The following is a 112,358-nucleotide window of genomic DNA, read 5'->3' as shown; positions in this document are numbered from 1 at the left end:
GCAACACCGGCTCGAGAGCCGGGACCAACGGGTGCGTACAGCTGAACGCGCTTTACTGGGCAGGGCCGCTATGCTGCGACCCTTCCGATCGCTCGGCGACGAACACATCGCCGTAGCCGACGATTCAAGGCTGCTCCGCCTTGAGCCGGTGCCGATGGGCGGCCTGCTTGGCCCGGTTGCCGCAGAGCGCCATGCTGCACCATCGCCGCCGATGCCCGCGTGTATGATCCGCGAACACAAGCGTGCAGGACGCCCCCTCGCAAGCCTTCACGTTTGAAAAGTCCTCCGTGCAGACGAAACGCCCCATGGCTTCGGCAAGAGGCTGGAGCAGGGCCTCCGGGGAGCGCCATTTGCGCAAGGCCTGGAACTCCAGCCCGTCATGCCCCTCGCCTTGCCTGGGTGCGATCTGGTGAAAGCCTTCATTGCGCTCAAGCAGGCGATTGAGCGGCTCCAGTTCGCCCACCGCATCGGCTGCAAGCGGCCTGCCCCGATGCTTTCGCACGAAGCCCCTGAACCATTCGCGCAAGGCCCTGGCCTGGCCGGCCACCCTGTCGAGTTCCTCGGGCAGCGCTTGCGCCCGCACGGACTCGGCAATGTCCGGCGGCAGCAACCGCGCCTGCTCCAGCCAATTTAGCAGGCCGTCCCCGTTGTCGATCCAGTCGACCGGCGTGTCGACCGGCGTCGCCACGGAATTGAGGAAATCCAGCCCCTCGGCGTCAGCGACGAAAAGGGCGGGGGAACGCACATCCATCACATACTCCCATTGCGGCCGGCATCCTGCCGGCGCCAAGCATCTGTCCATCCCTCAAATAACCCGTTCAACAAGGCTTGACAAGTTACGATAAGCTGAAGTAACCATTTTATAGCCATCAAGACAGTTACTCTAAATATGCCATAGAGGAGAACGTCGATGCCCCGCAAGCCTGTCAGCGTTGTTCTCGTCCATGGCGCCTGGGCCGATGGCACGAGTTGGGCAAAAATCATCCGTCCCCTCGCCGAGGAAGGGTACGGCACGGTTGCGGCGCCGCTGCCGCTGACCTCCTTCGCCGACGACGTGGCAGCGCTCGAGCGCACGTTGGACCGCGTGCCTGGCCCGGTTGTTCTGGTCGGTCATGCCTATGCCGGCGCCGTCATCGCCGCCATGCAAAGCAGGAAGGTCGCGTCGCTGGTCTATGTGGCCGCCCTGGCACTGGACGAGGGAGAGACGGTTGCAGATGTCTTCTATCGCGGTCGGCCGCATCCCGAGGCGCCGACACTTGCCCCGGACGACCACGGCTTGATCTATCTGCCGCCGGAAGCCGTCTCCACCGCGTTTGCACCAGGAGCAACGGCCGGCGAACTGGCGCTGCTCACCGCCGTGCAACGGCCGATCTCACTGGCCTGCATTACGGCTCCGGTCGGTCGCCCGGCCTGGAAGCAGGTGCCGGCCTGGTTCCTGGTCGCCGAACAGGACCGCATGATCATCGCCGACAATCAGCACTTCATGGCGAGACGCATGCAGGCACGCATTCATGCCCGCCCGGTCGATCACACCCCCATGGTGACGGCACCGGACACGGTCCTCGCCATCATTCAAGAGGCGATCCGCGACACCGCCTCGGCGTGAAGCCAAGCCCCGAACTCCCCCGACGAACAAAGCCCTGCGCGAGCCGAAGGTGAAGGTCAAAGGGCCGCGCATTCCCAGCCACCACGACCACGGCATAACCCGAAACTATCAATCAATTAGGTTATATCAGGCAGGAGAAAACCATGACGACCATCAGCTACCGCACCGCGGACGTGAACGGGTTCAAGATCTTCTATCGAGAAGCGGGGTCGCCGCAGGCGCCCAAGCTCCTGCTGCTGCATGGCTTTCCGAGTTCGAGCCATATGTTTCGCGACCTGATGCCGCTTCTGGCCGACCGTTTTCATATCGTTGCACCGGATCTGCCAGGCTTCGGCCAGTCGTGCCTGCCCGCGAGCGGCCATAGTTTCGAAGCGATCGCCGCGGTGATCGACCGCTTCACCGAGATCGTCGGCCTCGACCGCTATGCGATCTACGTGTTCGACTATGGCGCTCCGACGGGATTTCGCCTCGCCTTGAGGCATCCCGAACGCATCACGGCGATCATCACGCAAAACGGCAACGCCTATGAAGAAGGGCTGAGCGAGGGCTGGAACCCGATCCGCGCCTATTGGGAGGATGCGTCGGAGGCCAACCGGCAGGCGTTGAAGGCTTTTCTCAGGCCGGAGGCGACGATCTGGCAATATACCCATGGCGTGCCGGATACGCACACGGTCTCGCCTGACGGCTACTCGCTGGACAGTTTCTACCTGGCCCGCCCTGAATCAGAGGCGATCCAGCTCGATCTGTTCGGCGACTACAAGAGCAATGTCGCACTCTATCCGGCCTTCCAGGCCTATTTCCGCACACACCGGCCGCCTTTGCTGGCGGTATGGGGCAAGCACGATCCCTTCTTCCTGCCGCCCGGCGCCGAAGCCTTCAAGCGCGACATCCCAGACGCCGTCATCCGTTTCTTCGACACGGGGCACTTCGCGCTGGAGACGCATGCGACGGAGATCGCAGCGGCGATCAGGGATTTCCTGCCGCGTTGAGCGCGGTGTCCGGACAGCCTGCGGATGACGCCTCGGCATCGCCATCCCCATCCGCCATGCAAAACCCCACGGTTCGGTGAACCGTGGGGTCGATGTTGCTACGCGAGCGATACCAAGCGTGTCCGGGCAACCGACTGTACCGGGATCGTTCGGCACAGCGTCATTCGCCCCTCAATATTCTTGATAGTCATAGTCGCGATAATACCGGCGGGGACGTTCCCGATAGCGCCAGCCGCCGTCATCGCGCCAACCACGCCGATAACCACGATCGGGGACACAGCCATAGGGGGAGCGGTGCATGCCATAGGGGCACAAACGGCGAATTTGCTGGACGAGCCCGTTGTCGGCCTGCGATTGCGCGGATGGTGCCATCGGCATTGCCGAGGCAATCTGCGGAGCAATCAGCATACTTCCGGCGGTCAGGCCAGCTGCAACAAACAGCTTCAGGGATAGTTTCATAGCTCCCTCCCTCAATTTCAATACTCGATGTCTAGCAGTATGATCTGAATGCAAGGTGAACAGGTCAGGCTAGATAACCAGATTGACGTAACGCAAACCAATCCCGAAGTCGTGCCAGGCCGACAAGGGATGGCCGGTCGGAAGACCGGCCCATCGGGGTAGCCTAGAGGCGGCCTTTCCTGAAGCCAAGCTCATAGATTTGCCAGACGAGCACGGCGAGCATGGCTAGGGTTACGATCCAGCGTCCATAGACCGGCAACAGCTGGTCGCTGAGGATCGGCGAGAAGATCTGGAAATAGATGGCAGCGGGCAGGATGAGCGCCAGTTGCGCTGGCCGGCCCAGATCGTTGTAGCGCTTGGCGCCGACGAAATAGATGCAGACCGAGACCAGCACCATCACCAGATAGATGACGTCGATCGCAAACAGCGACAGATAATAGGGTGCCGTCATCAGCCGGGTATGCTCGCGGGCGACTTCGTCGACCAGGGCTTCGGCCGCCGCGGGATTGCGCGGCAGGACATGATTAAGCCCGTAGGCCACTGCCACCAGCGCCCCCAGGACCACGGCCAGCACCGCCATGCCGCGCCACCAGGTCTGCCGGTCGATGCTGCCCTTGTCGTCACGAAACAGGAAACGGGCGCTGTGCGCGCCCAGGATACCAGCCATATGTCCTCCGAGGCCTGCCATGCCGCCGGCTTCTAGAGCAAAGCGCGTTTAGTCGGCAACGCTGCTTTGCGCTGCCTCTTTGGTTCGACGCATCTTTGCGATTCCTGGCGATGCCGCCAACGCAAAACGCTCCTGCCTGCACGGCAAGATCAAGGCACTTCTACTCGACCACGCCGACGAAGGGCAGCTGACGATAGGAATGGGCGACGTCCATGCCATAGCCGACCACGAAGACGTCGGGGCATTCGAAGCCGATGAAATCGGCCTTGATGTTGACGGCGCTCTTGCCCGGCTTGTCGAGGAGCACGCAGCTCAGCACCTGCTTGGCGCCGCGCGCCGCGAGCAGGTCCTTGGCGAAGGCCAGGGTGCGCCCCGATTCGAGAATGTCGTCGACCAGGAGGATGTTGCGCCCGCGAACGTCGCTCTCCACGTCATGGAGAATGTTCACCGTGCCGGTCGATACGGTCGCCTCCCGATAGCTCGACAGGTGCACGAACTCCACCTCAGGCGCCATGCCGGCATGGTGCATGGCGCGCAGGAGATCGGCCGTGAACACGAAGGATCCTTTCAGCACCGCGACCACGAGCAGATTCTCGAGATTGCGGGCCTTGATCTCCTGCACCAGGGACGCATTGCGCTTGGCAATCGTCTCGGCATCGAACAGGACTTTGATATTACGCGACGTGGCCATCGAACTCCTCATTTCTGCCGGCACCATAGCCGCAGGAGGGTATCGGCGACAATGGCGTTGCAGTGCCGCCCGCCGCCCACCCACAGCCGCCGGATCGCCGGTCGGGCAGAGCTCTTCCCTCCTGCCTGCGAAAAGGGAGATCTTCCGAAGGTTAAATTCGTTGTCATTTCGTTAACGTTAACACCTCGTTAACGCCCTCCCGGCACAGTGCAGCCGAGGCGGTCGGGGCCGTCTTGGGGAGATTCTGTCTTGGTTCGGTTCGAGAATGTGGGATTGCGCTACGGGATGGGCCCGGAAGTGCTGCGCGACGTCAGTTTCGACCTGCCCGCCAATTCCTTCCAGTTCCTCACCGGTCCTTCCGGCGCAGGCAAGACCACGCTGCTGCGTCTGCTCTTTCTCACCCTCAAGCCGACCCGTGGCCTCATCCACACCTTCGACCAGGAGGTGTCGACCCTCTCCAAGCACGCCCTCGCCGAGACGCGGCGGCGCATCGGCATCGTCTTCCAGGATTTCCGCCTGCTCGACCACCTCACCACCTATGAGAACATCGCCCTGCCCCTGCGCGTACAGGGCCAGGACGAGGCGCGCTACCGGGCCGAAGTGGTCGAATTGCTGCATTGGGTCGGGCTGGGCGAGCGCATGCATGTGCTGCCGCCCGTATTGTCCGGCGGTGAGAAGCAGCGCGCCGCCATCGCCCGCGCCCTGATCGTACGCCCCGAATTGCTGCTGGCGGACGAGCCGACCGGCAATGTCGATCCGGCCCTGGCGCGGCGCCTGCTGCGCCTGTTCATCGAACTCAATCGTTCCGGCACCTCGGTGGTGATCGCCACCCATGACGAAAGCCTGATGGAACTCTTCCCCGCCCGGCGCCTGCGCCTCGAGGATGGCCATGTCACGGTCCAGGAGCCCGCGTCATGGTCGTGAACGACAGAGGCCAGCCTGCCGGCCGGCGCGCCGAGACGCTGATCCGCCCGGCTGCCCCGATCGTGCCGTCGGGTTCGATCGCAGGGCGCTCGCTGATGGCCGTGGTGGCCATCATGACCTTCCTGGTCGCCCTTACGGCCGGCGGCGTGCTGCTGATTGCCGGCGCGGCCGCCGATTGGGGTTCGCAGATCGCGCGCGAGGTCACCATCCAGGTCCGCCCGGTGGAGGGGCGCGACGTCGAGGCCGAGATCGCCAAGGCCGTCGTCGCCGCCCGTGCCACCGAAGGGATCAGCGACGTGCAGGTCTATTCGCGCGAGGAAACCGAGCGCATGCTGGTGCCCTGGCTCGGCGAGGGCCTCGACATGGGCGACCTGCCGATCCCGCGCCTCATCGTGGTGAAGATCACGCCGGGCAGCCTGCCCGACTTCGCCACCTTGAAGAAGACGCTGGCCGAAACCGTGGCCGGCGCCAGCCTCGACGATCACCGCTTCTGGATCGCACGCCTGGCGGCCATGGCGCGTGCCATGGTGCTGGCGGGCCTGGCCATCCTCGTGCTGATGGTCGTCGCCACGGCACTGTCGGTGGTATTCGCCACCCGCGGCGCCATGGCCGGCAACAAGGACGTGGTGGAGGTGCTGCACTTCGTCGGCGCGCATGACAGCTTCATCGCCAACGAATTCCAGCGCCATTTCCTCTGGCTCGGTCTCAAGGGCGGGCTCATCGGCGGCGGCGCGGCGGCGCTGACCTTCCTCTTTGCCCATATGCTGGCCTCGCGCTTCACGGCCACGGCGGCGGGCGACCAGATGGAAGCCCTGTTCGGCTCCTTCAACATGGACTGGCGCGGCTATGCCGCCATTGCCGCGGCAGTCGTGCTCATTGCCATCATCACCGGCGTTACATCGCGCATGACGGTTCACCGTGTGCTGCGAGGCCACATATAGGGGTCATCCATGAGCGTCTGGCAGGGCTCTGCGCCCATTCCGCTACACACCCGCCCCGCCGACCCCATTTTCGCCCAAACCATCCGTAAGAATTTCGGATATGGCGGATTGGCCAGTTTTCGCAGGCTAGCCAGATTCGACCGGCTGACATGGGCGCGTCCGATGCGGCAGGCCTCGACGATCGATGGCATCGCTTCCCCCTCCCAGGCGGAGCACCCGCCGAGGCGGCCGCGCCGTTGGCTGCGCTGGGTCATGGAAATCACCGGCGCCTGCCTGCTGTTCTTCACCGCGGCCGTGGTGACGGATTTCGCCTATTTCGTCTCCAGCCTGCAGAACCAGACGCCCAGCCCGGCGGTGAGGGCCGACGGCATCATTGCCCTCACCGGCGGCGCCGACCGCATCAGCGAGGCCTTCGACCTGCTCAACCAGGGCCGTGCCAGGCGGCTTCTCATCACCGGCGTCAACAAGGCCACCAGCCAGCAGGCGCTGGCCGGACATAGCGCCGGCGGCGTCGAGGTGCTCGACTGCTGCGTGGATATCGACCGCAATGCCCTCAATACCCTCGGCAACGCCCTGGAAACGGCACGTTGGGTGCGCGACAAGCAGTTCAAGTCGATCATCGTGGTGACCTCGAACTACCATATGCCGCGTTCGCTGCTGGAATTGCGCCGGGTGCTGCCGGATACCACGCTGATCGCCTATCCCGTGATCTCGCAGAATCTCAGGCTCGATTCCTGGTGGTCCGATCCGGCCAGCATCCGCCTGCTGCTGTCGGAATATGTGAAATATGCAGGTGCCACCTTCCAGCTCCGGATGGAACGGGCCACGGCGGAGAGGGTGCAGGCGCGGGCCGAGTGAGGGATGTTGCGAGAGCAGGATAGAGCCGTCCTGTCCTCGCATCGCAAAGCTCAGAGGTAGAAGTGCATCCTTGATCGGGATTTCCGCAGCAAAACAGTCCCGTAGAAACTCACAGAAGATAGATTATGTCATTTCTTGCACGAGCCGGCTATTTACTGGCGCTGGCGGCGGCCTTGCCGACCGCTGCCGCCGCACAAGACGCCCGGACTTTCCAATCCGTCGACGGCTCCTATACCTTCAGCTATCCCTTGAATTTCGCACTGGATCGCGAGTTCGCCGACGGAACCGGCGATGTGACGGGTGTGACCGCATCTTCGCCGGCGAACGGAGACGTCATCATCACCTTTCTCGGCCCGCGTGCTTTGGGAGATTTCAAGGAAGTGAGCGAGAAGACACGTCAGGAAATTACGGATGCCTTCACGAAGGCGATCGCGAATCTGCCTTTGATCAAGCTCAAATCCTCATCCATGACCAAGATGCTCGGACAGCCCGCCATCGACATGGTCTTCCAGAACGCTCGAATGCCTTTTGGCAAGGAGCGCCCGCAAATCAAACGCTATGTGTTCACGATCGCGAACGCCAAGGCGTACAATTTCGAGTGCATCTATCGCGAGGACAAGGCCGCCGAGTTCGCTCCGGCCTGCGATCTCGCCGTTGCCACGGTCCAATTGGCAGCCGCTGCGGCGGCGAACATGTTGCCCACGGACGAGGATGATAAGGATGCTCCGGCGGCCGGTAGCTGCACCAAGCTTGAACTCAACAGGCGCGCCATGCAGGTGACGGATCTCACCTCCGACATGCTGATGAAGGATCAGTCGCCGGCGATGGTCGCCCGGGTCCGGAAGGCACACGATGCGGCGATGGCGATCGACGAGCGCGCCGGACAAAACCCATCAACGCAGGATTGCATGGACGTCGACGCGATCATAGCAACACTGAAATAGCCGGCCGTACCGCGACAACTGCCATTCCCCTGGTCGCAAAAGTCGCGCGCGAGAGTTCCGCCAAGCAAGAGACGTTTGCCTCGGGCAACAAAGTTTGCTCCCCCTCCCCCGAAGATGACAGTCCCTGGTCGACCGGCAATGAAGAGGGAGGCATCCGCCGTCAATTCTGCTATAGCCGCACCAGCATCCCTCGAATGATCCAGTTCATGCTCGTATTGCGCTCGCTCCTGTTCAACCTGGCCTTCTATGTCAACATCGTCCTGTGGATGATCCTGGCGTTGCCGACATTGCTGATGCCGCGCGCTGCACTGCTCTGGATCGTGAAGAACTGGGCGCGGGTGAATATCTTCCTGATGCGCCACATCGCCGGCATCACCTGCGAGATTCGCGGGCGGGAGAACCTGCCGCCCGGGCCGGTTCTGGTCGCCGCCAAGCACCAGTCGACCTGGGACATCTTCGCCATGTTCCTCGTCTGCGAGGATCCCTGCTACGTGCTCAAGCGCGAACTGATGTGGCTGCCCGTCTTCGGCTGGCTCGCCGCCAAGGCGCAGATGATCGCTGTCAACCGCGGCGCCCGCTCCAAGGCGATGAAGCAGATGAAGGCGGATGGTGAGCGCGAACTCGCCCGGGGCCGGCAGATCGTGATCTTCCCCGAGGGGACCCGCCGGGCGCCCGCCGCCGAGCCGGCTTACAAATATGGCGTGGTCTATCTCTACAGCGAGTTCGACGTTCCCTGCGTTCCGGTTGCCCTCAATTCGGGGCATTTCTGGCCGCGGCGCCAGTTCATCCGCCAGCCTGGCAGGCTGGTGATGGAAATCCTGCCGGCCATACCGGCCGGCCAGGACAAGACGGTCTTCTTCGAGCGCCTCGTGAACGACATCGAGACGGCGTCGGACCGGCTGCTTGCAGAGGCCCGCGGCCCCCTGGCAGCGGAACAAACCCGAATCGCTTGACGCCACGGCAAGCGATGTTCTAGATTTGTTCCATGACACAGATCGCGATTCGTTCTCGTTCATCGTCGCCCGAGCACCGCCTGTGCACGACGCTGGCCGCCTTGGGCCGCGATGCGCCGGCGGCGGCATCGCGCTTCCGTCGCTGGGTCGGCATATCAGGCCGTTCCTATCTGGTCTCGGTCTATCCGATCGCCCAATGCCCTGATTATGTCGATGCCGTCCTGATCGCGGTCGATGCAGGCGGTGCCTGTGTGTGGATCGGTGAGGCCGGCCAGGGCGGCGACGATCTCCTCGCCATGCTCGCGACAGCAGCCGGGGCCGGCGCCTGCGAAGTCCACGTGCATCTCCTGGCCGGGGATCCGTCAGCGCGGGCGGCAGCCATTCGCGATCTCGACGGCCGGCACTGAACGCCGACCTGTCGCAACACGCCCTTGCGAGACGGCTTGTCTCCGTCAGATCGCAAGGTGTTTCGGACCGCAAACTTCTTTGCCGCCCGACCGACGGATTTTCCTGGCCCCGCCGTTCAAATGGCGTCCCTCGCGCTGCTATCCGCGCGATCTGTCCCAGGAGATGCCCATGATCGGCCGTTCGATCCTTGCCTTGATGCTGGCCTTGCCGGCCGCAGCCGCTATGGCACAGACGACGCAACCGGCGCCGTCCGAGACCCCGGCCGCCCAGGCCCCCGCTCCTCAGGCCCCTTCACAATCCAACGCACCGGCCAAGGTCGGACTCAGCCTTGCCGAATTCCAGGCCCGCCGCGAGAAGGCCCTGATGAAGGCGGATACCGATGGCGACGGTAAGGTCAGCCTGGCGGAATGGAGCGCCTTCCAGACCAAACGGAACGCCAAGACCGACCCGGCCAAATCCTTCGTTCGCCTCGATACCAACAAGGACGGCTTCCTCGACAAGGCCGAACTCGACGCCTTCTTCGCCAAGCGTTTTGCCCGGCTCGATGCCAACAAGGACGGCGCGCTCGCCCGCGAGGAACTGCCGGGCCACAAATCGGCTGCCAAACCGGCGCAATGATGCTGGACCATGGCCCTCGATGAGTCCCGGGAGTGCGCCTGGCCATGGTGTCCGATCCAGACGAGGAGTTGGTGCGCCGGATCGGTTCGGGCGACGATGCCGCCATGCAGGCCCTGGTCTCACGCAAGCTGCCCCGGCTGCTCGCTTTGGCGCGCCGCATGCTGGGCGATGCCGCTGAGGCCGAGGATGTCGCGCAGGAGACCTTCCTGCGGATCTGGCGCAATGCGGCGCGCTGGCGGCCCGGCGCAGCCCGATTCGACACCTGGATCCATCGTGTCGCGCTCAATCTCTGCTATGACCGCCTGCGCCGCCGCAGGGAGTGGACAGGCCTCGATCTACCCGAATTGGCCGCCCCTGCGGACCATCCGGCGACCAGCGGGATCGAGGAGGCCAGCGACCATGTCGAGCGAGCCTTGCAGGCCATTGCTCCGCGGCAGCGGGAAGCCATCGTCCTGACCTACTATCAGGCGATGTCCAATATCGAGGCCGCCGCGGCCATGGAAATCAGCGTCGAGGCGCTGGAGAGCCTGCTTGCCCGCGGACGCCGTTCTCTGCAATCGCTCCTGATCAGGAAGGCCGACCATGACTGAAGCTCCCTTCGCGATGAGTGCAGAGCGTTTTGCGGCCCTCGCCGCCGCCTATGGCGCGGTGATGGAGACCTGGCCCGCATCCGAGCGTAGCGCCGGGCGCGCCTTCGCACTGACACCGCAGGGCCGGCATATTCTCGCACGGGCCGGCCGCCTCGACCTGGCGCTGCGCGGCATCGAGGAACATGGCTGCATCCGCCTCCAGGCTGCAGGACAGGGCAATGCAGCCGCTCCCATTCCCCAAGGCCGGACAGCCACCGGCCTCCCGCAGCGCCTCGCAGCACCCGTCCGCCGGTCCCGTTCGGACAAGCTTGAAGCCCTGCTGTCAGGGAGCGGCTCCCATGCCTGACCGACCCACACCAATGGATGCCAGGCGTTTTGCCGCCCTTGCCGACAGCCATGGCAGCCGCCTGCAGCACTGGCCGGAAGCCGAACGGGCTGCAGCCATGGCCTTTGCGTCGAGCGCCGAGGGGCAGGCCATCCTGCAGGCTGCCGCCCAACTCGACGCCATGCTGGATCGCTATACGGTCCCGTCCCCAACCGCCGATCTCCATGCCCGGGTCGTGGCGGCCGGAACCGCCAGCCTTGCTCCCCGCCGCCGGACCCGCCGCTGGTGGCTCGGCCTCGGCCTCGCAGGCGCCGGTCTTGCCGGCGCCCTGGCGGGAACCCTGGCAATCGCCCTGCTCGATGCGCCGACAAGGACAGAGCATCTCGGTCTGGGCGCGACGGTCACGGCTTTCGGAGACGCCGGGCCTGATACCGAGATCAGCGAGGAAGGATCGTGATCATGGCCGGCGCGCGCGTCCCCCTCATCGTCTCGATCGCCCTCAACATCTTCCTGGCCGGGGCGATCGCCGGCGGTATCGTCTGGTTCGAGGCGCGCAGATCCGTCCCGCGTGCCTCGCTGCAGGCCCTGGGCAACCAGCTTCCGGCGCCGGAACGCGATGCCTTCTACAAGACCCTGCGCGAGGCGCGCCATCAGGCGCGGCAGACAATCCTCGACGGACAGCAGGCTCGGCGCGATGCCGCCGCCCTATTGCGGCAACCGACACTGGATGCCCCGGCCCTGCTTGCGGCCCTGGAGCGCGCCCGCATCGCCGATTCCGCCATGCGGGCCGGACTCGAACAGCGCATCGTCGAATTCGCGGCCACGAGTTCGCCGGCCGATCGCGCCATCCTGGCCGAAGGGCTGAGTCGCTATATCCACGCGCCGCCGCCACCGCCGAAGAAATCCGCTCAATAGCGACGGATTTCCCTGCGGACTGCGTTCAAGCTCGCAGGAGGCCACGCCGGCCTTCCGCAAGCAGTATCCGGTGGAGTTCCATCATGAAGCGTATCATTCAAATCGCCGCCATCGCCACGCTCGGCTTGCCCGGCCTGGCCGCCACGACCACAGGCGCCTCGGCCATGCCGCTGGCTGCCTCCAACCCCGCCTCCACGCCCTTGGTGCAGCAGGTGGCCTGGGGCTGCGGCCCTGGCTGGCGTCCCAACATCTGGGGGCGCTGCGTGCCGCAATATCCGGTCTACAGCTATGGCTGGAGCCGCCCCGTCTACTATTACGGCTGGGGCGGCGGTTATGGCTGGCACCGCCCCTATTACAGGCACGCCTGGCATCGCTGGTAGGCCGAGCTGCGACAGGCTGATCGCCCAAAGCACCGGGTCCGGAAGCGGATCCGGTGCTGCAAATCCTGCCGTCGCATCCCATTTTCCGAAAATGGCGCTGGCTTTCCGGCGCCATACTCCCGGCCGTAGCCCGCTCGCCGCTCAGTCGTGGCCGTGCTTGCCGTGATGCCCGTGCTCATGGTCGTGCCCACAACCGCAAGCATCACCATGGTGATGGTGGTCATGGTCGTGACCATGCTCATGCCCGTGATCATGGTGATGATGATGGTCGTGCTTGTGATCATGGCCGTGATGATGGCCATGATCGTGTCCATGCGCGTCGTGGCTGTGATCCCCGCCCTCCGGCTGGAACGGCCCTTCGATCGCCACGACCTTGGCGCCGAGCCCTTTGAGGACTTCGGCGATCGCGGCATCCTGGCGGATGCGCAGCCATTTCGCCCCGATCTCGGTTTCGCGGTGGCGGTCGCCGAGATGCCAGGCCAGACGCATCAGGTGCAGGGGGTCGCGGCCCTTGATCTCGAGCAAGGGCTCGGCCTCGGCCACGATCTCGATCAGCCGGCCGTCCTCCAGCCGATAGGCATCGCCATGGGCAAGCGCCGGCGCCTCGGAGAGGTCGACCAGGATATCGAGGCCACCCACCGTCTGCACCACGCCCTGGCGCTGGCAGCGATCCTCGAAGGTCAGCACGACACTATCGGCAATGGACTTGGCTTCGACCTCGCGGGCCGGCACGAAAGAATGGGCGTGAAGCATGGATGTTTCCTGCAGGGGTCTCACTGCCTCATATAGACTGCTTCGCGCCGATGTGCAGGGGCGAAATCGTCGCCGGGCCGGCGAATGACGCCGGCGGCTCAGGCCGCATCGCGCCTGGCAAGACAGTCGCCGTCCCGCAATACGCGCTCCGTCGAAGGCGGGTATTTGGCCAGCAGGGCGGCAGGACGGACCGGCCGGCGCACGAGGTCGCCGCCGCAATTGGGGCAGGTGCCATCGAAGGCATCCGCCGCGCAATCGGCGCAGAAGGTGCACTCGAAAGTGCAGATCATCGCGTCACGCGCATCGGGAGGCAGGTCCCTGTCGCAGCATTCGCAATTGGGGCGCAGTTTCAGCATGACTCACCTGGAGAACGGCCTGGAACCAGGCCATCTTGCGCGATCGGACGCTCAAGACAAGCCCGATCAAGAATCGCCCCCCACCCCTTGAAACCGCCGAAACCCGCACCAAATCATGGTTTGTGCAGGCCCGGACGGGATGCACATGTCAGCTCCGGCCAGATGGCGGAGCATTTCAACGGCTTGTCGCTTCAAAGGAGGATAGCCATGCGTCAGTTTGATTTTTCGCCCCTTTACCGTTCCACCGTTGGTTTCGACCGCCTGTTCTCGGCGCTCGATCAGGTCGCCGGCGTCGATACTTCGGCCACCACTTACCCGCCCTATAACATCGAGCGCACCTCGGATAACACCTACCGCATCTCGGTTGCCGTCGCCGGCTTCGCCGAGAGCGACATCGCCATCGAAGTGAAGGAAAACTCCCTCACCATTCGCGGCGAGAAGTCCGAGAGCAAGGAAGCCAGCAAGGGTGAGATCCTGCATCAGGGTATCGCCGCCCGCGCTTTCGAGCGCCGCTTCCAGCTCGCCGATTACGTCCAGGTGACGGGTGCCAGCCTCGAGAACGGCCTGCTCCATGTCGATCTTGTCCGCGAGATCCCGGAGGCCAAGAAGCCCCGGCTGATCCCGATCAATGGATCGGCTCCCCGGCAGGTTGAAGCCAAGGCTGCCTAAGCCAACAGGATAGAATGGAAAGTCAGGGCGCTCCGGGAAACCGGGGCGCCCTTTGCGTTGGGTGCTTCCTCAGCACCCCGGCGCGATCTGGCGGTAGCGGCACCAACCCGGCGTCAGCTGCCCCCTCGAATTGAGCGGGTAGGCGTAGCTTCCGGGCGTTCGCAGCGCCGGGGGCGGCACGGTAAGCGGGACGATGCGGGGCACCGGCTTGATTTGCGTCTGCTGCAGCGGAGGCATCGGCCTCAGGGCCTGTCGTGCCGGCAATGCCGCACCACTGCCCCGCAGCGGCACCACGGCGACGATCTTGCCGCTCTGGTCGTCGACGGTCACGCGTACGCGCCGATGCTTGGCGTCGACGGCAGCTGCGTAATAGAAATTGAGGTCATGGGTCACGCCGCCGATGCCGGAATAGCCGGCCTGCGTCATCACCCGGATCGCAGCCTTCGGCGTTAGCGTATCGGCAAGCGCGGGCATGGCCACGACCAGGGCCGCAAGCGCCAGGAAGGCTCCGGCCAACAGGCGCGACAGCACTGTCGTCTTGCTCAAGGCCATTGCTTCAACTCCTGCCCCCATCCGACAACTCAACACCGATCAGAACCGAAAAGTTCACAGCAATCTGGTCAGGGTTGCCAGGTATTGTTCTTTTCCAAAACCGGTTTTTCGATGATGGCGTCGGCGGCCTTGGCCGCACCGATTACCTCGAAAAGCTCGCGCAGGGCCTCCTGCACGCCGGCACCGGAGATGGATGACAGGATGATCGGCGTCTTCTTCGCCGCCCGCTTCAGCCGCGCCACCTGTTCCTTCAGCAGTTCGGGCGAGAGCGAATCCGTCTTCGACAGCGCTACGATCTCCGGCTTGGTGGCCAGATCCCCGCCATAGGCGGCCAGCTCGTTGCGGATGATCTTGTAGGCCTTGCCGGCGTGCTCGCAGGTGCCGTCGACCAGATGCAGCAGCACGCGGCAGCGCTCGACATGACCGAGGAAGCGGTCGCCGAGGCCGTGCCCCTCATGGGCGCCTTCGATCAGGCCGGGAATGTCGGCGAGCACGAATTCGCGCCCGTCAACCCGGACGACGCCGAGGCCAGGATAGAGCGTGGTGAAGGGATAGTCGGCGATCTTGGGCTTGGCGGCCGTCACCGTGGCCAGGAAGGTCGACTTGCCGGCATTGGGCAGGCCGACCAGGCCCGCATCGGCGATCAGCTTGAGGCGCAGCCAGATCGTCTTCTCCTCGCCCGGCAGGCCGGGATTGGCGCGGCGCGGCGCCTGGTTGGTCGAGGTCTTGAAATAGGCGTTGCCGAAGCCGCCATTGCCGCCCTTGCAGATCAGGGCGCGCTGGCCGACCTCGGTGAAGTCGGCGATCATGGTCTCGCCGTCCTCCTCATAGATCTGGGTGCCGACCGGCACCTTCAGCACCACGTCGGGCGAATTGGCGCCAGTGCGGTTGCGGCCCATGCCATGCATACCGACGCGCGCCTTGAAATGCTGCTGGTAGCGATAGTCGATCAGCGTGTTGAGATGGTCGACGCATTCGGCCACGACCGAACCGCCCTTGCCACCGTCGCCGCCGTCGGGGCCGCCGAATTCGATGAATTTTTCGCGCCGGAAGGACACAGCGCCCCCACCGCCATCGCCGGCTTTGACGTAGATCTTGGCTTGATCGAGAAACTTCATGGCTCGGTTCTAGTCCTCATGGAAGATGGTCAAGCCAGATCCGAAACGAGGTCTCTCGGCCAATTCTCCCGCTGCGCAAGCCGAACGGCCCACGCCCACACTGTCGATGCTATCTAGCTGATGGCGCTGACATAGTGCCTTTGCGGGTAAAAAGCGAGGGATTTCATATAGACCGCTCTGCCCTGCGGCCGAGAGCGACTGCCCCCGGTGGCGCCGGTTTTGATGGTCTGCCGCCGTGCCGGCGGCAATGATTACAGGAAATACACTTGCATCGCCCCTGCCACGCCCCCACATTCCGGACGCGGGCCGGGCCCCTCTGACGTCGCGCTTGATGCGCACGTGATGTCGGACCGCTGAAAAAGGGCCCGTTCGTAGACATCGAAGCGGGCAACAGCAAGATAGGTTGCCGATCATGCGCTTCAGCAAGACTCGTCTCTTTTCCCTGGTCACCGCCCTGTCCCTGGCGTTTACGCTGGCGGCGGTGGATCTGTCCGAGGCCCGCCGCGGCGGCAGCATCGGCAGCCGTGGCGCGCGCACCTATGATTCCGTGCCGGCTACCCGCACAGCGCCGGACCAGGCCGCCCCGGTCCAGCGTTCGATGACCCCCAATCCCGGCCCGAGCACGACGCAGCCCGCTTCGCCGCTGGCGCAAGGCGCCGCGCAGCAGCGGCCCGGCCTGTTCGGCGGCGCCGGCGGCCTGATGCGCGGCCTTTTGGTCGGCGGCCTGATCGGCGCACTGCTGGGCTATGGCTTCGGTGGCCTCGCCGGCATGCTCGGCTTCCTGCTGCAGGCGGCCCTGATCGCCGTGATCGCCTTCTTCGCGATCTCCTGGTGGCGTTCGCGCCGCACGCCCTCGACTGCGACGGCAGGCGGGCCGCAAATGTCGCGCGGCTTCGACTTTGGCAACCAGGGCTTGGGCAATCAGGGCCTGGGCAATCAGGGCTTCAACCGCGATGCGCAGCCGACCACGAGCGGCCGCACCGGTTTCTTCGGCCTGTCATCCCCGGCGGCGGCCAGCCCTGCCCGTGGCGAGGCCTTGGAGACCACGCAGGCCGATCTCGACACCTTCGAGCACCGGCTGACCGAGGTCCAGGATGCCTTCGCCAAGGAGGATCACGCCGCCCTGCGCCGCCTGACGACGCCGGAAATCGTATCCTACTTCTCCGAAGAACTGGCCGACAACGCCAAGCGCGGCGTCCGCAACGACGTGCGCGACACGCGCCTGCTCCAGGCCGACATTGCCGAAGCCTGGCGCGAAGGTGATGAGGACTATGTCAGCGCCGCTTTCCGCTACCAGTCGGTCGACGTCCTGCGCGACCGCACCACGGGCGCGATCGTGGAAGGCAAGGACGAGCCCAGCGAAACGACGGAGATCTGGACCTTCGTGCGCCGCCGCGGCGAAGACTGGAAGCTCTCGGCGATCCAGGAAGCCTGACGCTTGAAGTCCCTGTCGGGCTGGTCTTCAGGCCAGCCCGAGTAGCCATGGTTCCAACTGCCATGTCTCCGCCGGGGCTTTGGCGGGGCTGAAGACCCGGCGCCCTTTGCCGCGCTTTGCATCAGCCGCCGTGATGCCCGGCTGGCCTATCGCTGCTGCGTCTGCCAATCCTTGGCTTGATAGACCGGCGCGTTGGAGGGCGCCAGCAGCGGCTTGCCGAGGATGTGGTCGGACGCCTTCTCGCCGATCATGATCGAGGGCGCGTTGAGGTTGCCGTTGGTGATCAGCGGGATGATCGAGGAATCGGCGATGCGCAGATTCTCCAGACCCACCACCTTCGTCTCGAAATCCACCACCGTCATCGGATCGGCCGGATCACCCATCTTGCAGGTACCGGACGGGTGGAAGGCACTCTCGACATGCTGGGCGATGAAGGCATCGATCGCCTCGTCCGAGGTGACGTCGGCACCGGGCGAGATCTCGCGGCCGCGATAGGGCTCGAAGGCCTTCTGCTGGAAGATCTCGCGGGTCAGCCTGACGCAGGCCCGCATCTCCGTCCAGTCGTCGGGGTGGCTCATATAGTTGAAGCGGATCAGCGGCGCCTCGCGCACATCGCGCGATTTCAGGCGGATATGGCCGCGGCTCTTGGAGCGCATCGGCCCGACATGGGCCTGGAAACCATGCTCGGAAGCGAGCGAATTGCCGTTGTAACTCACCGCCATCGGCAGGAAGTGATACTGGATGTCGGGATAGGGAATGCCGGCGCGCGAGCGGATGAAGCCGCAGCTCTCGAAATGGTTGGTGGCGCCGAGGCCGTCCTTGCGCAGCAGCCACTGCACGCCGACCATGCCCTTGGCGATCGGGTTGGTGACGGAATAGAGGGTGATCGGCTGCGTGCTCGCCATCTGGAAATAGAATTCGAGATGGTCCTGCAGATTCTCGCCGACGCCGGGCAGATCGTGCACGATGTCGATGCCGAAGCCCTTGAGTTCGGCCTGCGGCCCCACACCCGAGGCCTTCAGCAGTTGGGGATCGTTAATCGGCCCGGCCGCCAGGATCACCTCCCGCCGCGCCATCACGCGCTTGAGCACGGAGCCCTGCCAATATTCGACGCCGACCGCCTTCCTGCCCTCGAACAGGATGCGGCTTGCCAGCGCATGCGTCTCTACCGAGAGATTGGCCCGTTTCATCGCCGGCTTGAGATAAGCATTGGCCGTGGACCAGCGCCGACCCTTATGGACCGTCATGTCCATGCGGCCGAAGCCTTCCTGCTGATAGCCGTTCACATCATCGGTGGCCGGATAGCCGGCTTCGACGGCCGCATCGATGAAGGCTTGGTAGAGCGGGTTGGCGAGCTTGCCATAGGAAGTCTTGAGCGGGCCGTCGGCGCCGCGATATTCGTCCCCGCCCTCCTCGCGCCCTTCCGCCCGGCGGAAATAGGGCAGCACGCCGGCGTAGTTCCAGCCCCGCGCGCCTGCGTCCTGCCAGGCATCGTAGTCCAGGGCATTGCCGCGGATATAGACCATGCCGTTGATCGAGGAGGAACCGCCCAGCACCTTGCCACGCGGGGTGTGCAGGCTGCGTCCCCCCAGCGCCGGCTCAGGCTCGGCATGGTAGCGCCAGTCATAGCGCGGCGAGTTCATCGGGATGGAGAGCGCGCTCGGCATCTGGATGAACACCGAGCCGTCACTGCCGCCGAATTCCAGCAGCTTGACGCGATGCGTGCCATCCTCGGTGAGGCGGTTGGCCATTACGCAGCCAGCCGAGCCGGCGCCCACGATCACATAGTCGAATGTTTCGGTCATGGTTCAATCCCGGGGTGCGCGGACGTCTCGTCCGCTCGTCCCATCCTGCAATCGTCGCGTTTCCAGGTGCGGACGCCGGGACATGCCGGCATGTCGCTGTGACGTCCGCGTTCCCAGAGCTCAGTACGGCGCCTCGATGTCGCCCAGGGCGACGTAGACGCTCTTGATCTGGGTGTAGTGCTCTACCGCCGCGCGCGAATTCTCGCGCCCGAGGCCGGAGAGCTTCACCCCGCCGAAGGGCAGCTCGATCGGCGTGACGTTGTACTGGTTGATCCAGCAGGTGCCGGCCTCGAGATTGGCGATCACCCGATGGCCACGGGACAGGTCATTGGTGAACACGCCGGCCGCCAGGCCATATTCGGTGTCGTTGGCGCGGGTGACGACCTCGTCCTCGTCCTCGAAGCTCAGCACCGTCATCACCGGGCCGAAGATCTCCTCGCGCACGATGGCCATATCGTCCTGGCAGCCATCGAAGATGGTGGGGGCAACGAAGGCGCCCTTGGCGAGCGCACCGGTGGTGACGCGATGGCCGCCGGTGAGCAGTCTGGCGCCTTCGGCCTTGCCCTTCTCGACATAGGACATCACCTTTTCCAGGTGCTCCTGGCTGACGAGCGCACCGACATGGGTGTTGGGATCGAGGGGATCGCCGATCACCATCTTCTCGACCCGCGCCTTGAGCTTGGCAAGGAAGGCGTCCTTCACCGATTTGTGCACGAAGACGCGCGTGCCGTTCGAGCAGACCTCGCCGGCCGAATAGAAATTGCCGAGCAGGGCACCGGAGACGGCATTGTCGAGCTTGGCGTCCTCGAACACGATCAGGGGCGACTTGCCACCGAGTTCCAGCGTGACATGCTTCAGCGTCTTGGCGGCATTGGCCATGAGGATGCGGCCGGTGCCAGCCTCGCCCGTCAGCGAGATCTTCTTGATGGCAGGATGGGCGACCAGTGCCTTGCCGACGCGGGCATCACCCTGCACCACGTTGAAAACGCCATCCGGCAGGCCGGCTTCCTTGAAGGCCTCGGCGAGATAGGGCGCGGTCAGCGGCGTGACCTCGGAGGGCTTGAAGATCATGGCGTTGCCACAGGCGAGCGCCGGGGCGGATTTCCAGCAGGCGATCTGGATCGGGTAGTTCCAAGCGCCGATACCGGCGACGACACCGAGCGGCTCGCGGCGGGTATAGCCGAAGGCAGACGGGCCGAGATCGACATGCTCACCGGTGAGGGTGGCGGCGATGCCGGCGAAATATTCGAGGCAGTCGGCGCCCGACAGCACGTCGACGGCGATGGTTTCCTGGATCGGCTTGCCGGTATCGCGCGTCTCGATCTCGGCCAGCGCCGCATTCTTCTCGCGCAGGATGTCGGCGGTGCGCTTGAGGATGCGGCCGCGCTCGGCGCCCGTCATGCGCGACCACACCTTGAAGCCGGCCTTGGCCGCCTCGATCGCCCGCTCGATGTCGGCATCGCCGGCCTGCTCGACCTCGGCGATGGTCTCGCCGGTGGCCGGATCGACCGAGGGGAAGGTCTCGCCCGAGGTGGCGTCGACGAAGGCGCCGCCGATATGGTTCTTCACAACGCCGTAGCGCATTCTTCAAACTCCCCGCCTGGAAGGGCCGCCGCTTGTTCGGAGCCGTTTTCCGCTTTTCGATATGAACTCAACTTCCAAATGCAAGCCGGCGCCCTCGCCTCCGGCCAATCCTCGGCGCCAACTCCCGGCGCCTGACCTCAGCGGCTGAGGCCGAGCAGCATGAACTGACTGTCGACGAAACCGGTCGCCACACTCCTGGCCATGCGGCCATCCGGATCATTGGCAAGGGTGGCGCGCAGCCAAAGCCCGTCGATCATCGCGGCGATGGTCTCGGCCAGCGCCCGCGCCGGCTCCGGCCGCAGCACCGGCAGCAGCGCATGGGCGAGATTGCCCGCAATGCGGCGATGATAGGCCCGCTGTACCCGGGCAAAGCGCGGCGAATGCGGCACCTGTCCCCAGAAAGCCAGCCAGACCGTGCCGATGCGCCGTTCGAACTGGCTGACACCGAGCATCGTATCGATCACCGCCTGGACACGGGCCCGCGGCGTAGTGGCGTCGCGCAGGCGGGCTGCGGCCCCCCGCGACAACTGCCGGGCGAGATGACGCAGGGTCGCTTCCAGGAGCCCGTCCTTGTCCCCGAAATAGAAGGAGACCAGGCCAGTGGAGACGTCCGCGCGCCGGGCAATCTCCGCAATCGTCGTAGCATTGAAGCCGAGTTCGCCGATCGCCTCGATGGTCGCTTCGATCAACTGCCGACGCCTCACATCTCCGGCGTCGACGCGACGCAGACGGATCGGGCGTTGGTTGGTTGAGGTGAGTTGAGCGGCCATGGCCAATACAATATTTTGAACGTTCAATCAGTCAAGAGCCGATCGCCATGCCGACGCCGATTCTTGGCGGCGATCGGAATTGGAGACCGGCGTCGATCCCCTTTCCATTTTCCTGCGAAGGCGGCATGCTGGCGTGCGACGAGCCCAAGCGTTCGCGATTTGCGGAATCACCAAAAATCGCCAAGGCGCTCTAGCCAATCCGGTGGATTGGCCTGAAAACAAGGAGCTGGAGCACATAAGCGCTCAGTCATGAGCGCGCTTTGCTCCAGGAATCAGACGGGAGGAACAACCGGATGCGCGACAAGTCGACCGAAGGCCAACTCGTACCAGGGCTTAATGTCATCGAGACGACGGAAACGGATAATGTCCTGCGCTGGGATGGCCATATGGTCTATGTCGAGCACAAGGTCTTCCATAACGGGCAGGTGGTCCACGAGCGCTACAAGCGCCGCGTCACGACCGAAGTCGCCAAGGCCCTGCTGACCACGATCCAGCTGAACGGCTGAGCGAAGCGCGAATGTCGTCGCACCATGCCGGGCATGGTGCGATCTTCGCTTTGCTGCGATCGTGGCTTTCCGCCCTCGCAAAAACAAAAAGCGCGCCGAAGCGCGCTTTTCAGAACGAAAGGATGAGCGAACTCAGCTCAGCGCCTTCTGCAATTCCTTGATCTGGCCGAGCTTGAGATCGGCCAGGGCCTTGGCGGCATCGTCGACGGCGGCCTGGACCGCAGCCTCGGCGGCCGCAATTTCCTGGCTCAGCTTGTCGGGCGTCAGTTCCTCGATCGGAACGGCCTGCTCGGCCAGGATGGTGAGGCCCTGCGGATTGACGTCCGCGAAGCCGCCGCGCACGAACAGATGACGGGACGAGCCGCCGGCGGTTTCCTTGACCACGATGATGCCGGGCCGAATGGTCGACATCACCGGAGCGTGCTGGGACAGCACCTCGAAATCGCCTTCGCTGCCCGGCACGACGACGGATTCGACAGGGCCGGAGAACAGCAGCTTCTCAGGCGTGACGAGTTCGAATTGGAAGCTGGCCATCGATGCGGTCCTTGATTTCCAGAAGAGGGGCGCCTGGCGGCGCCCCCATTAGCCTTGTTACGCAGCCTCGGCGGCGAGGCGCTTGCCCTTCTCGACGGCCTGCTCGATGGTGCCGACCATGTAGAAGGCGGCTTCCGGCAGGTAGTCGTACTGGCCTTCCACGATGCCCTTGAAGCCCTTGACGGTGTCCTCGATCGGAACCTGCACGCCGTCCGAGCCGGTGAACACCTTGGCGACGTCGAAGGGCTGCGACAGGAAGCGCTCGACCTTGCGCGCGCGGGCCACGGTGAGCTTGTCCTCTTCGGACAGTTCGTCCATGCCGAGAATGGCGATGATGTCCTGCAGAGACTTGTAGCGCTGCAGGATCTGCTGGACCGAACGAGCCACCGCATAGTGTTCCTCGCCGACCACGGCCGGGGAGAGCATGCGCGAGGTGGAGTCGAGCGGGTCGACCGCCGGATAGATGCCCTTTTCAGCGATCGAGCGCGACAGCACGGTCGTGGCGTCCAGATGGGCGAAGGAGGTGGCGGGCGCCGGGTCGGTCAAGTCGTCGGCCGGCACGTAGATGGCCTGCACCGAGGTGATCGAGCCCTTGGTCGTGGTGGTGATGCGCTCCTGCAGTGCGCCCATGTCGGTGGCGAGCGTCGGCTGATAGCCCACGGCCGAAGGAATACGGCCGAGAAGCGCCGACACTTCCGAGCCGGCCTGGGTGAAGCGGAAGATGTTGTCCACGAAGAACAGCACGTCCTGGCCCTGGTCGCGGAAGTTCTCGGCGACGGTCAGGCCGGTCAGGGCGACGCGGGCGCGGGCACCCGGCGGCTCGTTCATCTGGCCGAACACCAGGGCGCACTTCGACTGGATGCCCTTGGGGTTGTGCGGATCGTCGTTCACGCCGGCTTCGATGAACTCGTGATAGAGGTCATTGCCTTCGCGGGTGCGCTCGCCGACGCCGGCGAACACCGAGAAGCCGCCATGGGTCTTGGCGATGTTGTTGATCAGTTCCTGGATGAGCACGGTCTTGCCGACGCCGGCGCCGCCGAACAGGCCGATCTTGCCGCCCTTGGCGTAGGGAGCCAGGAGGTCGACGACCTTGATGCCGGTGACCAGGATCTGGGCTTCGGTCGACTGCTCGGCGAAGGTGGGCGCCGCAGCGTGGATCGGGCGAACGCCGTCACCGTTGACCGGACCGGCTTCATCGATCGGCTCGCCGATCACGTTCATGATGCGGCCGAGCGTGGCATTACCGACCGGCACGGCGATCGGGGTGCCGGTGTCGGTGACTTCCTGGCCGCGGACCAGACCTTCGGACACGTCCATGGCGATGCAGCGCACGGTGGATTCGCCCAGATGCTGGGCGACTTCCAGCACGAGGCGCTGGCCGTTGTTGGTGGTCTCAAGCGCGTTCAGAATCTCGGGCAGATGCTCGTCGAACTGCACGTCGACGACGGCGCCGATGACCTGCACAACGCGTCCGGTCTTGTTGGCCATGGGGTTCTCCAAAAGTCTCTTCTATACTTGAAACGGATCAGACGACGGTCAACGTGACCGGCACGTTGTTGCGCGTCGCCCGGGAATAGGGGCAGATCTGGTGGGCTTCTTCGACCAGGGCCTTGACGGCGGCAGGATCGGCGCCGGGAACATGGACCTTCAGCTCCACCGCGAGAGCGAAGCTGACATCGTCCTTGCTCAGTGTGACCTGGCAGGTGATCTTGGCCGTGTTGCCATCGATGCCATGCTTGCGGCCCAGCGCCACGATCGCCTGGCCATAGCAGGCCGAATAGCCCAGCGCGAAGAGCTGCTCGGGGTTGTGGCCTTCGCCATTGCCGCCCAGCTCCTTGGGGAACGCCATGGCGAGCGCCAGCCCGCCATTGTCGAGAATCGCACGGCCTTCACGGCCACCCTTGGTCGAGGCAGAAGTCGTATAAGACATCACGAATCTCCTTGTTCCCATATGCGATCGCGGCCTGCAAAGGCCGCAAACGCCTTAGAGTGCTTCCGCACCCGAGATGATTTCGATCAGTTCCTTGGTGATCATCGCCTGGCGCGTGCGGTTGTAGGTGATCGTCTGCTTCTTGATCATCTCGCCGGCATTGCGGGTGGCGTTGTCCATGGCGCTCATCTGCGCTCCATAGAAGGAGGCATTGTTCTCGAGCAAGGCGCGCAGCACCTGCACCGAGATGTTGCGCGGCAGGAGATCGGCGAGGATGGCGCCCTCGTCCGGCTCATAGTCATAGGCAACCTTCTGCGCGCCTTCCTGGACGACCGGCACTTCGGCCGGGATCAGCCGCTTGGCGGTCGGGATCTGCGAGATCACCGACTTGAAGGTCGAATAATAGAGCGTGCAGACGTCGAAGGCGCCTTCGGCGTAGAGCTTGCGGATCTTCGCACCGACCTGATCGGCATGCTCGAAGCCGAGCTGACGAACGGAGCGGAAATCGACCAGCTCGATGATGTGCTTCTCGAACTGGCGCTTGAGCACGTCAAAGCCCTTGCGCCCAACGCACAGGATCTTCACCGTCTTGCCCTGGCCGAGCAGCGCCGTCGCCTGCTCGCGGGCAAGGCGGGCGATCGAGGTGTTGAACGCACCGCACAGGCCACGCTCGCCGGTGCAGACCACCAGCAGATGGGTCTGGTCCTTGCCGTTCCCCGCCAGCAGCGGCGGAGCCTGGCGCGGATCGGCGATCGAGCCGGCGAGATTGGCCAGCACGGCGTCGATACGCTCGGCATAGGGACGCGCCGCCTCGGCCGCTGACTGGGCGCGGCGCAACTTGGCGGCCGCGACCATCTGCATGGCCTTGGTGATCTTCTGCGTCGCCTTCACCGAGGCAATGCGGTTTCTAAGGTCCTTAAGCGATGCCATCGCTTCGCCTTCCTATCAGTGCTTGCGGATCAGGCGAAGGTCTTGGCGAACGCCTCGACCTGGTCCTTGAGCTTGGCGGCAACGTCGTCGCTGAGATCGCCGGAAGAACGGATCGCCTCGAGGATCGAGCCCTCGGCGCGCAGCTTGGCGAGCAGACCCGTTTCGAAGGGCTTCACCTTGCTGACCTCGATCTTGTCGAGATAGCCGTTGACGCCGGCGTAGATCACCACGACCTGCTCTTCCATCTTCAGCGGCGAGAACTGGCCCTGCTTCAGGAGCTCGGTCAGGCGGGCACCGCGGGCGAGCAGACGCTGCGTGGTGGCGTCGAGGTCGGAGCCGAACTGGGCGAAGGCGGCCATTTCGCGATACTGGGCGAGCTCGCCCTTGATCTTGCCGGCAACCTTCTTCATCGCCTTGGTCTGTGCCGAGGAGCCGACGCGCGACACCGACAGACCCACGTTCACGGCAGGACGGATGCCCTGGTAGAAGAGGTCGGTCTCGAGGAAGATCTGGCCGTCGGTGATCGAGATCACGTTGGTCGGAATGTAGGCCGACACGTCGTTGGCCTGGGTTTCGATGACCGGCAGGGCGGTCAGCGATCCCAAACCGGCGTCCTTGCCCATCTTGGCGGCGCGCTCGAGCAGACGGGAGTGCAGGTAGAACACGTCGCCCGGATAGGCTTCACGGCCCGGCGGGCGGCGCAGCAGCAGAGACATCTGGCGATAGGCGACGGCCTGCTTGGACAGATCGTCATAGATGATCACGGCATGCATGCCGTTGTCGCGGAAATATTCGCCCATGGCGCAGCCGGCGAAGGGCGCCAGGAACTGCATCGGGGCCGGGTCGGAAGCGGTCGCGGCGACGACGATCGAGTAGTCGAGCGCACCGTTCTCTTCCAGCACCTTGACGAACTGGGCGACGGTGGAGCGCTTCTGGCCGACGGCGACATAGACGCAATAGAGCTTCTTGGTCTCGTCGTCGCCCTGGTTGAGCGGCTTCTGGTTGAGGATGGTGTCGAGCGCCACGGCGGTCTTGCCGGTCTGGCGGTCGCCGATGATCAGCTCGCGCTGGCCGCGGCCGATCGGGATCAGGGCGTCGATGGCCTTCAGGCCAGTCGCCATCGGCTCGTTCACCGACTTGCGCGGGATGATGCCGGGCGCCTTGACGTCCACGCGGGCGCGGTGGTCGGCCTGGATCGGGCCCTTGCCGTCGATCGGGTTGCCGAGGGCGTCAACCACGCGGCCGAGCAGGCCCTTGCCGACCGGCACGTCCACGATGGCGCGGGTGCGCTTGACGGTGTCGCCTTCCTTGATCTCGCGGTCGGAACCGAACAGCACGATACCGACATTGTCGGTTTCGAGGTTCAGCGCCATGCCACGCACGCCGCCAGGGAACTCGACCATCTCACCGGCCTGGACGTTGTCGAGGCCATAGACGCGGGCAATACCGTCACCGACGGAGAGAACCTGACCGACTTCGGAAACTTCGGCTTCCTGGCCGAAATTCTTGATCTGGTCCTTCAGAATGGCGGAAATTTCTGCGGCGCGGATGTCCATCAGCCGACCTCTTTCATGGCGATCTTGATCGATTGGAGTTTGGTCTTGAGCGAGGCGTCGATCATACGGCTGCCGATCTTGACGATCAGACCGCCGATCAGGCTCGGGTCGACCTTGACGTTGAGGGTGACGTCCTTGCCGGTCGCGCTCTTGAGCGAGTCCTTGAGGACATTGAGATTGTCGTCGGAGAGCGGCTGGGCCGCCGTGACTTCGGCGCTCGCCTGTCCGCGCGCCTTGGCGACCAGCGCGGTGAAGGCGGAGATCATGTCGCCAACCGCGAAGAGGCGGCGGTTATGGGCGGCGAGCTTGATGAAATTGGCGGCAATACCACCGATGCCGGCGCGCTCGAGCACGGCCGTTACGGCTTTGGTCTGCTCTTCGGAGGAAAAGACGGGACTGCGGACGAGGCGCTTGAGATCGGCGCTTTCCTCGACGAGGCCATTGAAACGGCCAAGATCGGCTGCAACGGAATCGATGGCGTTCTGCTCACTGGCGAGCTCGAACAAGGCATTGGCATAGCGGCTTGCCATGCCGGATACGATCGGTTCTTCCCCTGCCACCGCGTGTCTCTCTGCTGAAACCACTTCGGGAGAACAGCAGTCCAGCCGGGATTCCCCGCACCCGACCGCCCAACCCCTTGGCGGATATGTTGAATTTCCTCACGGTTGCAGGAAGGACAAGGTCCCGCCCCTGCAACACGAGCGCTCACCTAACACACAGGCTTGGCCGACGCAACAAGAGGGAAACACCGAAAACGCGGCGAAAAAACCTCAATCCACCGGCAGAACCCGCCCCGTTTGTCACGGTTCTCGAATGAGAGCGGCGAGGACACCTTCCGCCATCCCGGATCGGAGGTCGGATTCGGCCGCACGCCCGCGCGTCAGGTCCCGTGTTTTCAGTGCACGAAAAGTTCCGGGCCCCGCCCCGGCGCCCGTACTCAAGACAAACAAAAGGGCCGGCAATCAGCCGGCCCGGACGAGATGCCGCGCGGAGAACCGCGCGCAATCTCAGGCGTCGGACTTCTGGGTCAGGATCTGGCGGCCGCGATACATGCCGGTCTTCAGATCGACATGATGCGGACGACGCAGTTCGCCCGAATCCTTGTCCTCGACATAGGTCGGAGCCTTGAGGGCATCAGCGGAACGGCGGAAGCCGCGCTTCATGCGGGAGGTTTTTCGCTTCGGAACAGCCATTGGGGTATCTTCTTCGTGGCGTGCGGATGCCGTGACAGTCACGACAGGCCGATGACAAAATCGATTGAAGGCGCAGCCTATACAGGAAGAGAACTCAGGAAGAAAGAGGCTGGCGCGAGATTCTTTCGTCCGGGAAATAGCGCGGCCGGGACCGCGGAGCTGCAGACCTTATCTCACACAGTCGAAATAGCCGGACGAGTTGCGGGCGCGGTTGACGATCAGGCCGGCCAGGTTGCGCAGGCGCCGCGTCGGCGAGCCGGCGCTGCGGCGGATCGGATTGGGCAGCACCACGGCGAGCTGGGCCGCCTCGCGGGCATTGAGCCTGGAAGCCGGCTTCTTGAAATAATGCTGGGCTGCCGCCTCGATGCCGTAGATGCCGTCTCCCCATTCCGCCACGTTGAGATAGACCTCCAGCACGCGCTTCTTCGACCAGACCAGGTCGGTCCACACGGCCAGCGGTACCTCGAGCGGCTTGCGGGCGAAGGTCGGCAGCGGCCACAGATAGAGATTCTTCACCGTCTGCATCGCGATGGTGGAGGCGCCGCGCGAAGGGCCCTTTTCGCCGCCGCGTTCCAGCACGTCCGCGATGGCGCCGAAATCGACACCCCAGTGACGGCAGAACTGGCCATCCTCGGAGGCCATCACCGAGAAGCGGGCGACCGGCGCGATGTTCTCTATCGGCGTCCAGCGCCGGTCGACGGCTTGGCCGGTGAGATAGCGTCCCAGCATGGGCAGCGAGATCGGCGGCACCACCGTGTAGAGGATGGTGAGCACCACGGGCAGGGCTGCGAGCCCCACGGCAACCATGACGAGGCGCCGCCATAGCGTGCGCGAGCTTCTCCTGACGGCCATTGCAACCCCAAGTTCCGGCCTGTCTTCGGGCGCTGCCGCGTCAGCCATCACCCCTGCCCGATCCCTCGTTTCACGCCTCGTCATAGCGCAAAGCGCCAGCCAGCGCACCCGGCTCGTCGCGAAGAGGTGGTGACGACCCGCCCCAGCACGACGGCTGCAGTTTTCATCCGAAGGAAATGCGGAGTGTCGGCCTCCTGGCCGACATCGTGAAAAAAACGTGCTCGTCGGCGACCAGGATGTCGGCAAGAAGGCCGACACTCCGCATGGCCCGCACTCTTTTATTCAGATGCAACCGTAATCCTAGGCAAGTCGGCAGGCACAGATCATATTAGGACAACTGTTCTGCCAAGCTTCAGCGATCATGCATCCTAATATCACGTTCACCCAATTGCGCTGTTTCGTCGCCGCAGCGGAGACCGGCGGTTTCACTGCCGCCGCCCAGCGCATCCATCTCACCCAATCGGCCGTGAGCCAGGCGATCGCCGGACTGGAGGATGCCCTCGGCGCCAAGCTGCTGATCCGTACGCGCGTGGGCGTGAAGCTCACCGATCTCGGTGAGGCCGCCTTCGCGGAGGCCCAGGCCCTGTTGGCGGGCGCACAGCGCCTGGCCGCCGTCACCAAGGCCAGCGACAAGCTCTCCGGCACGACGCTGCGCATCGGCTCGGTGCAGAGCGCGGCGGCGAGATTGCTGCCTGGTTGGCTCAAGCCGTTCCGGGCGCTCTATCCGCAGGCCGGCATCACCCTGCATCTGGGCACCGACGAGGAAGTAAATGACTGGGTGCTCGCCGATGCCGTCGATATCGGCATCAGCGGCGAGCCTCACCCCGATCTCGACAATACCATCGTCGCCAATGACGATTTCATGCTGATTCTGCCCGGCGGCCACCCCCTGGCCAAGAACGCCTCGATCGGCCTGGACGCCATCGATGGCGAGCGCGCCATCTTTCCGGGCGGCGGCGGCAACCGCCAACTCGACGACGCACTGGCGGCAGCCCGCAGCAAGCCGAACATATTGTTCCTGGTGCGTGACAATGCCACCATCTTCGGCATGGTGCGCGAGGGCATCGGCCTCACCGTGATGCCCGACCTCACGCTGCCGGACGACACCAGCGGCCTCGCAGTCCGCCGGCTGACCCCGCCGCTGCGCCGCGACCTGCATGCCTCCGTCCGCAAGCAGGACATCAGCCCCGCCGGCCGAGCCTTCCTGGAACTGCTGCCGATCGGCAAATAGAACGCGCTTCAATTCAAGGGAGCGGGTATCAGCCCGTAGCGGCGCATGATGGCACCCATTTGCGCAAGATCGGGCGTGTCGGACGCCAGCAGTGCCGCCACTTCGCGGAAATAGTCGATGCCGAGCACGCCAGGCGTCAGCACGACGAGACAGGTCGCCGGCACCTGTCCGTCATTGCGGAAGGCATGGACGGTGCCGCGCGGGATGAAGAGCGTCTCTCCCACGCTCAATCCAACTTCACCATCTCCGATTCGGAAGGTCATCTTGCCTTCGAGGCCATAGACCGTTTCGTCCCAGCTTTCGTGATAATGCGCGACCGGCATGCGGGCGTGCGGCTGGACGATCATCTCGAACATGTCGAGGCTGCCCTGCGTGTCCGCCTTGCTATGCAGGAAGCGCAGTTCCAGACCCTTGATGCTGATGACTTCCGACATGGCGCGATCCCCCTGGTCGCCAGTTTCGAGACAGAGATGAGCTGCGGCTCCCTGCGAGCTTGCGCTCCAATCGCTTCCCCGGCAAGGGTGGGTTTTGCCGCCCGGCCGCGCTTCTTAGGCGGCTTCGGCCGCGGTCTCCAGCAGCCAGGCCAGGAAGAGTTCCGCACCCCGTCGAATGGGCGGGCGGGCCCGCACCCAGTAATTGCCGAGCAGCAACCCGTCCTGCGGGCCGACCACGGCCAGCAGGCCGTTGCGCAGTTCCCGCTCGATCAGGCGCGGCGAGGCCAGAGTCATGCCAAGGCCCGCACTCGCCGCCTCCCAGGCCGCATCGTCGATCTCGAAGCGATTGGCCATGCGCACCTCGCGCCAGTCGACGCCATGGACCTCGGCCCAGCGACGCCAGTCCCAATCGTCCTGCGTCGCCGAGATCAGGGCTCCCGAAGCAGCCAGTTCCGCGGCACCGGCATCGCGATAGCGGGCGGCAACCTCGGGTGCCGCCACCACGACGCAGACATCGTCGAACAGCACCGCTCCCCCCTGGACCGGATTTTCCGCGCGGGAATAGCCGATGACGAGATCGATGTCGTCATGGTCGGCCATTGCCGAGACCGGTGTCTCCAGGCGGACGCGGATGGAAGGATGAGCCTGGCGGAAGCGGCCGAGGCGCGGAATCAGCCAGCGCAGGGCGAGCGACACCGAGGCGCGCACGAGGACCTCGTTGGCGTCGCGCTGCAGCGCGGAAGCCGCCGCCGCGATCATGTCGAGCGCCGGCGCGGTCGCCGCCGCAAAACGCGCGCCCTCCGCCGTCAGCTCGATGGCATTGTTCGAACGGGCGAACAGGCGCACGCCGAGCCCTTCCTCAAGGTGGCGCACCTGATGGCTGACGGCGCTGGCCGTCACGCCCAATTCCTCGCCGGCCGCTTTCAGGCTGCCGAGGCGAGCCGCTGCCTCGAAGACGCGCACAGCGTTGAGGGACGGAAGACGGCGAGGCGCCTGCATCGATTTTCCTCATGCAGCAATCAAAGAACGCGTTTGTTTGCAGGGACGAAATCTGTGACCTCATCAAGCATGACGATTGCAGCAAAATCAACGCCGCTGGCCGGGACAGCCGGCATGAGTGCCAATGCCAAGGGCGCCCTCTGGCTCCTGGTCGGCACCGCCCTGTTCACCCTGATCTTCGCCTCCGGCCGTTTTGCCGGCCCCCTGCTCGCGATTCCGCAGATCCTCGTACTTCGCTATGCCAGCGGCTTCGTCACCACACTCGTCGTGGCCAAGGCCGGCGGGCAGCCCCTCGCTGCCCTGCGCAGCCCGCGGCCGGGCCAGCATTTCCTGCGCGCCTGCTTCGGTAGTTTCGGTGGTCTGGCGGCCATCTATGCCGCCGCCCATATGCCGGTTGCCGCCGCCAGCGCCATCGGCCTGCTCGAAGGCATCTTCGTGGTCGCGCTCGCCGTCGTCATGCTGGGTGAGACCGTGGGCTGGCGCCATTGGCTGGCCGGCCTCACCTGCGGCCTCGGGGCGCTCGCGGTGGTGATCGGCCAGCATTCGGCCGCCACATCGTTCGGCGACGTCACCGTTCCCGCCGCGATGGCCCTGCTCGGCGCTGTGCTGATGGCCTTCGAGATCATCTATGTGAAACGGCTGACCAAGGGCGACACGCCGCTTTCCATGCTGGCCCATGTCAACCTGTTCAGCTTCCTCCTGATGCTGGTGCCGGCTTGGCTGAGCTGGAAGATCGTCGGGCCTGGCCCGATCCTGGCCTGCCTGATGCTCGGGCCGGTGGCGATCCTCGCCCAATATTGCAACATCAGGGGCTATCGGCTCGCCGACATCGCGGTGGCCGGGCCGATCGGCTATAGCTGGATCGTGTTCGCCGCCCTGCTCGGCCTCCTCGCCTTCGGCGAGGTTCCCGACCTCAAGGCCGCGCTCGGCTGCCTCACGATTCTCGCCGGCGGCTATTGGCTGACCCGGCTGCCCACGACCAGCGGCGGCTGAGAGACGATCTCACCCGCCGGTCTGGGTGATCACCATCTCCAGCATCTGCGAGGCCTTGGTGCGGTAGCGCTCGCGGTGGCGCAGCATGCGGAAAGCCCGAGGCGGCATGTCGAAGGCGATCCGCACCAGCCGCCCCGCCTGCAGGTCGGGCGCCGCGACGAGTTCCGACATCACGGTGGCAAATGGCCCCGAGCGCACGGCCGAACGCACGGCCTCGTTCGAGGGCAGCACCAGAGCGATCTCGAGGGCACCTGGGTCGACGTCCCGCGCCCGCAAGGCCTCCTCGAAGACCGAACGCGTGCCGGACCCTTCCTCGCGCATGATCCAGCGCGCGGTGGCGATGTCATAGGGCCGCACCGTACGCCCGTCGGCCCAGGGATGGCCCGGCGCCACCACTACGATCAACCGGTCATGCGCCACCGTCTGCACCGCCAGGGCCGGCTCGTCGATGGCGCCCTCGATGAAGCCGATCTCGGCCGCCCCTTCCAGCACAGCCTGGGTAACGCTCTGGGTGTTGCCGATCTCCAGCCTGAGATCGACATGCGGATGGACGTCGTGATAGCGGGCCAGGAAGGGCGCCACCCAATAGCTTGCAATGGTCTGGCTGGCATGCACGACAAGCGAGCCGCGCGCGCCGCTACCAAGTTCGGACAAAGCCAGCTCCGCCGCCTTGGCCGAAGCGAGCGTCGCCCGCGCCGTGGGCAGGAACTCCCGCCCGCCCGGCGTCATCTCGATGCGGCGGCCGACGCGATGGAACAAAGCCGCGCCATAACGATCCTCCAGCACGCGGATGGCGGAGCTCACGGCAGAGGGCGTCAGATGCAGTTCGCCCGCGGCCTGCGTCAGGTGTTCACGCTCGGCGACCGCCACAAAAATTCTGAGCTGCTCCAGGGTCATCGCAAAACCATTCGATTTTATCGAATGATTTCTACACTATTTTGAAATGGATTGAACAGAGCCAATAAGGCAGAAGAAACCTGTGAATTGCAGGTGGATCATGAGCAGCAAATTCGGCAGCCGGTTCAGCGATAAGACAGGACTTCGCGGGATTCTTCCCGGCGCGGGCCTGTGCATCGTCGTCACCGCCCTCGCCATGGGCGCCGAGCTCATCGAGGCCAAGCTGTTCGGCAAGGCCTGGCTGGAGGCTCTCGTTCTCGCCATCCTGATCGGCGCCCTGATCCGTACCTTCGCCCAGCCGCATGCCCGCTTCGATCGCGGCATCACCTTCGGCGCCAAGACCCTGCTGGAGGTCGCCGTCGTCCTGCTCGGCGCTTCCGTCAGCGCTGCCGCCATCGCCGATGCCGGGCTCGGCCTGATGGCGGGCATTGCCGGCGTGGTGATGGTGTCGATCATGCTGAGCTTCGGCATCGGCCGCGCCTTCGGCCTGCCGCACAACATGGCCCTGCTGGTCGCCTGCGGCAATTCGATCTGCGGCAACTCCGCCATCGCAGCGACGGCACCGGTGATCGGCGCCAACGGCAAGGACGTTGCCGCCTCGATCGCCTTCACCGCCGTGCTCGGCGTGGTCGCCGTGATCGGCCTGCCGCTGCTGGTGCCGGCGCTCGACCTCACGCCGGGCCAATATGGCGTCTTCGCCGGATTGACCGTCTATGCCGTGCCGCAGGTTCTGGCCGCGACCGCGCCCGTCGCCGCCCTCAGCGTGCAGATCGGCACCCTGGTCAAGCTCGCCCGGGTGCTGATGCTCGGCCCGGTCATCGTGATTCTGGCCCTGATCAGCGATATCCGGCGCAAGGCGGATGCCTCGGCAGCAGGCACGCCCGCCCAGGCACGTCCCCGCCTCAGCCAGATCGTGCCCTGGTTCATCATCGGCTTCCTGGCCATGATGGCTCTGCGCTCCTTCGGCCTCCTGCCACAGGCCTCGCTCCAGCCGATCGCCTCGGCCGCCAACACGCTCACCATCATTTCGATGGCCGCGCTCGGCCTTACCGTCGACATCCGAGCCGTCGCCAAGGCCGGCCCGCGGGTGACCTCGACGGTGATTTTGTCCCTGCTCGCCCTTGGCGTGATTAGCTACGCGCTGATCGTCCTGCTCAAGGTTGCCTGAAGACCGTTTTCAGCAAGGCACGCGCCTCGTCCCAACTCCCCGTCGCCAGGGCGTGCGGTGAGGCACCATCTTCGGGCGAATGCCAGCGCAGCGGCAAAGCGCCTGGCCTCAATACGATCTGCCTGGGCCGAAAGCGCAGCAATTGCTCGGCACCTTCGAAGGCGGCAATCTCCGGCCCCTCCAGGATCACCTCGCCGTCTCCCGAAAGCTGGAGCAGGTCTCCCGTCGCGAAATCGACGAAGGTGAAGCCGCAGCGCGGATCGACCAGGATGTTGCCCAGTGTGTTGAAGAAGAGATTGCCGGCAAAATCCGGCATCAGCAGGCTGCCGTCGTCCTGTACCGCCACGAAGCCCGGCCGGCCGCCGCGATGGGAGACGTCGACCTGCCGGTGTCCGTCCGCGCCCACCACCGAAGACGCGATGAAGAGTGTCTCGGCGCCGGCGATCAGAGTCGCCGCGGGGCCTTCGATGCGATCAAAGCGCCGGACCGGCAGCGTGGAAGCCGCGGCCGGATCGCGAGCGAAGCTGAAGTCGCGCAGGCGGATATAGCGCGGGCAGTTGCCGAAGCTTTCGCCGACCTCGACGTCGAAAGCGTCCGGGCCCGTGCGCCGTACCGTGCCGTTGAGCCGGTTGCGCCGCCTCGTATGCAGCTCGATGCCAAGCAGGCCGATCGCGGCGCCGTCCTCCAGGCCGGAGGCCGCAGGGTCGGCGGGATCCGCCATGGCCGCCACATGCAGCGTATGAGGTTCGGGCGAATGGAGGAACCCCGGCCGGCCGGCCAGGATCGTTGCCCAGATCTCGCCGGCACGATCGGCGGCACCGACAACGATGAAGGGAAGCAACGGATAGAAATCGCGATGCTGCTCGATCAGATGGTCACGCAGCACGCGCCGCCCAACCACATCCATGCGCTCGGCGGCTCCCGCCCGGCGTTGCAGGGCGAGCTCGCCCTGATGCCACGGTGAATCCGCGGCTACAGGCACATTGCCATCCATGACATTTGCCTTTCGAAAGCGTTTTGCGATGAGACGGAGCCGCCTCAGGCGGCAAGCCCGATAGCGGTCTTCTGGAACGGCACGAAACCCGGCAGGGCCTCGACCCGCCGCAACCACGCGCCGATCTGCGCATAGGGCGTCAGATCGACATTCCCCTCCGGGGCCGAGGCGATATAGCTGTAGAGGGCCACGTCGGCAGCGGTCGGGCGATCGAGAACGATCCAGTCGTGTCCGATCAATTCCTGGTCGATCAGCTTGAGAATGGCGTGCGCCGCCGCCAAGGTCTGCTCGACATCATATTTGGCACCGAAGACCGTGATCAGGCGAGCGGCGGCCGGGCCCATCCGGAGCTGGCCGGCCGCGACCGAGAACCAGCGTTGCACGGCCGCCGCAGCGGCCGGCTCGGTCGGCAGCCAACCCTCCAGGCCGAGCTTGCGGGCGACATAGACGATGATGGCGAGCGAATCCGGCACGATCACGCCGCCATCGTCGAGAACCGGTACCTGGCCCAGCGTGTTGAGCTTGAGGAAATCCGGCGTCTTGTGTTCGCCGGCCTTCAGGTCGACATCGACCAGTTCATGGGGCACGCCCACCAGCGACAGAAACAAGTGGGCCCGATGGGAATGGCCCGACAGGGGATAGTGATAGAGCTTCATAGGTGACCTCCTCGCCAACGCCGGCATCCTGGGAGGATTTTGACCATTTCGGTTGAGGTAGAGAATATGGATTGCATGCAAGACATCATTCCCAATATTGAAATAATCATTCGACTACGATAGCTGAGGGAAGCTCATGGATCGCTGGCAGGCCATGCGGGTCTTCGTGAAGGTGGCCGAGAGCGGCGGCTTCGCCGAAGCAGCCCGCCGCTTGTTCATGAGCCCGCCCGCGGTTACCCGGGCCGTCGCCTTTCTCGAAGACGCCATTGGCGCACAGCTTCTGGTACGCACGACCCGGTCACTCAAGCTCACGGAGACCGGCGAGCGCTATTTGCATGACTGCCAGCGCATCCTGACTGACCTTGCCGACGCCGAAGCGGCCGCCTCCGGTTCCTACACCACCCCGACGGGCACGCTGATCGTCACCGCGCCCGTGATGTTCGGCCAGCTCCATATCCTGCCCGTGGTGATGGAATATCTCGGCCGGCATCCGGTCGTGAGCGCGCAGACCCTGTTCCTCGACCGCATCACCAATCTGGTAGAGGAAGGCATGGACGTTGCCATCCGCATCAGCCATTTGCCGGATTCTGAGCTGACGGCGATCCGCGTCGGCAGCATGCGGCGGGTGATCTGCGCCTCGCCCGCCTATCTCTCCGAACATGGCGAGCCGCGCAGTCCCGCCGACCTCGCCAGCCACAGCGTCATCGCCAGGATCGGTGCCTGGCCTCGGCTGGAATGGCGCTTCGGCCGCGACGAAAAGATCCACGTCGGCGTCCAGCCGCGGCTGATGTGCAATCTCAACGAATCGGGGATCTCGGCTGCCATCTCCGGCTGGGGGCTGGTGCGCGTTTTCGCCTATCAGGTCGACACGGCCCTGCGAGAGGGCACGCTGCGCACCGTGCTGACCGAGTTCGAGGAAGAGCCGGTGCCGATCCATATCGTGCATGCCGGCGGCCGGGCTCCCTCCGCCAAGGTGCGCTCCTTCGTCGATTTCGCCGTGGAACGCCTGCGAGCGAACCCGATCTTCGGCGACCTTGCGCGAGTTCGCCCACTCTCCTAGATAGGAGACGTCGACCACCCCAGTGAGTGAGAAGCAATGGATCTGAACCTGACCGCAACACCGCTTTGCCTTGTGTCAGGGATCATCCATTCTCATGCCTGCTTCGATTACGCTCTCCAATCTCTCCTGGTCCACGCCTGACGGCCATGCACTGTTCTCCGGGCTCGACCTGAGCGTCGGCCCCGAACGGTCCGGCTTCGTCGGCCGCAACGGCGTCGGCAAGACGACCTTACTCAAACTGATAGCAGGGGATCTCCAGCCCCGTTCCGGCCGTGTCATCGTCCATGGCAGCCTGGGACGCCTGCGCCAGGTCGTCCAAGTCGGACCGGACGAGACTGTCGCCGACCTCTTCGGCGTAACGCAGGCCCTCGCCTTGCTTGCCCGGGCGGAAGCCGGCCTTGCCTCCGCCGAAGACCTCGTCACCGCCGACTGGACACTGGAAACCCGTCTCGCCGCGGCCTTCGTCCGGGTCGGCCTGCCGATCGAACCCGATACCCCTCTGACGACATTGTCGGGCGGGCAGCGCACGCGGATCGGCCTGGCGGCGCTGGTCTTCGCCGAGCCGGACTTCCTGCTGCTGGACGAGCCGACCAACAATCTCGACCGCGAGGGCCGGAAGGCCGTCATCGAGTTGCTCGCCGGCTGGCGCGGCGGGGCGCTGGTGGTCAGCCACGACCGCGAACTGCTCGAGGCCATGGATGCCATCGTCGAGCTGACCTCGCTCGGCGCCAGCGTCTATGGCGGCAATTGGAGCCAGTACCGGGCACGCAAGGCCCTGGAGCTGGCGGCAGTCCGCCATGATCTGGGCGAGGCCGAGAAGCAGCTTGATGCAGCCGAGAGCAAGGCCCAGATCGCCGCCGAACGCAAGGCACGCAAGGACAGCGCGGGCCGCAAGGCGCGAACCAAGGGCGATGCCCCCCTGCTGCTGCTCGACGCGAAGAAGGAACGCAGCGAAAAGAGCGGAGGCGCGGGAGCCCGCCTGGCCGAACGGCAGCAGTCACAGGCGAGCGAAGCTCTCTCCAAGGCGCGCGAACGCCTCGAGATCCTGCAACCCTTGTCGGTGAAACTCGCGTCCACGGGTCTGCCCGCCGACAAGGTGGTCCTGCGCCTCGATGCGCTGCGTTTTGGCTACGAGCCGCTTCGGCCTGTCCTGGACGACCTCCGCTTCACCCTCGCAGGGCCCCAGCGCGTCGCCGTGACCGGTGCGAATGGCAGCGGCAAGACGACACTGCTCGGCCTGGTCACCGGGCGGCTGCAACCCCAGGCCGGCCATGTCTGGGTCTTGCCCGGCTTCGCGCTGCTCGACCAGGAGGTGAGCGTGCTCGACCCGAGCGAGACGATCCGCGACAATTTCAAGCGGCTCAATCCGCGATCGGACGAGAATAACTGCCGTTCGGCCCTGGCCCGTTTCATGTTCCGGGCGGACGCAGCTCTCCAGAAGACCGGCAGCCTCAGCGGCGGGCAGATGCTGCGGGCCGGCCTCGCCTGCGTTCTGGGCGGAGAAAGGCCGCCGCCATTGCTGATCCTGGACGAGCCGACCAACCATCTCGACATCGATGCGATCGAGGCGGTGGAAGCAGGCCTGCGCGCCTATGATGGCGCCCTGCTGGTGGTCAGCCATGACGAGAGCTTTCTGGAGGCCATTGGCATCACACGGCGGCTGGAACTGTCTCCGGCAGCTTGACCCCGCTGGGGCCCAGGCCGTAATGTGGGGACATGGGGATGGAGTCCCCCCAAACCGCCGCAAGGCTGATGACTCCTACCAGGTGCTTGGCGCCGGTAGGAGTTCGTTCCAACTCCCGCTTTCGTCGAAGTGCCGCAGCGATCTCCCTGGAGGTATGCCATGCGCCCTTCGCGGCCAGGACGGCCGATCCCGCTTCTCCTTCTGCGCATCTGGCTGATTTTGGCTGTCCTCGGCCTGATCGGCCTTGCCATCGCCTGGCGGCTGGGGCTGATTCCGCCATGAATCACGGAGTGTCGGGATTTCAGTTTGGCGGTGGCCTAAACCCAATACCATTCACGCGAGCGCCTTCAAGTTTGCACTACCCTTGTCATTGCCGGGCTTGACCCGGCAATCCAGCCCGGAGCCCGGTCAAGTCGCGGGTTTCTGGATAGCCGGGTCAAGCCCGGCTATGACAAATCGTAGTGGTTCCTTGCTAGGTGATCCGCATTGGGCCTAAGCCCGGCTATCCTCATCAGACCAGCCTATTGCCGCCGAAATCTTCATCTCTCTCACCGAATTTTCGGAGCATCCATGTCACCCGTGCTCGCCAACACCATCATGATCGCCATCGGCGGCGCCATCGGCTCCGTCGGCCGCTATTGGATCGGTTTGTGGATGGCGCCCTACAGCGAAAACCTGCCCTGGGCGACCATTCTCATCAACATCGCCGGCTCCTTCGCCATCACCTTTTTCGGCACGCTGACCCTCGCCAATGGCCGGGCGCCCCTGCCCGATCTCTGGCGGCTGTTCTTCATGGTCGGCATCTGCGGCGGCTTCACCACCTTCTCCTCCTTCAGCCTGCAGACCTTCGAACTCCTGCACATGAACATGCCCGTGCGGGCGCTGATCAATGTCGGCGTATCCGTGGTGCTCTGCGTCGCGGCGTCCGCACTGGGCTTCTATGGTGCGGCAACCATCAATGGCACGCAGCAGGCAGCGCAGGTTCAGGTGGACGAGGAAGCATCCTGACTTCGGATCCCCAGCCAGGTGCCGCACCTGGCATCAGCCGCCGATCTCGATGTTGGAAACGTCGAAATCCTGATGATGGGCGATGGTGGCGGCACCGATAGCGCATTCCATCTCGCCCAGGGTCGACAAGCGGATCTGCGGTTTGGTCATCCCCGGCACGATGCCGGCGCCGACCGCCTGCGACAGCCTGTCGAGACGGGCGGCGAGTACCGGACGCATGGCACCACCGAGCACGATCGTGCTGGGGTTGAAGATGTTGGTCAGAGATGTCAGCCCGATGATGAGATGGTCCGCGAGTTCGTCGATGGCGACACCGGCGTTGCGATCGCCGGCATGGGCGGCGGCGGCCACCATCGCCGGCAGGGCGGAAAGACTGTCGACGCCGAAGCCTTGGCCGGGCCGATAGGAACGGTCGAGCGCGGCAATGTTGACGAAGGTCTCCAGGCAGCCCTCCTGCCCGCAGGAGCAGCGCGGGCCCGCCTCGCGGATGCGGATATGGCCGAACTCATTGCCCGTTCCGCCAGCCCCGCGGACGAGGCGTCCGTTGACGATGGCCGCCCCGCCGCAGCCGGCCCCGAGCTTGAGATAGACGATGGCATCGGCCTGCAGACCAGGCTGGGTATAGACCTCGCCGAAAGCGGCGGCATGGGCGTTGTTTTCGACGAAGACAGGCGCACTGAGCACCTGCTCCGCCAGGGCCTTCAAATTGAGATCCTTCCAGCCCAGCATGGGAAGATGCACGACATAGCCGTCCGAGCGTACCAGGCCGGGCACGGTGATGCCGATCGAGCGCAAGGGCTGCGTCAGGCCGCGGGCATAAGTGGCGATGGCGTCGACTGCTGCCTCCGGGCCGACCGGATGGGCCAGGCGCGCCGTGCGGCTGTCGACCACTCCCAGCGCCAGGTCGATCAGGGCAAAGCGCACCACGCCGACGCCGATCTCGGCGCCGAGAAAGTAGCCTCCGCTCGGATTGAGGGCGATGTCGACGCCGGGCCGGCCGACGTCCCGGCGCGCATTGTCGTCGCGAGAGGTTCGCCGCTCGACGAGAAGGGAGCTCGCCGTAAGGTTCTCGACCAGATTGGTGATGGTGGCGGGGGTCAGGCCGAGACGCCGGGCAAGTTCGGCCCGAGGCATCGCTCCCTGCAGGCGCAGCTGGGTGAGAATGCGCCGCTCGTTCACATAACGCGCGAAGGTCTGGTCAGCCATGGTGTCGCCTCCGCCCGAATCTCTAGAATGGCTTTGCGATTCGACCGAATCACCTAAAGCAAAGTGCGTTCAAGCGCGAACGCCCATTTGCTCTAACTCTTTGTTCCGACGCGTCTTTGCGATTCTTGGTGATTCCACCAAATCGCAAAACGCTTTAGAGCAAAGCGCGTTTAGACGGAAACACTGGTTTACTCTCACTCTTTAGTTCCAGGCCAATCCTGCGGATCGGCTGAAGCGTCTTTGCCATCCTTGGCGATTCCGCCAAATCGCAAAACGCTCCGGAAACACGAGGACGCCTTGGTACGGACAGTAAGAGCAGAAGACGCGTCCGGCTCAAACACGCTTTGCCATGGGCCAAACTATCGAGGACGAACGTTTGCCTGGCTGGAGGCATTTTCCCAAAGCGCCAAAGCACCCCTGCCATGCCCGGGGACGACAGCAGCAAAAGCCTTGCACTTCATATTTGTTTAGATAATAAATAAATTATAGAAAACACAGGAAGCCCTGATGCCGAAGAAGGAAGAGCGCCGCCTCAAGGTCGGCGTGCTGGGCTGCGGCCCGATCGCCCAGGCCGCTCATTTCGAAAGCTGCACCAAGGCGCGCAATGCCGACCTCTACGCCATCTGCGACGTCGCGCCCGACCTCCTGGAGCGCATGGCCTGGACCCATCAGCCCGAGAAGACGTTTTCGGATTACACCGCCATGCTGGCCGATCCCGAACTCGATGCGGTCATCGTGGCGACCTCGGACGCCTTCCACGTACCGGCCTCGATCGCCGCGTTGGAAGCGGGCAAGCACGTGCTCAGCGAAAAGCCTGTCGGCATCGGCGTGGAGGAGGTGGAAACCTTGCGCAGCGCCGTGGCTGCAAGCGGCAAGGTGTTGCAGGTCGGCCATATGAAGCGCTTCGATGCCGGCCTCGAAGCCGCCAAGGCCTTCATCGATACGGAAATGGGTGAGATGCTCGCCCTCAAGGCTTGGTATTGCGATTCGACGCACCGTTACCCGATGACGGATGCGGTCCAGCCCCTGATCGTCACCAGCAAGCAGGCGCGCAGGCCAGCCGCCGACCCCAAGGCCGACCTGCAGCGCTATTACATGCTCGCCCACGGCAGCCATCTCGTCGACACCGCCCGTTATTTCGGCGGCGAGATCGTCGAGGTCGAGGCCCGTTTCTCCGAGCGCTTCGGCGCGCGCTGCTGGTTCGTCGACCTTGCCTTCGCCAACGGCACGCTCGGCCATCTCGACCTCACCGTATCAGTGCGCATGGATTGGCACGAAGGCTTCCAGATCTATGGCGAGCATGGCAGCGTGCTCGGCAAGACCTATAACCCCTGGTACTACAAGAGCAGCGACGTCGACATCTTCCGCGAGAAGGACGGCGCCACCACCCGCGTCCTCGGCGCGGACGGCCATTTCTATCGCCGCCAGCTCGAGGGCTTCGCCGACGTCATCCTCAAGGACGCGCCGATGCGCGGCGCCGATATCGAGGACGGCGTCGCTTCCGTCCGGGCGATGATCGCCATCGCCCAATCCGTCCGCGAGTGCCGCGCCGTGCGGCTCGCCGACGTCAAGGGAGAGCTGTGATGCGGCTCGGCATCTTTGCCAAAACCTTCCCCGGCAGTGAACCGGGAACGGTGATGGCGGCTGCCCGCGCGGCGGGCTATGGCAGCGCGCAATACAACATGGCCTGTTCGGGCCTGCCCGCCATGCCGGAGACCATCCCCAACGGCATCGCCGAGTCGGTCCATGCCGCAGCCCTCGACCAGAATCTCGAGATTGCCGCCGTCTCCGCAACCTACAACATGATCCATCCCGATCCGGCCCAGCGCTGGCGCGGTCATGACAGCCTCGAGGTCATCGCTGGCGCGGCCCATGGCATGGGCACCCGCCTGCTGACGCTCTGCACCGGCACGCGCGACCCGGACGACCAGTGGCGCGGCCACCCCGACAACGCCGCGCCGGAGGCCTGGCGCGATCTCGCCACCAGCCTGGAAACGGCCCTCGATATCGCCGAGCGGCACGATATCGATCTCGGCATCGAGCCGGAACTGGCCAATGTCATCGATTCCGCCGCCAAGGCCCGGGCGATCATCGACGAGATGGCGAGCCCAAGGCTGAAGATCATCCTCGACCCGGCCAATCTCTTCGAGGTCGCTTCGCTTGCCGAGCAGCAGCGCCTGGTCTCCGAGGCCATCGACCTCCTGGCCGACCGCATCGTCATGGCCCATGCCAAGGACAGGGACGCGGCCGGCGGCTTCACCACGGCCGGCAAGGGCGTGCTCGACTATGACCATTATCTCGCCGGCCTCGCCCGCATCGGCTTCGATGGACCGCTGGTCACCCACGGCCTTGCCGCCGCTGAGGCGGCAGAGGTGGCCGCGTTCCTCGGCCGGAAGCTGGCGGGGATTTCATGACGACAAGCGCCGAACGCCACGCGACATCTCCTTCTCCCCTTGCGGGAGAAGGTGCTGGCAAGCGGATGAGGGGTCTCGCCATGGCCAGCCAGCGTAGCGAAACCCCTCATCCGGCACTTCGTGCCACCTTCTCCCGCAGGGGGAGAAGGGAAGATAAGTCGCGGAGCAGCTGACATGAGCGTCTTCCAGCGCCATGGCCTCCGCCTCGCCGTGCATGACCGCGGCAGCGGCATGCCTGTAGTCTTCCAGCACGGCCTGTGCGGGGATGCCGCCCAGCCGGCCGAGGTCTTTCCCTTCGAGCTGCCGGCCCGCTGCCTCACGCTGGAATGCCGAGGCCATGGTGGCTCCGAAGCCGGCGACCCCGGGCTTCTTTCGATCGCCACCTTCGCCGACGACCTGGCGGGCTGGCTCGACAGCCTGGCGCTCGGCCCCGCCGTCCTCGGCGGCATTTCCATGGGTGCGGCGATCGCCCTGCGGCTCGCCGTCACCAGGCCGGAGCTGGTACGGGCCCTGGTGCTGGCCCGGCCGGCCTGGATTGCGGAGGCTGCCCCCGCCAATATGGCGCCCAATGCCCAGGTCGGCGCGCTGCTCGCCCGTCACGGTGCCGAGGAAGCACGAGCGCTGTTCGAGGCTTCCAATACGGCGCGCGAACTTGCCACCAGCGCCCCGGACAATCTCGCCTCGCTGCGCGGTTTCTTTACGCGAGAGCCCCAGGCCGTCACCGCGGCCCTGCTCGCCCGCATTTCGGCCGATGGACCCGGCGTCTCCCGCACCGATATCGCTGCCCTGAGGATTCCGACGCTCGTCATCGGCACCGAAGTCGACGCCATCCACCCGCTCGGCCATGCCGAAACGCTCGCGGCGCTCATTCCGGGCGCCCGGCTCGCCCGCATCACCCCCAAGGCGCTGGACAAGCCACGCTACGTCCAGGATTTTCGCGCCACTCTGGCGCAGTTCCTTTCGGAGACCCCCGCATGAAACCCGCTCCCGGCTGGCTCGAGGCCCTGCCTGCCGACCGCCTCCTTGCCGAATTCTCGCTGTGGTCAGCCGACCTCGGCCGCCTCGCCGAGGACATCGCCCGGGTCGAGCGCCATGTCGATATCTTCCATGTCGACGTCGCTGACGGCCATTTCTCGCCGGCCCTGCTCTACTTCCCGGACCTGACCGCGGCAGTGCGCAAGGTGACCGCCAAGCCCATTCACGTCCATCTGATGACGACGGACGACATCCTCCTCGACCAGATCGACCAGTTCGCCGAAGCCGGCGCCGACCTGATCAGCATCCATGCCGAGAACGCCAATGCCGACGCCGCCCTCGCCCGTATCCGCGAGCACGGCCTTGCCACCGGCATGGTACTGCAGCTCCACACACCGGTCGCGGCGGCCGAACCCTTCCTCGACCGCCTGGATATGCTAACCCTGCTCGGCACCCTGATCGGCATCAAGGGCGTCGGCCTCGACGATTCGGCCCTGGCGCGGCTGCGCGAAGCCCGCAAGCTGATCGCCGAATACCTGAACGATGACTTGGCCGGTCGCCGCATCATCCTTGCCTCCGATGGCGGCAATCGCGAGCACACCGTGCCCAATCTGCGCCTGGCCGGCGCCGAGACCATCGTGATGGGGTCGCTGGCCTTCGGCGCACCGGATCTGGCCGCCCGCATCGCCTGGGTCCACGGCCTCGAGCGGGAGCCCTGACCCATGTATCGGCGCGCCATCGGCATCGATCTCGGCGGCACCCAGGTACGCGCCGCCCTCGTTGATGATACCGGCACCGTGCTCAGGCGCGCCGCGACCCGCACGGATGTCGCCGGCGGCCCAGCAGCCGTGATGGCGCAATTCCGCAACCTCATCGAGGAAGTCACCGACGACAAGAGCCTCGACTCGCTCTCCGGTATCGGCGTCTGCGCTCCGGGGCCGCTCGACAGCCTCACCGGCACCTTCATCCACATCCCGACCCTGCCCGGCTGGGAGAACTTTCCCCTGCGCGACGAACTTGCCGCCGCGCTCGGCCGGCCGGTGGTGCTGGAGGGCGACGCCATCGCCGCCTGCTACGGCGAATGGCGCTTCGGCGCCGGCCGCGGTCTCGACCATCTCCTCTATGTCACCGTCTCCACCGGCATCGGCGGCGGCGTGGTCAGCGACGGCCGGCTCCTGCATGGCAGGCGCGGCATGACGGCTCATGTCGGCCATTTCCGCCTGGCGCGGAAATGCCACCCGGCCGGAGACGAGCCGCGCTGCAGTTGCGGCGCCGCCGGCTGCTTCGAGGCTTTCGCCGCCGGCACCGCACTCGACCGGCGTGCGCGCGAAGCCGCCCTCGCTCATCCCGGGAGCAGCCTCGCCCGCCTGACGTCGCCGACCGCCGGGGACGTTGTCGCAGCCGCGCGCCAGGGCGATGCGACGGCACTTGCGCTCCTCGACGAGGAAGCCACCCTGCTCGGCGAGGGCTTTGTCAGCCTCATCCATCTCTACAGTCCCGAGAAAGTGGTGATGGGCGGCGGTGTCTCGCATGGCTTCGACCTGATGGACGAGACGATCCATCGGGCCATCCGCACCACTGCCCTGCCTGCCTTCCGCGACGTGCCGGTGGTAAAAGCGGCTCTCGGCGACAATGCCGGCCTCGTCGGCGCCGCGGCCCTCCTGATGTTCGGCGAGCGGACCCGGTGATCGCGGACCGGCCCTGACGCTGGAATAACGCCCGACTCACGGGTTTGGTCAAACACTCCGCCTGCAGATCCTGCATGGGGGATGGGCGATGGCACAGGCCGGTGGAATCGAAGACCGCACGGTGGATCGCAACACGCCGGCATTGGCCCTCTCGGGCGGCGGCTTTCGCGCCACGCTCTATCATTGCGGCGCGCTGATCCGGCTCAACCAGCTCGGCCTGCTCGCCAAGATCAGCCGGGTCTCCAGTGTGTCGGGCGGCTCGATCACCTCCGGCATGCTGGCGGCCGCCTGGAAACAGCTGACCTTCCAGAACGGCGTTGTCACCGATCTCGACGCCAAGGTGATCGCACCGCTGCGCGAATTCTGCACCCGTTCCGTCGATACCAAGGCGGTGGGGCTCGGGACCATCCTGCCCGGCAAGTCCATCGGCGACGTCCTCGCCGACAGCTATGATGATCTCTTCGAGGGCATCAGCCTGCAGGATCTGCCGGACAGCCCGCAATTCGTCTTCAATGCCACCAATCTGCAGACCGGCCGGCTCGTGCGCCTGCAAAAGATCCGGCTGGCCGACTATGCTGTCGGCATCATACCCAAGCCCGACATCCGGCTTGCAGTGGCCGTCGCCGCTTCGAGCGCCTTTCCGCCCGTGCTGTCGCCGGTGGAGATCAAGGTCGACCCTGCGCACTGGGTGAACGCCACCGGCACGAGCCATTTCGGCGATCCCGACTACAACCGCAGGCTTTCCCTCACCGATGGCGGTGCCTATGACAATCTCGGACTGGAGACGGTGGACGATTTCGCCACCGTGATCGTCAGCGATGCCGGTGCCCCCTTCGGCACAGAGGAATCCGCCCATGCCTTCTGGCCCCAGCAGGCCCTGCGCGTCCTCGACATCGCCACCGACCAAGCACGCGGCCTGCGCAAGCGCCTGCTCTTCGCCGAAGCCAAGGCGGCCGGCCGCATCATTGCCTTCAGCGGCATCGACAGCGTCGCCTCGAAATATCCCGCCCCACAGACATTGAAGCCCGACCCCACCACGGTCGCGCGGCTGGCAAAAATGCGGACCCGCCTCGATCCCTTCGACGAGGAGGAGCAGAGCCGGCTCATCAATTGGGGCTGGCTGATGATGGATGTCGCCCTGCGCAGCTATGTCGCGCCGACCGAGCCGGCTCCGACGGCCTATCCCCTGCCCGGCTTTCCGGTCTAGGGCCATGAAACTCGCCGGCACCGATCCCGACAGGAATTTTGGCCTGGTCTATCGCGACGACGCGCTGGCAGCCGGCCCCGCCACCCATGTGCTGATCATCGGAGTCGGTGCCTATCAGTCGTCGCGCTTCAAGAAGCCGCTGACCTCCACCACCTTCTCGGCACGAGCCCTGGCGGATTGGTTCGTCGGGGACACGCCGGGCTTTCGTAACGAGGCCTGTCCGCTCGGCAGCCTCGCCCTCCTGCTCTCCGAGCCGGCAGCGGGCGGGGATCCCCGCGCCACCTATGCCGATGGACCGGTGCCACGCGCCAGCTTCGCCGCGTCGCGCGAGGCGGTACGGGCCTGGGTGAGGCGCATCAACACGCACAAGGACAATCTCGCCATCCTCTATGTCGCGGGCCATGGCGAGAGCCTGCTCTCCCGCACGGCCTTCCTCCTCGAGGACTATGCCATGGACGATCTCGACGCCACGGCCGGCATGTCCGAAGTCGAGCAGTTCATGTCCGCCCTGGAGAACGCCAAAGCCGTCTCCCAGCTTCTGCTGTTCGACTGCTGCCGCTCGGCGACGAATCTCGCTTTGCCCTGGAACGAGCCGTTCGGAAGCAAGTTGATTGCCCTGACCCGCGAAAACAGGGGACATGACGAGCCGAGCAAGCAATGGGTGATCGCCGCCACCACGCTCGGAGAAGTCGCGGGAGGCCGCGTCAACAACACCACTTTGTTTGCCGATGCGCTGCTGAGCGCACTCGGCGGTGTCGCCGGCGATCCGGCCGAAGAGGACTGGCCGGTGCGCCCCGGCCCGCTGGTGGACAGCATCAGCCGCCTGCTCGAGCTGCACCGCCTGCCGGACGAGAAACCGCAGACGCCCGGTGGGCGCATCTCCGGTACTTTCGAGATCAGCTTCGCCGGCGAGCGGGCGGAAATCCCGGTCTATATTTCGATGGCCGAACCCGAGAACTGGCCCGAGAGCGATTTCACCGTCACCGCCGTCCCCGGCGGCGAGACGGCCTTCGAGGGCGCAACCGGAAAGCCGCCCTTCCAGCTCCTGAAATATCCCGAAGCCACCGCCATCAACGTCTCCGCCCGTCGTTTCGGCGCGGATATCGGCAGGGCCAAGGGCAAGGCGCGGGCACCAGCCGTCTTCCTGGAAATCAGGCACAGTGCGACGCCGCCCCCCGCCGTAGTGGAAAAACTCGACCCGGGACGCCGCGCCGGCCCGGCCGCACGGCTGCTCATCAGCCTTTCCGGCCCCGTGGCGATCGCAGCCGGTGCCGTGGCCGAGATTGCCGGGGCGAACGAGACGAAGAAGAGCCCCAAACAGGTTGTCGTCGCCATCGGCGGCGCCACGCCCGTGGATGTCGGGCCTGGCGAACATGTCGTCACCTTGCGTACGCCCGATGGCCGGGTGGAGATCCAGAACGTCACGGTGGCCAAGGACGAGGTGCTGGAAGTGCGCTTCGCCATGCCGGCTTCGCCACATGAATGGCTCGGCCTGGCGACGGCGACCGGTGCCGTCCCGCCGTCTCCTCCCCCTGATCCGTCGCCTCCCGCTCCGGCGCCGGGCCTGGAAAGCTTGCGGCCGCGTCCATCGGCTGACGTCGACAGCTCGGCACCGCCCCTTTGGCAGCCCGGTTTTCCTCGGCCCGCCCCTCCGCCGGTGATACCCGTAATTGCCACCATCGCCGGCCATGTCGATTATGCGCTCGGCCTGCATGCGCTTGCCGATCCCCGCCTCGCCGCAGCCATAGACAATGACGACGGGCGGCTCGCGCAGGTTGGCCTGGCCGACGCCGCGGCCCATCGCTTCGCGCCGTTCGAAAGTAGCACCGACGATCGCCCGGTCTTCGTCGCGATCGAAGCCGGCCCGCGCCGCAATCTCGCCGTGGTGCCGAGCATCGCGGGGCGCTGGCGCCCCTATGTCCTCGTCGACAGGCAGGCGCCGCGCGAAAAAAGCATGGTCACCATCATCGCCGAAAACTCCATCTGGAGCGGCCTGATCGGCTTCCTGGCGGCGCGCGACGCCGAGGCCGGCAGCAGGCTCCTGGCCGGCGGGCTCCAGCAGGCCGTGATCGACGCGATGCAGGACAAGCTCGCCGATCCGATCGCGGCGCTGGCGGCCGCGCTGATCGCCGTCTCGGCCTCGCCGCCCGAGCTCGAACGCCGCTGGGACCCCTGGCTCTTCAATCTCGCCAACTGGTTTCCGCTCATCCCGGACGGCCCGATCATCCTTGGCCGCCGCCTGTTGATGCGGGCCAGCACCGCCAAGCAGTTCGAACAGGCCAAGGCCCGGTTCCTGGAGGGTTTTTCGCGCGGCGCACCGCTCTATTCGCTGTCAGCGGACTGGCTGGCCCGCGGGCTCGAAAGCCTGCCGGATGAAAAGGCACTCGAAGCGCCGCGCCACGCGGCCCGCGCCTTCGCCAACCGCGTCGACTCGACCCAGGCCTTCACCGTGATCCGCCTCGGCGATTGAAGGAGACTGCCATGCCGGTTTTCAGGCTCGCCATGCATCCGGCCTCCGAGGGCGATGCGCTGATGCTGAGCTGGGGCGAGGAAGACGCCCTCCATCGCGCCCTCGTCGATCTCGGCCGCACCAAGAATTATCGGGTGCTGAAGCCGCTGCTGCAGGCGATCGGCAGCTTCGAGCTCTTCGCCATCAGCCACATCGACGCCGACCACATCGAAGGCGCCGTGCCGCTGTTCGGGGAAACGGCGCTCCCCTTCACGGCGCGCAATGTCTGGTTCAACGCCCATGCCCAGCTCATCGCGGCCAGGGACCGGCTCGGCGACCGTGAAACCATGGGCGCCGGCCAGGCCGAAAAGGTCACGGCCGGCATCGTCGCCAGCCATTGGCCCTGGAACAGCCAGTTCGCCTCCGGCATCATTTCCACGGACAGTCCGGAGGCGCGCGAAGCCCTGCCGCTCACTGGAGGGCTGAAGCTCACCCTGCTCTCTCCGACGGACCGCAAGCTCACGGACTTGCTGCCGGTCTGGGACAATGAACTGGCCAAGGCGCATCTGCGCACAGTGGACGAGGACCTGGTCGAGCAGGCCCTTGCCGATGGTCGCGAGATTCTTGGCGGCCTCAATGTCGACGCCCTGGCTTCGCGCGCCTTCGAACGCGATGGCACCAAGCCCAATGGCACCAGCATCGTGTTCATCGCCGAATTCGACGGAAGGCGCGTGCTGATGGCGGCGGACTCCCATTCCGATGTCATCGAGGCCGCGCTCGAGCGCCTCGGCCATAGTCCGGAGAACCCCTTGACGCTCGACTGCCTCAAGGTTTCCCATCACGGCAGCAAGGCCAACACCTCGCCGGCCCTGCTGCGCCTGATCGACTGTACCTGCTTTGCCTTCTCGACCGATGGCAGCCGCCACGGCCACCCGGATGCCGAGACCATCGCCCGCATTCTCAAGAACGATCCCCAGCGCCGGAAGAAACTGGTGTTCAACTTCCGCCAGCCCAGCACGGAGCAATGGGACGACGAGGAATTGAAGAGACGCTGGCGCTATGATTGCCTGTTTCCCGAAGCGGGCAAGGAAGGCATCGAGTTCGAGCTGTAAGGGCAAGAGTCGCGATTTGGCGGAGACATCGGTTGCGTCATCGGCGACACGCCCAGCCGGATATCTCGCAACTGTGTGAATGCCGGCGAGCCATTCTGCCTTGCTTTGAAGCTAGACTTCGGCACCCGGCCGATTCACAATCGACCCAATCCATCGAGTAGCGGGATTAGTCGGTTCGCGTGGTCCTTCGGATGGCAACGCGCCCGAAATAGGTTTTCAGCAAGGAGTTTCATCCATGGATTACGTCAAGCTCGGCTCGACGGGCCTCGAAGTGTCACGCCTGTGCCTTGGCTGCATGACCTTTGGCGATCCCAATCGCGGCAATCACGCCTGGACCCTGCCCGAGGAACAGAGCCGCCCCCTGATCCGCCAGGCCATCGAGGCCGGCGTGAATTTTCTCGATACCGCCAATACCTATTCGGACGGGACCTCCGAGGAAATCGTCGGCCGGGCCATCAGGGAGTTTTCGCGGCGCGAGGAGATCGTGCTGGCGACCAAGATCTTCTTTCGCACCCGCCCCGGCCCCAATGGCGAGGGCCTGTCGCGCCGCGCCATCCTGGCCGAGATCGACAACAGCCTCCGGCGTCTCGGCACCGACTATGTCGACCTTTACCAGATCCATCGCTGGGATGCGTCGACCCCCATCGAGGAAACGCTGGAGGCCCTGCATGACGTGGTGAAGGCCGGCAAGGCCCGCTATATCGGCGCCTCCTCCATGCATGCCTGGCAGTTCACCAAGGCGCTCTACACCTCCCGGCTGCATGGCTGGACCGAATTCGTCAGCATGCAGGACCATCTCAACCTGCTCTACCGGGAAGAGGAGCGCGAGATGCTGCCGCTCTGCCGCGACCAGGGCATCGCCGTGCTGCCCTGGAGCCCACTCGCCCGCGGCCGGCTGACGCGCGACTGGAACGAGAGCAGCGAGCGCCAGCAGAGCGACAATGTCGGCACGGCGCTCTATGACGCGACCCAGGAAGCCGACCGCAGGGTCATCGAGGCCGTGGCCGCCATCGCCAAGGCGCGCGGCGTGCCGCGGGCACAGGTGGCTCTCGCCTGGGTGGCGCAGAAAAGCGGCGTGACCGCTCCGATCGTCGGCGCCTCCAAGCCGCATCATCTGAACGATGCCATCGCGGCACTCGATCTGAAATTGACAGGCGAAGAGATCGCTGCGCTCGAAGCCCCCTATGTCCCGCATGCGATCGCCGGCTTTCAGTGAGACCGATGGTTGCGCTTCGCCGACCAGACCTTAGATGAAGGATGGTGCCCCAGCGGCTGCATCCTTTATCCGGCGATCCGCCTCCCCTGGAATCGGACCGCCCCTCCGTTTTCATCCCTCCCTTCCCTTCGACGACTTCAGGAAAGAATCCCATGAGTCCGACCATCCGCTTCAATGACGGCAAGGAAATTCCCCAGCTCGGCTTCGGCGTCTGGCAGGTGCCGAACGAGGGCGCGAACGCCGCGGTGACGGCGGCGATCGAGGCCGGCTACCGCTCGATCGACACCGCTGCCATCTATGGGAACGAAGAAGGCGTGGGCGATGCGCTCGCCGCTTCCAGCGTTCCCGTCAAGGATATCTATCTCACCACCAAGCTGTGGAACGGCGACCAGGGCTATGACACGGCTCTGCGCGCTTTCGAGGCCAGCCTGAAGAAACTGCGCCAGGAGACGATCGACCTCTATCTCATTCACTGGCCGGTGCCCTCGCGCGATCTCTATGTCGAGAGCTGGAAGGCCCTGATCAAGCTACGCGAGGAGGGGCTCGTCGCCTCCATCGGCGTCTCCAATTTCCAGATCGCCCATCTCGAGCGCCTGAAGGCGGAGACCGGCGTGGTACCGGCGATCAACCAGGTCGAACTGCATCCACGCTTCCAGCAGAAGGCCCTGCGCGCCTATCACGCCAAGGAAGGCATCGCGACGGAGGCCTGGAGTCCGCTTGGCCAGGGCACGCTGCTCTCCGATCCCACGCTGACGGCCATCGCCGAGAAGTACGGCAAGAGCACCGCCCAGGTGATCCTGCGCTGGCATCTCGACATCGGCAATGTCGTCATCCCCAAATCGGTGACGCCGGCCCGCATCGTCGAGAACTTCCAGGTCTTCGATTTCAAGCTGGCGCCGGAGGACATCGCCGCCATCGAGAAGCTCGACGATCCCAAGGGCAAGATCGGCCCGGATCCCGACACCTTCGCGATGGTGTGAGGGCGGGTTTGGGACGATAGTTACGCTTGCATGAAAGAGCGCAGGATATGCAGGGTGTCAGCCTCCTGGCTGACATCCAGTTTGCCAGCAGGGGCTGCGTTTCCAAGATGTCAGCCAGGAGGCTGACACTCCAACCGCCCCGACTCTGCAGGAAATTTTCTCCTATCTGAAGAAGCGGTTTTCCGGCCGCGGCAGGCCGAGATTCTCGCGCAGCGTCCGCCCCTCATATTCGCGCCGGAACAGGCCGCGCTCCTGCAAGACCGGCACGACCTTGTCGACGAAGTCGTCGAGGCCACCGGGCAGATAGGGAAACATCACGTTGAAACCGTCGGAACCCTCGCTTTCAAGCCATTCCGCCATTTCATCGGCAATGCTTGCGGGCGTGCCCACGAAAGCGAGGCCCGCATAACCGCCCAGGCGCTGGGCGAGCTGGCGCACCGTGAGGCCCTCGCTTTCGGCCAGTTGCAGTACCCGTTCGCGACCGCTCTTGTTGGCATTGGTCTCGGGAATGGGCGGCAGCCTGCCGTCGGGATCAAAGCCCGAGACGTCATGGCCGAGCGCGATGGAGAGCGAAGCGATGGCACTGTCGTAGTGCACGAGGCTGTCGAGCCTGGCGCGCTTGGCCTTGGCTTCCTCCACGCTGTCGCCGACCACCACGAAGGCGGCCGGCAGGATCTTCATATGGTCCCTGTCGCGGCCAAGCCTGGCCATCCTGCCCTTGACGTCGGCATAGAAGCGGCGTCCCTCGGCGAGGTTGGGCGGCGCGGTGAACACCGCCTCCGCTGTTTCGGCCGCGAGCTGGCGTCCGGGCTCGGAAGAGCCCGCCTGCACGATCACCGGCCAGCCCTGCACCGGACGAGCGATGTTCAGCGGGCCGCGCACGGAGAGGTACTCGCTTTTGTGGCCAAGCACATGCAGCTTGTCCGGGTCGAAATAAAGGCCGCTTTCGACGTCGCGGATGAAGGCGTCGTCGGCCCAGCTGTCCCAAAGACCGGTGACAACGTCATAGAACTCCCGCGCCCGGCGGTAGCGCTCGTCGTGTCCCATGTGATCGTCGAGGCCGAAATTGAGGGCCGCATCGGGATTGGACGTGGTGACGATATTCCAGCCCGCCCGGCCGCCGCTGAGATGATCGAGCGAGGCAAAGCGGCGGGCGACATGGTAGGGCGCATCGAAGGTGGTGGAGGCGGTGGCGACCAGGCCGATATGCTCGGTGACGGCCGACAGGGCCGACAGCAGGGTAAAGGGCTCGAACGACGTCACCGTATGGCTGCGCTTGAGCGCCTCCACCGGCATGTTGAGCACGGCGAGATGGTCGGCCATGAAGAAAGCGTCGAAGCGGGCGCTTTCGAGGCGCTGGGCCAGGTGCTTGAGATGGGCGAAGTTGAAATTGGCGTCGGGCCAGGCGCCCGGATAGCGCCAAGCTCCGGTATGAATGCTCGCCGGGCGCATGAAGGCGCCGAGCCGCAATTGGCGGGCCATGAAGATCTCCCATGAAAGGGCAGGCCGGGTCCGCAAGGCCCGGGCGAGCAAATCACTCAGAATATAGAGTGTGTATGGTTTTGATGTCTGCCAAGGCCCGGCGCAAACAAAAGGAAGTCCCCTTCCCGACACCGGAACAGGATCCCCGAATCCGTCGCCACGGGCTATGCTCGGCGCCCTGCACACAACCATCCCGGGAGGACGAGACATGAGCTTCGAAGGCAGTTGTCATTGCGGCGCAGTTTCCTTCACGGCCGAAGCCGACGCGCCGACCAGCGCCGTGAGCTGCAATTGCTCCTATTGCCGCCGCAAGGGATCGCTCCTGGCCTTCCTGCCGGCCGAAGCGGTGACCATCTCCGCCGACCCTGCGAGACTCAAGACCTACCAGTTCAACAAGCACCGCATCGAACACCAGTTCTGCGAGACCTGCGGCACTCAGGCTTTTGCCAAGGCAAAGCGGCCCGACGGGGCGGCCATGGTGGCGATCAATCTGCGCTGCGTGCCCGCCATCGACCTCGATGCACTCGAGATTCACAAATTCGATGGCGCGAGCACCTAGCGCAAAGCGCGTTCAAGCGTGAACGCTTAGTTGCCCTAACTCCTTGTTCCCAAGCCAATCCAAAGGATTGGCTTGGGTGTCTTTGCGATTCTTGGTGATTCCGCCAGATCGCAAAACGCTTTAGCGCGAGCCCATCGCCCTCATGCACTGACAGACGCGGCACGCGGCCCTCTTACGCGAGACAGGCCCTACGTCTTCATGCCGGAGCCCCTGATTGCGCGAGTTCCTTGTTTCGGCGCGCCTTTGCGTTTCGCGGCGAGACGGTCAATCCAGGCGTTTCCGGTTCGTGGGCCGGCCTCGACGACGGCGACGCAGAGAGCGGCCACCCTTCCCAGAAGTCCGCGGTGTGGGGCTCATCGGCCTGGTCGAGCCAGTCGTCACGGTAGTAGTCCGCGAGCAAGGCATAGCGAATCTTGTCGGTCCGGTTCGTCGTCGGCGTGTGCAGCAGGCGATGATGCCACAGCACCAGGGTGCCGCGCGGCCCCGGCAGCATCACATGACGGCAACGGGCCTCCGCCTCCAGGCGCAAGGCTTCGACATTGTCGAGCAATTTGTAGGAAGCGCGACCGGCAAATGCCTTCGCCATGATGTAATGGCTCCCTTCCCAGACGCTGAAGGCGCCGCCATCCTCGGCAACGTCGTCGAGATAGAGGACGGCATTCACCTGGAAGGGATGGGCATCCATCCCGCCTTTGATCGTGTCGCTCGACTGCGGGGTCGGAAAGATCGGATAGAGGCCGCGCGTCGCATGGCGGCCGACGCAGCGTTCGCCGATCAGGCTGCGCACGGCCGACATCACCGGGCCGTTGCCATACATCATGCGGATCAGTTCAGGATGCCGGAACACATTGTCCTTGAACTTCAGCCGGCCGCGGCGTTTGGCGAGCGTGGCGGACCGGCAATCGTCCTCGATCTCACCGATCCAGGTCCTGGGATCGTCGCGGTCGAAATGGCTGTCGATCTGGCTCCATGTCAGGTTGATCGCCCAGTTCGTCCATTTGGCGTCCAGGTCTATCTGGACGGTGCAATAGCCCTTGTCGACGAATGAGTTCTTCTGAACTTCGCTTAGCATAGGCGCCCCCAAGCTCCTGCTTCAAATCAATTACGCACCGACCAGTTCGCCGATCCTGTCCTTCAGTTTGTTGTAGCGGCGGTTTTCGCTTGGCGTTGCCGGCTCCGCCTGTTCGAAGCTCTGCCTGGCGGCGACAAGGTCACCACGCGATAGATGCGCCTCGGCACAGAGGATATGGCCAAGGGCCGATTTGGGATTGTCGACCAGCGCAAGCTCGAGCAGTTCCAGCGCGCGCCCAACCGAGGATTGCGCCAACAAGGCGCGCGCCACATGGATCCGCGCCTGCGAGGCATGCTTGGGGAGAGCGCGCGACCAGCCACTCAGCGTGGTCTCCAGCGCGGCGACATCGCCACTGTTTCCTTCCGCCTCGACCCGAAGCGACCAGTAGCGGCTCGATCGCGCTTCCTCCAGCTTCGGATCATAGAGGATGTCCAGCGCCTCCCGGTTGCGCTTGAGCATCAACAGGGCACGCGCCTTCGCCATCTTGATCCGCTCGGAGCGGGCATCGGTCAGCGATGCGACCTCCAGCGCCTTGGCGGGCTGCTTCTGCTCGACCAGCCACTCGATGTGCTCGGTCGCAAAGGTCGGCGACTTCTCCGACCACTCGCCGAACTCGGAGAAGAAGCGCGCCGCCGAACTCGGATCACCCTTGCGCGCCTCGACGGCATGCAAATGCGCCGCCGATGCCCCGCCCGCCTCGATACTGGCCTGGGCGCTCTCCAGGCTGTCGCCGCCCACGCCGCCTGCGTCGAAATGCCGGACCAGGCGGTCGACATTATGAGCGATCAGCGTCTCGCTCACATGGGTAAAATCATTCATCCAGGCAATCTGCCGGTCGCTCTGGAGCACGGATTCATAGCTGGGGAAGTAGTGCACATTGTCGTAGCGCGCGACCATTTCCTCGGTGACCGTACGCAGGACGGACTTGCTGTAGCAATTTGCCACCATCACGTCCTCGGGACGGTGCGTAATTCCGAGCGCCACCGGCGATACGCTCATCAGGATGACCGCGTCGCTCCGCCCATATTTGCGCAGGAGGCCCAAGGCCCGGTCGCAATAATCCAGCGTCTCGTCATGAGAGAGCACGTGAAGCTCGAAGCGCTCGGGATAGCGGCGGACCAGCGGCGGTGGCGGCAAACTGTTGAGATAGGTAGCTGCCACATTGTCGTACCAGACTTCGACCAGGCCGAGCGTGACGATGATCAGCTTGCAGTCCTTGAAACTGCCATAGGCCTTGGTGATGGCCGAGCGTCGGCGCAGCACCGTCTCCCGGGGCGCGGGTTGCACATTGTGGGTGACGTGCAAGTCGAGCCATTTGCCGGAGCCATATTCGACGATGGCCTGCTCGGCATCGAACTGCAATTCCCCGGTGGCCCAGCCCAATTCGTTCCAGATGGACGGTGTGCTGAAATTGTTGAGCGCCCGGGGATGCACGCCCGCGAAGCTGCGATCGTCCATCAAATCCCGCATCGGCAGGCGATAGCCCGCGGTGGCAAGCCGGCCTTCCACATTGCGTGCGAAGCACGATCCAACGGTGAAGATCTTGTCACCCGGCTCCAGATCTAACTCAAAATCAAAATGCGGACTGGCAATCGGTTCCACTCGATTAGCAGCATTTCTCGACCCCCAGAAACTGTATTCATTCGCCTTACGAAGCTTGATTGCATCTACAGCAGACGATTTGTATAGCGGCACGGGACCTCTGATGATTTTGGTTGAACTGAGCTATGTTCTCCTGACTCGACGATTTCTATGAGTCCATGGAATGTTGCTCGGCGTCAAGAGACTGCTTTGTGACGATTTTGTGTCTGCCCGCGGGTGGCTTCCCGCCGCCGCCCCTGCACGCCACCGGCTCATATCGGCCATGGAACGCAGCCGATGGTTGCAGAACGACCTCCCCGGCGCGAAGCCGGGCGGCGCGTTTTTGCGTTCGAATCGCCGCCACTCAGTTCCCGGGAGGTCGCCACAATTCACTACGTTCGCGTTCCGTGCTGCGCAGCATGTCGAGGGCAATGCGAAGCTGGATGTCGTCGGTAGGATTGGGCGGCACATAGAGGGATGAGCCACTCTCGTCCTTGAGGCCCGTTCCCCTGAGATGACCTGTCAGGCCTGCTTCGCCGGGTGTGGCATGGCCGAGGCCGGCACCGGTCGGATCCTGCTGCCGCACCGCGATGTCGGGCTCGATGCCCTGAGCCTGGATCGAGCGGCCGAGCGGGGTATAGTAGCGCGCCGTGGTCAGCACCAGGGCGCTGTCGTCGGGCAGGCGGGTCACCGTCTGGATCGAGCCCTTGCCGAAGGAGCGCGTACCCAGGATGGTGGCGCGCTTGAAGTCCTGCAGGGCACCGGCGACGATCTCCGCCGCCGAGGCGGTGCCGCCGTTGATCAGCACCACCAGCGGCACGCCGCCGGTGATGTCCTCGCCATGGGCGATATAGACCTTCGACTGGTCGGGCTCACGCCCGCGGATCGACAGCAGCACCCCTTTGCCGATGAAGGCCGCCGACACCATGATCGCCGGATCGAGCAAACCGCCAGGATTGTTGCGCAGATCGAGAACGATGCCCTTCAAGGTGCCAGGCCGGAAGGCCGTCGGCAGGCGTTCCGCAACCCGCCTGAGGCTGTCGGGCGTCTGCTCGTTGAATTCCCGGATGCGGATATAGCCGACATCCTCGCCCATCACCTCGAAGCGCACGCTCTCGGCCCGGATGATCTCGCGCATGAGGGTATAGGACAGCGGCACGGCATTGCCACGCCGCCGGATGGTCAGGGTGGCGGAACTGCCCACCGCTCCTTCCATGCGCTGCAGCATCGCTGCCGGGCTCAGCCCCCGGACGGTATCACCGTCCAGCTTGAGAATGATGTCTCCCGCCTTCAAGCCCGCCGTGGCGGCCGGCGTGGCATCCAGGACATGCTCCACTTTGACCAGGCCGCCCTGCACCTCGACCTCGAGGCCAAGCCCGACGCGCTTGCCGGCAAGCTCCTGCTGCATGTCGGACATGGCTTTGGGATCGACATAGCGCGAATGGGGGTCGAGCTTCGACATCATGCCGCCGATCGCACCCTGGATCAGCACGTCCGGTGCGGGCTTGTCGACATAGGTGGCGAGCACCCGCTGATAGATCGCAATGAAACGACCAAGCTCGTAAAGTTGCTCGCGAGTATCGTTGTCCGGGTTTTCAGGGTCCGGCTGTTGTTGAGCCCTGACCGGAACTACAATCAAACCAAGAAGAAGAACAGCTATCGCAAGTGGACGCATGCGCATGGCGGCCTCCACTCTTCCAATGATTTCTAATTACATGGTGATGCGGTATCCAAATGTCAGTAGCACCGCCGAAAAATAGCTGCTGCGACACCAGCGCATTGGTGCCGGCCTGTATTTTCCGGCATAGAGACAGCCATGGCAGCCAGCATCCATATGAGCGAGCCTGAGGGCACCGCGATCAGCGAGGCGATGATCGAGCGCCTGGTCCACACCTTCTATGGCCGGGTGCGGCAGGACGATCTGATCGGGCCGATCTTCAATGCCAAGGTCGCCGATTGGGACGACCATCTCGCCAAGCTCTGCGCCTTCTGGTCATCGGTCATCCTGCGCAGCGGTCGCTATGACGGCCGACCGCTCCGGCCTCATCTGATGCTGCCGCTGGAAGGCCGGCATTTCGATCGCTGGCTCGATCTGTTCGAGCGCACCAGCCTCGATGTGTTGCCCCGCAATGCCGCCCTGCTCTTCATCGACCGCGCCCGCCGTATCGCCGACAGTTTCGAGATGTCGATCGGCACCCAGCACGGCGAGATCCGGCCGCCGCGACACCAGGCGAGAAGGCTGCCGACTTAAATAGCATTACCGACCATTCTTGCTTCGCTCCCCTTGCAATGACGGCATCAGAATCACCTCCAACAGGCGTGGCGGCACGTCGCTCAAAAATCCCGGATGGCGCCTCTCTCGATTTTGCGGCATAGCAGGCGCAACCGAAAGAACCATCCATGCCCGCCAAACTGCTCGCCACCCTGATCGGCCTCATCGCCATCCTGCTCTGGTCCGTCCTCGCCCTGACCACCGCGCTCACTCACCGCATCCCATCCTTCGAACTGCTCGGGCTGACCTTCGCTGTAGCGACGCTGATGGGCGCGGCCTCCTGGCTGTTCCGCCCCGGCGCCACCGCGGCCCTGCGCCAGCCCTGGCCAGTCTGGGCGCTCGGCGTCGGTGGCCTGTTCGGCTATCACGCCGTCTATTTCGAGGCGCTCAAGCGGGCACCGCCGGCCGAGGCCAGCCTGATCGCCTATCTCTGGCCGTTGTTGATCGTGCTGTTCTCCGCGATGCTGCCTGGCGAGCGGCTGCGCTGGTATCATGTTGCGGGCGCTCTGCTCGGTTTTGCCGGCGTCCTGGCGCTCGCCCTCGCCAAGGGTGTTTCGGGCTTCGAGATGGCCAATGCGCCCGGCTACGCGCTGGCGCTCGCCTGCGCCTTCATCTGGTCCGGCTATTCGGTGCTGTCGCGCCGCTTCAAGGCGGTGCCGACGGATGCGGTGGTCGGCTTTTGCGGGGTGACCTGCGTACTCGCCTTGGTCTGCCACGCCCTGTTCGAGACCACGATATGGCCCGATGCCAAAGAGTGGCTTGCCATCGTCGGGCTTGGCCTGGGACCGGTGGGCCTGGCCTTCTATGCCTGGGATCGCGGGGTCAAGCATGGCGACATCCGCCTGCTCGGCGTCGCTTCCTATGCCACGCCGGTGCTCTCGACGCTGATCCTGGTCGCCGTCGGCATCGCATCGCCGAGCCTGGCTCTGGCACTCGCCGTGCTGCTCATCGTCGGCGGAGCGCTCATCGCCTCACGCGACCAGCTTTTTCCCCCACGCAAACCGGCGGTGGAGGTATGAACCTCGGTTGGAATGCCGATCTCGCTCCATTACTTGACGGAGCCAAGGCGAGAGGATCGGCACTCCAGAGGCGCACTACCCCGCCGGCCTGCCGAGAAAACGCTCGATGATGGCGCTCGAAAGCCGCTTCGGGCGTTTGGTGGCCACATCCAGGCAGCACCAGCTCGACTTCACTTCGGCGAGCACTTCCTCGCCGCGTTTGATGATGATGCCGTAAAAGGCCTTCGCACCATGCACCTTCTCGAGAATGACGGTGGCGATCACATCGTCTTCGAGGAAGGCCGGCTTGCGATAGGTAATCTCATGACGCAGCGCCACCCAGGCATGCTTCTTCAGCGCCTCGGCAGGCGCCAGGCGCTCCCAATGGCTGATGATCGCCGCCTGCACCCATTTCAGGTAGCTGGCATTGTTGACATGGCCCATGAAGTCGATATCCGAGCGATCGATACCGACGGTATAATCATAGGGCATGACGTTCCGAAACATCGCTTCCGCGCCTCCGCGCCAAAATCGGCATATGGGGACGCCACCTCCGAAATGCAGCCCCCATACAGCCCAAGTGCCATTGAAGCAGCATAGCTTGGCACAAGCATGGCACGGCGCCAATCCGTCCAATGGATCTACGCTGAACAGGGTGGGTCGGCGAAAGGTTCCCGGCTCGTCAGGCCCCGAACCCGGCAAAGGCCTGCGCCATGCGCAGATAGACCGGACGCTTGTGCGGCGTCACCAGGTCGGGCAGCCGCGCCAGCCTTTCCCAGCGCCAGCCGAAGAATTCCTGCGGCTCGCCGGTCGGCAGATTGACGACGTCGATCTCGCTGTCCTGCCCCTCGAAGCGCAAGGCGGCCCAGCGCTGCTTCTGGCCGCGAAAGGGCGACAATTTGTGCGGTGGCCCGTCATAAGGCGGGAAATCATAGGGCCACCATTCCTCCGTCACCGCAAGCAGGGAAGCGCTGCGGACGTTGGTCTCCTCCCAGAGTTCGCGCTTGGCGGCCGCGATGATGTCCTCGCCCTCGTCGATGCCACCCTGCGGGCACTGCCATTCGAAGCCCGGCAAGATCAGTTCCGGCCCGGAGGTCTCGGCGCGGCCGACCAGCACCAGCCCCTCGGCATTGAACAAAGCGATGCCGACATTCGGCCGATAGGGTCTGGTCTGGTCCATCACGCCACCAGATGCCGGAAGGCCGCCACCACCTCGGCATAGACGCCGCGCTTGAACGGCACGATCAGGCCAGGCAAGGCGGTCAGATCTTCCCAGCGCCAATCCTCGAACTCGGCCTTGTGCTTGCCGCCAGCCGGCCTGAGCACGTCGATCTCGCTGTCGGGGCCGGTGAAGCGGAAGGCGAACCATTTCTGGGTCTGGCCGCGATAGCGCGCCGTCCAGCCGCCGCCGACGGCCTCGGCCGGCAGGTCGTAGGAATACCAGTCCGGCGCCTCGGCCAGAAAGGCGATCGAACGCACATTGGTCTCCTCATGGAGCTCGCGGATCGCCGCCTCGCGCGGGTCCTCGCCCTCGTCGATGCCGCCCTGCGGCATCTGCCATTCGAAGCTATCGGGCGCGCTGCCGGTGCGCGGTTTGCGGCGGCCGACGAAGACCTGGCCTTGCGCGTTGAACAGCGCCGCGCCGGCGCAAGGGCGGTAGGGAAGCTTGGAGCGGTCGGTCATTGCGGGCCCGGAATGTCGCAGATTGGGAATAGCAGCTCAGGACTTGGAGGCGGCCTCGATCGCAGGCAGCAGCCTGGTCTTGAGGCTGTCCTCGCTCAGCGGGCCGACGATCTTGTCGACAATCTCCCCCTTGCCATTGACCACGAAGGTCTCCGGCACGCCATAGACGCCCCAGTCGATGGCGGAGCGGCCGTTCACGTCGACGCCGACAGCTGCGTAGGGATTGCCGAAGGTGCCGAGATAGCGGCGCGCATTGTCGGGGTCATCCTTGTAGTTGATCGCCACCAGGCGCCCCTTGCCGAGGCCGGCCAGCTTCATCAGCACCGGGTGCTCGTCCCGGCAGGGACCGCACCAGGAGGCGAAGATGTTGACCACGCTGACGCCGCCCGATTTGAGATCGGCGGTGGCAAGGCCGGGGAGCGCCTTGCCATCCCGGACCAGTTCGGCCAGCGGCGGCAGGCTCATCTGCGGCACCGGCTTGCCGATCAAGGTGGAAGGCAGCGCCGAAGGGTCGCCGCCGGAGCGGAGCTGGTAGAAGAACAGGCCGGCGAGCGCCGCGAACACGATCAAGGGCAGAAACACCAGCGCACGGCGGCGCGGTGCCGGCGGCAGGGTCTGGCTGTTGCTCATGACAATTGTCCGTCTGGCTTGGCGTCCCGGCGCGAGCGCCGACGAAGGCCCTGAGCTTCCAGGTCGGCCAAGGTTCTGTGCTGCGCCTTGTGATCCAGCACCACCCAGGCGATCAGCAGGACGATCACCGCGACGGCGAGGCCATAGGCCCAGACGATGAAGGCCCAATGCGGCCCGAGATCCATGCCGAACAGCACCATCTTACGCCTCCACCGGCAGCGAGGCGGTCATGGCCGGGGTGACGCCGGCCGCAGCCATCAGGCGCATGGTGCGGATGCGGCGACGCAGGATCTCGTTGCGCATCGCCGTCAGATGCAGCGTGACGAACAGCAGGGTAAAGGCCAGCGCCATGTCGAGCAGCGGCCAGAGCATGTTCCAGGAATAGATGGTGGAGCCGCCGATGCGGAACACCGAGGCGCCCTGGTGCAGGGTGTTCCACCACTCGACCGAAAACTTGATGATCGGAATGTTGATGGCCCCGACCAGCACCAGCACGGCCGAGATCCGCGCTGCCTTACTGGGATCCTCGATGGCGTGCCACAGCGCCATCAGCGCCAGATACATCAGGAACAGCACAAGCACCGAGGTCAGGCGCGCATCCCAGACCCACCAGGTGCCCCACATGGGCTGGCCCCAGAGCGAACCGGTGATCAGGCAGAGCAAGGTGAAGGCGGCGCCGATCGGCATGGCCGCCTTCATCGCCACTTCGGCGAGGGGATGGCGCCAGACCAGCACGCCGAGCGCCGAGAGCGACATCGCGCCCCAGCCGGCCATGGCGAGCCAGGCGCAGGGCACGTGGATATACATGATCTTCACCGTGGCGCCCTGCTGGTAGTCGTCCGGCGCGAGGGCCGCGCCATAGAGACCGGCGGCGAACAGCAGCACCGTCGCCCCTGCCAGCCAGGGCAGGAGGCGGCCGGCAAGGCCCATGAACAGGGTGGGGTTGGCATATTTCCACATGGGCTTGTTTTACCCGCGCCGGCGCGGCGAAACAATGACGCAGGAAACACAAATATCCGAGAGCCGCGCGCGAAGGACTTCCCCGATCCATGAGGAAGTCCTGCGTCGGCCGGGGACGGGCCGCTGCCGATTTCTACAGGTCCGGCATCATCACGATGTACCGAGCGCCAGCTTTGTCATTGCCGGGCCCGTCCCGGCGATCCAGTCGCTCCCGCAACATAATGAGTACCCGGCCGCTGGACACCCGGGTCAAGCCCGGGCAAGGCAGAGGTTCGTCGTCCCTACTTGGTGGTGTAGCCGCCGTTCACCAGGATGGTCTGGCCTGTCATCCACCAGCCGTCGGAGACGAGGAAGCGGATATAGGGCACGATGTCCTCGATGTCGGTGAGGCCGGTCTTGGAGAACTTCGACAGGGCACCGGCGCTCTTGTGATAGGCGACGGCATCGGCGCCCTCGGCCGGATAGAAGAAGGACGTATCCATCGGGCCGGGGCCGATGGCGGTCACCGAGATGCCGCGCTCGCCGAATTCCTTGGAGGCGGCGCGGGTGAAATGCTCCACCGGCGCCTTGGTGCCGGCATAGGCGGCATAGAACGGCGTGAAGGCGCCGAGCAGCGAGGTGACGAGCGTGCAGATCTTGCCGTTGTCGTTGAGATGCTTGCCGGCCTCCTTGAGGAAGAAGAAGGCCGTCTTCGAGTTGACCGCGGTCATCTCGTCATATTCGGCCTCGGTGATCTCGACGAAAGGCTTCTTGAGCACCTTGCCGACGGTGTTGACCGCAATGTCGGGACGGCCGACGGCGGCGATCGTATCGGCAAACAGCTTCTCGACCGCACCGGCCGAGGTGAGGTCGCCCTGGAAGGCGACGCCCTTGGCACCGGTCGCATTGATGGCGGCGACGGTTTCCTCGGCCGAGGCCTTGGTGGCGGCGCTGTTGTAGTGGATGGCGACCGCCTTGGCGCCCTGCGCCGCCAGATCGCGGGCGAGCAGCCCGCCCAGATTCTTGGCGCCTCCGGCAATCAGCGCGACTTTTCCCTTGATGCTGTGATCGGCCATGTTGGACCTCCTTTCACGAGTGAAGCTTTATCGGAGGCCAGCTTATCGTCTTGAATTTCGATATAAAGCCACCCATTCGAACATGACATGTTAGGATCATGTACTAATCTGGTATTAGGCCGTGGACCGCATCGACCTCTTCCGCATCTTCGTCCGTGTCGTCGACAGTTCGAGCTTCACGCGTGCTGCCAACACGCTGGGGCTGCCGCGCCCCTCGGTCTCGGCCGCCATCAAGGATCTGGAAGCGCGCATGGGTGCGCGCCTGCTGCATCGGACCACCCGCAAGGTCGCGCCCACGCAGGATGGCCTCGCCCTCTATGAGCGCTGCCTGCGCCTCCTCAGCGATTTCGAGGAAACCGAAAGCCTGTTCCGGCAGGCCGCTATTGGCCCGGCCGGGCGCCTGCGCGTCGACCTGCCCGGGCGTATCGGCCGGCTGATCGTGGCACCGGCCCTGGCCGAATTCCTCGACCTCTATCCCGAGATCGACGTCGATCTCGGCGTGACGGACCGCACCGTCGACCTGGTCGAGGACAGCCTCGACTGCGTGCTGAGGGTCGGGCCCCTCAGCGATTCCGGACTGATTGCTCGTTTCATCGGCGAATTGCCCCTGATCAACGTGGCGAGCCCGGCCTATCTCGCGCGCTATGGTGTGCCCCGCAGTCCCGAGGACCTCGACGGGCATCTGGCCGTCAACTACGCCTCCCCCAGCACGGGCCGGGTAGAGCCCTGGGAATGGCTGGAGCAAGGCACCGTCCAGACGCGTTCGGTACGCAGCCGCGTGGTCGTCAACGGTGCGGAGGCCTATATCGCCTGCTGCCTGGCTGGTTTCGGCCTGATCCAGATCCCGGCCTACGACGTCAAGAGCCACCTGGCGGCCGGCGAACTCGTCGAAGTCATGCCGGACTATCGCGCCGCCTCCATGCCGATGACGCTGCTCTTCCCCCACCGGCGGCATTTTTCCCGCCGGGTGCAGCTGTTCGCGGACTGGCTCGAGGCCCTGCTCAAGCGCGAGGTCCTGATACGGTAGCTTCGAACTGTCCATCCGTCGTCGAGACCGCGCGAGGCAAAGAATCCAAGGCTATTCCAGCCCGAAGCGCAGGGCCCAGGCCGCCGCAACCGTGCCGAGCACGATGGAAAACAGCGTCATGGCTGAGAGCAGCAGGAAGGGCGGCAGGAAGGGCATCGGGCCGGTGATCGCGGCGGTCGCGGCGGCCACCCCGAAGATCAGCACGGGGATGGTGAGCGGCAGGATCAGGATGGAGATCAGCATGCCGCCGCGCCGGAGCGCCACGGTCAGCGCCGCGCCGATCGCACCGAGGAAGGTCAAAGCCGGCGTGCCCACCAGCAGGGTCAGCGTCACGGCCGCAAGCCCTTTGCCGGGCAGGTTGACGAACAGGCCCAGCAGCGGCGTGGCGATGACCAGGGGCAGGCCGGTGGTCACCCAATGCGCCAGCGCCTTCACCGCCACCGCCAATTCGAGGGGCTGGCCGCCGAGATGGATGAGGTCGAGCGAACCATCGTCGAGATCGGCCTGGAACAGGCGATCGAGGCCGAGCAGCGTCGCCAGCAGGGCGCCGAGCCAGAGCACGGCCGGGCCGATGCGGGTGAGCAGGTTGAGATCCGGGCCGACACCGAAGGGAATGACCGTCACCACCGCCAGAAAAAAGATGACGCCGACCGGCGCCCCGCCGCCAGCCCTGACGGCCAGCCGCAATTCGCGCGTGAACAGGGCTGCGAGCGCGCTCATGCCGCACCGATGGTGAGGGTCAGGCTCGGCGCTAGGCCGAGGTCGCCATGGGTGGCTGCCAGGATCAGGCCGCCGCCGGCGAGATGCTCGCCCATCAGCTCGGCAAGACGGGCCTGGGTGACGGTATCGAGCGCCGATGTCGGCTCGTCCAGAAGCCAGATGGGCCGACGGGACACCAGGAGCCGGCACAGAGACAGCCGGCGCTTCTGGCCCGCCGACAAATAGGCCGCCGGCAGGTCGATGAGATGTTCGATGGCGAAGAGATCGAGCGCGTCCTCGATCGAGCGGTCGGCATCGCCGTAATAGGCGCGCCAGAAGCCCAGATTCTCGCGCACGCTGAGCGAAGGTTTGAGGGCATCGGCATGGCCGCAATAATGCATGTGCTCGGCGGGCGTCTTCTCCGCATCGCCGCCGACGAGGCGTATCGCCCCTGCCCGGCGCGGCACCAGGCCGGCGATCACCCGAAGCAGGCTGGATTTGCCGGCGCCGTTGCGGCCCGTCACCGCGACGAGATCGCCGGCACCGGCAGAGAAGCCGACGGCTTCGAACACGAGCCGGCCGCCCCGCTCGCAGGCGAGGTTCTCGATCGTCAGGCTGAGGGGCGGGGCATTGCTCACACGACGCCGATGTTCAGGAGGTCGAGCATATGGACGACACCCACGGGCCGCCCGCCTTCCACGGCAAACAGCACGGCGATGCGCCTCGTATCCATCACCTCCATGGCCTCGCTGACCAGGGCTTCGGGGCGGATGACCTTGGGCGTGCGTGTCATGATGTCGTCGACCCGCCGCGTCATCAAATCGTCGCTCATATGACGCCGGAGGTCGCCGTCCGTGGCGATGCCGACCAGCATGCCCGACGCGTCGAGGACGCCGACACTGCCGACCCCCTTCTTCGACATCACCAGGATGGCTTCCGACATCAGTGTGCCCTCGGTGACCAGCGGCACGGCGTCGCCGGTGCGCATGACATCGCGCACGAATTTGAGCGAGGCACCGAGCTTGCCGCCGGGATGGAAGACCCGGAAATCGGCGGCGGTGAAGCCGCGCGATTCCAGCATGGCCATGGCCAGGGCATCGCCGAGCGCCAGGATCATCAGCGAAGAGGTCGTCGGTGCCTGGCCGTTGGGGCAGGCTTCCTTGGCCTGGGGCAAGACCAGAGGCAGGTCCGCCGCCTTCGCCAGGGTCGAGCTCGCCACCGAGGTCACCGCGACGAGGGGCACGTTGAAGCGGGTCGCATAGTCGATGATGTCGCCGAGCTCGCGTGTCTCACCCGACCAGGACAGGGCGATGACGGCATCGTCGGCCGTAATCATGCCGAGATCGCCATGGCTGGCCTCGCTCGGATGCACGAAGAAGGCCGGCGTGCCGGTAGAGGCGAAGGTGGCGGCGATCTTCTTGCCGATATGCCCGGATTTACCCATGCCGGTGACGATGACGCGGCCCTTGAGGCCGGAAAAGCGCTCGATGCAGGCGCTGAACACCGGACCGAGATCGCCTTCGATCGCCTCCGCCAGCGCCTCCAGGCCGGCTCGTTCGGTTGCGAGGGTGCGCAGGGCCGATTGCTGCGCCGCCTTCACCATGCCATCACCCTGATTCAAACCTGCCTCGTCACGATTTGTTTCGCGGCGGTGTTTATCACAGAATCGGTAAAGAGAATCAGGATTCGGGAACGCGCCCATGCCATCGCCTTCTAACGTCATCGCGCGCACGATGCGGCTCGGATCCGCGCTGGGCCTCATGGCTCTCGGCTTGATCTCACCTGCCCACGCCGACAACTACTTGTCTTTCGTCACCGCCCTATGGCCCCGCGCGGAGAAGGCCGGCATTTCCCGCGAAACCTTCGATGCAGCCTTTGCCGGGCTCGGCGTCGACCCCAAGGTCGTCTCGCTGGCGGGCACCCAGCCCGAATTCAATCAGACCATCCGCGCCTATGTCGACGGCCGCCTGAGCGCCGACCGGATCGCCCAGGGCAAAGCGATGGCGCAGCGCTGGAAATCCTGGCTCGACAAGGCCGAGGAGCGCTATGGCGTCGATCGCTATGTCATTCTCGCCATCTGGTCACTGGAGAGCAATTACGGGGCCTCGCCCGGCAACTCCGACACCATCCGCTCGCTCACCACCTTGGCCTGCTGCACCACCAAGCGCCCCGAACTCTTCCGCGACGAGTTGATCGACGCCCTCAAGATCCTGCAGGAGCACGACATCACGCCGCGCGGCATGACCGGTTCCTGGGCCGGAGCGCTGGGCCAGGTTCAGTTCATGCCGTCCAGCTTCCTGAAATATGCCGTCGACCTGGATGGCGACGGCAAGCGCGACATCTGGAACGAAGAGCCTGACGTGATCGGCTCGATCGCCAACTACCTCAAGCTGCACGACTGGGATGCCGGCAAGCGCTGGGGTTATGAAGTCAAGCTGCCGGCCAAGTTCGATTTCACCGCCATCAACGCCCATGACGGTGGTCCCGCCGGCGCCTGGGCCAAGCTCGGCGTCGCCAGGGTTGACGGCAAGCCGCTGCCGGACGGCGACAAGGCCTGGCTGTTCCTCCCGGCAGGCGCCAAGGGGCCAGCCTTCCTGACCTTCCAGAATTATTGGGCGATCAAGACCTACAACATCTCCGATTCCTACACGCTGTCCGTCGGTCTGCTCGCCGACCGTATCCGCGGCATTGCCTCGTTGAAGGGGCGGTGGCCGACGCAGGAGACCACGCTCAACCGTGCCCAGATCACGGCGATGCAGAAGAAGCTGAAGGCGCTCGGCTATCCGATCGAGACGATCGACGGCAAGATCGGCCCGGCGGCGCGGGCGGCCCTGCGCACCTGGCAGGCCAAGGCGGGGCTGGTGGCCGACGGCTATCCGACCCCTGCAGTGTTGCAGAAATTGAGCGCCACGCCCTGAGCGTGATAGGCTTGCTTTTCGAGAGCGCCTCATTCCCGCGAAACCGGAGACCGGCCTTGAAGCAGCGCCTCCTCCTGATCGCCCTGTTCGTGCTGGCGGCCGTCGTGCTGTCGCAGCGCCATGTCCTGGCCCGCGACGGCGGAGGTGAGACGCCGGGCGAAGCCCTTCGCCAATACCAGGAAATGCAGAACAAGGTGCGCCAGCAGAATGCCCGGCCGGCGCCGGTCCGGCGGACCAAGGTCCGTGCTTCGCCCTTCGCCATGCCCAAGCCGGCCAAGGTCGCGCCGGCACCGGCCGTGCCGCCTTCCTCCTTCGTGCATGTCATCGGTGATTCCATGGCGGACCAGCTCGCCGCCGGGCTGGCGGACGTTCTGGACGACCGGCCCGATATCGCCATCATCCGCAACACCAAGGCCGATAGCGGCCTGGTGCGCAACGATTTCTACGACTGGAACAAGGGCATAGCCGACCTGCTCGCCGCCAACGCCCAGATCGATGCGGTCGTGATCCTGATCGGCTCCAACGATCGCCAGACCATCCGGGAGAATGGCACCCGCCTAGAACCGCAATCGGACGAGTGGGAGGCCGCCTATCGCAAGCGCATCGACACGCTGATCGCGCCCCTGAAAGCCCGCGGCGTCAAGATCTTCTGGGTCGGCCTTCCGCCGATGCGCAGCGACACCCTGAGCGCCGCCATGGTGCGTTTCAACAGCCTCTATCGCAGCCAGGTCACGGCAGCGGGCGGGATCTATGTCGACATCTGGGACGGGTTCGTCAATTCGGATGGTTCCTATGCTGCCAGCGGTACCGGGCTCGACGGCCAGCCGGCCCGCCTGCGCAAGGCCGACGGCGTGCATTTTTCCGATGAAGGCGCTAAACTGGCGGCGCATTTCCTCGAAAGCGATCTGAGGCGCCTGCTCGGCGAGGCCCCGCCGGCGCCGATGGTTGCGACGGCACCGGTCGCCGAACCTACCTCCGAGACCCCCGGCGATTCACAGGCCGAGAAACCCGAATACGGGCCGGTCCTGCCGCTCGACGCCTATGAAACCACACCCGGCGGCCAGTTGCTCGGCGGCGGCGCTCCCAAACCAAGCGGCGCCGATCCCAGCGTCGCCAAGGTACTCGGACAGGGTGAGAGCCTGCCTCCGCGCGAGGGCCGGGCCGACGATTTTCGCTGGCCATCGCAGGTGGGAACGCCTTGAGAGCCAGCTCCGCGGCTCAGGGCTTGGCCTGCTCGGCCTTGGCCACGGTGGTATCGAGCGTGTTACGCACCAGGCGTTCGGAGAAGCCGGCGAGAAACGACCAGACCAGCAATTTGGCAAGCTCCGTCGACGGCAGCAGGATGGTGAGGCCGCTCACCTCGGGCTTGCGGCTGGCGACCGTCATATCGCCGTTGGCCTCCTGGAGAACCGAAACAGTCGATAGCGACACGTCCGACAGTTTCGGGAAGATGGTGCCGCCGACGATCCCGCTGCGCATCAGGAAATAAAAGACCATCGCCCCCATCATGCCGACGAGCAGGCGCACGCGCAGCACGTCGGGCCGGTAACTGTTCATGACCTGATCGAAACTCAGCGCGGCACTGTCCGCCTGGAATTGGGTGACTCGGCTGAAGAAGGCACCAAGCAGGCCGAAGGCCATCACCAAGCCGAAGCCGAACACGGGGTTGGACGAATAGAGGGTCCCAGGCCCGGTGGCCGGTACCTGCCAAGTGGCGACGACCGCGAGAATGACGAAGGGCAGCACCGCGGCGACCAGCAGGATACAGCCATAGCCGAGCAGCCGTCTCGCAACTTCCTTGCGCAATTCGCGCTTGTTGCGGGTGTCGATGAAATCACGCTGGAGATCATCGAGCAGCGCCAGATAAGCCAGGCGCTTCTTGGCAACCTGGGCGGCGCCATTGCCAATCGCATCGCCATTGGCGTTCGGCCCGACGAACTCGGCACTCTTCCTATGGACGTCCAGATTGGACAGCCCCCGGCGTGCTGCCAGGGACAGCAGGATAGGATATTCGATGTCGAGCTGTTCGGGCAAAAGATAACGCCCGACAATCTGGCTCGCCTCGTTGAGCTTGACCCATTCGGCCGGCCCCGACACCGTGGGAGGCGCCGCAGGAAACCGCGCATCGATAGCGGCCTTGTCGTCGGCGGTCAGGCCTGGATTGGTGGAAGCGATATCCCACAACGTCCGCAAGGACGTCCATTCATGAGCAATGACTTCCGCGACTTTCGCGGCTTCCTCACATCCTGGGTCCCGCGGCGCCCAGATCTTGCGAAGCAACCCGATCGGCGACATCGATCCCCCGAAGGCACGGTTCATCACCGTCGCCTATAAGAGAGGAACGCCTGTGAAGTGTGCGTGAAACCGCTTCAGCGCCTGGCGCTGTCGAGGGCCATGCGGGCCGCGAGCCCCATCAGCACCGTACCCATCATCCAGCGCTGGATCGTCGTCCACAGCGGACGGCCCGCCAGGAAGGCCGAAATCGTGCCCGCCATCACGACGAAGCAGGCATTGAAGAAAGCGCTGACCAGAATCTGGATGAGGCCAAGCTGCAGGGTCTGCCCGAGCACGGGACCGGAATGGTCGACGAATTGCGGCAGCAGCGAGAGATAGAGCGCCGCGATCTTGGGATTGAGCAGGCTGGTGAACAGGCCCATGCCATAGAGCCGCCCTACTGAATCGGGCTTGAGCGCCCGGACTTCGAAAGGCGAACGCCCGCCGGGCTTGAGCGCCTGCCAGGCCATCCAGGCGAGATAGGCTGCACCGGCAATGCGCAGCGCGTCATAGGCATAGGGCACCGCAAACAGCAGAGCCGTGATCCCGAAGGCCGCCAGCAGCATGTAGATAACGAAGCCGGTGACGACGCCGATCAGCGAGATCAGCCCTGCCAGGCGCCCCTGGCAGATCGAGCGCGAGACGAGATAGGCCATGTTCGGGCCGGGCGTCAGCACCATGCCGACGGCGACGGCAGTGAAGGCGATGACAGTCGTCAGGGAGAGCATGGCGGAAACCTCGAGTTTTCCCTTGCTACGCCCGCTCCTCCCATCCAGGCAAGCACCGACCCGCATCCATCATCACTTTGAATGCTGGCGTCAAAATCGGTGATGGAAAGGTGTGCCGGTCTTCAGACCGGCAATCTTCCAACGCTTTCATGCCGGTCTGAAGACCGGCACACCGAAAACCGCCGCTCAGCGCGGCAGCGTCGTCGCCCCCATCAGGGCCTCGTCGATGGCGCGAGCGGCCTGGCGGCCCTCGCGGATGGCCCAGACCACCAGCGACTGCCCGCGCCGCATGTCGCCCGCAGCGTAAACCTTGTCCATCGAGGTGCGGTAGTCCCTGTCCGTAGCGGAGACATTGCCGCGCTTGTCCAGCTCGACGCCGGACTGGTCGATCATGCCGGCCTTGACCGGGCCGGTGAAGCCGAGAGCGATGAACACCATATCGGCCCTGAGCACGGTCTCCGTGCCCTCGATCGGGCGGCGCTTCTCGTCGGCGCGGGCGATCTTGACGCCGGTGACCCGGCCGTTCTTGCCGACGATGCCGAGCGTCACCGCCTGGAACTCGCGCTCGGCGCCTTCGGCCTGCGAAGAGGAGGTGCGCATCTTGGTCGGCCAATAGGGCCAGATCGCCAGCTTGTCTTCCCTCTCGGGCGGACGGGGCCGGATGTCGAGCTGCGTCACCGAAATGGCGCCCTGCCGGAAGGAGGTGCCGACGCAGTCCGAGGCAGTGTCGCCGCCGCCGATCACGACGACATGCTTGCCGGTGGTCAGCAGCGGTTCCTCCCGGGAGATGTCCTCGCCACCAACGCGGCGATTGCTCTGCACCAGATAGGGCATGGCGAAATGCACGCCCTCGAGCTCGGCGCCCGGCAGGGCCGGATCGCGCGGGGTCTCGGCGCCGCCCGCCAGCAGCACGGCGTCATGGCTCGACTTGAGGTCGGCAAAGCTCATGGAGACACCGATATTGACGCCATAGTGGAAGGTGACGCCCTCGGCTTCCATCTGGCGCACGCGGCGCTCGATATGGTGCTTTTCCATCTTGAAGTCGGGAATGCCGTAGCGCAGCAGGCCGCCGGCGGCAGGCTCGCGCTCATAGACATGCACGTCATGGCCGGCACGGGCGAGCTGCTGGGCGGCGGCCAGGCCGGCCGGGCCGGAGCCGATGACGGCGACCTTCTTGCCGGTCTTCACCTTGGCGATCTCGGGCTGGATCCAGCCCATGGCCCAGGCCTTGTCGGCAATCGACTGCTCGATCGTCTTGATGGTGACCGGCATGTCCTCGAGGTTGAGCGTGCAGGCCTCCTCGCAGGGCGCCGGACAGATGCGGCCGGTGAATTCGGGGAAGTTGTTGGTGGTGTGCAGGTTGCGCGCCGCCTCCTCCCAGTCGTCGTGATAGACGAGGTCGTTCCAGTCCGGGATCTGGTTGTTGACCGGACAGCCCGTCGGACCGTGGCAGTAGGGCACGCCGCAATCCATGCAGCGCGCCGCCTGCTTGCCGACATCCTTGTCGTCGAGCGGAAGGGTGAATTCGCGGTAGTGGCGGATGCGGTCGGCGGCCGGAAGATACTTCTGGTCCTGCCGATCGATCTCGAGAAATCCTGTTGCCTTGCCCATATCAGTTCCCAAAAAGTTTTTATCGAGCCCTGCCGAGAACGTCGCGCTGCCCCTCACCTTACCTCTCCCCGCAAGAGCGGGGCGAGGAGACTTCAGCGTGGCGTCTCATTCCGCCCGTTCATCATCTCGCACGACGCTTGCCAACCCCTCGCCCCGCTCTTGCGGGGAGAGGGTAAGGGTGAGGGGCGGCGCAAACCTTAGTCTGCGCCCCGCCCCTTCCTCACTCCGCCGCCATCATGGTGCGGGCTTTTTCCATCTCGCGCAGGGCGCGGCGATATTCGACCGGCATCACCTTGACGAAGCGGGTGCGATAGGTCGCCCAATCGTCCAGCATGGTCTTGGCCAGCGTCGAGCCCGTATAATGCAGATGGTTCTCGATCATCTTGCGCAGGCGTTCCTCGTCATAGCGGCCCATGTCGCCGGAGACGTCGATACGGCCCTTGAACTCGAGGTCGCCGCCATGATGGTGCAGGCGCTCCATCAGATCCTCTTCCTCTTCCACCGGTTCGAGATCGACCATGGAGAGGTTGCAGCGTTTGGCGAAGCTCTGGTCCTCGTCATAGACATAGGCGACACCGCCGGACATGCCGGCCGCGAAGTTGCGGCCCGTCTGGCCGAGCACCACCACCACGCCGCCGGTCATATATTCGCAGCCATGGTCGCCAGTGCCCTCGACCACCGCCGCGGCGCCCGAATTGCGCACCGCGAAGCGCTCGCCCGCGACGCCGCGGAAGTAGCACTCGCCGGCGATGGCACCGTAGAGCACCGTGTTGCCGACGATGATCGACTTCTCCGGCACGGCCTGCGTCTCATCGCTCGGCTTGATGATGATACGGCCACCGGACAGGCCCTTGCCGACATAGTCGTTGGCCTGGCCGACCAGCGTCAGGTCGATGCCCGCCGCCAGGAAGGAGCCGAAGCTCTGGCCGGCGGTACCGGTGAGGTTCACCTTGATGGTGCCGTCGGGCAAGCCCTCATAGCCGTAGCGCATGGCGACCTCGCCCGAGAGCATGGCGCCGGCCGTGCGGTCGACATTGGTGATCCTGCCCTCGATGGTGACCTCGCGGCCATAGTCGAGCGCCGGCGCCGCCTCGGCGATGAAGCCGCGGTCGAGCACGGTGTCAACAGGGTGCTTCTGCTTCTCCTCGTGGCGAATGCCGACATTGGCCGGCACGTCCACCTTGTGGAAGAGCTTGGTGAAGTCGAGCCCCTTGGCCTTCCAGTGGTCGATGGCGTCCTGCTTGTCGAGCAGGTCGGAGCGGCCGATCAGCTCGTCGAGCTTGCGGAAGCCGAGCTCGGCCATCAGCTCACGCACTTCCTCGGCGACGAAGAAGAAGTAGTTGATGATGTGCTCGGGCGTGCCCTTGAAGCGCTTGCGCAGCACCGGATCCTGCGTCGCCACACCCACCGGGCAGGTGTTGAGGTGGCATTTGCGCATCATGATGCAGCCGGCCGCGATCAGGGGCGCGGTGGAGAAGCCGAATTCGTCGGCGCCCAGCAGCGCGCCGATGACGACATCGCGGCCGGTCTTGAGCCCGCCATCGACCTGCAGGCGCACGCGCGAGCGCAGGCGGTTGAGCACCAGCGTCTGCTGGGTCTCGGCGAGGCCGGTTTCCCAGGGACTGCCGGCATGCTTGATGGAGGTCAGCGGCGAAGCGCCGGTGCCGCCTTCGAAGCCGGAGATGGTGATATGGTCGGCGCGCGCCTTGGCGACGCCGGCGGCGACGGTGCCGACGCCGACTTCCGAGACCAGCTTGACCGAGACATCCGCCGCCGGGTTGACGTTCTTCAAATCGAAGATCAGCTGTGCCAGGTCCTCGATCGAATAGATGTCGTGATGCGGCGGCGGCGAGATCAGGCCGACGCCGGGGGTCGAGTGGCGCACCTTGGCAATGACGGCATCGACCTTGTGGCCAGGCAGCTGGCCGCCCTCGCCGGGCTTGGCGCCCTGCGCGACCTTGATCTGCATCATGTCGGCGTTGACGAGATATTCGGCGGTGACGCCGAAGCGCCCGGAAGCGACCTGCTTGATGGCCGAGCGCTTGGAGCGCCCATCCGGCAGGGTCTTGAAGCGCTCGGCTTCCTCGCCGCCTTCGCCGGTGTTGGACTTGCCACCGATGGCGTTCATGGCAATGGCGAGCGACTCATGCGCCTCGCGCGAGATCGAGCCGAAGGACATCGCGCCGGTGGCGAAGCGCTTCACCAGCTCGCTGGCGGGTTCGACCTCGTTGAGCGGCACCGCAGCCATGCCGCGCTCCCCGGCCGTCTTGATGCGGAACAGGCCGCGGATGGTCTGGAGCTGACCGTTCTGCAGGTTCACCGAGGCGGCGAAGTCGCGATAGCGGTCCTGCGCATTGGCGCGCACGGCATGCTGCAGCGTGGCGACGCTGTCCGGCGTCCAGACATGGTCCTCGCCGCGGATGCGGTAGGCATATTCGCCGCCGACATCGAGGGCGTTGCGGTAGATCGGCGCGTCCGAGAAGGCATCCTTGTGGCGAGATACGGCCTCGGCAGCGACCTCGTCGAGGCCGACGCCCTCGATCATGGTGGCGGTGCCGAAGAAGAACTCGTCGACGAAGGCCGAAGACAGGCCGATGGCGTCGAAGATCTGGGCGCCGCAATAGGACTGGTAGGTCGAGATGCCCATCTTGGACATCACCTTCAGCACACCCTTGCCGATCGACTTGATGTAGCGCTTGACCACCTCGTATTCGTCGACTTCCTCGGGGAATTCGAGCTGGGCATGCAGCGTCGCCAGCGTCTCGAAGGCGAGATAGGGGTTGATCGCCTCGGCGCCATAGCCGGCGAGGCAGCAGAAATGATGGATCTCGCGCGCTTCGCCGGTCTCCACCACCAGGCCCGCCGCAGTGCGCAGCCCCTTGCGGATGAGGTGATGATGCACCGCCGCCGTCGCCAGCAGGGCCGGGATCGGGATGCGGTCCGGGCCGGTCTGGCGGTCGGAGAGGATGATGATGTTGTAGCCGCCATGCACCGCCGCCTCGGCGCGCTCGCACAGCCGCTCAAGCGAGCCGCGCATGCCCTCGGCGCCCTGGATGGCCGGATAGGTCATGTCGAGCGTCTTGGTGTCGAAGCGCTCCTCGACATGGCCGATGCAGCGGATCTTCTCCAGATCCTCATTGGTGAGGATGGGCTGGCGCACTTCCAGGCGCTTCTTGCGGGACGTGCCTTCGAGGTCGAGGATGTTCGGGCGCGGGCCGATGAAAGACACTAGGCTCATCACCAGTTCCTCGCGGATCGGGTCGATCGGCGGGTTGGTGACCTGGGCGAAGTTCTGCTTGAAATAGGTGTAGAGCAGCTTCGACTTGTCGGAGAGCGCCGAGATCGGCGTATCCGTGCCCATCGAGCCGACGGCCTCCTGGCCGGTGGTCGCCATCGGCGGCAGCAGCAGCTTGATGTCTTCCTGGGTGTAGCCGAAGACCTGCTGGCGATCGAGCAGCGACACGTCGGTGCGCGAGGCACGCGCTTCCACCGGGCGCAGATCCTCCAGCACGATCTGGGTGCGCTTGAGCCAGTCGCGATAGGGATTGGCGGTGGCAAGCGAAGCCTTCATCTCGTCGTCGGACACGATGCGGCCTTCCTCCAGGTCGATCAGCAGCATCTTGCCGGGCTGCAGGCGCCACTTCTCGACGATGTCGGCCTCGGGGATCGGCAGCACGCCGAATTCGGAGGCGAGCACGACGAGCCCGTCCTTGGTGACGAGATAGCGGGCGGGCCTGAGGCCGTTGCGGTCGAGCGTGGCGCCGATCTGGCGGCCATCGGTGAAGACCACGGCGGCCGGTCCGTCCCAGGGCTCCATCAGCGCGGCGTGGTATTCGTAGAAGGCGCGCCTGTCCTCGGACATCAGCGGATTGCCCGCCCAGGCCTCGGGGATCAGCATCATCATGGCATGGGCGAGCGAATAACCGCCCTGCACCAGGAATTCGAGCGCATTGTCGAAGCAGGCGGTGTCCGACTGACCTTCATAGGAGATCGGCCAGAGCTTGGAGATATCGTTGCCGAACAGCTCGGAGTCGACCGAGGCCTGGCGCGCCGCCATCCAGTTCACATTGCCGCGCAGCGTGTTGATTTCGCCGTTATGCGCGACCATGCGGTAGGGGTGGGCCAGCGTCCAGCTCGGGAAGGTGTTGGTCGAGAAGCGCTGATGCACCAAAGCGATGGCGCTCTGGAAGCGCTCGTCGGTGAGGTCCTTGAAATAGTCGCCGAGCTGGGTGGCGAGCAGCATGCCCTTATAGGTGATGGTGCGGCTCGACACCGAGACGGGATAGAAGCCCGCCGTCACCGGCCGGCGCTCGACGTCGTTGTAGATGACGTTGGAGATCACCTTGCGGATGATGAACAGCCGGCGCTCGAACTCGTCCTGGTCCGGCGTGGCGGCCGAGCGGCCGATGAAGGCCTGCATGTGGATCGGCTCGGTCGGCAGCACGCTCTCGCCCAGGCCCGAATTGTCCACGGGCACGGCGCGCCAGCCCAGGAACACCTCGCCTTCCTCGGCCACGATCTTCTCGACCACGCGCATGGCATGCACGCGGCCTTCCTCGTTGCGGGGCAGGAAGAAGAAACCGACGGCGTAATCGCCCGGCGCTGGCAACTCGAAGCCGAGATTGGCGCATTCGGCGGCGAAGAAGTCGTGCGGGATCTGTACGAGCATGCCGCAGCCGTCACCCGCCTTCGGATCGGCGCCGACGGCGCCGCGATGGTCGAGATTGTGCAGGATCTGCAGCGCCTGGCTGATGATCTTATGGCTCTTGCGGTTCTTCATATCGGCGATGAAGCCGACGCCGCAGGCATCCTTCTCATTGGCCGGATCGTAGAGGCCCTGGGCCTGCGGCAAGCCGGGATCGCGCAGGACAGGCATGCGCGTCGATTTGGGATCTTTCGTCACGGTGGCATTGGTTTTCGTTGCAGCGTCGATCGCCGCTGCCGAAACCGTCTGCTGTCCGTGTTGGAAGATCGCGCTCATCGCCTGTTTCCTCTTCGCCTCAATCACCTGTTGCCGTCAGCCCGCACACTCGCCCGCTCATCGCCTGCCCATGCAAGGGTCGGGCCGCGACTATGCCGCCGGATTGTGAAAGCTGTCACTCAATTGTGCACCGCTCCGCGCTGAAACGCGAGAGCGGCGTTCTTGCCATACGGCCAAGCCGGGCCTGTGGGCCATCTTCGGCTGGTCCGCGGGCTGCCCCGAAAGGCGGCAGCATCCATAATGGGACAGCATAGCTGTCCTAATATGGATGGCTGACATGGCATAATTCCAAGCTGGGGACAAGCATATAAAAGCGGCAGCACGACTTTTTCTTGCGCGCAACCCCAGCATGGCAGCAAGAAACGAAATGTGATCACATCGAAGCGAGACAGAGAGTTCTGAAAAATCGCCATTGTGGCGAGATCTTGTCAGGTCGATGCGAAGGTGTTTCGCGCCGGATAGGACGTCAGGGGCCTGCGTTCCCGTCAGGCGACGCCGACATCCGTCTGGCCGAAATCATTGCCCTTGAACAGCAGCGGCTCGCCCATGGCTTTGGCCAAGGCATAGGAGAAGCAGTCTCCGAAATTCAGTCCGGCCTTGTGACGCCCCTTGCCGAAATCGAGAAAGGCCTGACGGGCCAATTCCCCTTGATCGATCGTTACCGGTTCGACGACGATGCCGGCGCGACGAAAAAAGGCTTCGGCCTGCCGCATCCCCTCGGAGCCAAGCTGGTTCTCGATCACCATGGACAGTTCGACGTAACTCGCCACGCTGATACGGCAGATCTCTGCGTCGTGAATGCGCTGGACATAAGCCGCCGCTTCCGGCTTGCGATAGAGAATGGCGACGACGGCCGACGTATCGAGAATCATTTCGGCAGGCCTTTTTCGTCGTAGAGCAGGTCGGCATGATCGGCATAGGGGCGCCGCACATGCGAGGCGGCCCGATCGGCGATAGCCAGTAGTTCCGCGACGCTTGCCTTGGCCTTGCGTTGTTCGACCCTGGCGAAGCTGTCGCGCAGCGCCTCGATGACCACGCGTGTCATGTTCTCGCCCGTGGCACGGGAGATGGCCTGCGCCAGCCGATAGGCCTCGGGATCCTTGATGCTGAGGCACATCGCAACCTCCATTCTAGAAAGATCCCGAAATTTCTACCTTTCTACCCTGCCTGTCAATCAATAACGGCCTTGAGAGCCCAGCTCTGCGCCCAGGCCCTACCCCCGCATCCCCAGCATCCGCCGCACGATGATCGGCAGAGCGATCGCCGCCACCAGCAGCACGCCGAGGATGACGGCGATGACGATGCCGGGCACGTTGATCAGCGTCAGCCCGAAAGTGGTGAGGCCGAGCACGAAGACGGCGATCACCACGCCCGGCATGGTGCCCGAGCCGCCGGCGATCGAGATGCCGCCCAGTACCACCATGGTCACCACTTCGAGTTCCCAGCCCAGCGCGATGTTGGGCCGGGTCGAGCCGATGCGGGCGGTGAGCAGGGCCGAGGCGAGCCCGGACAGGAGGCCCGTCAGCACGAAGATGAGGAAACGGATGCGATTGACCGGGATGCCGGAGAAACGCGCCGCCACCGGGTTGTTGCCGATGGCATAGAGCATGCGCCCCCACACGGTGAAATGCAGCACGACGGTGAAGACCACGGCCAGGACCAGGAACAGGATGAAGGCCAGGTAAAGCGGCGGCTCCTGGACGATGTAGAGCTGGGCGAGGTTGGTGTAGTCCTCCGGATAGGTGGTGATCGCCTGGTCACCCAGCACGACCTGGGCGATGCCGCGATAGAGCGACATGGTGCCGATGGTGACCACGATCGAGGGCAGGCCGAAGCCGGTGACCAGCCAGCCATTGAAGGCGCCGCAGACGATGCCGACGCCAAGGCCGATGGCGATCAGCATGACAGGCCCATAGCCCGCCTGCGCCCCATAGCCGATGGCGAGCGAGGCCAGCGCCACGATGGCGGCGACGGAGAGGTCGATTTCCCGGGTGAGGATCAGGAGTGCCATGCCGAGCGCGATGATCGCCTTCTCCGAGAAGTTCTGGGTCATATCGGAGAGGTTGTAGAGATCGAGGAAATAGGGCGAGCCCAGCGCATTGACCACGATCACCGCCGCCAGCAGCAGGCAGAGGATGGTCTCCCAGCGCAGCAGGCGGTCTGCCAGCGTGCGGGGCGCGCGGTCGAGCACCTGGTAGCGGGCGGTGTCCGTCATCACCGGGCTCCTTCTCTGGCGGCGGCGCGGCGGCGCGCCTCGGGCAGGATCAGCTTGCCGCCCTTGCGCTCGGCGCGGGCATTGACCACCACGGCCGCCAGGATCACCGCGCCGGAGATCGCCATCTGCCAGAAGGGCGAAACGTTGATCACCGGCAGGGCATTGACCACCACGCCGAGGAACAGGGCGCCGAGCAGCGCACCGCTGACCGAGCCGATGCCGCCGCCGATGGAAACGCCGCCGATTACGCAGGCCGCGATCACGCTGAGCTCGTAGCCGAGCGCGATCTCGGTATAGGCGATGCCGAAGCGGGCCACCCACAGATAGCCGCACAGGCCGGACACCGCGCCGGACAGGGTGAAGACCAGCAATTGCTGGCGGGCGAGATCGATGCCGCAATAGCGCGCCGCCACCGGGTTGCCGCCCACCGCATAGAGCCCGCGGCCGATGGTGGTGCGCCCAAGGAAAAGGGCCATCGCCACCGCCACCGCAATGGCGAACCAGACCAGGCTCGACAGGCCGAGGAAGGTGGCATGCGGAAAGTTCAGGAAGGCCGGGGTCATCTTGTCGGAACTGATCCACTTGCCGCCCGAGACGATGAAGACGAGGCCGCGATAGATGGCGAGGGTACCGAGCGTCACCACGATCGAGGGAATGCCGACAAACGCGATGAACACGCCGTTGACGAAGCCGAAGAAGGTACCGACGGCGATGGCGACCAGGATGACCAGGCCGATCGGCAGGTCGGGCGCCGCGATCGAAAAGAGGGCGGCGACCATACCGCTGAGCGCCAGATTGGCCGCCACCGACAAGTCGATGCCGCGAATGAGGATCACCGTCATCTGGGCGAGCGCCAGCATGACGAGGATGGCGCTGTCCTTGAGCACGCCCATCAGGCTGTCCGTGCTCAGGAAGACCGGTGCCCGCAGCCCGATGGCCAGCACCATGCCTGCGACGATGAGAGCAAGAATGATCTCGCGGCCGTAGCGGCGCCACAGGGTTTTCATGCGTGGCCTCCCGTGGCTGCCGTGACGATGGCGGCGGCGTCCATCTCGGTCCGCGCGAATTCCTTCACGATGCGCCCCTCATGCATCACCAGGATGCGGTCTGACATGCCCATCACCTCCGGCAGCTCGGAGGAGATCAGCACCACGGCGAGGCCTTCCGCGGCTAGGTCCACCATGAAGTCGTGCACGGCGGCCTTGGAGCCGACGTCGATGCCCTTGGTCGGCTCGTCGAGGATGATGACCTTGGGATTGGTGGCGAGCCATTTGGCGATCACCACCTTCTGTTGGTTGCCGCCGGACAGTTCCTGCAGTTTCTGGTCCCAGGAGGCGGCCTTCACCGCGAGCCTGGTGCCCAAGCGGCGCGTATCGGCGATCTCCGAATGCTGGCTCAGGAAGCCGAAGCGGGCATGGCGTATCAGGCTGGCCAATGTGGTGTTCTCGCGCACGCCGAATGGCAGCACGGCGCCCTGGCTCTGGCGATCCTCCGGCACATAGGCGATGCCGGCGGCGATGGCGTCGGCGGGGCTTTTGATGGCACGAGCCTTGCCGCGCACGAGAATCTCGCCGGTATCAGGCCGGGAGAGCCCAAACACGGCCTGCATGGCCTCGGACCGGCCGGCGCCGACCAGCCCGTAAAGGCCGAGGATCTCGCCCTGGCGCAGCGTGAAGGAGATGTCGGCGAACTCGCTCTCATTGCCGAGATCCTTGACCTGGAGCGCGACGTCGCCGATCGGCACCTCGCGCTTGGGAAAGACCTGCTCGATCGAACGCCCGACCATCAGGCGGACGAGTTCGGCCGGGGTCGCTTCGCTGATCGCGCCATCGCCGACATATTCGCCGTCGCGCAGGCAGAGCCAGCGATCGGCGACGCGGAAGATTTCCTCGAATTTGTGGCTGATGAACAGGATCGCCCGTCCCTCGGCCTTGAGCTGGTCGATGATGCGGAAGAGATCGTCGATCTCGCGGGCCGAAAGCGCCGCCGTCGGCTCGTCCATGATGACGATGCGCGCTTCGTGGGACAGAGCGCGAGCGATCTCGACCAGATGCTTCTGGGCCACGCTCAGGGCTTTCAGCGGCTCGCCCGGATCGATGTCGGCATCGAGGCGCTTGAGCAGCTCGCGCGTCCGCGCATGCACGGCGCTCCAGTCCACCAGCCCGCCGGCCCCCTTCGGCATATGGCCCATGAAGACGTTCTCGGCGACCGAGAGCTCGTCGAACATGATGGTTTCCTGGTGGATGGCGGTGATGCCGGCCGCCCAGGCGTCACGCGGGCTCGAAAACTGCAGGGCCTGCCCGCCGACCCGAAGCTCGCCCTCGTCCGGCGTGTAGATGCCGGTGAGGATCTTCACGATGGTGGACTTTCCGGCCCCGTTCTCCCCGAGCAGCGCCGTGACCTCGCCGGGATGAAGGGCAAGGCGCACGTCATGCAGCGCCCGCACGCCGGGGAAACGCTTGGAGATGCCGGAAAGGGAGAGAAGAGGGGTGGAGGTCATGAAACAGTCCGGCAACCGGGATCAAGCGCGACATTTACCGCGCCCTCGCCCCGCTCGCGGGGAGAGGGTAAGGGTGAGGGGCTGTGCAAAGCGTAATCTTGCATCCGCTACGCTGCCCCTCATCCTACCTTCTCCCCGTAAGAACGGGGAGAAGGGACGTTTGGCGTCGTGGCATGCTCAAAAAGCCTCGAACTCGCCCCAGCTATTGCTCAAACCTCAGAAGATCTTGGCGTATTTCTCGACGTTCGACTTGTCGAAGGTGAACGGTTCGCCCATCACCGCCTCGCCGTCCTCGCCGATCTTGGTCTCGCCCATGCGCCCCATCTTCACGGTGGAGCCGGGCTTGGCGTCCTCGCCACCGATGATGCCGGCCAGGATCTGCGTGGCCGAATAGCCGTAATCGACGGGGTTCCAGATCGCAAAGCTATCGCAGGCGCCCTTCAGCACGGCGTCCTTCATTTCCGAGGGCAGGCCGAGACCGGTAATGAAGACCTTGCCGGCGAGGCCGCCGTCGATGATCGCCTTGGCGCCGGCGCGGATGCCGATGGTGGTGGGCGAGATCACGCCCTTGAGATTGGGATGGGTCTTCACCAGGCCCTGCATCTCGCGATAGGACTTGTCGTCCTGATCGTCGCCATAGACGGTGTCGACCAGCTTGAGCTTGGCGTATTCGGGCTTCTCCCACTCCCGCTTCATCGCGGCGATCCAGGAATTCTGGTTCGTCATGGTCGAAGCAGCGGAGAGGATGGCGACCTCGCCCTCGCCCTTGAGGGTCTTGGAAATCATCTGCACCTGCTTGGCACCGATCATCTCGGTAGAGGAGGCGTTGAGGTGCATGATGCGCCCGCCCTTGGCGATGGCGCTGTCGAAGGAGATCACCTTGATGCCGCGCTGCGCCGCCTTCTTGCCGACCGGCACCAGGGCGTTGGCGTCATTGGCGGAGACGATGATGCCGTCGACCTTCTGGGCGATCAGGGCGTCGATCACCGCGATCTGGTCCTCGGCGGTCGCCTTGGTGGGGGCTGTGTAGATGATCTCGATGCCGCCGAGTTCCTTGGCGGCTTGCTGGGCACCGTCGCGGCAGGCATCGAAATAGGAATTGCCGAGATTCTTCACCACCAGGGCGATACGCTTGTTGGCGGCGAAAGCCGGCGAGACCGCACCGAGCGGCAGGGCGCCCGCCAGCAGCGAGCCGCCCAGGATCTTCAAGGCGCTGCGACGAGATTGATCGTCGAACATGTCGTTCCCTCCAGTTTTATTTCCTGTTCTTGGCCAGCCGGCCTTGCCGGTCTGTCTGCCCGCGGGCGGCTTGACGGCCGGACTTGGCCGCCGACTCTCCCGCGCAGAGGCGCCATTCATGCCCGCCTCGCCGGCGAATGCAAGAGTCGGCTGCAATTTGTCTGATTAATTTTCGCCACGTCGCCATCGCCTTGCCCGGACCTTCGCGCGAAGGCCTTGATGACCACGAGACCAGGGGCTACGACAGTCGAAATCACCCCTCCCCTCACATTGCCAATGGAACCGATGACTTCCCTTCCCACCTTTGCGGCCTGGACCGTCTGCGGCATCGACGAACTCGATCAGTTCAGCGGCTCCGGCGTCAGCCATGTGCTCTCGATCGTCGATCCCGACTGGCCCGACCTCGCGGCCTTTCGCGCCTATGGCGAGCACCAGCGCACCATCCTGCAATTCGACGACATCATCGACCCGATGCCCGGCAAGATCATGCCGGCGCGCGAGCACATGGCCGAAATTCTGCGCTTCGCCCGCGACGAAGCCGGCGCCGTCCTCGTGCCCGAACGCCTGCTAGTGCATTGCCATATGGGGGTTTCGCGCTCGACGGCTGCGATGGCGACGCTGATGGCCCGCTCCGATGCGAGCCTGGCGGAGGACGAGATTTTTACCCGCCTGCGCACGATCCGCCCGCAGGCCTGGCCCAACTCCGTCTTGATCGGCTTCGCCGACGACCTGCTCGGCCGGGGCGGGCGTCTCAAGGAGGCCCTTCGCCGGCACTATGCCTTCCAGAAGCAGCACCGCCCCGACATGGCCGACTGGATGGTGCGGCTCGGCCGCGGGCGCGAGGTCGAGATGGCCGCCTGAGGCCAGCCTTTCGCCTCGTATCAGGCCGTCGACGGGAGCGCCGCCCGCCATGCCGCCCTGTAGCCCAGCAGGGACTCGGTATCGGCATAGGCCATCGCCGGCCGTGCCGGCTCGCGGGCCGGCATATCGGGCCAGGTCGCGAGAAGAGAGGCGCCGTAGGCGGTGCCTGAACTGTCGAGGCTGGGCAGGACCGCCTGCCCCGGGCGCAGCGCCGCGAGCAGGCTGCAATAGACCGGATTGGCGGCAAAGCTGCCCTCGATCAACAAGGGGCCGCTGACAGCGCCGAGCGCCTCCAGGAGATAGTCGGTCAGCAGCACGCAATAGAGGCTGGCAAGCGCCGCCCGCATGCCCTCGCCGGCCGGCAGCGTGCCCCGGATCTCGCCGGGATGCGCCGGAAAGGGGCCGCCATTGGGCACGAAGCTCGGCAGCGCCAGCACACCGGCCGCCATCACGGCCGCGGCATCGGCAAGCGAGCAGGTCGGCGAGGCACCGTCGAGGATCACCGCATATTCCCGCCCGCCCATGAATTTGGCCGCCGGCACCGGCCGGCCCTCGACATCGGCATAAGCCTGCATGTCCCGGGCTGCATCGAGCCGGCCGGGATCGGCGCCCAAGGCCATGATCACCGCCCAGGTGCCGGAGGAAACCAAGGTGAAGGGCGGCTCGAAGGCGATCAGATGCGGCAGGATCGAGCCGTTGGAATCGTGGATGCCGGCACGCACCCGCACCGTGTCGGGCAGGCCGGTCTCGGCCCGAACCTCGGGTCGCAGCGGGCCGAGCACGGCATAGGCCGCGATCGGCGGCGGGAACAGCGCCTGCCATCCGCAGCTGACAACCAGAGAGGACAGGCGCCTTTCACGGACGGCCCACAAATCGGAATGGCCGCCGATACCGGTGACCTCGTTGCGGGCGATGCCGGTGAGGCGCCAGGTGAAATATTGCGGATAGGGCACGATGTGCCGGACACGCGCGAAGGCTTCGGGATGGCGCCGCTGCTGGTAGAAGATCTGCTTGCCGGAATTGAGCCCCGCCGACATCGGCGGCGACAGGGTTTCGGCAAAGGGCGGGCGGAACGGCGCATACTCGGCCTCGACGTCGCCGACGCCCTCGAACTCGTAGTCCATCACCGGCAGCGCCAGATCGTCCTCACCGATCAGGGCCATGGCAGCGCCATGGGTGGTGACGGCGATGTCGGCGATGGCATGCTCGGCGCCAGCCTGGCGCAGCCCTTCCATCAGGAAGCGCCAGATCGCCTCGACATCCGCATGCGGATAGAGCGGGCCCGCCAGCGGCCGGTTCGGCATCGAAGCCTGCCAGAGGCTGGCGGAGCCGTCGAACAGGACCAGCTTCACATTGGTCTTGCCGACATCGAGCACGGCGGTGACGGACATGGTCGGCTCGCAGGATTACGCCTCAATAGAGATCGGCATATTTGTCGAAATTCTTGGCATCGACCACGAAGGGACGCAGCGTGGCGATACTGTTCTCCCCGAGCGCGATTTGGCCGAGACGGCCTGCGGTGACCAGGCTGCCCGTGCCTGTGGTCATGGTGTTCCTGGCCAGCGCCGCGGCAATCTGCATGGCGGCATAGCCGATATCCACCGGATTGGCGGTCGCGAAATATTCCACCGCCTTGGCCGACATGGCGGCCTTCAACGTGGCCGGCCGGCCGAAGCCGGTGACGAAGACCTTGCCGGCAAGGCCCCTGTCCGAAACGCATTGCGCCGCCCCCACCAGCGCCGCCGGGCTGAAGACCAGCAGGCCCTTGAGATTGGGGCGCTGCCTCAGCACGAAGTCCGCGGCGGCATAGCCGGCCTTTTCATTGTCATTGTCATAGAGCGTGTCGGCGAGCTTGAGCTTGCCATAGGCCGGCTTGAGCCATTGCTGCATGGTCTCCGAAACCAGCCCCTGTCCATCCGCGCCATTGCGCGCACCGGCCAGGATGGCGACGTCACCGCCATCCTTGGCATCGTCGGCCAGCATCTGAAGGAAGGTCTCCGCTTTGCCGCGACTGCTGACGGGATCGACATGGGCCATGCGCGAATTGGCCGGCAGGGCCTGCTCGAAGGAGACCACCTTGATGCCGCGGATCATGGCGCGCTTGCACAGCGGCGCCAGCAGGCCGGCATCGATGGGGCTGATCAGGATGGCATCGACCTTCTGCTTCACGAAGCCGTTGATGAAGAGGGCCTGCTCGCGCACCAGGCGCTTTTCCGGCGCAGCCACGGCCATATCGAGCGTGCCGATCTGCGTCGCGGCCTCCTGGGCTCCGTCGGCGCAGGCCTTGTAGAAGGGATCGTCCTTGACCGGCACGATCACCCCGACGCGCAGCCTGCCCTCGGTCACCGGCAAGACAGGCGTCGGATCGGCCTTGGGCTTGGGTTTCGGGCTGGGGGCCGAAAGAGCGCTGGACGACATGCCGACTAACCCCAGCCCCCCCAGCAGCGTGACGATCTGGCGGCGGCTGAAGGTGTCGGTCATGGTAACTCCGTCCGGGGATGGTGCAAAAAACGGCAAAGAACACCGCAAGCCCGGTCGAACGACCGGACCGGCAGCGAGAGCGGCCGAATCACGACCGCACCCATCTCATCACATGCCGTGATCTTTGCAATCACGGCGTTACCGCGAAATCGCCTTGCCTCAGGCCATCAGTTCGCGGGCCTGGCGCCCCGCGGCCTGCAGGGCTTCATAGACCTTGAACTTCTTCTCGTGGAAGGCGCGGATCTCGCCTTGCCCGGGCGCATAGGTAGCTCCGAGTGCGGACATGCCGCTCATCGCCTCGGCCAAGGCGGGATAGGCCTTGCCGGCCACGGCGCCGAGCATGGCCGCACCGAGCAGGACAGGCTCCGGCGTATCGGCTACCGCAACCTCGATGCCGGTTGCGTCGGCGATGATCTGGCGGACCAACGGGCTCTGGGCCGCGCCGCCCGAGATAATGATCTGCTGGAGCACGATGCCCTTGGCCGCCATGACCTCGACGATCTGCCGCGCGCCATAGGCAAGGCCGCACAGTCCGGCGACATAAAGCCTGACCAGGCTGTCGAGATCGTCTTCCAGATCCAGCCCCGCGATCACCGCACGGGCATCGGGATCGGCATGGGGCGCCCGATTGCCGAGGAATTCGGGCACGACGTGAATGCTGCGTGCCAGAGTGGCATCGCCGGCGAGATTGGCCTGCGCCTCCAGCCAGGCCAACAGCGGCCGGCCGGCGGTCTCGGCCCGCTCCACGGCCTGGGCGTAGGCGGGATGCAGAGTGAGGAGATGGTCGAGCGCCGCGCCGGCGGCCGACTGCCCGCCCTCGTTCAGCCAGAGGCCGGGCACCATCGCCGAGAAATAGGGGCCCCACACACCCGGCACGAAAGCGGCCTCGCGCGTGCTCGCCATGGTGCAGGCCGAGGTGCCGAAGACATAGGCGAGGCGCGCGGTCACGTCGGCACCCTGGCCGTCCTTGCCGGCCGCGCCGACGGTGCCGATGCCGCCGGCATGGGCATCGATCAGCGAGGCGCCGACAGGAATGCCCGCCGTCAGGCCGAGATCGGCGGCTGCCGCCTCGGTCAGGCCGGAACCGAGCGGCGAACCGACATCCACGATGGTGTCGCCGATACGGGCGAAGCCTTCATCGGCCAGCGCACCCAGCCCGATCTTGTGGAAATAGCCGGCGTCCCAGCGCTTCTCATGCGCCAGATAGGTCCATTTGCAGGTGACTGTGCAGACCGAGCGCGACAGCGAGCCGGTGGCGCGCCAGCTCAGATAATCCGGCAGGTCGAAGAAATAGCCAGCCGAGGCGAAGATCTCCGGCTTGTGCTCCCTCAGCCAGAGCAGCTTGGGCGTCTCCATCTCCGGCGAGATCACGCCACCGACATAGCGCAGCACCTCTTCGCCGGTCTCGTTGATGCGCCGGGTCTGGTCGAGCGAACGATGGTCCATCCAGACGATGACGTTGCGGTTGGGATCGTCGGACGGGCCGACGGAAAGCGGCTCGCCCTGCTTGCCCACCACCACCAGCGAGCAGGTCGCGTCGAAGCCGATGCCGGCAATGACACCCGGCTCGACCGCAGCCTCGGCCAGCGCTCCCTTCACGGAGGCGCAGACCGCCTGCCAGATGTTCTCGGAGGATTGCTCGACGATATCGCCGGGCTCGTGCCAGATGGTGATTGCCTGCTTGGCCGAACCAAGCAGCTTGCCCTTGGCGTCGAACACGCCGGCCCTGGCCGACCCCGTGCCCACATCGACACCGATGAAATACTGATCGCCCATCTCGCGGTTCGCTCCCGGATCTATGCTGCAGCCTTCCGCTGCTCTGAGCCTTCAGCTTAAAGGGGTGCCCGGGCTTGGCAACCTCGATTGGCCGGCGGGGCTGATACGAATTTCACCGAGCGTCATTGCTTTTCGATCGGAACACAAGCGGATTAGTGGGGGACATCATGCCGTCGTGCAAACATTTGGATCGAACCCGCGAAGGCACAGCCCCGGAACGGCTCGCCATGGGCGATTGCCTTTTGACCAACGAAGAGCATCCCCGCCGCACCGCCAGCGTTTGGTAATCGCCGCTACGCCGAACTGCGGCGCACCACTTCAAAACCGATATCGACGATCTGTACGGGAATCGTCTCTTTGCGTATGCGCGCCAGCACCAATTCGCCGGCGCGTGTTCCAATGTCACGCCCAGCGATGCGTATCGTGGTGAGATCAAGGCCACTTGGTTGAGCGATCGAGAAATCACCAAAGCCGGCGACGGCGAGCGCTCCTGGTGTCTCGATGCCGCGCCGCTGCGCGGCCAATAGCACACCGGCAGCAATGGCATCGAGGGAGCAAAACACGGCATCGGTATCGGGAAAACCAGCCAGCAACTGATCGAGGAGCGCTGGACCGCTTTCCATGCCGGCAACCACAGCGGCAACGGTAATTTCACGTGGCGCTATACCCAGGGCCGCCAATGCACTGCGATAGCCCTCGCGTCGCTGCAGGCCGCGCCGATCCTTCTCGTCGCCAGGACCGATGAAAGCGATGCGTCGATAGCCATAGCCATGCAGCGCCATCGTCATTGCGCGACCGGCAGCCGGATTGTCGAAACCGACCGCCATGTCGACCGGCTCGGCCGGCAGTTCCCAGGTCTCGACGACGGGCACGCCGGCTGTGCTCAGCAGGCGGCGTGCGCGGGGGGTATGCAGCGTGCCGGTCAGCACGACTCCATCGGGACGACGGCCGAGGATCGCGCGCAGCAAATGCTCCTCGTCGGTCGCCGAATAATCCGACGAGCCGAGCAGAATGGAAAAGCCCGCCGCTTCGGCGCAGCGCGTGAGGCCCGCAATGGTCTGTGAGAAAATCGCGTTCTCGAACGTCGAGACCACCGCGGCGATCAAGCCGCTACGCCGTGCGGCAAGACTGCCGGCCAGGAGGTCTGGCACATAGTCCAGTTCGGCCATCGCCGCTTCGATGCGGGCACGCGTTGTCGCCGCGACAAGTTCAGGCGTGCGTAGCGCACGCGAAACGGTCATCTGCGAAACACCGGCGCGTTGCGCCACATCGTCCATGCGGAGCCTGCGTTCTGTGTTGGGCTGTGATTTGGGGGCTGCCATGCGCCTTCGTTCACTTTATCCGCTTCGGCGCATCACCGCGCAAAGACCGACTCCGCCTCGTATTATTTTTCCTCTCACAACTCAACGCGCTTGACTCAAGATTATGTTACCGCAAACATGTTTGCGCAAACATGATTGCGCAAACAGGCACTCCCTTCGAGGAAGAAACGCCGTGCCGCAAGGAGGAAAAATGCTCAGCGAAGCCCAAATCCAGGCCTATCACGACGATGGCTACATTCTTGTCGAGGATGTCGTAACGGGTGAGGAACTCGAAGAGCTGCGACGCCTGACCTATGAGAAGATCGACCAATCGCGGGCCGTGTCGGCAAGCGACGAGGTGTTCGACCTCGATGAGGGGCACTCGAAAGACAATCCGAAGTTGACGCGCATCAAGATGCCGCACATGCAGATGCCCGCATTCTGGGACATCTTGAAATCCAGCAAATTCCGCTCGGTTCTGGAAGCTCTTCTTGGTCCGGCCGTGCGCCTGCAGACCTCGAAGCTCAATACGAAGGCACCGGGCGGCGGGGCCGCCGTCGAATGGCACCAGGACTGGGCGTTCTATCCGCACACCAATGACGACGTGCTGGCAATCGGCCTCATGCTCGAGGACGTCAAGGAAGAAAGCGGCCCCTTGCTCGTCATACCGGGCACGCACAAGGGCCCGGTACTCAGCCACTTCGTCAACGGCGTATTCGCCGGCGCAATCGATCCGAGCGATCCTCTGTTCGAGAAGGACAAGATCATCACGCTGACAGGCAAGGCCGGTTCGATGACGGTCCATCATTGCCGTACATTGCATGGGTCCGCGCCGAACGTGTCGGATCGGGCGCGCCTCATCTGCTTCTATGAGATGTGCGCGGCCGATGCCTGGCCACTCGCGGGGGGCGCCGGCGCCTTCCTCAACATGAATCAGCGCCAGGTCTATGACGCGGTACAAAGCCGGATGATCTTCGGCGAGCAGACCATGCGTCCGCGCCTGAAAGACGTACCTGTCCTCCTGCCGTTGCCGCCGGCGCCGGACGCGTCGTCGATCTTCAAGACCCAGAAGAGCGCGGGCGCGGTCAGCGCCTTCGCCAAGGCGGACCAGAAGGCCGAGCGCGCAGCATAAGCGTGCCGTGTCTTTGTGCGGAAAGCGCAGCCGGCGTCCAACGAGGCGCCGGTCATTCGATACAAAACAAATGCCTCCGGGGAGGATACTCCATGCCAAAAGCTGCGGCGGAAATGCATCCGCGCAAGGTCATCGTCGCGTCCTGCGTCGGCTCTGCACTCGAATGGTACGACTTCTTCATCTATGCGACGGCCGCCGGACTCGTGTTCGGCAAGCTATTTTTCGCTGATTTCGGTGGCAAGGGCACGCTGATCGCCCTCGCAACCTTCGGCGTCGGCTTCATCGCCCGCCCCTTCGGCGGCTTATTCTTCGGTTATCTCGGCGACCGCATCGGCCGCAAGCCGGTGCTGCTGATCACTCTGATGATAGTCGGCATCGGCACAGTCCTCATCGGTCTGCTGCCGACTTACGAACAGATCGGCATCTGGGCGCCCATCCTTCTTGTCACCATGCGTCTGATGCAGGGTTTCGGCGCGGGTGCCGAGTATACGGGCGCCGTGATCCTGCTCGCCGAATACGCGCCAATCGGCAAGCGCGGCTTCTGGTGCTCGTTCGCACCCGCCGGAGTCGGCATCGGGATGATGTTGGCATCGAGCGCGTTCTGGCTCGTCTCGCAACTGCCGCAAGAGCAATTCATGGACTGGGGCTGGCGCCTGCCATTCCTGGCCAGCATCGTTATCATCGCGTTCGGCTTGTTCGTGCGCTACCGTATCGATGAAACACCGGTGTTCGAGAAGATAGCCGCCGAGCCGGAAAAGAAGTCGAAAAATCCTATCATCGAGTCGCTGACGAAGCAGCCGCGCAACTTCTTCGTCGTCCTCGGGGCGCGTCTTGCCGAGAACGGCTTTGGCTATCTGTTCCCCGTATTCGGACTTAGCTACGCGGTGAACACGCTCGAGTTCCCCAAGGATCAATCCTTGTTCGTGTTGATGACCAGCTATGTCGTGCAGGTAGCCTGCGTGATCGGCTTTGCGGCACTCTCAGATCGCATCGGCCGACGGCCCGTCTACATCGCTGGCGCGTTGTTTGGATGTCTCATCGCGTTTCCATTTTTCTGGCTGCTCGAGTCGAAATCGTTCCTTGCTTCGATCGCCGCGTTCTGGCTGGCGCAGATAGCGGTCGGTATGATGTTCGGCGTTCAGGCTGCCTATTTCTCCGAACTCTTCGGACCGGCACGCCGCTTCTCGGGCTTCGCTTTCGCGCGCGAACTCGGGTCCCTTCTTGCCGGCGGCCCTGCCCCCGCATTGGCGACCTTGATGGTGTCGTGGGCTTCAGGCTCGTCTTGGCCGGTGGCGCTTTACTCCATCTTCCTCGGCCTCTGCACGGCCTATGCCGTATGGATGGGTCCGGAAACCTATCGCGACGATATCGCAGTCGACCAGCTTGAGAGCGACGCCACAACTTTGCGGGCGCGGGCGCAAGTAGCGTAGCAAGGAATAGGAACAAGAAGAATGACAAAGGTCCGGGTTCGCAAGCGCGAACTCGGCATCACAAGCCTTGTTGCGAGAAGGCACCCGAAGTGGCTCGTTTGGCAGCCTCGATCAGCAGACCGAGCCGATAGGAATTTCACCGGGAGACTCGTCGTCAACCTGCCACACTGACCACCTCGACCTCGACGCCGGCCTCCGCCAGCATGTCGTGCGCCGCGGGCGGAATGCCGTCATCGGTGATCAGCCGGCGGATGCGTGAAAGCGGCGCCACCGCCATCGAGCCGCGCGGCTCGAATTTCGAGGAATCCGCCAGGACGATGAGATCGGCGGCGCGATTGAGCAGCTTGGCTTCGGCCCGTGCGATCAGCGGATCGCTCTCGATCAGGCCGAGTGGGCCGATCGAGGCCGCGCTCATGAACATCTTCGAGGCCGTATAGTGCTGGATCGAATCCTCGTCGAAGGGCGAGAGGATCAGGCTCTGGTCGCGATAGATCTCGCCGCCCGGCAGGATGATGCGATTGTCGCTCTCCTGCATCAGCGCCGCGGCGATCGGGAAGGAATTGGTCAAGATCTGCAGGCGCGAGGCCCGCAGGAATTCGACCATGTGGAAGGTGGTCGACCCGCCATTGATGATGATGGATTCGCCGTCGCGGCACAGGGCCGCCGCCTGTTCGGCGATCGCTCGCTTTCGCTCGGCATTGAGCGCCTGGCTGACACCGAGGCGCCGCGCCTCGAGCTTGGCTCCTTCCGGCAAGGCCAGCGCGCGGACACCGCCATGCATGCGCCGGACCATGCCCTGGGCGGCAAGATGGGTAAGGTCGCGGCGGATGGTTGCAGGCGAGGCCCGGGTGACGGCAGCAAGCTCCCGCGCCGAGATCACCGAGCGTTCCTGCACAAGCCTGACGATGGCCTGCCAGCGTTCCTGTTCGTGCATGCCCCCTCCATTCGCTCACAACCTCGTCCATCCGCTCATTCATGTCAATGATATGAGCGATTTGTTGCACTGCACGACAAATTTTACGCATCGTATGAGCGATAATGATTGACCATGAGCGACAGCATTCATAAGGTCTAGCAACAATGACACAGGAAACGCATGCCATGGCCTCCGCACGACTCGCAGACCTCTGGGACGACGCCGTCGCAAATTCCCTCGATGAACCAGGCAAGCTGCTCTATCGCTCCAATCTGCTGGGTTCGGACCTGCGCATCACCAATTTCGGCGGCGGCAACACCTCGGCCAAGGTCAAGGCGACCGATCCGCTGACGCGCCAGGAGGTCACCGTGCTCTGGGTCAAGGGCTCGGGAGGCGACATCGGCTCGATGAAGCTCGACGGCTTCTCGACCCTCTATCTCGACAAGCTCGAAGCGCTGAAGGGGCTCTATCGCGGCCTGACGCATGAGGACGAGATGGTCGGCTACCTGCCGCACTGCACCTTCGACCTCAATCCGCGGGCGGCCTCCATCGACACGCCGCTGCACGCCTTCGTGCCGAAGATCCATGTCGACCATGTCCATCCCGACGCCGTGATCGCCATCGCCGCCTCTAGGAACGCCGAGAAGCTGACGCAGGAGATCTTCGGCGGCGAGATCGGCTTCCTACCCTGGCAGCGGCCCGGCTTCGACCTCGGCCTCAAGCTCTCCAAACTGGCCACGGAGAATCCCCACCTCACCGGCGTGGTGCTCGGCGGACATGGCCTGTTCACCTGGGATGACGATGCCAAGGCCTGCTACCAGCTCACCTTGCGCATCATCCAGAAGGCAGCCGACTGGCTTGAAGCCAAGGCAAGCAAGCCGGCCTTCGAGGGCAGCAAGACCACGTCCCTGCCCGCTGCCGAGCGGGCCGCCATCGCCACCCGCCTGATGCCTGAAATCCGCGGCCGCATCGGCAAGGCCCAGGCCAAGTCTGGCCATTTCACCGATGCGCCCGAAGTACTGGAATTCGTCAATTCGAACGCGCTCGACAAGCTCGCGCCGCTCGGCACCTCCTGCCCCGACCATTTCCTGCGCACCAAAATCCGCCCGCTGGTGATCCCCTTCGCCGGCGACATCGAGGCCACCATCGCTTCGCTCGACGGCCTGATCGAAGCCTATCGTGCCGACTACGCCGCCTATTACGCGCGCTGCAAGCATGCCGATTCCCCGGCCATGCGCGATCCCAATGCCGTGATATACCTGGTGCCGGGCGTGGGCATGCTCTCCTTCGCCGCCGACAAGGCGACGGCCCGCATCGCCGCCGAATTCTATGTCAACGCCATCAATGTGATGCGCGGGGCTAGCGGCGTCGACACCTATGTCGGCCTGCCCGAGCAGGAAGCCTTCAACATCGAATACTGGCTGCTCGAGGAGGCCAAGCTCCAGCGCATGCCCAAGCCCAAGGGCCTGGCCGGGCGCACCGCTTTGGTCACCGGCGGCGCCGGCGGCATCGGCCGGGCGATCGCCGCCCGCCTGATGCAGGAAGGCGCCAATGCCGTGCTGGCCGATATCGACCAGGCCTCTCTCGACGCGGCCGTCGCCGATTTCGGCAAGCTGTTCGGCAAGGACAGGGTGCGTGGCATCGCGATGGACGTCACCGACGAGGCCAGCGTGATCGCTGCCTTCGAGGAAACCGCGCGCAGCTATGGCGGCATCGACATCGTGGTCAACAATGCCGGCATCTCCTCGGCCGCTGCGGTCGAGGACACCACGCTGGAACTGTGGAACCGCAACATTTCCATCCTCGCTACCGGCTATTTCCTGGTGGCACGCGAGGGCTATCGCCTGATGAAGAACGAGGGCAATGGCGGCTCCCTGGTGTTCATCGCCTCCAAGAACGGCGTCTCCGCCTCGGCTGGTGCCTCGGCCTATTGCACCGCCAAGGCTGCGGAAATCCATCTCGCCCGCTGCATGGCCCTGGAAGGGGCGCCGCACGGCATCCGCGTCAACGTCGTCAACCCCGACGCTGTGCTGCGCGGCTCCAAGATCTGGCAGGGCGAATGGCGCCAGCAGCGTGCCGCCTCCAACAAGATCGGCGAGGACGACCTGGAGGAGTTCTACCGCAAGCGCTCCTTGCTGCAGCGCTCCGTCTATCCCGAGGACATTGCCGAGGCCGTCTACTTCTTCGCCTCGGACCTCTCGGCTAAGTCCACCGGCAATTTCCTCAACGTCGATGCCGGCAATGTGGTGAGCTTCACGCGCTAAGATGCCAGGTTGCAATTGAACTCGTTAGACAGAATTGTTATTTTGTCTAACGAGGAGCCACCAATGCTGAAATCGTCCCATCAAAGCCCGACACTTCCCCAGAACCCGAGGCGGCAGTCGGTGATTGATACGGCGCGCCGGCTTGGGCTGCTCGGCGGCGAAAATGGCCGGATCGGCGGGCGGGTGCAGCGTGATCTCGTGGCGGCGGCCAAGGAGAAATCGGGAATCGCATCCGACACTGAACTGTTGGAATACGCCCTGGCCAGGGTCGCGCTCGAGGATGATTTCGGGGCTAAGCTCGTCCGCCGCAAGGGTCGGATCGAGAAAGACATCGACCTTGAATTTTGAGCTGGCGCGCGCACTTCGGCGCGTCAAACCCCAACGTGTCGCCGGTACGATCCGGCGACGGCCCCTTGCCGACCTGCCGAGCGTCATGACACCGATTTCGGCCGGCACCGAATTGCTGATCGACAGTTGCGTTTATATCGACATACTGCAAGGCCATACACCAGCGAGCGTCGACGATCTGCTTTCTGCGCGGATCATCAATCACTCCACGATCTGCTTGGCTGAATTGACGCATCTGTTCGGCCGCCTCGACCCGAAGCACCCGGCGACCAGGAACGTCCTGCGCGAAATACGGTACACGATCGAGGGCATTCCGGGTCACCGACTTTCGTCCCCTTCCCATACGGCAATCGGTGAAGCAGGCATGCTGGCCGGCCTGGTGGCCCGCTTGTCTGGCGTCGACAATCGCGCGAACCAATCTCTCCTCAACGATGCAGCCCTCTATCTGCAGGCTGTGGAGAATGGCTGGACTGTGCTCACCAGCAATATTCGGGATTTCGATTATTTCGATCAGCTCCTGCCGGCCGACCGGGTACTCTTCTACGAGAAGACTGCGACCACGCCAAAGCGCTGACAAACGATAGTCCCGGCACCAGCCCACGGGAGGAGGCAGGGGATTGTGCAGCCAACATTCGCGGGCTAAGCGGAGGGGTCTGTTCCATCCGCGGGAACGGCCTCCCGCAGCGCTCAAGCAGTTCACCGCTTCCCATGGCCCGGATCGCCTTCCACGCCCCGCTCAAACCAGCCGATCACCCGGTGCCGTCGGGGGATCGGGAAACGGCGCGCCTTTTTCTTGCCGCGCTGCAGGGTGCCGGTTTCGAGACCGGCATCGCCTCGACGCTGCGGACGGCGGATCCCGCCGGCGGGCGGGATTTTTCAGAACCGGCACAGGCGGAGGTGGCCCGCCTGCTTGCTCTCTATCGCGAGCAGCCACAGGAACGCCCGGCCCTGTGGTTCACCTATCACGTCTATTACAAGGCGCCGGACCTTATCGGCCCGGCGATCACCCGGGCCCTTGGCATTCCCTATGTCATCGCCGAGGGGTCACGGGCGCCCAAGCGCGCCCAAGGTGCCTGGTCAAAGGGTCATGCGCAGGCGGAAGCTGCCCTCGACGCAGCCTCGCTCATTTTCATCCTCAATCCGAACGACCGGGCCATGCTGGAGGCGGCAAGGCCTGTCGGCCAGGCCCTTGTCGACCTGCCGCCCTTCATCGATGCCGCCGGCTGGCCGCTCATGGAACGAGACCGCCCCGAACCCGGCGCGCCGTCGTCTGCCTGCCGCCTTCTCACCGTCGCCATGATGCGCGAACCCGACAAGCTGGCGTCCTACGAGATTCTGGCGGCTGCTCTGGCCGGGCTCGATGGCGACCTTTCCTGGCATCTCGACATCGTCGGCGATGGTCCGGCCCAGGCCAAGGTCGAGGCGCTGTTCGCCCCCTTCGGCCAATGCGTCACCCTGCATGGCCGCATCGACGATCGTGCCGGGCTGGCCGGTTTCTATGCGCAGGCCGATCTTGTCGCCTGGCCGGCGGTGAACGAGGCCTTCGGCATGGTCTTCCTGGAGGCGGCGCTGCAGGGCTGCCCCTCCGTCGCCGGCAAGTTCGGTGGCGTCGGCTCGGTAGTACTGGACGGGCAGACCGGCCTGCTGGCCAGGCCCGGTGACGCCGCCGATTTCGGCCACTCCCTCGCCGGTCTGATGCGCGACACTGCCCTGCTGCAGCGCCTTTCCGGCCAGGCCCTCGCCTTCGCCCGGCAGGAACGCTCGCTCGCCTCCGCCTCCCGCCGCCTGCGCGAGGCCCTGCTGCCCCTGATCCAACCGGAAAAGCCCGCCGCATGAGCCGCTCCGTCCTCATCCTCGTCACCCACCTGCTCGGCGTCGGCCATCTCGCCCGTGCAGCCGCCCTGGCGCGCGGTCTGGTCGCGGCCGGCCATCGCGTCACCCTGGTCAGCGGCGGCCGGCCAGTTCCCCTGATCCGGGTCGAGGGGGCATCCTTTGTGCAATTGCCGCCCGTGCATTGCGTCGGCGTCGATTTCCGCACGCTGCTCGGCTCCGATGGCCGTGAAATCGGCGAGGACGTCCGCCAGGCCCGCATCGATGCCATTCTGGCTGCCCTCGCCTCCGCGGACCCCGACGTGGTCGTGACCGAAACCTACCCTTTCGGCCGGCGCCAGCTCGCCACCGAATTCCGTACTTTGGTCGAGGCCGCGCGCAATCGAGCCAGGCCGGTGGCCATCCTCGCTTCCATCCGCGACATCCTCAACCCGCCGGCCAAGCCGAGCCGGGCGGAGGAGGCGGAGGCCGTCCTCGCGCGCTTCTATGACGGCGTCCTGGTGCATGGCGATGCCGTGGTCACGCCGCTTTCGGCCTCTTGGCCGACCAGCCCTGGGCTGGAGCGCATCCTGACCTATACCGGCTACATCGCCGACACGGCCACACCCGTCGAGGCCGCGTCCTCAGGCGAAATTCTGGTTTCGGGCGGTGGCAGTGCGGCCAGCCTGCCGCTCTACCGCGCCGCCATTCAGGCTGCAGCGCTTGCCGACACACCCACGCACTGGCGCCTGCTGGTCGGGCACGGTGTCGCGGCTGCTGATTTCGAGGCACTCATGGCCAGTGCCGGCCCCCAGGTCACCGTCGAGCGGGCCAGGCCGGACTTTCCCGCCTTGCTGGCGGGCGCCGCCGCCTCGGTGAGCCAGGCGGGCTACAACACCATGATCGACCTCGCCCTTGCGGGCATGCCGGCGGTGGTCGTCCCCTTCGAGCAGGGCAAGGAAGCCGAACAGCGCCTGCGCGCCGAGTGCTTCCACGCCCTCGGCCTCGCCGGCATCGTCCGCGAGGCCGATCTCTCCGGCCCCACCCTGGCGGCAGCCGTCGAAACGGCCCTGGCGCGTCCACCGGGCGAAGCACCGGTCCTTGCGCTGGACGGCATCGCCGGCAGCGTCAGGGCCGTGGAAGCGGCAGCGCAGCGGGCCGAAGACCTGGCTGGGGCCTGGACCCGTCTCGACGAGGCCCTGGCCGCCCGCCGCGAAGTCCGCCTGTGGTGGCGCGACGATGATGCGGTAGCCGCCACGCCGGCGCTCGACCGCCTGCTTGCCCTGGCGCATCGCCACGACCTGCCGCTTTCGCTGGCCGTCATCCCCGCCGCCGTCTTGCCGAGCCTGGCCGAGGCGATCGCCGAAGAATGGCAGGTCGACATTCTCGTGCATGGCTATGCCCATGCCAATCACGCCCCGCCCGGCGCCAAGAAGCAGGAACTCGGCCATCGCCCTGCCGCTGAGATACTGGCGGAGCTCGGCCAGGGCCTCTCGACGTTGCGCTCCCGCTTCGGCGCACGCTGCCTGCCCGTCCTGGTGCCGCCCTGGAACCGGATCGATCCGGCACTGATCGGCGGTCTCGCCGCTCTCGGCTTTCGCGGCCTGTCCGTCGCCGGCCCACGGCCTGCCGCTCGGCTGCATGATCTTACCGCCATCAATATTCACATCGATCCGATCGCCTGGAAACAAGGTGGCGGCCTCGTGGAGTCTATTCAGGTATTGTCACAGTTCATCAATGCCCTTGAACATGACGAACCCTTGGGCATACTCACGCATCACCTCGTACACGATGCCTGGATTTGGAGCTTTCTGGAACGGTTGTTCGAGAGGCTCAAGAATCACGCGAATATACGTTTCCTGCCGGCACATGCGTTATTTGCATGAAACGCTGGATCGAAAAACGATACACACGCCAGATAGCAGTGGCGCGCGATTGCGCGTGGGAATAGTCTGGCAACCGACAAGCACCGGAAAACGGGCATCGGAGAGACTGCGGAGCGGGGATGATCAACCAGCCGTTGCTGAGCGTGCGCGACCTCAGCGTAGACTTCCAGGGCGACACCGGCCTGGTCCATGCGGTGAAGAACGTGTCTTTCGACGTCTTCGAAGGGCAGACGCTGGCGGTGGTGGGCGAGTCCGGATCCGGTAAGTCGGTGACGGCCCAGGCCATCATGGGCCTGCTTTCCAAGACGGCGCGGGTCACCGGCGGCAGCTGCCTGTTTCGCGATCCTGCCACTGGCACGACGACGGATCTCGTCAAGCTCAATCCGAACGGGCCCGAAATGCGCGCCATCCGGGGTGGGCGTATCGCCATGATCTTCCAGGAGCCGATGACCTCGCTGTCGCCGGTGCACACCATCGGGGACCAGGTCACCGAGGCGCTGATCGTGCATACGGGCTGCTCCCGGCGCGAGGCGAATGAGCGGGCGCTCGATCTCTTCGCCAAGATCCATTTCCGCAATCCCAAGCGCATGCTCACCACCTATCCCTTCGAGCTGTCGGGCGGCATGCGCCAGCGCGCCATGATCGCCATGGCGCTGATCTGCCGGCCGGCCCTGCTGGTCGCGGATGAGCCGACCACCGCGCTCGACGTCACCACCCAGGCGCAGATCCTCGCCCTCATCAAGGAAATCCAGGACGCCAAGAGCGCCGTGAACCAGAGCATGGCGGTGATCTTCATCACCCATGATCTCGGCGTGGTCGCCAACATGGCCGACGAGGTCGTGGTGATGTATCGCGGCGAGGTGATGGAACTCGGCGGCCGCGATGCCATCTTCCAGCATCCGGAGCACGACTACCTCAAGGCCCTGATGCGGGCCGTGCCTCATTTCAACATGAAGCCGGGCGAAAGGCTGAAGCCCCTGCGGGAAATCGCCGTGCCGCCGCGCGGGGCCGCCGCACCTGCTCCGGCCACTGCGGGCAGCGGCCCGGTCCTCCAGGTCGAGAATGTCTCCAAGATCTTCACGATGCGATCGGGCATGTGGTCGGGCCGTGCGGAGACGATCCAGGCTCTGACCAATGTCTCGCTCTCGCTCGAACGCGGCACCACCTTGGGCCTCGTCGGCGAATCCGGCTCGGGCAAGACCACCCTGTCGCGCATGATCATGCGCGCACCCGGCAGCGCACCGGACAGCGGCGAGGTCCGCTTCGACGACGGCAGCGGCCCGCGTGACGTGTTCACGCTGGAAGGCGAGGCGCTCAAGGCCTATCGCCGCTCGGTCCAATTCGTGTTCCAGGACCCGTTCTCCAGCCTCAATCCACGCATGACGGTGTTCGACATCCTGTCCGAACCCCTGCGGATCCACAGCATCGGTACCGCCGACGAACGGCATGAGCGGGTCAAGTCCCTGCTCGAACTGGTCGGGCTCGAACCGCAATATATGCGTCGCTACCCGCATTCCTTCTCGGGCGGCCAGCGCCAGCGCATCGGCCTTGCCCGCGCCTTGGCGCTGGAGCCCAAGGTGATCCTGTGCGACGAGCCGACCTCGGCCCTCGACGTCTCGGTCCAGGCCCAGATCCTCAATCTGCTCAAGGACCTGCAGGCCGCGCTCGGCGTCTCCTATCTGTTCGTGTCCCACAACCTGGCGGTGGTCGAATACATGGCCCGCGACATCGCCGTGATGTGCCGCGGCCATATCGTGGAACAGGCACCGCGCGAGGTGCTGTTCCGTTCGCCCCAGCATCCCTATACCAAGGCCCTGCTGCAGGCCATTCCGGACGTCGACCTCGCCAACCCGCTCGACTTCGCCAAGCTGAAGACCGGCAATGCCTCCCAGCCCGAGAAATGGCCGGCCCCCTTCGCCATCCTTCCGAACGCCCCGCCGCCCATCATGGTGGAGGTGGAGCCCCGCCATTTCGTCCGCCTCGGCGCCGACGCGGCCGACCAGCGCAGGGGAGAAGCGGCGTGAACACCATCCTCAAGCACATTGCAGCCGCTCTCGGCCTCTCCTTCTTCCTGGCGGGTCCTGCCATCGCGGATCCGCCGCCGGCTCCCGCCGAACCGCCTTCCCTGGTCGCCAAGATCGCCAGCGGCGAGTTGCCGCCGCTGCTCGATCGCATGCCGAAGGTGCCGCTGGTGGCCGACATGCTGGCCCGCAACCGCAGCCTGGGTGATTATGGCGGCGAGATCCGCACCCTGGCATCCAAAGCCCGGGACCTGCGCTACATCAACGTCATCGGCTATACCCGCCTCGTCGGCTATGACGAGCATCTCAACCTCGAGCCGGACATCCTGCAGGCCGTCGACAGCCAGGACGACAAGGTCTTCACCTTCACCTTGCGCGAAGGCCACCGCTGGTCGGACGGCGCCCCCTTCACCACCGAGGATTTCCGCTTCTACTGGGAGGATGTCGCCCTCAATTCGAAGCTCAATCCCACCGGCCCGCCTGCCTTCATGCTGGTCGACGGCGAGAAGCCGAAGGTGGAGGTGCTCGACGCCACCCATATCCGCTACAGCTGGTCCAAGCCCAATCCGGGCTTCCTGCCGTCGCTGGCGGGACCACGACCGATCTGGATCTATTCGCCGGCTCACTATCTCAAGCAGTTCCACAAGAAATATGGGGATGCGGACAAGCTCGCCCAGATGGCCGCGGACCGGCAGATGATGTCCTGGGCAGCGCTCTATAACAAGCTCGACGATCCCTATGAGAACTCCAATCCGGACATGCCGACGCTCGATCCCTGGCATGTGGTGACCAAGGCGCCGGCCCAGCAATATGTGTTCGAGCGCAATCCCTATTTCCACCGGGTCGACCCTCGCGGGCGGCAGCTTCCCTATATCGACCGCATCGTGGTCTCGATCTCGTCCGGCGGCCTGTTCGCCGCCAAGGCCAATGCGGGCGAGGTCGATCTGCTGGCCTGGGGACTGAGCACCAGCGACATTCCCACGCTCAAGGAAGGTGAGGCCAGCCACGCCTATCGCACGCTGGCCTGGCCGATTGCACGCGGCTCGGCCTTCGCCTTGTTTCCCAACCTCACCTGCAACGACCCGGTCTGGCGCGCCGTGATGCGGGACGTGCGCTTCCGCCGCGCCCTGTCGCTGGCGATCGACCGGCACACGCTCAACAATTCCCTATGGTTCCGGCTCGGCATCGAGGGCAACAACACCGTGATGCCGGAAAGCGCCCTCTACAGCGAGGACGACCGCAAGCGCTGGGCCACCTATGACCCCGCGCTCGCCAAGAAGCTGCTGGACGAGGCCGGCCTCAACAAGCGCAACGCCGCCGGTTTCCGCCTGCTGCCGGACGGGCGGGAAGCGGAACTGATCGTCGAGGTCGCCGGCACCGCGCGCGACATCGCCGATGCGCTCGAGATCACCAGCGAATTCTGGCAGGATGTCGGTCTCAAGGTGGTGGTGAAGGCCGAGGACAGCAACGACCTTGCCAAGCGTTCCTTCTCGGGCGTCACCCTGATGGTGGCGAGCGAAGGCCTGGAGAACGCCATCCCGACCGCGCTGATGCCGCCCAACGGCCTGGCTCCGTTGCGCCAGGACAATTACTCCTGGCCCAAATGGGGCCAATATGCCGAAACTGGCGGCATGGCGGGTGAAAAACCCGACATGCCCGAAGCGGTCGAGTTGATGTCCCTGTGGGAACAGTGGATGAATGCAACCACACTGAACGCCCAGGCAGCCGTCTGGCGCGACATGCTCGCCCTCCATGCCGACCAGCAGTTCAGCATCGGCACCGTGCAGGGCGCGCTCAAGCCCATCGTCGTCAACAAGGCCATCCGCAACATCCCCAAGAAGGCTGTGTTTTCCTGGGAGCCGACAGCACTGATCGGTGTCTATCGCGTCGATGAATTCTACTACGACAACATCGTCGTGACGGGGAATACGCCATGATGCGCTACGTGCTGCGCCGCTTCGCCACCATGGTGGTGACGCTGCTGCTGATCTCGCTTCTGATCTTCATCGTGATCAAGCTGCCGCCCGGCGACTTCCTGACCAACAAGATCAACGAGCTCAGGGCCCAGGGCGAGGCGGCCAGCATCGCCAAGGCGGAGGCAATGCGGGCGCAATACGGCCTCGACAAGCCGCTGCTCCACCAATACGCCACCTGGCTCGGCGTGCTGCCCGGCCCCGACGGTTTCAAGGGTCTGCTGCAGGGCCATTGGGGCTGGTCGTTCGAATATGAGCAGCCCGTGAAGGTGGTAGTGGGCGACGCCCTGCTGCTGACCGTCCTGCTCAATCTGGCCGTGATCGTCTTTATCCACCTCGTCGCCATCCCGATCGCCATCTATTCGGCCACCCGCCGCAATTCCGTCGGCGCGCATCTGGTGACGTTCCTGGGCTATATCGGCCTGGCGACGCCCAGCTTTCTGCTCGCCCTCGCGCTGCTGTTCTATCTCAACCGCTGGTTCGGCATTTCGATCGGCGGCATGTTCGGGCCCGACTATACCGATGCACCCTGGTCGTTCGGCAAGCTCGGCTCCTTCCTCAGCCATATGATCGTGCCGGTGGTGGTGATCGGCCTCGCCGGCACCGCTGGCATGATAAGGCGGCTGCGTGCCAACCTGCTCGACGAGCTCGCCAAGCAATATACGGTCACGGCCAAGGCCAAGGGACTGCCGCCGGGCCGTGCCCTCCTGAAATACCCCTTCCGCATCGCGCTCAATCCCTTCGTGGCCGATATCGGCAATCTCCTGCCCAGCATCGTCTCGGGCTCGGCCATCGTTTCGATCGTGCTGAGCCTGCCCACGATCGGCCCGATCCTGGTGCAGGCCCTGCGCATCCAGGACCAGTATCTGGCGGGTTTCATCCTGCTCTTCGTTGCCTTCCTCACGGTGGTCGGCATGTTCATCGCGGATCTCGCCCTCGCCGTGCTCGATCCGCGCATCCGTATCGGCACCGGCAAATAGGACTGTAATGACCGAGTTGCGATCGCCCCATTACGTCAATCCGGCTCCCTTCGACCCCTATGTCGCCAAGAAGATGACGGCCGAGGAGGAGCGCTTCTACCGCGCATCCTCCGCCACGCTGATCTGGTGGAAGTTCAGGCGTAACCGGCCGGCTTTGTTTGCCGGCATCTTCCTGGCGCTGGTCTATCTGTCGCTGCCTTTCGTGGAGGTCATTGCCCCCTATTCCCTGAACCAGCGCAACGCCGACTATCTCTATACGCCGCCGCAGAGCGTGCATCTGTTTCACGACGGGCAGTTCGTCGGCCCCTTCGTCTATCCCGTGAACTTCGCCATCCGCGACATCGAGAGCCCGCAATTCCCGGGCATCTACCAGGTCGACAAGACCAAGCCCCAGGCGCTGCGTTTCTTCTGCAGCGGCGAACGCTACAAGATGTGGGGCTTGTTTGAGGGCAATTTCCATCTGGTCTGCCCGCCCGAAAACGGCACCGCCTTCCTGCTCGGGACGGACCGGCTCGGCCGTGACATGCTCTCGCGCATCATCTATGGCGCCCGCATCTCCCTCACCGTGGGTCTGATCGGCATCGCGGTCTCCTTCACGATCGGCCTGACCCTGGGCGGACTTGCCGGCTATATCGGCGGCATCGTCGACGCCCTGGTGATGCGCCTGATCGAGGTGCTCCGCTCGCTGCCGGAACTGCCGCTCTGGCTCGCTCTGTCGGCCGCCCTGCCGGCCAATTGGAGCCCGGTGATCGTCTTTCTCGGCATCACCATCATTCTCGGCCTGCTCGACTGGCCAGGCCTGGCGCTGGCGGTGCGCTCGAAGGTGAAATCGCTGCGCAACGAGGATTTCGTGCATGCCGCCGAGATGATGGGAGCCTCGCGGGCCCGCATCATCGGCCGCCACCTCCTGCCCAATTTCATGAGCCACCTGATCGCCAGCGCCACCCTGTCGATCCCGGCGATGATCCTGGGCGAAACGGCGCTGTCCTTCCTCGGGCTCGGCCTGCGCCCACCCGTGGTGAGTTGGGGCGTCCTGCTCAACTCCGCCCAGAATCTCGGCGCCATCAACCTGTATCCCTGGCTGCTGATCCCGATGATCCCGGTGATGCTGGTCGTGCTCGCCTTCAACTTCTTCGGCGACGGCCTCAGGGATGCGGCCGATCCCTATCATTGAGGCGTGCGCATTACGGTGATGGTCGTTGGTATGCCGGTCTCCAGACCGGCATACCTTTCCCACCGCCCATTCATAGTTCCGGGGCCGTGGCCTGCACCCCCTCTCTGAAATTCGAATGGAACCGATGCCCAGGAAACTTTTCGGATCGGTGATCCTAATTGTTCCACCCAGACGGATGCGCTAGGGTTTGGATTATGGCCGCGATGAGAGCGGGATCCCATGGCTTTGCAGTCCAAGCTCTTTCGCGGCGATCCCAAGCTGGAAGCAGCCGCGCAACTCGATGCCGCGCATATCGTGCCCGGCTCCCACGGCTCGCATGTCGGCAAGATCCAGCAAGCCCTGACCGAACTCGACGGCGCCACGCTGGCCCGGGACGAGATCTATGGGCCGGCGACGGCGGCAGCCGTGCTGTCCTACAAGCAGAAGCGCAACATCATCAATCGCGCCTATCAGACGCAGGCCGATAATATCGTCGGTAAATTAACCATCGCGAGCCTGGACAGCGAAATGGCGGCAAAGGAAAACGGGCCGGCACCTGTCCCGCCGTCTCCTCCATTCCCCCCCGAGCCCCCCGAGCCTCCGCCGTATCCGAGGCTCAATTTCGCGATGACCGACCCTTCGATCTACGTGACCGTCCAAGGCTCGATCACGTCGGGAACGGCACCCTCGAGGAAAGCCATCGATCCTGGATCTTTTATCGGAACTGGCAAGACCCGGTGGATCGATCTGCCTGCCATCACCGCGAAAACAGCAACCCTCAAAGTGGAAAAAAAGGGGCAGATATTCTGGGTCGTCGCCTGCGTGCCCGATGGCACCATCGTTTCCCACAAGCTTCACATATTCTTCCATCCGACCCCGGTGCAGGTCTATCCCGACAAGCCAGGCGGAAAGCCCGTCGCCCACATCATCGCCGACGACCGGACCTATGACAGCTTGGGCCAGGACTGGAAGGATCTTGCGCAGAGATACCTCAACATAACGGCCCCGCAATTGGGAGCGGCAATAAAGGTGCCATTCCTGATTGTGCTGATGCGCAATGCGGCCGCGAACCATCCGACGGCGGCCAATGACGTCTTCGCGGATCGACCGCTGGATACGCTGTATGAAATCCTGACAGTGGTCCATGACAAGATGATCAATCCGGCCGCGGAGGCGCCGGCCCTTCCCTTGTCGATGGACCACGTGGAAATCGGTACGACCAGTTTCAGCTCCGGCATCGCCTACCATGCCAATTTCTTCAACCGGATCTGGACTCACGGCAGCTATCTGGAGGCCATAGATCTCGACAGCACCTATATCGTGACCGGGCATAACGACATCTCGCCGCGCAAGGGCGGTCCGACGATCAAGAGGCATACGCAGAAGGAGGGCCTGCCGAGCACGCTCACCCAGGCGCATTTTCCGCCTTCTCGCTGGGATGGCAACGCCCCCAATGCGCCAAAGGGCGCCGACAAAATTCCCGTGCCCCCTTCGACCGGCCACGTTCATCATCTCATCATGGACTATACATTCCATGGCGCCATGACAAACAGCCGGCTCAAGCCATAATACCCATCCCGTAAATCATTACAGTAGTGCCGGGCTTTTGGTGCTGCCCGAAGAGCCAGCCTCATGCGGCCTCCCAGACCGGGAAGGGATCGCTGAGATGGCGATAGGCCTTCGGGTCGAAGCGGCTCCCGCCGGCAGGCTGCACAAGGCAATCGTCCAGGGCCTTGCGGATCGCGGCCTCGTCCAGGCTGGTGCCGATGAAGACCAGTTCCTGGCGCCGATCACCCCAGACGTCGTCCCAGTTGCGCTCGAGGATGCGCCACCAATCGGGGTGGTCGGGCCAGTGCCGCCGCGGGATGGCCGCCCACCAACGCCCCATCGCGCTCACGCGGGCGATGGCGCCGGCCAGCGAGAACTCGCCCACCCAGTCGGGCCGCGTCGCCAGCCAGAAATGACCCTTGGCCCGGATCAGCCCCGGCCAGGTCCTCTCGACGAAGGCGTTGAACTTGTCGGGATCGAAAGGCCGCCGCGCGCGATAGACGAAGCTGGCGATGCCATATTCCTCGGTCTCGGGCACGTGCTCGGCGAAGCCGTAGAGTTCCTTGTACCAGAGGGGATGGCGCTGCGCCTTCTCCTCGTCGAACAGGCCGGTATCGAGCACCGCCTCCAGCGCGACCTTGCCGAAATCCGTCTCGACGATGCGCGCATCGGCATTCAGGGCCTGCACGACCTTGCGCACCAGTGCGAGCCGCTCGACCGGGACCTGCGAGGCCTTGTTGATCACCACGACATCGGCAAACTCGATCTGCTCGACCAGGAGATCGACGATGGTGCGCTCGTCCCCCGCACCCGCCGTCTCGCCGCGATCGCGCAGGAAGTCGTTGGAGCCGTAGTCGGCCAGCAGGTTCGCTGCGTCGACGACCGTGACCATGGTGTCGAGGCGCGCGACGTCCGACAGGCTCTCGCCCGCCTCGTCCCGAAAGGAAAAGGTGCTGGCGACCGGCAGCGGCTCGGCAATGCCGGTGCCCTCGATCAGGAGATAGTCGAAGCGGCCTTCCTCGCTCAGGCGGCGGACCTCGGAGAGGAGATCGTCGCGCAAGGTGCAGCAGATGCAGCCATTGGTCATCTCCACCAGCTTCTCGTCGGTCCGCGACAGGCCGCTGCCGCCGTCGCGCACGAGATCGGCATCGATATTGACCTCGCTCATGTCGTTGACGATCACCGCAACCCGTCTTCCCTCCCGGTTGTTGAGGACATGGTTCAGGAGAGTGGTCTTGCCAGCCCCCAGGAACCCCGACAGCACGGTCACCGGCAGCCTCTCGTCTTCGATCTCCATCATGACTCCATAGGTAATGTTATAACATAACATTACCTATGGCTCCTCCGCTTGGCAAGCCGCTTCGACCTCAAAAGCCATCGCGCTCGTTGCGGTGGCACTCGAACCGTGCAGGCGTGCAACGCCCGCTTGCCTTCCGCCCCGCCCTGGCGGATATGCAGGACATGCAGTCCCCGCTCGCTTCCGCTCTCCTCGCCCGCATCCAAGCCCGACAGGCCGTGATCGGCATCATCGGCCTGGGCTATGTCGGCCTGCCGCTCGCCATCGCCATTGCCGGCGCAGGCTTCAAAGTGCTGGGTTTCGACATCGATCTCAGGCGCGTGGCTGCCCTCAACGAGGGCAACGGGCTGATCAAGCACATCTCTAACGCGCCGATCCGCGAGGCCATCGCCAAGGGGCTGTTCGAGGCTACCGCGGATTTCACCCGGCTGGACGAGCCCGACGCCATCCTGATCTGCGTGCCGACGCCGCTGACGCGCCAGCGCGAGCCCGACATGTCCTATGTCGCCAACTCGACCGCCTCGATCGCGGCCAGGCTGCGGCGCGGCCAGCTGGTTATCCTGGAATCCTCGACCTGGCCCGGCACCACCGAGCAATTGATGAAGCCGGCGCTGGAGGCTGACGGCCTGGTCTGCGGCCAGGATTTCTTCCTCGCCTTCTCGCCCGAGCGCGAGGATCCGGGCAATCCCGTCTACGGCACCCAGAACATTCCCAAGGTGGTCGGCGGCGACGGTACCGATGCGCTCGCCTTGGCCAAAGCCCTTTACGACGCCTTCGTGAGCGCCACCGTGCCGGTCTCCTCGCCGGCGGCGGCGGAGGCGGTCAAGCTCACCGAGAACATCTTCCGCTCGGTGAATATCGCCCTCGTCAACGAATTGAAGGTGATCTACGACGCCATGGGGCTCGACGTCTGGGAGATCATCGAGGCCGCCAAGACCAAGCCTTTCGGCTACATGCCCTTCTATCCCGGCCCGGGGCTCGGCGGACACTGCATCCCGATCGACCCCTTCTATCTGACCTGGAAGGCGCGCGAATTCGACATCGCCACGCGCTTCATCGAGCTGGCCGGCCAGATCAACACCGCCATGCCGCGCCATGTCGTCGACCGCCTCGCGGAAGCCCTCGACAAGCGCTTCAGGCGCGGCCTCAACGGCGCCCGCGTCCTGCTGATCGGCATCGCCTACAAGAAGAATGTCGACGACGTCAGGGAGAGCGCCTCCTTCAAGCTGATCGAGATCCTGGAAGAGCGCGGGGCACTGACCGATTTCCACGACCCCCATGCCCAGGTGATCCCCAAGACGCGGGAGCATGCCGCCCTTGCCGGCCGCCGCTCGGTGGCGCTGACGGCCGCGACGCTTGCCGGCTACGATGCCGTGCTGGTCGCCACCGACCATGACGGCATCGACTATGCCCTGGTTGCCAGCGCGGCACGGCTGGTGGTCGACACCCGCAACGCCTGCGCCAAGGCCGGCGCCGACATGGCGAAGGTGGTCAAGGCGTAGATCCTGGAGCGCGG

At 64.9% G+C, this 112,358-nt stretch carries 109 protein-coding genes and 1 riboswitch; of the genes, 54 read left to right on the top strand and 55 right to left on the bottom strand.

All coding sequences use genetic code 11. From position 1 onward, the window contains the following. Window positions 1-124 precede the first annotated feature (124 nt). Window positions 125-751, bottom strand: a complete 627-nt coding sequence (locus ACTJKX_RS11190) for a CGNR zinc finger domain-containing protein (protein WP_440725302.1) — start codon at window positions 749-751, stop codon at window positions 125-127. A gap of 159 nt (window positions 752-910) precedes the next feature. Between ACTJKX_RS11190 and ACTJKX_RS11185 the strand changes: the two genes are divergently transcribed. After that, window positions 911-1,606 (top strand): alpha/beta fold hydrolase, encoded by a 696-nt coding sequence (locus ACTJKX_RS11185; protein ID WP_440725301.1) that lies wholly within the window; start codon window positions 911-913, stop codon window positions 1,604-1,606. 143 nt (window positions 1,607-1,749) lie between these two features. Continuing rightward, the gene (locus tag ACTJKX_RS11180) at window positions 1,750-2,595 is read left to right on the top strand and encodes an alpha/beta fold hydrolase (protein ID WP_440725300.1); all 846 of its coding nucleotides are present in this window, start codon (window positions 1,750-1,752) and stop codon (window positions 2,593-2,595) included. Window positions 2,596-2,766: 171 nt separating this feature from the next. Here the strand turns inward: ACTJKX_RS11180 and ACTJKX_RS11175 are convergent, their stop codons facing one another. The 3 genes from ACTJKX_RS11175 to hpt all read right to left on the bottom strand — a co-directional run bounded on the left by ACTJKX_RS11175 (window position 2,767) and on the right by hpt (window position 4,412). Beyond that, window positions 2,767-3,054 carry a hypothetical protein gene (locus tag ACTJKX_RS11175; protein ID WP_440725299.1) on the bottom strand — a complete coding sequence of 96 codons (288 nt, stop codon included), beginning with the start codon at window positions 3,052-3,054 and terminating at the stop codon, window positions 2,767-2,769. 163 nt (window positions 3,055-3,217) lie between these two features. Next, window positions 3,218-3,721, bottom strand: coding sequence for a hypothetical protein (locus tag ACTJKX_RS11170; RefSeq protein ID WP_440725298.1), 504 nt, complete (start codon window positions 3,719-3,721; stop codon window positions 3,218-3,220). Between the two features lie 160 nt (window positions 3,722-3,881). Continuing rightward, complete coding sequence (gene hpt / locus ACTJKX_RS11165; RefSeq protein ID WP_068299041.1) at window positions 3,882-4,412, bottom strand: hypoxanthine phosphoribosyltransferase; 531 nt, start codon at window positions 4,410-4,412, stop codon at window positions 3,882-3,884. 249 nt (window positions 4,413-4,661) lie between these two features. On the opposite strand from hpt, the gene ftsE reads away from it, so the two are divergent. The 12 genes from ftsE (at window position 4,662) to ACTJKX_RS11105 (ending at window position 12,268) form a co-directional block, all read left to right on the top strand. Then, window positions 4,662-5,336: a cell division ATP-binding protein FtsE gene (gene ftsE, locus ACTJKX_RS11160; RefSeq protein WP_068299045.1), complete on the top strand. Its 675-nt coding sequence runs from the start codon at window positions 4,662-4,664 to the stop codon at window positions 5,334-5,336. Further along, on the top strand, window positions 5,327-6,277 hold the full coding sequence (locus tag ACTJKX_RS11155; protein WP_367626645.1) for a cell division protein FtsX: 951 nt from the start codon (window positions 5,327-5,329) through the stop codon (window positions 6,275-6,277). The genes ftsE and ACTJKX_RS11155 overlap by 10 nt, the downstream gene beginning before the upstream one ends. Window positions 6,278-6,286: 9 nt before the next feature. Next, window positions 6,287-7,135: a YdcF family protein gene (locus tag ACTJKX_RS11150; RefSeq protein WP_394311081.1), complete on the top strand. Its 849-nt coding sequence runs from the start codon at window positions 6,287-6,289 to the stop codon at window positions 7,133-7,135. Between the two features lie 125 nt (window positions 7,136-7,260). Next, window positions 7,261-8,079 (top strand): hypothetical protein, encoded by an 819-nt coding sequence (locus ACTJKX_RS11145; RefSeq protein ID WP_440725297.1) that lies wholly within the window; start codon window positions 7,261-7,263, stop codon window positions 8,077-8,079. 206 nt (window positions 8,080-8,285) lie between these two features. Beyond that, entirely contained in the window at window positions 8,286-9,032 is a 747-nt protein-coding gene (locus tag ACTJKX_RS11140) for a lysophospholipid acyltransferase family protein (RefSeq protein WP_311934641.1), read from the top strand. 32 nt (window positions 9,033-9,064) lie between these two features. Next, on the top strand, window positions 9,065-9,439 hold the full coding sequence (locus tag ACTJKX_RS11135) for a hypothetical protein (RefSeq protein ID WP_440725296.1): 375 nt from the start codon (window positions 9,065-9,067) through the stop codon (window positions 9,437-9,439). Between the two features lie 169 nt (window positions 9,440-9,608). Next, window positions 9,609-10,058 (top strand): EF-hand domain-containing protein, encoded by a 450-nt coding sequence (locus ACTJKX_RS11130; RefSeq protein WP_440725295.1) that lies wholly within the window; start codon window positions 9,609-9,611, stop codon window positions 10,056-10,058. A gap of 44 nt (window positions 10,059-10,102) precedes the next feature. Next, a complete protein-coding gene (locus ACTJKX_RS11125; protein WP_440725294.1) occupies window positions 10,103-10,648 on the top strand; it encodes an RNA polymerase sigma factor in 546 nt (181 codons plus the stop codon). After that, complete coding sequence (locus ACTJKX_RS11120; RefSeq protein ID WP_394311076.1) at window positions 10,641-10,994, top strand: hypothetical protein; 354 nt, start codon at window positions 10,641-10,643, stop codon at window positions 10,992-10,994. The genes ACTJKX_RS11125 and ACTJKX_RS11120 overlap by 8 nt, the downstream gene beginning before the upstream one ends. Further along, window positions 10,987-11,430 carry a hypothetical protein gene (locus ACTJKX_RS11115; protein WP_394311074.1) on the top strand — a complete coding sequence of 148 codons (444 nt, stop codon included), beginning with the start codon at window positions 10,987-10,989 and terminating at the stop codon, window positions 11,428-11,430. The genes ACTJKX_RS11120 and ACTJKX_RS11115 overlap by 8 nt, the downstream gene beginning before the upstream one ends. A 2-nt stretch (window positions 11,431-11,432) precedes the next feature. Next, window positions 11,433-11,888 carry a periplasmic heavy metal sensor gene (locus ACTJKX_RS11110; protein ID WP_311934635.1) on the top strand — a complete coding sequence of 152 codons (456 nt, stop codon included), beginning with the start codon at window positions 11,433-11,435 and terminating at the stop codon, window positions 11,886-11,888. 83 nt (window positions 11,889-11,971) lie between these two features. Continuing rightward, window positions 11,972-12,268, top strand: coding sequence for a GCG_CRPN prefix-to-repeats domain-containing protein (locus tag ACTJKX_RS11105; protein ID WP_440725293.1), 297 nt, complete (start codon window positions 11,972-11,974; stop codon window positions 12,266-12,268). A gap of 141 nt (window positions 12,269-12,409) precedes the next feature. On the opposite strand, the gene ACTJKX_RS11100 is transcribed toward ACTJKX_RS11105, so the two are convergent. Further along, the gene (locus tag ACTJKX_RS11100) at window positions 12,410-13,021 is read right to left on the bottom strand and encodes an urease accessory protein UreE (RefSeq protein WP_440725292.1); all 612 of its coding nucleotides are present in this window, start codon (window positions 13,019-13,021) and stop codon (window positions 12,410-12,412) included. Window positions 13,022-13,119: 98 nt separating this feature from the next. Continuing rightward, on the bottom strand, window positions 13,120-13,377 hold the full coding sequence (locus ACTJKX_RS11095; protein ID WP_394311071.1) for a DUF1272 domain-containing protein: 258 nt from the start codon (window positions 13,375-13,377) through the stop codon (window positions 13,120-13,122). Between the two features lie 207 nt (window positions 13,378-13,584). On the opposite strand from ACTJKX_RS11095, the gene ACTJKX_RS11090 reads away from it, so the two are divergent. Further along, the gene (locus ACTJKX_RS11090) at window positions 13,585-14,046 is read left to right on the top strand and encodes an Hsp20 family protein (protein ID WP_440725291.1); all 462 of its coding nucleotides are present in this window, start codon (window positions 13,585-13,587) and stop codon (window positions 14,044-14,046) included. Between the two features lie 69 nt (window positions 14,047-14,115). Here the strand turns inward: ACTJKX_RS11090 and ACTJKX_RS11085 are convergent, their stop codons facing one another. Beyond that, window positions 14,116-14,598 (bottom strand): hypothetical protein, encoded by a 483-nt coding sequence (locus ACTJKX_RS11085; RefSeq protein WP_311934630.1) that lies wholly within the window; start codon window positions 14,596-14,598, stop codon window positions 14,116-14,118. 68 nt (window positions 14,599-14,666) lie between these two features. Beyond that, window positions 14,667-15,716, bottom strand: coding sequence for a GTPase ObgE (gene obgE / locus ACTJKX_RS11080; RefSeq protein ID WP_367626655.1), 1,050 nt, complete (start codon window positions 15,714-15,716; stop codon window positions 14,667-14,669). Window positions 15,717-16,128: 412 nt separating this feature from the next. Between obgE and ACTJKX_RS11075 the strand changes: the two genes are divergently transcribed. Beyond that, complete coding sequence (locus ACTJKX_RS11075) at window positions 16,129-17,151, top strand: TIM44-like domain-containing protein (RefSeq protein WP_440725290.1); 1,023 nt, start codon at window positions 16,129-16,131, stop codon at window positions 17,149-17,151. A gap of 146 nt (window positions 17,152-17,297) precedes the next feature. Here the strand turns inward: ACTJKX_RS11075 and betA are convergent, their stop codons facing one another. The 3 genes from betA to betI form a co-directional block, all read right to left on the bottom strand. Then, window positions 17,298-18,956 carry a choline dehydrogenase gene (betA, locus tag ACTJKX_RS11070; RefSeq protein WP_440725289.1) on the bottom strand — a complete coding sequence of 553 codons (1,659 nt, stop codon included), beginning with the start codon at window positions 18,954-18,956 and terminating at the stop codon, window positions 17,298-17,300. A 120-nt stretch (window positions 18,957-19,076) separates the two neighbouring features. After that, the gene (betB, locus tag ACTJKX_RS11065) at window positions 19,077-20,540 is read right to left on the bottom strand and encodes a betaine-aldehyde dehydrogenase (RefSeq protein WP_440725288.1); all 1,464 of its coding nucleotides are present in this window, start codon (window positions 20,538-20,540) and stop codon (window positions 19,077-19,079) included. A gap of 137 nt (window positions 20,541-20,677) precedes the next feature. Further along, window positions 20,678-21,229, bottom strand: coding sequence for a transcriptional regulator BetI (gene betI / locus ACTJKX_RS11060; protein ID WP_440725287.1), 552 nt, complete (start codon window positions 21,227-21,229; stop codon window positions 20,678-20,680). A 374-nt stretch (window positions 21,230-21,603) separates the two neighbouring features. Here betI and ACTJKX_RS11055 point away from each other — a divergent pair, with 374 nt between their 5' ends. Further along, complete coding sequence (locus tag ACTJKX_RS11055) at window positions 21,604-21,816, top strand: hypothetical protein (protein ID WP_322433605.1); 213 nt, start codon at window positions 21,604-21,606, stop codon at window positions 21,814-21,816. A gap of 132 nt (window positions 21,817-21,948) precedes the next feature. On the opposite strand, the gene ACTJKX_RS11050 is transcribed toward ACTJKX_RS11055, so the two are convergent. From ACTJKX_RS11050 to ACTJKX_RS11015, 8 genes are all read right to left on the bottom strand, one after another. Next, window positions 21,949-22,350 (bottom strand): F0F1 ATP synthase subunit epsilon, encoded by a 402-nt coding sequence (locus ACTJKX_RS11050; protein ID WP_394311059.1) that lies wholly within the window; start codon window positions 22,348-22,350, stop codon window positions 21,949-21,951. 57 nt (window positions 22,351-22,407) lie between these two features. Beyond that, a complete protein-coding gene (gene atpD, locus ACTJKX_RS11045; protein ID WP_068294763.1) occupies window positions 22,408-23,838 on the bottom strand; it encodes a F0F1 ATP synthase subunit beta in 1,431 nt (476 codons plus the stop codon). A 37-nt stretch (window positions 23,839-23,875) separates the two neighbouring features. Next, on the bottom strand, window positions 23,876-24,280 hold the full coding sequence (locus tag ACTJKX_RS11040) for an organic hydroperoxide resistance protein (protein ID WP_311934622.1): 405 nt from the start codon (window positions 24,278-24,280) through the stop codon (window positions 23,876-23,878). 54 nt (window positions 24,281-24,334) lie between these two features. Then, a complete protein-coding gene (locus ACTJKX_RS11035; protein WP_440725286.1) occupies window positions 24,335-25,210 on the bottom strand; it encodes a F0F1 ATP synthase subunit gamma in 876 nt (291 codons plus the stop codon). A gap of 29 nt (window positions 25,211-25,239) precedes the next feature. Next, window positions 25,240-26,766, bottom strand: a complete 1,527-nt coding sequence (gene atpA / locus ACTJKX_RS11030; RefSeq protein WP_440725285.1) for a F0F1 ATP synthase subunit alpha — start codon at window positions 26,764-26,766, stop codon at window positions 25,240-25,242. Next, a complete protein-coding gene (locus ACTJKX_RS11025) occupies window positions 26,766-27,326 on the bottom strand; it encodes a F0F1 ATP synthase subunit delta (RefSeq protein ID WP_322433608.1) in 561 nt (186 codons plus the stop codon). Before ACTJKX_RS11025 ends, atpA begins: the two co-directional genes overlap by 1 nt. A gap of 447 nt (window positions 27,327-27,773) precedes the next feature. Beyond that, window positions 27,774-27,959, bottom strand: coding sequence for a 50S ribosomal protein L32 (gene rpmF / locus ACTJKX_RS11020; protein ID WP_068294749.1), 186 nt, complete (start codon window positions 27,957-27,959; stop codon window positions 27,774-27,776). A 168-nt stretch (window positions 27,960-28,127) separates the two neighbouring features. Continuing rightward, window positions 28,128-28,859, bottom strand: coding sequence for a transglycosylase domain-containing protein (locus ACTJKX_RS11015; protein ID WP_440725284.1), 732 nt, complete (start codon window positions 28,857-28,859; stop codon window positions 28,128-28,130). 313 nt (window positions 28,860-29,172) lie between these two features. On the opposite strand from ACTJKX_RS11015, the gene ACTJKX_RS11010 reads away from it, so the two are divergent. Continuing rightward, on the top strand, window positions 29,173-30,042 hold the full coding sequence (locus ACTJKX_RS11010) for a LysR family transcriptional regulator (RefSeq protein ID WP_440725283.1): 870 nt from the start codon (window positions 29,173-29,175) through the stop codon (window positions 30,040-30,042). Between the two features lie 8 nt (window positions 30,043-30,050). Here the strand turns inward: ACTJKX_RS11010 and ACTJKX_RS11005 are convergent, their stop codons facing one another. Further along, a complete protein-coding gene (locus ACTJKX_RS11005) occupies window positions 30,051-30,476 on the bottom strand; it encodes a cupin domain-containing protein (RefSeq protein ID WP_367626659.1) in 426 nt (141 codons plus the stop codon). Between the two features lie 114 nt (window positions 30,477-30,590). Then, window positions 30,591-31,475, bottom strand: a complete 885-nt coding sequence (locus ACTJKX_RS11000; RefSeq protein WP_440725282.1) for a LysR substrate-binding domain-containing protein — start codon at window positions 31,473-31,475, stop codon at window positions 30,591-30,593. A gap of 114 nt (window positions 31,476-31,589) precedes the next feature. On the opposite strand from ACTJKX_RS11000, the gene ACTJKX_RS10995 reads away from it, so the two are divergent. Next, entirely contained in the window at window positions 31,590-32,468 is an 879-nt protein-coding gene (locus ACTJKX_RS10995) for a DMT family transporter (RefSeq protein ID WP_440725281.1), read from the top strand. Between the two features lie 9 nt (window positions 32,469-32,477). Here ACTJKX_RS10995 and ACTJKX_RS10990 read toward each other — a convergent pair whose 3' ends face one another. Then, window positions 32,478-33,365, bottom strand: a complete 888-nt coding sequence (locus tag ACTJKX_RS10990; RefSeq protein WP_311934614.1) for a LysR family transcriptional regulator — start codon at window positions 33,363-33,365, stop codon at window positions 32,478-32,480. 100 nt (window positions 33,366-33,465) lie between these two features. Between ACTJKX_RS10990 and ACTJKX_RS10985 the strand changes: the two genes are divergently transcribed. Then, the gene (locus ACTJKX_RS10985) at window positions 33,466-34,533 is read left to right on the top strand and encodes a YeiH family protein (protein WP_440725280.1); all 1,068 of its coding nucleotides are present in this window, start codon (window positions 33,466-33,468) and stop codon (window positions 34,531-34,533) included. Here the strand turns inward: ACTJKX_RS10985 and ACTJKX_RS10980 are convergent. Both ACTJKX_RS10980 and ACTJKX_RS10975 read right to left on the bottom strand, forming a co-directional pair. Next, window positions 34,520-35,515, bottom strand: coding sequence for a flavin-nucleotide-binding protein (locus ACTJKX_RS10980; RefSeq protein ID WP_440725279.1), 996 nt, complete (start codon window positions 35,513-35,515; stop codon window positions 34,520-34,522). The two genes, ACTJKX_RS10985 and ACTJKX_RS10980, sit on opposite strands and share 14 nt — an antisense overlap. Before the next feature lie 56 nt (window positions 35,516-35,571). Then, window positions 35,572-36,183, bottom strand: coding sequence for a glutathione S-transferase family protein (locus ACTJKX_RS10975; RefSeq protein ID WP_440725278.1), 612 nt, complete (start codon window positions 36,181-36,183; stop codon window positions 35,572-35,574). A gap of 136 nt (window positions 36,184-36,319) precedes the next feature. Here ACTJKX_RS10975 and ACTJKX_RS10970 point away from each other — a divergent pair, with 136 nt between their 5' ends. The 4 genes from ACTJKX_RS10970 to crcB all read left to right on the top strand — a co-directional run bounded on the left by ACTJKX_RS10970 (window position 36,320) and on the right by crcB (window position 39,935). After that, window positions 36,320-37,243, top strand: a complete 924-nt coding sequence (locus ACTJKX_RS10970) for a LysR family transcriptional regulator (RefSeq protein WP_440725277.1) — start codon at window positions 36,320-36,322, stop codon at window positions 37,241-37,243. Between the two features lie 94 nt (window positions 37,244-37,337). Further along, window positions 37,338-38,927, top strand: coding sequence for an ABC-F family ATP-binding cassette domain-containing protein (locus tag ACTJKX_RS10965; protein WP_440725276.1), 1,590 nt, complete (start codon window positions 37,338-37,340; stop codon window positions 38,925-38,927). A gap of 25 nt (window positions 38,928-38,952) precedes the next feature. Next, window positions 38,953-39,012, top strand: a riboswitch (Fluoride riboswitch). A 74-nt stretch (window positions 39,013-39,086) separates the two neighbouring features. Next, window positions 39,087-39,209 (top strand): hypothetical protein, encoded by a 123-nt coding sequence (locus ACTJKX_RS10960; protein ID WP_311934608.1) that lies wholly within the window; start codon window positions 39,087-39,089, stop codon window positions 39,207-39,209. Window positions 39,210-39,497: 288 nt separating this feature from the next. Further along, window positions 39,498-39,935 (top strand): fluoride efflux transporter CrcB, encoded by a 438-nt coding sequence (crcB, locus tag ACTJKX_RS10955; protein ID WP_394311040.1) that lies wholly within the window; start codon window positions 39,498-39,500, stop codon window positions 39,933-39,935. 33 nt (window positions 39,936-39,968) lie between these two features. Here crcB and ACTJKX_RS10950 read toward each other — a convergent pair whose 3' ends face one another. Continuing rightward, the gene (locus ACTJKX_RS10950; protein WP_394311039.1) at window positions 39,969-41,141 is read right to left on the bottom strand and encodes an ROK family protein; all 1,173 of its coding nucleotides are present in this window, start codon (window positions 41,139-41,141) and stop codon (window positions 39,969-39,971) included. 507 nt (window positions 41,142-41,648) lie between these two features. Here ACTJKX_RS10950 and ACTJKX_RS10945 point away from each other — a divergent pair. From ACTJKX_RS10945 to ACTJKX_RS10900, 10 genes are all read left to right on the top strand, one after another. Beyond that, entirely contained in the window at window positions 41,649-42,725 is a 1,077-nt protein-coding gene (locus ACTJKX_RS10945; RefSeq protein ID WP_440725275.1) for a Gfo/Idh/MocA family protein, read from the top strand. Continuing rightward, a complete protein-coding gene (locus ACTJKX_RS10940) occupies window positions 42,725-43,555 on the top strand; it encodes a sugar phosphate isomerase/epimerase family protein (protein WP_440725274.1) in 831 nt (276 codons plus the stop codon). The genes ACTJKX_RS10945 and ACTJKX_RS10940 overlap by 1 nt, the downstream gene beginning before the upstream one ends. Before the next feature lie 174 nt (window positions 43,556-43,729). Continuing rightward, complete coding sequence (locus tag ACTJKX_RS10935; RefSeq protein WP_440725273.1) at window positions 43,730-44,533, top strand: alpha/beta fold hydrolase; 804 nt, start codon at window positions 43,730-43,732, stop codon at window positions 44,531-44,533. After that, window positions 44,530-45,249, top strand: coding sequence for a ribulose-phosphate 3-epimerase (locus ACTJKX_RS10930; RefSeq protein ID WP_394311032.1), 720 nt, complete (start codon window positions 44,530-44,532; stop codon window positions 45,247-45,249). Before ACTJKX_RS10935 ends, ACTJKX_RS10930 begins: the two co-directional genes overlap by 4 nt. A gap of 3 nt (window positions 45,250-45,252) precedes the next feature. Beyond that, window positions 45,253-46,218 carry an ROK family protein gene (locus ACTJKX_RS10925; RefSeq protein ID WP_440725272.1) on the top strand — a complete coding sequence of 322 codons (966 nt, stop codon included), beginning with the start codon at window positions 45,253-45,255 and terminating at the stop codon, window positions 46,216-46,218. 88 nt (window positions 46,219-46,306) lie between these two features. Next, window positions 46,307-47,425 carry a patatin-like phospholipase family protein gene (locus tag ACTJKX_RS10920; protein ID WP_440725271.1) on the top strand — a complete coding sequence of 373 codons (1,119 nt, stop codon included), beginning with the start codon at window positions 46,307-46,309 and terminating at the stop codon, window positions 47,423-47,425. Between the two features lie 4 nt (window positions 47,426-47,429). Beyond that, window positions 47,430-49,895 carry a caspase family protein gene (locus ACTJKX_RS10915; RefSeq protein WP_440725270.1) on the top strand — a complete coding sequence of 822 codons (2,466 nt, stop codon included), beginning with the start codon at window positions 47,430-47,432 and terminating at the stop codon, window positions 49,893-49,895. A gap of 11 nt (window positions 49,896-49,906) precedes the next feature. Beyond that, window positions 49,907-50,986 (top strand): hypothetical protein, encoded by a 1,080-nt coding sequence (locus ACTJKX_RS10910; protein WP_440725269.1) that lies wholly within the window; start codon window positions 49,907-49,909, stop codon window positions 50,984-50,986. A gap of 235 nt (window positions 50,987-51,221) precedes the next feature. Beyond that, a complete protein-coding gene (locus tag ACTJKX_RS10905; RefSeq protein ID WP_440725268.1) occupies window positions 51,222-52,202 on the top strand; it encodes an aldo/keto reductase in 981 nt (326 codons plus the stop codon). A 152-nt stretch (window positions 52,203-52,354) separates the two neighbouring features. Further along, window positions 52,355-53,182, top strand: a complete 828-nt coding sequence (locus tag ACTJKX_RS10900) for an aldo/keto reductase (protein WP_394311024.1) — start codon at window positions 52,355-52,357, stop codon at window positions 53,180-53,182. A 162-nt stretch (window positions 53,183-53,344) separates the two neighbouring features. Here ACTJKX_RS10900 and ACTJKX_RS10895 read toward each other — a convergent pair whose 3' ends face one another. Then, window positions 53,345-54,664, bottom strand: coding sequence for an LLM class flavin-dependent oxidoreductase (locus tag ACTJKX_RS10895; RefSeq protein WP_440725267.1), 1,320 nt, complete (start codon window positions 54,662-54,664; stop codon window positions 53,345-53,347). Between the two features lie 208 nt (window positions 54,665-54,872). Between ACTJKX_RS10895 and ACTJKX_RS10890 the strand changes: the two genes are divergently transcribed. After that, window positions 54,873-55,223, top strand: coding sequence for a GFA family protein (locus ACTJKX_RS10890; RefSeq protein WP_068294685.1), 351 nt, complete (start codon window positions 54,873-54,875; stop codon window positions 55,221-55,223). A gap of 196 nt (window positions 55,224-55,419) precedes the next feature. Here the strand turns inward: ACTJKX_RS10890 and ACTJKX_RS10885 are convergent, their stop codons facing one another. The 3 genes from ACTJKX_RS10885 to ACTJKX_RS10875 form a co-directional block, all read right to left on the bottom strand. After that, window positions 55,420-56,295 carry a phytanoyl-CoA dioxygenase family protein gene (locus ACTJKX_RS10885; protein ID WP_394311020.1) on the bottom strand — a complete coding sequence of 292 codons (876 nt, stop codon included), beginning with the start codon at window positions 56,293-56,295 and terminating at the stop codon, window positions 55,420-55,422. 30 nt (window positions 56,296-56,325) lie between these two features. After that, window positions 56,326-57,897: a GSCFA domain-containing protein gene (locus ACTJKX_RS10880; protein ID WP_440725266.1), complete on the bottom strand. Its 1,572-nt coding sequence runs from the start codon at window positions 57,895-57,897 to the stop codon at window positions 56,326-56,328. A gap of 343 nt (window positions 57,898-58,240) precedes the next feature. After that, on the bottom strand, window positions 58,241-59,557 hold the full coding sequence (locus ACTJKX_RS10875; RefSeq protein ID WP_440725265.1) for a S41 family peptidase: 1,317 nt from the start codon (window positions 59,555-59,557) through the stop codon (window positions 58,241-58,243). Between the two features lie 135 nt (window positions 59,558-59,692). Here ACTJKX_RS10875 and ACTJKX_RS10870 point away from each other — a divergent pair, with 135 nt between their 5' ends. Then, window positions 59,693-60,127 carry a group III truncated hemoglobin gene (locus tag ACTJKX_RS10870; protein ID WP_311934591.1) on the top strand — a complete coding sequence of 145 codons (435 nt, stop codon included), beginning with the start codon at window positions 59,693-59,695 and terminating at the stop codon, window positions 60,125-60,127. Window positions 60,128-60,276: 149 nt separating this feature from the next. Next, window positions 60,277-61,167 carry an aromatic amino acid exporter YddG gene (yddG, locus tag ACTJKX_RS10865; RefSeq protein ID WP_394311018.1) on the top strand — a complete coding sequence of 297 codons (891 nt, stop codon included), beginning with the start codon at window positions 60,277-60,279 and terminating at the stop codon, window positions 61,165-61,167. 75 nt (window positions 61,168-61,242) lie between these two features. Here the strand turns inward: yddG and ACTJKX_RS10860 are convergent, their stop codons facing one another. The 7 genes from ACTJKX_RS10860 to ACTJKX_RS10830 form a co-directional block, all read right to left on the bottom strand. Then, a complete protein-coding gene (locus ACTJKX_RS10860; protein ID WP_311934589.1) occupies window positions 61,243-61,653 on the bottom strand; it encodes an acyl-CoA thioesterase in 411 nt (136 codons plus the stop codon). A 175-nt stretch (window positions 61,654-61,828) separates the two neighbouring features. Then, window positions 61,829-62,326 carry an RNA pyrophosphohydrolase gene (locus ACTJKX_RS10855; protein ID WP_440725264.1) on the bottom strand — a complete coding sequence of 166 codons (498 nt, stop codon included), beginning with the start codon at window positions 62,324-62,326 and terminating at the stop codon, window positions 61,829-61,831. Beyond that, window positions 62,326-62,829 (bottom strand): RNA pyrophosphohydrolase, encoded by a 504-nt coding sequence (locus tag ACTJKX_RS10850; protein ID WP_440725263.1) that lies wholly within the window; start codon window positions 62,827-62,829, stop codon window positions 62,326-62,328. Before ACTJKX_RS10850 ends, ACTJKX_RS10855 begins: the two co-directional genes overlap by 1 nt. A 36-nt stretch (window positions 62,830-62,865) precedes the next feature. Beyond that, window positions 62,866-63,459 carry a DsbE family thiol:disulfide interchange protein gene (locus tag ACTJKX_RS10845; RefSeq protein WP_367626684.1) on the bottom strand — a complete coding sequence of 198 codons (594 nt, stop codon included), beginning with the start codon at window positions 63,457-63,459 and terminating at the stop codon, window positions 62,866-62,868. Continuing rightward, window positions 63,456-63,659: a heme exporter protein CcmD gene (ccmD, locus tag ACTJKX_RS10840; protein WP_440725262.1), complete on the bottom strand. Its 204-nt coding sequence runs from the start codon at window positions 63,657-63,659 to the stop codon at window positions 63,456-63,458. Before ccmD ends, ACTJKX_RS10845 begins: the two co-directional genes overlap by 4 nt. A 1-nt stretch (window position 63,660) precedes the next feature. Next, a complete protein-coding gene (locus ACTJKX_RS10835) occupies window positions 63,661-64,419 on the bottom strand; it encodes a heme ABC transporter permease (protein WP_367626686.1) in 759 nt (252 codons plus the stop codon). A gap of 281 nt (window positions 64,420-64,700) precedes the next feature. Then, window positions 64,701-65,474 carry an SDR family oxidoreductase gene (locus ACTJKX_RS10830; protein WP_311934584.1) on the bottom strand — a complete coding sequence of 258 codons (774 nt, stop codon included), beginning with the start codon at window positions 65,472-65,474 and terminating at the stop codon, window positions 64,701-64,703. Between the two features lie 121 nt (window positions 65,475-65,595). Between ACTJKX_RS10830 and ACTJKX_RS10825 the strand changes: the two genes are divergently transcribed. Then, window positions 65,596-66,501 carry a LysR family transcriptional regulator gene (locus tag ACTJKX_RS10825; RefSeq protein ID WP_440725261.1) on the top strand — a complete coding sequence of 302 codons (906 nt, stop codon included), beginning with the start codon at window positions 65,596-65,598 and terminating at the stop codon, window positions 66,499-66,501. Window positions 66,502-66,552: 51 nt separating this feature from the next. On the opposite strand, the gene ccmB is transcribed toward ACTJKX_RS10825, so the two are convergent. Genes ccmB through ACTJKX_RS10810 form a run of 3 tightly spaced genes read right to left on the bottom strand, consistent with a single transcriptional unit; the run spans window position 66,553 to window position 68,803 of the window. Continuing rightward, window positions 66,553-67,221, bottom strand: a complete 669-nt coding sequence (gene ccmB, locus ACTJKX_RS10820) for a heme exporter protein CcmB (protein ID WP_440725260.1) — start codon at window positions 67,219-67,221, stop codon at window positions 66,553-66,555. Continuing rightward, the gene (gene ccmA, locus ACTJKX_RS10815; protein WP_440725259.1) at window positions 67,218-67,838 is read right to left on the bottom strand and encodes a heme ABC exporter ATP-binding protein CcmA; all 621 of its coding nucleotides are present in this window, start codon (window positions 67,836-67,838) and stop codon (window positions 67,218-67,220) included. The genes ccmB and ccmA overlap by 4 nt, the downstream gene beginning before the upstream one ends. Beyond that, entirely contained in the window at window positions 67,835-68,803 is a 969-nt protein-coding gene (locus tag ACTJKX_RS10810) for a KpsF/GutQ family sugar-phosphate isomerase (RefSeq protein ID WP_440725374.1), read from the bottom strand. Before ACTJKX_RS10810 ends, ccmA begins: the two co-directional genes overlap by 4 nt. Window positions 68,804-68,900: 97 nt before the next feature. Here ACTJKX_RS10810 and ACTJKX_RS10805 point away from each other — a divergent pair, with 97 nt between their 5' ends. Both ACTJKX_RS10805 and ACTJKX_RS10800 read left to right on the top strand, forming a co-directional pair. Next, window positions 68,901-70,118 carry a lytic murein transglycosylase gene (locus tag ACTJKX_RS10805; protein WP_440725258.1) on the top strand — a complete coding sequence of 406 codons (1,218 nt, stop codon included), beginning with the start codon at window positions 68,901-68,903 and terminating at the stop codon, window positions 70,116-70,118. A 56-nt stretch (window positions 70,119-70,174) separates the two neighbouring features. After that, on the top strand, window positions 70,175-71,320 hold the full coding sequence (locus ACTJKX_RS10800) for an SGNH/GDSL hydrolase family protein (protein ID WP_440725257.1): 1,146 nt from the start codon (window positions 70,175-70,177) through the stop codon (window positions 71,318-71,320). Window positions 71,321-71,336: 16 nt separating this feature from the next. On the opposite strand, the gene ACTJKX_RS10795 is transcribed toward ACTJKX_RS10800, so the two are convergent. The 10 genes from ACTJKX_RS10795 to rhaS all read right to left on the bottom strand — a co-directional run bounded on the left by ACTJKX_RS10795 (window position 71,337) and on the right by rhaS (window position 85,636). Then, window positions 71,337-72,437 carry a hypothetical protein gene (locus tag ACTJKX_RS10795; RefSeq protein WP_440725256.1) on the bottom strand — a complete coding sequence of 367 codons (1,101 nt, stop codon included), beginning with the start codon at window positions 72,435-72,437 and terminating at the stop codon, window positions 71,337-71,339. 50 nt (window positions 72,438-72,487) lie between these two features. After that, the gene (locus tag ACTJKX_RS10790) at window positions 72,488-73,120 is read right to left on the bottom strand and encodes a LysE family translocator (RefSeq protein ID WP_440725255.1); all 633 of its coding nucleotides are present in this window, start codon (window positions 73,118-73,120) and stop codon (window positions 72,488-72,490) included. A 186-nt stretch (window positions 73,121-73,306) separates the two neighbouring features. Beyond that, window positions 73,307-74,731: a glutamate synthase subunit beta gene (locus ACTJKX_RS10785; RefSeq protein WP_367626185.1), complete on the bottom strand. Its 1,425-nt coding sequence runs from the start codon at window positions 74,729-74,731 to the stop codon at window positions 73,307-73,309. 220 nt (window positions 74,732-74,951) lie between these two features. Beyond that, the gene (gene gltB, locus ACTJKX_RS10780) at window positions 74,952-79,712 is read right to left on the bottom strand and encodes a glutamate synthase large subunit (RefSeq protein ID WP_376717651.1); all 4,761 of its coding nucleotides are present in this window, start codon (window positions 79,710-79,712) and stop codon (window positions 74,952-74,954) included. Window positions 79,713-80,197: 485 nt separating this feature from the next. Then, window positions 80,198-80,584, bottom strand: coding sequence for a type II toxin-antitoxin system VapC family toxin (locus ACTJKX_RS10775; RefSeq protein WP_440725254.1), 387 nt, complete (start codon window positions 80,582-80,584; stop codon window positions 80,198-80,200). Then, complete coding sequence (locus ACTJKX_RS10770; RefSeq protein ID WP_440725253.1) at window positions 80,581-80,829, bottom strand: type II toxin-antitoxin system VapB family antitoxin; 249 nt, start codon at window positions 80,827-80,829, stop codon at window positions 80,581-80,583. The genes ACTJKX_RS10775 and ACTJKX_RS10770 overlap by 4 nt, the downstream gene beginning before the upstream one ends. 96 nt (window positions 80,830-80,925) lie before the next feature. Beyond that, complete coding sequence (locus tag ACTJKX_RS10765; RefSeq protein WP_394310996.1) at window positions 80,926-81,927, bottom strand: ABC transporter permease; 1,002 nt, start codon at window positions 81,925-81,927, stop codon at window positions 80,926-80,928. Further along, the gene (locus tag ACTJKX_RS10760; RefSeq protein WP_440725252.1) at window positions 81,927-82,934 is read right to left on the bottom strand and encodes an ABC transporter permease; all 1,008 of its coding nucleotides are present in this window, start codon (window positions 82,932-82,934) and stop codon (window positions 81,927-81,929) included. The genes ACTJKX_RS10765 and ACTJKX_RS10760 overlap by 1 nt, the downstream gene beginning before the upstream one ends. Next, window positions 82,931-84,427 (bottom strand): sugar ABC transporter ATP-binding protein, encoded by a 1,497-nt coding sequence (locus tag ACTJKX_RS10755; RefSeq protein ID WP_440725251.1) that lies wholly within the window; start codon window positions 84,425-84,427, stop codon window positions 82,931-82,933. Before ACTJKX_RS10755 ends, ACTJKX_RS10760 begins: the two co-directional genes overlap by 4 nt. 216 nt (window positions 84,428-84,643) lie before the next feature. Then, window positions 84,644-85,636 carry a rhamnose ABC transporter substrate-binding protein gene (gene rhaS, locus ACTJKX_RS10750; RefSeq protein ID WP_322432595.1) on the bottom strand — a complete coding sequence of 331 codons (993 nt, stop codon included), beginning with the start codon at window positions 85,634-85,636 and terminating at the stop codon, window positions 84,644-84,646. 315 nt (window positions 85,637-85,951) lie between these two features. Here rhaS and ACTJKX_RS10745 point away from each other — a divergent pair, with 315 nt between their 5' ends. Next, window positions 85,952-86,527, top strand: coding sequence for a tyrosine phosphatase family protein (locus ACTJKX_RS10745; RefSeq protein WP_440725250.1), 576 nt, complete (start codon window positions 85,952-85,954; stop codon window positions 86,525-86,527). A gap of 20 nt (window positions 86,528-86,547) precedes the next feature. Here ACTJKX_RS10745 and ACTJKX_RS10740 read toward each other — a convergent pair whose 3' ends face one another. From ACTJKX_RS10740 to ACTJKX_RS10725, 4 genes are all read right to left on the bottom strand, one after another. Beyond that, the gene (locus ACTJKX_RS10740; protein WP_440725249.1) at window positions 86,548-87,918 is read right to left on the bottom strand and encodes an FGGY-family carbohydrate kinase; all 1,371 of its coding nucleotides are present in this window, start codon (window positions 87,916-87,918) and stop codon (window positions 86,548-86,550) included. 22 nt (window positions 87,919-87,940) lie between these two features. Beyond that, a complete protein-coding gene (locus ACTJKX_RS10735; protein ID WP_440725248.1) occupies window positions 87,941-89,008 on the bottom strand; it encodes a substrate-binding domain-containing protein in 1,068 nt (355 codons plus the stop codon). Between the two features lie 159 nt (window positions 89,009-89,167). After that, window positions 89,168-90,784, bottom strand: a complete 1,617-nt coding sequence (locus ACTJKX_RS10730; protein ID WP_440725247.1) for an FGGY-family carbohydrate kinase — start codon at window positions 90,782-90,784, stop codon at window positions 89,168-89,170. A gap of 293 nt (window positions 90,785-91,077) precedes the next feature. Further along, the gene (locus ACTJKX_RS10725) at window positions 91,078-92,061 is read right to left on the bottom strand and encodes a LacI family DNA-binding transcriptional regulator (RefSeq protein ID WP_311934567.1); all 984 of its coding nucleotides are present in this window, start codon (window positions 92,059-92,061) and stop codon (window positions 91,078-91,080) included. A gap of 235 nt (window positions 92,062-92,296) precedes the next feature. Here ACTJKX_RS10725 and ACTJKX_RS10720 point away from each other — a divergent pair, with 235 nt between their 5' ends. Together ACTJKX_RS10720 and ACTJKX_RS10715 are read left to right on the top strand one after the other, a co-directional pair. Further along, complete coding sequence (locus tag ACTJKX_RS10720; protein WP_367626191.1) at window positions 92,297-93,217, top strand: phytanoyl-CoA dioxygenase family protein; 921 nt, start codon at window positions 92,297-92,299, stop codon at window positions 93,215-93,217. A gap of 92 nt (window positions 93,218-93,309) precedes the next feature. After that, on the top strand, window positions 93,310-94,647 hold the full coding sequence (locus ACTJKX_RS10715; RefSeq protein WP_440725246.1) for an MFS transporter: 1,338 nt from the start codon (window positions 93,310-93,312) through the stop codon (window positions 94,645-94,647). A gap of 154 nt (window positions 94,648-94,801) precedes the next feature. Here ACTJKX_RS10715 and ACTJKX_RS10710 read toward each other — a convergent pair whose 3' ends face one another. Continuing rightward, entirely contained in the window at window positions 94,802-95,581 is a 780-nt protein-coding gene (locus ACTJKX_RS10710; RefSeq protein ID WP_440725245.1) for a DeoR/GlpR family DNA-binding transcription regulator, read from the bottom strand. Window positions 95,582-95,748: 167 nt separating this feature from the next. On the opposite strand from ACTJKX_RS10710, the gene ACTJKX_RS10705 reads away from it, so the two are divergent. From ACTJKX_RS10705 to ACTJKX_RS10660, 10 genes are all read left to right on the top strand, one after another. Beyond that, window positions 95,749-97,827: a bifunctional rhamnulose-1-phosphate aldolase/short-chain dehydrogenase gene (locus ACTJKX_RS10705; RefSeq protein WP_440725244.1), complete on the top strand. Its 2,079-nt coding sequence runs from the start codon at window positions 95,749-95,751 to the stop codon at window positions 97,825-97,827. 63 nt (window positions 97,828-97,890) lie between these two features. Beyond that, on the top strand, window positions 97,891-98,175 hold the full coding sequence (locus ACTJKX_RS10700; protein WP_311934562.1) for a hypothetical protein: 285 nt from the start codon (window positions 97,891-97,893) through the stop codon (window positions 98,173-98,175). After that, a complete protein-coding gene (locus ACTJKX_RS10695) occupies window positions 98,165-98,749 on the top strand; it encodes a type II toxin-antitoxin system VapC family toxin (RefSeq protein ID WP_440725243.1) in 585 nt (194 codons plus the stop codon). Before ACTJKX_RS10700 ends, ACTJKX_RS10695 begins: the two co-directional genes overlap by 11 nt. Before the next feature lie 134 nt (window positions 98,750-98,883). Beyond that, entirely contained in the window at window positions 98,884-100,011 is a 1,128-nt protein-coding gene (locus ACTJKX_RS10690) for a glycosyltransferase family 4 protein (RefSeq protein ID WP_440725242.1), read from the top strand. Beyond that, a complete protein-coding gene (locus ACTJKX_RS10685) occupies window positions 100,008-101,870 on the top strand; it encodes a glycosyltransferase (protein ID WP_440725241.1) in 1,863 nt (620 codons plus the stop codon). Before ACTJKX_RS10690 ends, ACTJKX_RS10685 begins: the two co-directional genes overlap by 4 nt. 119 nt (window positions 101,871-101,989) lie before the next feature. Further along, window positions 101,990-103,894: an ABC transporter ATP-binding protein gene (locus ACTJKX_RS10680; protein WP_440725240.1), complete on the top strand. Its 1,905-nt coding sequence runs from the start codon at window positions 101,990-101,992 to the stop codon at window positions 103,892-103,894. After that, on the top strand, window positions 103,891-105,828 hold the full coding sequence (locus ACTJKX_RS10675) for an ABC transporter substrate-binding protein (protein ID WP_440725239.1): 1,938 nt from the start codon (window positions 103,891-103,893) through the stop codon (window positions 105,826-105,828). Before ACTJKX_RS10680 ends, ACTJKX_RS10675 begins: the two co-directional genes overlap by 4 nt. Then, window positions 105,825-106,844 carry an ABC transporter permease gene (locus tag ACTJKX_RS10670; protein ID WP_367626198.1) on the top strand — a complete coding sequence of 340 codons (1,020 nt, stop codon included), beginning with the start codon at window positions 105,825-105,827 and terminating at the stop codon, window positions 106,842-106,844. Before ACTJKX_RS10675 ends, ACTJKX_RS10670 begins: the two co-directional genes overlap by 4 nt. Window positions 106,845-106,851: 7 nt before the next feature. After that, window positions 106,852-108,018 carry an ABC transporter permease gene (locus tag ACTJKX_RS10665; RefSeq protein WP_311934555.1) on the top strand — a complete coding sequence of 389 codons (1,167 nt, stop codon included), beginning with the start codon at window positions 106,852-106,854 and terminating at the stop codon, window positions 108,016-108,018. Between the two features lie 219 nt (window positions 108,019-108,237). Next, window positions 108,238-109,566 carry a peptidoglycan-binding domain-containing protein gene (locus tag ACTJKX_RS10660; RefSeq protein ID WP_394310978.1) on the top strand — a complete coding sequence of 443 codons (1,329 nt, stop codon included), beginning with the start codon at window positions 108,238-108,240 and terminating at the stop codon, window positions 109,564-109,566. A 61-nt stretch (window positions 109,567-109,627) separates the two neighbouring features. Here the strand turns inward: ACTJKX_RS10660 and zigA are convergent, their stop codons facing one another. Then, window positions 109,628-110,842: a zinc metallochaperone GTPase ZigA gene (gene zigA, locus ACTJKX_RS10655; protein WP_440725373.1), complete on the bottom strand. Its 1,215-nt coding sequence runs from the start codon at window positions 110,840-110,842 to the stop codon at window positions 109,628-109,630. A gap of 155 nt (window positions 110,843-110,997) precedes the next feature. Between zigA and ACTJKX_RS10650 the strand changes: the two genes are divergently transcribed. After that, window positions 110,998-112,344, top strand: a complete 1,347-nt coding sequence (locus ACTJKX_RS10650) for a nucleotide sugar dehydrogenase (protein ID WP_440725372.1) — start codon at window positions 110,998-111,000, stop codon at window positions 112,342-112,344. The last annotated feature ends 14 nt before the right edge of the window (window positions 112,345-112,358 follow it).

The organism is Labrys sp. 22185, assembly GCF_052045555.1.
In the GTDB taxonomy this organism is placed as follows: Bacteria; Pseudomonadota; Alphaproteobacteria; order Rhizobiales; family Labraceae; genus Labrys; species Labrys neptuniae.
The sequence above is the reverse complement of the archived record's forward strand: the minus strand, read 5'-3'. Positions and strand labels throughout refer to the sequence as shown.

Coding starts and splice junctions, on each gene's coding strand:
- ACTJKX_RS11035 (WP_440725286.1), bottom strand. CDS start 25,210: ATGGCATCGCTTAAGGACCTTAGAAACCGCATTGCCTCGGTGAAGGCG.
- ACTJKX_RS11190 (WP_440725302.1), bottom strand. CDS start 751: ATGGATGTGCGTTCCCCCGCCCTTTTCGTCGCTGACGCCGAGGGGCTG.
- ACTJKX_RS10965 (WP_440725276.1), top strand. CDS start 37,338: ATGCCTGCTTCGATTACGCTCTCCAATCTCTCCTGGTCCACGCCTGAC.
- ACTJKX_RS10735 (WP_440725248.1), bottom strand. CDS start 89,008: ATGACCGACACCTTCAGCCGCCGCCAGATCGTCACGCTGCTGGGGGGG.
- ACTJKX_RS10930 (WP_394311032.1), top strand. CDS start 44,530: ATGAAACCCGCTCCCGGCTGGCTCGAGGCCCTGCCTGCCGACCGCCTC.
- ACTJKX_RS10950 (WP_394311039.1), bottom strand. CDS start 41,141: ATGGCTGACCAGACCTTCGCGCGTTATGTGAACGAGCGGCGCATTCTC.
- crcB (WP_394311040.1), top strand. CDS start 39,498: ATGTCACCCGTGCTCGCCAACACCATCATGATCGCCATCGGCGGCGCC.
- betA (WP_440725289.1), bottom strand. CDS start 18,956: ATGACCGAAACATTCGACTATGTGATCGTGGGCGCCGGCTCGGCTGGC.
- obgE (WP_367626655.1), bottom strand. CDS start 15,716: ATGAAGTTTCTCGATCAAGCCAAGATCTACGTCAAAGCCGGCGATGGC.
- ACTJKX_RS11155 (WP_367626645.1), top strand. CDS start 5,327: ATGGTCGTGAACGACAGAGGCCAGCCTGCCGGCCGGCGCGCCGAGACG.
- ACTJKX_RS11055 (WP_322433605.1), top strand. CDS start 21,604: ATGCGCGACAAGTCGACCGAAGGCCAACTCGTACCAGGGCTTAATGTC.
- ACTJKX_RS10710 (WP_440725245.1), bottom strand. CDS start 95,581: ATGCACGAACAGGAACGCTGGCAGGCCATCGTCAGGCTTGTGCAGGAA.
- ACTJKX_RS10995 (WP_440725281.1), top strand. CDS start 31,590: ATGAGTGCCAATGCCAAGGGCGCCCTCTGGCTCCTGGTCGGCACCGCC.
- ACTJKX_RS10715 (WP_440725246.1), top strand. CDS start 93,310: ATGCCAAAAGCTGCGGCGGAAATGCATCCGCGCAAGGTCATCGTCGCG.
- ACTJKX_RS11100 (WP_440725292.1), bottom strand. CDS start 13,021: ATGCTTCACGCCCATTCTTTCGTGCCGGCCCGCGAGGTCGAAGCCAAG.
- ACTJKX_RS10860 (WP_311934589.1), bottom strand. CDS start 61,653: ATGTTTCGGAACGTCATGCCCTATGATTATACCGTCGGTATCGATCGC.
- ACTJKX_RS10755 (WP_440725251.1), bottom strand. CDS start 84,427: ATGACCTCCACCCCTCTTCTCTCCCTTTCCGGCATCTCCAAGCGTTTC.
- ACTJKX_RS10650 (WP_440725372.1), top strand. CDS start 110,998: ATGCAGGACATGCAGTCCCCGCTCGCTTCCGCTCTCCTCGCCCGCATC.
- ACTJKX_RS11170 (WP_440725298.1), bottom strand. CDS start 3,721: ATGGCTGGTATCCTGGGCGCGCACAGCGCCCGTTTCCTGTTTCGTGAC.
- zigA (WP_440725373.1), bottom strand. CDS start 110,842: ATGGAGATCGAAGACGAGAGGCTGCCGGTGACCGTGCTGTCGGGGTTC.
- atpA (WP_440725285.1), bottom strand. CDS start 26,766: ATGGACATCCGCGCCGCAGAAATTTCCGCCATTCTGAAGGACCAGATC.
- ACTJKX_RS10785 (WP_367626185.1), bottom strand. CDS start 74,731: ATGGGCAAGGCAACAGGATTTCTCGAGATCGATCGGCAGGACCAGAAG.
- ACTJKX_RS10835 (WP_367626686.1), bottom strand. CDS start 64,419: ATGTGGAAATATGCCAACCCCACCCTGTTCATGGGCCTTGCCGGCCGC.
- ACTJKX_RS11010 (WP_440725283.1), top strand. CDS start 29,173: ATGCATCCTAATATCACGTTCACCCAATTGCGCTGTTTCGTCGCCGCA.
- ACTJKX_RS10855 (WP_440725264.1), bottom strand. CDS start 62,326: ATGGACCAGACCAGACCCTATCGGCCGAATGTCGGCATCGCTTTGTTC.
- ACTJKX_RS10990 (WP_311934614.1), bottom strand. CDS start 33,365: ATGACCCTGGAGCAGCTCAGAATTTTTGTGGCGGTCGCCGAGCGTGAA.
- ACTJKX_RS10925 (WP_440725272.1), top strand. CDS start 45,253: ATGTATCGGCGCGCCATCGGCATCGATCTCGGCGGCACCCAGGTACGC.
- ACTJKX_RS10665 (WP_311934555.1), top strand. CDS start 106,852: ATGACCGAGTTGCGATCGCCCCATTACGTCAATCCGGCTCCCTTCGAC.
- ACTJKX_RS11115 (WP_394311074.1), top strand. CDS start 10,987: ATGCCTGACCGACCCACACCAATGGATGCCAGGCGTTTTGCCGCCCTT.
- ACTJKX_RS10795 (WP_440725256.1), bottom strand. CDS start 72,437: ATGAACCGTGCCTTCGGGGGATCGATGTCGCCGATCGGGTTGCTTCGC.
- ACTJKX_RS11180 (WP_440725300.1), top strand. CDS start 1,750: ATGACGACCATCAGCTACCGCACCGCGGACGTGAACGGGTTCAAGATC.
- ACTJKX_RS11185 (WP_440725301.1), top strand. CDS start 911: ATGCCCCGCAAGCCTGTCAGCGTTGTTCTCGTCCATGGCGCCTGGGCC.
- ACTJKX_RS11105 (WP_440725293.1), top strand. CDS start 11,972: ATGAAGCGTATCATTCAAATCGCCGCCATCGCCACGCTCGGCTTGCCC.
- ACTJKX_RS11150 (WP_394311081.1), top strand. CDS start 6,287: ATGAGCGTCTGGCAGGGCTCTGCGCCCATTCCGCTACACACCCGCCCC.
- ACTJKX_RS10685 (WP_440725241.1), top strand. CDS start 100,008: ATGAGCCGCTCCGTCCTCATCCTCGTCACCCACCTGCTCGGCGTCGGC.
- ACTJKX_RS11075 (WP_440725290.1), top strand. CDS start 16,129: ATGCGCTTCAGCAAGACTCGTCTCTTTTCCCTGGTCACCGCCCTGTCC.
- atpD (WP_068294763.1), bottom strand. CDS start 23,838: ATGGCCAACAAGACCGGACGCGTTGTGCAGGTCATCGGCGCCGTCGTC.
- ACTJKX_RS10895 (WP_440725267.1), bottom strand. CDS start 54,664: ATGGCCCGCCAATTGCGGCTCGGCGCCTTCATGCGCCCGGCGAGCATT.
- yddG (WP_394311018.1), top strand. CDS start 60,277: ATGCCCGCCAAACTGCTCGCCACCCTGATCGGCCTCATCGCCATCCTG.
- ACTJKX_RS10805 (WP_440725258.1), top strand. CDS start 68,901: ATGCCATCGCCTTCTAACGTCATCGCGCGCACGATGCGGCTCGGATCC.
- ACTJKX_RS11145 (WP_440725297.1), top strand. CDS start 7,261: ATGTCATTTCTTGCACGAGCCGGCTATTTACTGGCGCTGGCGGCGGCC.
- ACTJKX_RS10915 (WP_440725270.1), top strand. CDS start 47,430: ATGAAACTCGCCGGCACCGATCCCGACAGGAATTTTGGCCTGGTCTAT.
- ACTJKX_RS10850 (WP_440725263.1), bottom strand. CDS start 62,829: ATGACCGACCGCTCCAAGCTTCCCTACCGCCCTTGCGCCGGCGCGGCG.
- ACTJKX_RS10775 (WP_440725254.1), bottom strand. CDS start 80,584: ATGATTCTCGATACGTCGGCCGTCGTCGCCATTCTCTATCGCAAGCCG.
- ACTJKX_RS11095 (WP_394311071.1), bottom strand. CDS start 13,377: ATGCTGAAACTGCGCCCCAATTGCGAATGCTGCGACAGGGACCTGCCT.
- ACTJKX_RS11040 (WP_311934622.1), bottom strand. CDS start 24,280: ATGTCTTATACGACTTCTGCCTCGACCAAGGGTGGCCGTGAAGGCCGT.
- ACTJKX_RS11135 (WP_440725296.1), top strand. CDS start 9,065: ATGACACAGATCGCGATTCGTTCTCGTTCATCGTCGCCCGAGCACCGC.
- ccmB (WP_440725260.1), bottom strand. CDS start 67,221: ATGAGCGCGCTCGCAGCCCTGTTCACGCGCGAATTGCGGCTGGCCGTC.
- ACTJKX_RS10760 (WP_440725252.1), bottom strand. CDS start 82,934: ATGAAAACCCTGTGGCGCCGCTACGGCCGCGAGATCATTCTTGCTCTC.
- ACTJKX_RS11015 (WP_440725284.1), bottom strand. CDS start 28,859: ATGGCTGACGCGGCAGCGCCCGAAGACAGGCCGGAACTTGGGGTTGCA.
- ACTJKX_RS11140 (WP_311934641.1), top strand. CDS start 8,286: ATGCTCGTATTGCGCTCGCTCCTGTTCAACCTGGCCTTCTATGTCAAC.
- ACTJKX_RS11090 (WP_440725291.1), top strand. CDS start 13,585: ATGCGTCAGTTTGATTTTTCGCCCCTTTACCGTTCCACCGTTGGTTTC.
- ACTJKX_RS10740 (WP_440725249.1), bottom strand. CDS start 87,918: ATGTCCGTCACCGCCGTGCTCGATGTCGGCAAGACCAATGTGAAGCTG.
- ACTJKX_RS10910 (WP_440725269.1), top strand. CDS start 49,907: ATGCCGGTTTTCAGGCTCGCCATGCATCCGGCCTCCGAGGGCGATGCG.
- ACTJKX_RS10985 (WP_440725280.1), top strand. CDS start 33,466: ATGAGCAGCAAATTCGGCAGCCGGTTCAGCGATAAGACAGGACTTCGC.
- ACTJKX_RS10975 (WP_440725278.1), bottom strand. CDS start 36,183: ATGAAGCTCTATCACTATCCCCTGTCGGGCCATTCCCATCGGGCCCAC.
- ACTJKX_RS10725 (WP_311934567.1), bottom strand. CDS start 92,061: ATGGACGATGTGGCGCAACGCGCCGGTGTTTCGCAGATGACCGTTTCG.
- ACTJKX_RS11120 (WP_394311076.1), top strand. CDS start 10,641: ATGACTGAAGCTCCCTTCGCGATGAGTGCAGAGCGTTTTGCGGCCCTC.
- ACTJKX_RS11130 (WP_440725295.1), top strand. CDS start 9,609: ATGATCGGCCGTTCGATCCTTGCCTTGATGCTGGCCTTGCCGGCCGCA.
- ACTJKX_RS10705 (WP_440725244.1), top strand. CDS start 95,749: ATGGCCTCCGCACGACTCGCAGACCTCTGGGACGACGCCGTCGCAAAT.
- gltB (WP_376717651.1), bottom strand. CDS start 79,712: ATGAGCGCGATCTTCCAACACGGACAGCAGACGGTTTCGGCAGCGGCG.
- ccmD (WP_440725262.1), bottom strand. CDS start 63,659: ATGGTGCTGTTCGGCATGGATCTCGGGCCGCATTGGGCCTTCATCGTC.
- ACTJKX_RS11125 (WP_440725294.1), top strand. CDS start 10,103: ATGGTGTCCGATCCAGACGAGGAGTTGGTGCGCCGGATCGGTTCGGGC.
- ACTJKX_RS10830 (WP_311934584.1), bottom strand. CDS start 65,474: ATGGCCGATCACAGCATCAAGGGAAAAGTCGCGCTGATTGCCGGAGGC.
- ACTJKX_RS11175 (WP_440725299.1), bottom strand. CDS start 3,054: ATGAAACTATCCCTGAAGCTGTTTGTTGCAGCTGGCCTGACCGCCGGA.
- ACTJKX_RS10810 (WP_440725374.1), bottom strand. CDS start 68,803: ATGGTGAAGGCGGCGCAGCAATCGGCCCTGCGCACCCTCGCAACCGAA.
- rpmF (WP_068294749.1), bottom strand. CDS start 27,959: ATGGCTGTTCCGAAGCGAAAAACCTCCCGCATGAAGCGCGGCTTCCGC.
- ACTJKX_RS10960 (WP_311934608.1), top strand. CDS start 39,087: ATGCGCCCTTCGCGGCCAGGACGGCCGATCCCGCTTCTCCTTCTGCGC.
- ACTJKX_RS10970 (WP_440725277.1), top strand. CDS start 36,320: ATGGATCGCTGGCAGGCCATGCGGGTCTTCGTGAAGGTGGCCGAGAGC.
- ACTJKX_RS10920 (WP_440725271.1), top strand. CDS start 46,307: ATGGCACAGGCCGGTGGAATCGAAGACCGCACGGTGGATCGCAACACG.
- ACTJKX_RS10745 (WP_440725250.1), top strand. CDS start 85,952: ATGACTTCCCTTCCCACCTTTGCGGCCTGGACCGTCTGCGGCATCGAC.
- ACTJKX_RS10940 (WP_440725274.1), top strand. CDS start 42,725: ATGCGGCTCGGCATCTTTGCCAAAACCTTCCCCGGCAGTGAACCGGGA.
- ACTJKX_RS10700 (WP_311934562.1), top strand. CDS start 97,891: ATGCTGAAATCGTCCCATCAAAGCCCGACACTTCCCCAGAACCCGAGG.
- ACTJKX_RS10875 (WP_440725265.1), bottom strand. CDS start 59,557: ATGCGCATGCGTCCACTTGCGATAGCTGTTCTTCTTCTTGGTTTGATT.
- ACTJKX_RS10765 (WP_394310996.1), bottom strand. CDS start 81,927: ATGACGGACACCGCCCGCTACCAGGTGCTCGACCGCGCGCCCCGCACG.
- ACTJKX_RS10890 (WP_068294685.1), top strand. CDS start 54,873: ATGAGCTTCGAAGGCAGTTGTCATTGCGGCGCAGTTTCCTTCACGGCC.
- ACTJKX_RS10790 (WP_440725255.1), bottom strand. CDS start 73,120: ATGCTCTCCCTGACGACTGTCATCGCCTTCACTGCCGTCGCCGTCGGC.
- ACTJKX_RS10885 (WP_394311020.1), bottom strand. CDS start 56,295: ATGCTAAGCGAAGTTCAGAAGAACTCATTCGTCGACAAGGGCTATTGC.
- ACTJKX_RS10870 (WP_311934591.1), top strand. CDS start 59,693: ATGGCAGCCAGCATCCATATGAGCGAGCCTGAGGGCACCGCGATCAGC.
- ACTJKX_RS10720 (WP_367626191.1), top strand. CDS start 92,297: ATGCTCAGCGAAGCCCAAATCCAGGCCTATCACGACGATGGCTACATT.
- ACTJKX_RS10660 (WP_394310978.1), top strand. CDS start 108,238: ATGGCTTTGCAGTCCAAGCTCTTTCGCGGCGATCCCAAGCTGGAAGCA.
- ACTJKX_RS10670 (WP_367626198.1), top strand. CDS start 105,825: ATGATGCGCTACGTGCTGCGCCGCTTCGCCACCATGGTGGTGACGCTG.
- betB (WP_440725288.1), bottom strand. CDS start 20,540: ATGCGCTACGGCGTTGTGAAGAACCATATCGGCGGCGCCTTCGTCGAC.
- ACTJKX_RS11000 (WP_440725282.1), bottom strand. CDS start 31,475: ATGCAGGCGCCTCGCCGTCTTCCGTCCCTCAACGCTGTGCGCGTCTTC.
- ACTJKX_RS10845 (WP_367626684.1), bottom strand. CDS start 63,459: ATGAGCAACAGCCAGACCCTGCCGCCGGCACCGCGCCGCCGTGCGCTG.
- ACTJKX_RS11005 (WP_367626659.1), bottom strand. CDS start 30,476: ATGTCGGAAGTCATCAGCATCAAGGGTCTGGAACTGCGCTTCCTGCAT.
- ACTJKX_RS10935 (WP_440725273.1), top strand. CDS start 43,730: ATGAGCGTCTTCCAGCGCCATGGCCTCCGCCTCGCCGTGCATGACCGC.
- ACTJKX_RS10905 (WP_440725268.1), top strand. CDS start 51,222: ATGGATTACGTCAAGCTCGGCTCGACGGGCCTCGAAGTGTCACGCCTG.
- ACTJKX_RS10900 (WP_394311024.1), top strand. CDS start 52,355: ATGAGTCCGACCATCCGCTTCAATGACGGCAAGGAAATTCCCCAGCTC.
- ACTJKX_RS10770 (WP_440725253.1), bottom strand. CDS start 80,829: ATGTGCCTCAGCATCAAGGATCCCGAGGCCTATCGGCTGGCGCAGGCC.
- ACTJKX_RS10680 (WP_440725240.1), top strand. CDS start 101,990: ATGATCAACCAGCCGTTGCTGAGCGTGCGCGACCTCAGCGTAGACTTC.
- ACTJKX_RS10945 (WP_440725275.1), top strand. CDS start 41,649: ATGCCGAAGAAGGAAGAGCGCCGCCTCAAGGTCGGCGTGCTGGGCTGC.
- ACTJKX_RS11110 (WP_311934635.1), top strand. CDS start 11,433: ATGGCCGGCGCGCGCGTCCCCCTCATCGTCTCGATCGCCCTCAACATC.
- ACTJKX_RS10730 (WP_440725247.1), bottom strand. CDS start 90,784: ATGGGCGATCAGTATTTCATCGGTGTCGATGTGGGCACGGGGTCGGCC.
- ACTJKX_RS10690 (WP_440725242.1), top strand. CDS start 98,884: ATGGCCCGGATCGCCTTCCACGCCCCGCTCAAACCAGCCGATCACCCG.
- ACTJKX_RS11085 (WP_311934630.1), bottom strand. CDS start 14,598: ATGGCCTTGAGCAAGACGACAGTGCTGTCGCGCCTGTTGGCCGGAGCC.
- hpt (WP_068299041.1), bottom strand. CDS start 4,412: ATGGCCACGTCGCGTAATATCAAAGTCCTGTTCGATGCCGAGACGATT.
- ACTJKX_RS11050 (WP_394311059.1), bottom strand. CDS start 22,350: ATGGCCAGCTTCCAATTCGAACTCGTCACGCCTGAGAAGCTGCTGTTC.